Raw genomic sequence first — 114967 nt, forward strand, 5'->3', positions numbered from 1 at the left:
GGGCAAGCGGTCCGCTTAAAATCGTCCTGAACGGACGAACCAATGAAATGTCCGACAAGCCATTGTCTATGGCGCTGCCTGTCTGGGAGCCGAAATGGCAATTGATCGTAAATACCGCGCTTGAGCATATGGAGCAGCGTTATGATATTATACAACGGCACGACATGGAAACACTATGGGTGGAGTTTCTGACCCGCGTCTACCCCGAAGTGCCGAAGCTCGGCAAAACGGAAGGCTGGGCCGCCGCGCTGGAATATTTAACGGCCAAAATGCACCGCCGGACGATATCGTACGAGGAAGTGGCCGGGCGGTACGGGGCATCGGTCGCTACCGTGAGCAAGCATGTGAAACGGATCGATCAGGCATGCGGACTGAAAGAGAAGATGGACGCCATCTTTCCGAAATTCGCGAACATCGTAAGGCAAAGCGGCGGTGAATCGTAGCCCCGCAGCTTCCCAAGGCCGGCTTGACGGCTCGGAAAAGCAAGATTCGTTGACGAATCCGCCTCTCGAAAACCTTCGTGATCGTGAGGCGGCTTTTGGGAGCAACCTATCACAGTCGAGGAGGATGAACGATGTATAAAGCAGTAGTAGTAGGAACAGGACCGGCCGGCTTGACGGCTGCGATTTACTTGGCGAGAGCGAACCTGAATCCGCTCGTCATCGAAGGTCCGGAGCCGGGCGGGCAATTGACGACGACGACGGATGTCGAGAACTTCCCGGGCTTCCCGGAAGGGATCATGGGTCCTGAGCTGATGGACAACATGCGCAAGCAGGCAGAACGGTTCGGCACGCAGTTCAAGAGCGGCTGGGTAAACAGCGTGGACTTGTCCAAACGGCCGTTTAAGCTGACCGTCGAGGGCCTTGGCGAAATCGAAACGGAAACGCTGATCATCTCCACAGGCGCTTCCGCTAAATATTTGGGCATTCCAGGCGAGAAGGAAAATCTCGGACGCGGCGTCAGCGCATGCGCGACTTGCGACGGCTTTTTCTTCCGCAACAAGAAGATCATCGTGGTCGGCGGCGGCGACTCGGCGATGGAGGAAGCGAACTTCCTGACCCGTTTCGGCTCCGAAGTGCGTCTTGTGCATCGGCGCAACGAAATGCGCGCCTCCAAAATCATGCAGGATCGCGCTCGCGAAAACTCGAAAATCGTTTGGAACCTGAACCGTACCCCGCTGGAAGTTATCGCCGGAGAGAAAGGCGTAACGGGGCTGAAGGTGAAGAACAACGAAACCGGTCAAGAAGAAATTATCGAAACGGACGGCTTGTTCGTCGCGATCGGCCACACGCCGAACACGGCTTTCTTGAACGGACAGCTGGAAACCGATGAGCTCGGTTATCTGGTCGTCAAACCGGGAACTTCTGAAACGAACATCCCCGGCGTTTTCGCTTGCGGAGACGTACAGGATCACAAATACCGCCAGGCGATTACGGCTGCGGGCAGCGGTTGCATGGCCGCTCTGGACTGCGAGAAGTTTCTGGAAGGAAACAGCGTGCAGGATTGGAGCAAGGCGCTGTAAAAAGCCTTTAGACAAGCTTATTTTCAAAAGACGGACCCGGTCATTCGGCTTGGTCCTCTTTTTATGAAGCGAATGCCTGGAATCTTGACCTTGCCCTAGGGTTCGCTTATAGTGGGAACAGAAGTGATATAGGATCGTCATATAACTATTCGTTAGAGGTGAACGTGGATGTCGGGGAAAATTTACGTTGGCGTCGACATGGGCGGTACGAACATTAAGGTCGGCATATGCGATGAGAACGGGCAACTGCTTCAAACATTCGAAGGACCTACAGGCACCGATGGATCGGAAGCCGTGCTTGCGCGCATCGCCGACTATGTTCGGAAAATCGTTGCGGATTCCCCATATGAATGGGATCAAGTTGCCGGTATCGGAGCGGGTATCGCCGGCTTCATGGACATTCCGGAAGGCTTCGTCAAGCTTTCGCCGAATCTCGGGTGGCGCAATGTTCCCGTGAAGAAAACGCTTGAGGCGATGCTGGGCAAAACGGTTTCGATCGATAATGACGCCAATGTGGCTGCGCTTGGCGAAGCGTGGAGCGGCGCCGGCGCCGGCATTCCGAACGTCGTATGCTATACGCTTGGAACAGGCGTTGGCGGCGGTATTATCATAAACGGTAAAATCTATCAAGGGTCGAGCGGTATGGCGGGCGAGCTTGGACATATGTCCATTGTCCCCGATTTGGAAGCGATTAACTGCGGCTGCGGTCAAGTAGGCTGCCTGGAAACGGTATCGTCGGCCACCGGCATCATCCGCATGGCCAATGATGCAGTCGCCCGAGGGGACAAGACTACGCTGACCCTGATCGAGAACATTACGGCTAAGGACGTTTTCGATGCCGCGAAGGATGGGGACGAAGCCGCTCTGCGTATCGTGAACCGCGCCGCGTATTATTTGGGACGTTCGATGGCATCGCTTGCCGTCGTCGTCAATCCGCAGCGCTTCGTCATCGGCGGCGGAGTATCTAAAGCCGGCGATATTTTGTTCAACCCGATCCGCGATATTTTCAAGAAATATACGCCGGATGCAGCGCAGGAAGGCGTCGACATCGTGCCCGCCAAGCTTGGGAACGACGCGGGTGTTGTCGGTGCGGCCGGTCTGAATTTGCGCTAAGCGGCACGGCGGCAGGAAGCGAACAGAGGGATCGGGGGGAGTCGGATGGAAGACAGTCATGGCTTAGCGAAGCTTGTCATCATTACCGGGATGTCTGGAGCGGGCAAAACGATCGCCGTACAAAGTCTCGAAGATTTGGGCTTTTTCTGCGTCGACAATTTGCCTCCCGTACTCATTCCGAAGTTTGCCGAGCTGATTGAGCAGTCTAACGGCAAGATCGGAAAAGTGGCGCTCGTGATCGATTTGCGCGGCAGGGAATTTTTTACGGCATTGACCGAGTCTCTTCGCTATCTGAACGAGCATTATACGCTGTCGTACGAAATATTGTTTCTGGACGCTACCGATTCCGTATTGGTACAGCGTTATAAGGAGAGCAGGCGCAGGCATCCGCTGGCCAGCGACGGCGCCCCGCTCGAAGGCATCATTCAGGAGCGGAAGCTGCTGGAGGAGCTGAAGGGTCTGGCCACGCAGGCGATCGACACGAGCAATTTGAAGCCGGCGCAGCTCAAAGAAACGATTATTTCCCGGTTTACGAACCTGGAATCCGTCGGCATCAACGTGAATGTCATCTCGTTCGGGTTTAAGTACGGCATTCCGATCGATGCCGATCTCATTTTTGACGTTCGGTTTTTGCCGAACCCTCATTACATCGATAACCTGCGTCCGAATACGGGGCAGGATCCGGATGTTTACGATTATGTGATGAAGTGGCCGGAAACGCAGGAGTTTTTAACGAAGCTGCTCGATATGCTGCATTTTCTGATTCCGCAGTATATGAAAGAAGGCAAAAGTCAGGTCGTCGTAGGCATCGGCTGCACGGGCGGGAAGCACAGATCCGTTGCCATAGCCGAGTATTTGGGCCGCGTGATCGGAAGCAGCGAGACGGAACGGGTCCGGGTGAGCCACCGGGATTCGGACCGCGATCGCCGATAAGAGGTGAGGGATGAGCACTGGGGAGAGGCAACCTCGTATTGTCGTTATCGGCGGAGGCACGGGATTATCGGTTATGCTGCGCGGCTTGAAGGAAAAACCGGTCGACATTACGGCGATCGTGACGGTTGCCGATGATGGAGGCAGTTCCGGCATATTGCGCACCGAGCTGCAAATGCCGCCGCCGGGCGATATACGCAGCGTACTGATTGCTCTGGCCGACGTAGAACCGATGCTGTCCAAAATGCTGCAGCACCGTTTTCAAGCAGGGAACGGATTAGCGGGGCACAGCTTGGGCAACCTAATTTTGGCAGCGATGAAGGAAATAACCGGAGACTTCGTGTCCGGCGTGCGCGAGCTCAGCCGCGTTCTGGCGGTTCGCGGACGGGTACTGCCGGCTTCCGTTCAGCCGCTTGTGTTAACGGCGCTGATGGAGGACGGCTCGGTCGTTGTGGGCGAGTCCAAAATTCCGCTGGCCGGCGGGCGCATTAAACGGGTGTCCATCGATCCGCCGGATGCCAAGCCGCTGGACGAAGCGCTGGAAGCGATCGAGCAGGCGGACGCGATTTTGATGGGACCCGGCAGTCTGTACACCAGCATCATTCCGAATCTGCTCGTACCGGATATCGCTAAGAAGATCTTGGAGTCTACAGCGGTCAAACTGTTTATTTGCAACGTGATGACGCAGCCTGGAGAAACCGACGATTACTCGGTCAGCGATCATCTGCAAGCGATTCACGAGCATATCGGCGTGCATCTGTTCGACTATGTCATTGTCAATAACGGGGAAATTCCTCCGCAGGTTCAGCTCAAATACGCGGAGAAGGGCGCCAAGGCGGTCCATCTCGACCTGGAGGAAGTGTCCCGGCGAGGCTATCAGGTGGTAGCGGATCGGCTCGTCCTGTTCCGTACGTATTTACGGCATGACGCCGCGCGGTTAAGCAATCATATTTACCAGCTAGTTGCAGACTGGATGGAAAAGGAAAAGAGGTGAGTGCGGTGTCCTTTGCGGCGCAAACCAAGAAAGAATTGACCCTAATCGAGACGGATGTATGCTGCGAGAAAGCGGAGCTGTCCGCGATGATCCGGATGAACGGCACGGTTCAATTGACGAACCAGAAGGTCGTGCTCGATATTTCCACTGAAAACGCCGCAATCGCCCGCCGCATCTACTCCTTGATCAAGAAGAGGTTTCAGATCCATACCGAGCTTCTCGTTCGCAAAAAAATGCGCTTGAAAAAGAACAACGTATACATCGTCCGCGTCCCCAATCAGGTGCAGACGATTTTGGCGGATTTGTCGATCGTATCGGAAGGCTTTCAGTTCACGCCCGGCATCGAGAAGGGCATCATCCGAAACCCCTGCTGCAAACGTGCGTATTTACGAGGTGCGTTTATGGCCGGCGGTTCGGTAAACAATCCGGAGGGCTCCTCCTATCACCTGGAGATTGCCTCCATGTACGAGGAGCATTGCCAGGCGCTCGTTAAGCTGGCCAACCGGTTCGATCTGAATGCGCGGTTCATCGAGCGGAAAAAGGGTTTTATTTTCTACATCAAGGAAGGCGAGAAAATCATCGAGTTTCTCAGCCTGATCGGGGCGCACCAGGCGCTGCTCCGCTTCGAGGACGTGCGGATCATGAAGGATATGCGCAACTCGGTCAACCGGATCGTCAATTGCGAAACGGCGAATTTGAACAAGACGATCGGCGCGGCGGTGAGGCAGATCGATAACATCCGGCTTTTGCAGAAGGAAGTCGGCCTTGAGAATTTGCCGGATAAGCTGCGCGAGGTTGCGGAGATTCGGCTGATGCATCCCGATATCAATTTGAAGGAAGTCGGAGACCTGCTGAAGGGCTCGGTAAGCAAATCGGGCGTCAACCACAGGCTGCGCAAAATTGATGAAATGGCTGAAAGAGTGAGGAATTCGTAGCTTTTCGAAGGATTCGACCATCGGTTCATTGGAACTAGTGTACAGACGCAAAAAATGTTATAATGGTGGAAAAACATCATCTTAGGCCCGTTCCGTCATCTGACATAATGGACTCGTAAACAAGTTTTAGGGGGTATAGGTTCATGTCGAAACGACCCGTAGTCGTCAAGTTAAAAACAGGATTGCATGCGAGACCTGCAGCTTTGTTCGTTCAAGAAGCCAACAAGTTTTCTTCCGAAATTTTTGTTGAGAAGGACGACAAGAAAGTAAATGCCAAGAGCATCATGGGCATTATGAGTCTCGCGATCAGCACCGGCACTGAAGTATACATAAGTGCGGAGGGCACGGACGCAGAACAGGCTGTAAACGCTTTAGTTTCCTTGGTTAGCAAAGAAGAGCTGGAAAACCAATAAGCGTGTGGCCATTCATGAACGAATACGCAACCTTTTCTATTCTCCCGCGTCTAAGACATGGGGGAAACGGAGAAGGTTTTTTCGTTTGGCCCGGATAGAGACATATAAAATTGCGTGTTCAAAAAGTCGGCTTATCAGCACCGAGAAGGTTGCGTGAGATTATGCGCTTCTCGATATTCTTCGTGATCATAAGGTGGCTTTTTGAACAACAGTAAAAGAAGGAGCAGGAGAAAACCATGAAGAGGAACAGATGGCTGGCCGTATTGCTGACTGCCGGTGTATTGGCGCTGGGCGGCGTCCCGCATGCGCAAGCCGTATCGACGACAACGACGCAAATTGCACTCGATCTGGACAAACAGGAGGCGATCGTGAACGGCAAGACCGTTCCGCTCGACGCATCTCCGAAATTGATGGGGGATAATAGCATATACATACCGCTTAAAGCGGTGGCAACGCTTTTCGATGTGAAGGTGGAATGGAACGGGCAAACGAATAAAGTCGAGATGTCGCTGCCGCGCGTGAAGGTGCAATTCGACCTCGTGAACAAGCAGGTGGCGATCAACAGCGTACAAACGGCGTTCGAAACGATCGCGGCGATGGACGGCGACAGGCTGATGGTCAAGCTAAGCTGGTTCGCCGACTTTATCGGAGCGAAGCAGGAAATCGATCCGGTCAGCAAGCAAATCAAGCTGGTTTACGTCCAGCAGCCGGACGATCTGTACAACGAGGGCAGTGACACGAATTCGCCGGTTGCCAAGTTTACGTTCGGCAAAGCCTCTTACCGGCTGGGCGAGCCGATCAAATATGTGGATTTGAGCTATGACCCGGATGCGGAAGGGATTGCGAAATACGACTGGAAAGGCAAGAAAGATGCGTTCTTCTCGCCGGGGAAATACCCGATTACCCTCAAGGTAACGGACTCCAAAGGTCATGTAAGCAAAGAATATACCCGCTATATTACAATCGATAACATTCCGTATTTGGATGAGTTTTCTTATAAAATGTACAATTCCGAACCGGGCACTAGGATCAGCCTGAAGGACAGTAGCGGAAAAGTGGACTGGAGCCTGATTTGGGCGAAGTTTCAAAACCTCCCGATCGTACCGACCAAGGTAACGGAAGACCGCTCCCGCACTCTGATCGTAAGCGATAGCCCGGAGACGTTTACGGAGAAGGGCATCCTGTACCGCGAGAAAGTGAACGGCAAAGCGCGGCTGTACGCCGACCATGTGAACGGGACGACGGAAAACATCCAGTTCGTCATCATGGCCAAAAACGTATCGGGCAAATCGGTAACGGTCAAAACGACGAATAAGGGCGAAGTGTATCCGTCGATTTACGCCAACCTGATCGGACATGAGGCTTCCGTCGATTTTATGCTGAACGATCCGGTCGACAAAGGACCTCTCGTCATCCCGCCGGGACAAAGCTATGTATACTCCATGATGCCGGACTTCTATCCGGGACAGGGCGTCAATCTGTTCTATGACATCGAATCGGACGGCGAAGTGGAATTTTCGTTCGTGGTCATGTCGAAGGTATCGACCCCTTCCGAAGCGGCGCTCTCGCTGCTGAAGGAGCTCGACTTCAACGGTCACGTTCGCGGGACTTTCCCGGTAGCGGAGAAGACTTGGAATCTTGATCTAAGCAGCTTCAAGACGACTTCCCGGATCACGGTAGGCGACGGCGAGGTTGACCCGTTCGATAAGGGCTATGACAGGCAGCGCAAGCAAGCTGTACTCAATGAGGGCAACTACGGGATGATGTACAAAATTCATGCCGATAAGCCTCGCAAAATGGCCATTCTGCTGTTCTCGAAAGGCGGACCGTTCAAGGGGCCGTTCAAAATCAACGGCGAATTCGTGATGGCGCCGCCGTCGGGCGTCATTCAAGCGTTCGAGGAAGTCCAAATGCTTGCGCGTACGACGGGCGAAGAGGAGTCGCTGGACATCGAGTTTACGCCGCCGGCCGGCTCGGCGTTCCCGATCGATATTGTGTTCTATCCGCTTGAGGATTTGAAGTAGGGGAGAAGGCCGCTGAGGCTTAACAAAAAGTGGAGCAGCATCATGCACAGGGAAGGGGGATATACCTCCAGGCCACTCTTGAAATCGTGAAATTTGTGATTGTATTATGTTGTAATTTCACGATTTCAAAGGCGGCACGTAAACTCTTACGGCATATCCCCCTTCCCTTTTGCGCTCTGCTCCAGTTGGACTGTCAAGCCTCAGCGGCCTTTGGAGTAGAAAAAAAATAGCCCTCGTTACGCAGCCTGATGGCAGGCCGCGTAACGAGGGCTACTTGGTTGTGCGGGTTAGACGGATGTGATGACTTTGTCGACGATGCCGTATTCTTGGGCTTCGGCGGCGCTCATGAAATAATCGCGGTCGGTGTCTTTCTCGATGCGGCTAAGCGGCTGGCCGGTACGCTCGGCCAGGATGCCGTTCAAATGATCGCGCATTTTGATGATGCGCTTAGCGCGGATCTCGATATCGCTCGCTTGCCCTTCGGCACCGCCGAGCGGCTGATGAATCATGACTTCGCTGTTCGGCAGCGCGTAACGCTTGCCTTTGGCGCCCGCGGTCAACAGGAACGCGCCCATCGATGCGGCCATGCCTACGCAGATCGTCGAAACGTCCGGTTTAATGAATTGCATCGTATCGTAAATCGCCATCCCGGCCGTAATCGAACCGCCTGGGCTGTTGATGTAAATGCTGATGTCTTTGTCCGAATCTTGCGCGGCCAGAAACAGCAGCTGGGCAATGATCGCATTGCTCACTACATCGTTAATCGGGCTCCCGAGGAAAATGATGCGGTCCTTCAGCAGGCGGGAATAAATATCGTAGCCGCGCTCGCCGCGACCGTCCTGTTCAACTACCATTGGGATAAAACTCATCGGTGACATCCTCCTTGTAAGTTCGGATACGATCATCATAGCGGAAATTTTCGAAAAGGTCAAGAAAGGTCAAATTATTGAAATTAAAAAACCAGCAATTCGCTGGCTATCGTCAAAATTGTGGGTTTAGCATGCAAGGTTGTTATGGCGCACCCGCGAGGAATCGAACCTCGATCTCAGGCTCCGGAGGCCTACGTCATATCCATTGGACCACGGGTGCACATGCATATCGGCTTGTTTTGAGCAAGCAAGAGTTATTATAGGATAATCGGAGGCAAAAAGCAAGCTTCTTTTAAAATGTCAGAAAGTTTATCCTCCGCTGATTGTTCCATTTCTCGGTAAACGCGCCGTCAAAAGACGGTGAAGCCGTTTATCCTTGGCCGGCACGATTCCTTACGCATGCGGCGAAAGCGCAAACCGGATCGGCCTTCGCTTTCGCCCGCCTAACGGTACTCCTGCTATCCTTGGGAGCGTGCATACACTTGTGCACTTGGCACGATCCTAAGCGGCTCCCGAAGGGCGTCCAGCTTCTCTTGCCCGGTAATAAGCCCGAGCTCGACCATTCGCTCGAGAACAAGCTTTTGCCGCTCTAGCGCCTTATCCGGAAACTTCACCGGCGAGTAATACTCCGGCGCTTTCGGAAGAGCGGCAAGGATGGCTGCTTCATGCAAACCGATTGTCGGCTTGCCGGCGTCTCCGGCAGCACGAATCGTTTTGCCGAAATAATAGTCTGCCGCGTTGTCCAACCCGTAGATGCCGTGTCCGAAGTATATCGAACCGAGATACAGCTCCAGGAGCTGCTCTTTCGTATACTGACGCTCCAGGCTGACGGCGATGGCGATTTCCTTCAGCTTGCGGCTGTACGTTTTGTCCTGCGTCAGGAACAGATTGCGCGCGAGCTGCATCGTAATGGTGCTCCCGCCTTGCGCTTTGCCGCCTTCCCTCAGATCGACCCAAAGGGCGCGTGCTAACGAACGGAAATCTACGCCTTCATGGGACTGGAAGCGATGGTCCTCGACGGCCACGAACGCATTGGCGATATACGCGGGCATTTCCGTTATAGGAACAGTCCGGCTTCCGTCGTTTGCGGCCGAAGAAAGCGCGGGCAGCTTTTTATCGCCTATCAGCATTTGTCCGGCTGCAAGCAAACCGGCCCAGCCTGCTGCAAACAGAAAGGCGGCGGCCAGAAGGAGAAGCGTCAGCCTTTTAAGGAAGAGGAACGGCCGGTTATTCTTTTTCTTGGGGACGGCAGGACGGGTGTGGGCGTGTCCCGCCTTTGTCGCTGCTGCGATATGCATGTCCTTCGCCTCCTTATAGGGTAAAGTGCTTCTTCTCGGGAGCGTTCGTTTGTTGAACGAATGAGGATTTGGAGCCGAGCATGGCGATGGATAGAGCAATACGGAACGTTTCGCGAATCGTCGCGGTAACGGATGATGTATTCATAAGAGTAACCTCCTGAAATATGAAGTGGTAATGAAATTGCTATGCTACTAGCGTAAAGCATCTGCGTAACCCGGCGAAACAGCCGCCGGTTCGGTTTCGTGCTGGACTTAAGTCCGGCAGGCCTGCTTCCGCTGACCGCGTTCCGTGCCGGCTGAGCGCCGGTATGGAGCAACTTGATAGCTTTATCTTACTTGCGAGGGGCGCAAATCGACATCGATTTGGCTTTCGGAAGGCTTACACTTTTGTAAGGATTCGGGTGATCCGGTCATCTTAGAAGGGGAATGCTGGAAGAACGGCTGCCGGACGGCTATAATGGGGGTATTGGAATAAACAAGAATCGAGGTCGTTCGGATGTCGATAAGAAAACTGGCCGTCGCTCAGCTGGGACTTGCCCTTGCATTAGGCTTGTCCGCCTGCGGCGCAGCCAAACAAGAGGCTTCCACCGCACATGCCCAGCATAAACTGCCGAATGGAGACCTGCAGGAGCAAACGGCTTCCGCAGACAAGCTGCCGAAATTTCTGGACGGACAAAAAGAGCCCATCGTTGCAGCATATAAAATAGCGGCGAAAAACACCGATTTGCTGAAATGGATTCCGTGCTATTGCGGCTGCGGGGAAAGCGCGAATCATAAGAGCAATCAAAATTGCTTCGTGAAGGAAACTTTGCAAGACGGCTCGATCGTTTGGGACGATCATGGCACGCGCTGCAACGTATGCATCAACATTGCCGTTACGGCGGTCAAAATGAAAGAAGACGGAAAGTCGGTCAAAGAGATCCGCACGTATATCGATCAAACGTACAGCAAGGGCTATGCGGCGCCTACGAAAACGCAAATGCCTTCTTAGCAGGTCCTTCTCCAAACTGTCGTCGGTAGACGGCAGTTTTTTGGCGTGTATAGGAATAGCTTCCCGGTACGGGCGGTTTATGGCCGATTCTTCGAATAAGAAGCTGCGGTGATAGGAAACGAGGAGCATGTGGTGCACAATGAATACAAACCGGAGTACCACATAAAAGGGGGAGCCTTGTGAAATTGACCATTCGCAGCAAGCTGCTGGCGAGCTTCGCATTCGTTCTTGCGCTGCTGATCGCCATCGGTACGATCGCCATCGTCAAGATCAACGATACGGGCGGAAAGCTGGAGTCGATCGACAAGAAGGATATGCCCAGTCTGATCGTATTGGCCGATCTCGGGAAGGAAACGCTGAATGTCCAGCGGCTTTTGGCGCGTTTTATTATCGAAGACCATGCCGCGGACAAGGACCGGCTCGAGAAGGAATTGAACGACTCCGCGGAAGCAATCAAGCAATTGAGAAAGCAGCTTGAGCCGTATCTCGCGAATACGGAGCAAAAGGAGCTTTATGCGGAATTCGGCGGAAAATGGGACGTTTATATGACGAAGCTGCCGCCGCTGCTCGCCATTGCCAGGAACGGCGATCTTGCGTCAGCGATTCCCTCTCTCGACGAAACAGTCGAAATCGCCCGTAAAGTGCGGGCTAATCTTGACGGCATCATAACGTTGAAGCGGGAAGCGAGCGCCAAAAGCACCGCGGAGACGATGGCTGCGAATCAGTCGGCGCAGACGGTCGTGCTCGTGCTCGGCGTTATTGCCGTGGCGGCGGCCACCGGATTGGCGATAGTCATTTCCGGCATGATTTCCAAGGCGCTTGCCGGCGTCGTGCGGGTCGTATCCAAGGTGGCGGGCGGCGACTTAACGGAGACATGCGATGTCCGGCAAAAGGACGAGATCGGTCAACTAGCGACATCCGTCAACGAAATGGTCGGCAAGTTGCGCGAGCTGATCACGCAGGTGATGGGGGCTTCGCAAAGCGTGGCCGCCGCTGCGGAACAAATTTCGGCAGGCTCGCAAGAAATCGCTGCCGGTGCATCAAGCCAGGCCACGGCTGCTCAAACGATTCAAGAGCTGTTCGTCGAGCTGTCCAAATCGATCGATTCGGTTGCGGGCAACGCCGAGGACGCGGCCCGGCTATCGGACGATACCCGCAGACAGGCGCAGGAGGGCGGACGCGTCGTCGAAGCATCCGTTGAAGGGATGAGTCAGCTGAACGCGCAAATGTCGCTCCTGCGGGAAGACTCGGACAAGATCGAGGCCATCATCGCGGTTATCGACGAGATCGCGGAGCAAACCAACTTGCTGGCGCTGAACGCAGCCATTGAAGCGGCGCGCGCGGGCGAGCAAGGGCGGGGATTTGCCGTCGTCGCGGAAGAGGTTCGCAAGCTGGCCGAGCGTAGCGGTACGGCTGCCAAGCAGATCGGCGCCATTATCAAAGGGATGCAAGGAAATACGTTGAACAGCGCAAAGGCTGCCCAAGAAGCGGCTCGTTTGTCCGAAGAAACAGGCATTTCGCTTAAACAAATGATTCTTAACATTAACGGAAGCTCCCGGCAGGTAACGGAAATCGCTGCGGCGAGCGAGGAACAGGCGGCGCAATCGGGTGAAGTCGGCAAATCGATCGAGCTGATCGCTGCGACCAGCGAGGAAGCGGCGGCTGCGGCGGAAGAAACGGCGGCTTCGACGCAATCGCTTGCGAAATTGGCGGATGAGCTCCACCATTCGGTTTCGATGTTCAAGGTGTAGCCCGATTTCAGGAAAAGCGGCGTCATATAAAGAAAATAAAGGGCTGCGCCCAAAGCCGCCGACCCATTCGCCCAATTGTGATCAAATTGTTGCATTTTATTGGCCGATTGGGTACAATAATAGATGTTAGAACAACGTTTGTTAGCGAAATCAGGCTAGCAAATCTTTTTTTCAACAAGTGGGACGCAAAATGCGTACGCGGGACATATAATGTCCAACCAGCTGCGGGAGAGAGTGATATAACGATGCGTACTTTGCTCGATCTCCAAAAGCAGCTTCTGCCTGACTTAATGGATGTCTTCAAAAAGCGTTACACGATTCTGCATCATATTGCCGTTTCCCGGGTCGTCGGACGTCGGACGCTTGCCTCATCGCTTGATATGACGGAGCGGGTGCTTCGCGGCGAGGTCGATTTTCTGAAGGAGCAGGGACTGCTGGAAGCGGACAGCGCAGGCATGCGGGTGACGGAATCCGGCATGAAGCTGCTGGAGCAAGTGGAACCGATGATCAAGGAGCTGTTCGGGCTTACCGAGCTGGAAGAGCGAATCTGCAGCCTATTCGGCTTGGAGCAGGTTATCATCGTTCCCGGAGACTCGGACGTTTCTCCCTACACCAAGAAGGAGCTCGGACGTGCCGGAGCGGCGGTGCTGCGCAAGCGGGCGGTTAAGGATGGCGTGATCGCCGTAACGGGCGGATCGACGATGGCCGAGGTGGCCAATCATCTGACCCCGTCGAGCCAGCTCAAGGGCAATTGGTTCGTACCGGCCCGGGGAGGGCTCGGGGAAAGCGTGGAGCTGCAGGCGAATACGATCGCTTCTACGATGGCCAAACGGGCAAGCGGGCAATATCGGCTGCTGCACGTGCCCGACCATTTAGGCGAGGAAGCGTATCAGTCGCTCATTCAGGATCAGACGATCCGCGAAATTATCGATGTGATCCGAAGCGCACGTATGATCGTTCACGGGATCGGCGAGGCTAGTGTAATGGCCCGCAGGCGCAAAGTGGACGATATGACGACCGCCAAGCTGATGGCGGATGGCGCGCTTGCCGAAGCTTTCGGGTATTATTTTGACCGGGACGGCGTTCCCGTACACAAAATGCCGACGGTAGGACTGAGGCTTGAAGATATTCAGCAGACCGAAACCGTCATAGCGGTTGCCGGGGGCCTGAGTAAGGGCGAGAGCATCGCGGCGGTGCTTCGTTTCGGCCACGAGAACGTGCTTGTAACCGACGAGGCGGCGGCCAGAGGAATCCTGAGGCATGCCGAAGCGCAAGATTGATTTGTTGAGAAAACGTCGTACGGCGTTTTTCCCATATACATTTTAACTATCCAGGAGGTTGACGATTATGGTGAAGGTTGGTATTAACGGTTTTGGACGTATCGGACGGAACGTGTTCCGCGCAGCGCTGAACAGCTCTGAGGTGGAAATTGTAGCGGTAAACGATTTGACGGACGTAAGCACGCTTGCGCATCTGTTGAAATATGACACGACGCACGGCCGTTTGAATGCAACGGTAGAAGCGGCTGAAGGCGCGCTGATCGTAAACGGCAAAACGATTAAAGTATTCGCCGAGCGCGACCCAGGAAACCTGCCTTGGTCCCAAGTAGGCGTAGAAATCGTTGTGGAATCCACGGGTATCTTCACGGCGAAAGAGAAAGCCGAGCTTCACTTGAAAGGCGGCGCGAAGAAAGTTATCATTTCCGCACCAGCTACGAACGAAGACATCACGATCGTTATGGGCGTTAACGAAGACAAGTACGATGCAGCGGTGCACACGATCGTATCGAACGCTTCCTGTACGACGAACTGTCTGGCTCCTTTCGCGAAAGTGCTGAACGACCAATTCGGCATCGTCAAAGGCATGATGACGACGGTTCACTCCTACACGAACGACCAGCAAGTGCTTGACCTGCCGCATAAAGACCTGCGCCGTGCGCGCGCTGCAGCAGAGAACATCATTCCTTCGACGACCGGCGCTGCCAAAGCGGTATCCTTGGTACTGCCTGAGCTGAAAGGCAAGCTGAACGGCATGGCGATGCGCGTTCCTACGCCTAACGTTTCGGTAACCGACCTCGTAGTCGAGCTGAAATCCAATGTAACGGTCGACGATATTAACGGCGCGCTGAAAGCAGCTGCTGAAGGCCCGTTGAAAGGCATCTTGAACTACTCCGACGAGCCGCTCGTTTCGAGCGACTACAACGGCGACCCGGCTTCCTCGACAATCGACGCTTTGTCCACGATGGTCGTTGGCGATAACATGGTGAAAGTCGTTTCCTGGTACGACAACGAGTGGGGCTATTCCAACCGTGTCGTTGACCTGGCCGCTTTCATCGCCAAAAAAGGGCTGTAAGCAACAAAATATAGAGCTCCCTGCAAAGCAAAGGAATCGGATGGATGAAGGGGTCTACGCAAAGGAAACGGACTATGCCTCGAAGCATGGCGTCGCTTTGCGGGGATCTTTCAAAGCACCGCATCGCTTTGCTCGGGTGAAAGTCAAGAGGAGAAGCGATTCTCCTCTTTCCCCTGTTACGCCTGCGTTTGTGTTTGCGCTTGTTGTGATACAATGGTTCGTGGAGGAGGGTACACAAAGATGAATAAGAAAAGTGTTCGCGATGTGGAAGTAGCCGGCAAACGGGTGTTTGTCCGGGTCGATTTTAACGTACCGCTTGAGAACGGGGCGATTACGGACGATACGCGTATCCGTGAAACGCTGCCGACGATCAAATACTTGATCGAGGGCGGAGCGAAGGTTATTCTGGCCAGCCACCTTGGCCGTCCGAAAGGGCAAGTGAACGAAGACATGCGTTTGACGCCTGCTGCGGTCCGGTTGTCGGAGCTGCTGGGCAAACCGGTAGTAAAAGCCGATGAAGCGATCGGGGAAACGGTCAAAGCGCAAATCGCGGGCATGAAGGACGGCGACGTGCTTCTGCTCGAAAACGTGCGTTTCTACGCCGGGGAAGAAAAGAACGATCCGGAGCTGGCCAAAGCGTTTGCAGAGCTTGCGGATTTGTACGTAAACGATGCGTTCGGAGCGGCGCACCGCGCGCATGCATCGACGGAAGGCATCGCCCATCATTTGCCGGCGGTTTCCGGTCTTCTGATGGAGAAAGAGCTTGACGTGCTCGGCAAGGCGCTGAGCAACCCGGAACGTCCGTTTACCGCAATCGTAGGCGGCGCGAAGGTCAAGGACAAAATTGACGTCATTAACAACCTGCTCAACATCGCAGACAACATCATCATCGGCGGCGGCCTATCCTACACGTTCTTGAAGGCGCAAGGCTACGAAATCGGCAAGTCGCTGGTAGATAACGAGAAGCTGGATCTCGCGCTCGGTTTCATTAACAAGGCGAAGGAAAAAGGCGTGAACTTCCTGCTTCCTGTCGACGTAGTCGTAGCGGACGATTTCAGCGCGAGCGCCAATACGAACATCGTGCCGATCAATCAAATGCCGGCCGACTGGGAAGGAATCGATATCGGGCCGAAAACGAGCGAGATTTATGCGGCTACAATCGCTAATTCGAAGCTGGTCGTTTGGAACGGACCGATGGGCGTATTCGAAATCGAGCCGTTCTCCCACGGTACGCGTGCGGTAGGCGAAGCTTGCGCGGCAACTTCCGCTTACACCGTTATCGGCGGCGGCGATTCCGCAGCGGCAGTCGAGAAGTTCGGGCTGGCCGACAAAATGGATCATATCTCCACCGGCGGCGGCGCGTCGCTCGAATTCATGGAAGGCAAGGCGCTTCCGGGCGTCGTTGCGCTTAACGACAAATAAGCACCAACGATATAAATCATTTACTTCCTTAACGAGGTGAACCTATATGAGAAAACCGATTATTGCCGGCAACTGGAAAATGTTCAAAACGGTATCGGAGGCAGTCGCATTCGCAGCCGACGTAAAGGGCAAAGCGGAAATCAGCGGCGTGGACAGCGTGATTTGCGCGCCTTACACGAACCTTCCGGCATTGGTAGAGGCGTTCAAAGGCACAGCTATCGCCGTTGGCGCACAAAACCTGCACTGGGAAGACAACGGTGCGTTCACGGGCGAAATCAGCGGTCTGATGCTGAAAGAGCTCGGCGTGCAGTACGTCATTATCGGTCACTCCGAGCGCCGGGCTTATTTCGGCGAAACGGATGACATCGTAAATAAAAAGGTGCATGCCGCATTCAAGCACGGCTTGACGCCGATCGTCTGCGTAGGCGAGAAGCTGGAAGAGCGCGAAGCGGGCCGTACGAAGGACGTTTGCAAAACGCAAACGGAAGCGGCTCTCCAAGGGCTTTCCGTGGAGCAAGCGAGCCAAGTCGTTATCGCCTACGAACCGATCTGGGCGATCGGTACCGGCAAATCGTCGACGGCCGACGACGCGAATGAAGTGATCGCGTACATCCGCGACCTCGTGAAGGGCCAATTCGGCGCCGGAGCGGCGGAAGCGCTGCGCATTCAATACGGCGGAAGCGTGAAGCCGAACAACATTACCGAATATATGCAAATGAGCGACATCGACGGCGCGCTTGTGGGCGGCGCCAGCTTGGAGCCAGCCTCGTACATTCAGCTCGTCGAGGGGGCGAAATAAATGTCGGCTCCGAAACCGGTCGCGCTTATTATCCTTGACGGCTTTGGGCTGCGCGGGGAAACGCAAGGCAACGCGGTTGTGCAGGCGAAGAAGCCGAACTACGACCGCTACATGGCGACATATCCGCATACGACGTTAACGGCGTGCGGCGAAGCGGTCGGTCTGCCTGAAGGGCAGATGGGCAACTCCGAAGTCGGCCATCTGAACATCGGTGCAGGACGTATCGTGTATCAAGACTTGACGCGTATTTCGAAGTCGATTCGCGACGGCGAGTTTTACGATAACGAAACGCTGCTGGCGGCTGTCCGCCATGCCAAGGAGAACGGTAAGAAACTGCACCTGTACGGCCTCCTGTCCGATGGCGGCGTACATAGTCATATCAGTCATCTGTACGCGCTGCTGGAGCTGGCTAAGAAAGAACGGCTGGAGGACGTGTATATCCATGCGTTCCTTGACGGCCGGGATGTTTCTCCGGACAGCGCCAAAGGGTACATGGAGCAGCTGCTGGCCCATATTAAGAAGATCGGCGTAGGTAAAGTGGCAACCGTTCAAGGGCGCTACTATGCGATGGACCGCGACAAGCGATGGGACCGCGTCGAGAAATCGTACCGGGCCATGGTTTACGGCGAAGGGCCTCAAGCGACCGATCCGCTTAAGGCGATCGTTGATTCTTACGAGCAGTCGGTATATGACGAATTCGTCCTGCCGACCGTTATCGTGGGGAATGACGGCCAGCCGGTAGGGCTTGTGGAATCGAACGATGCCGTCATTTTCTTCAACTTCCGTCCGGACCGTGCGATTCAGCTTTCGCTCGTCTTCACGAACGAAGATTTCCGCGGTTTCGATCGCGGGGAGAAGGCGCCGAAGGATCTGTACTATGTTTGCCTTACGCTGTTTAGCGAAACCGTCGGGGGCTTTGTTGCGTATACGCCTAAGAACCTCGACAACACGCTTGGCGAGGTTCTGGCACAGAACGGCTTGAAGCAGCTGCGTACGGCGGAGACGGAAAAGTATCCGCACGTGACGTTCTTCTTCAGCGGCGGGCGCGACAAGGAGCTGCCCGGCGAGACGCGCATCTTGATCAACTCGCCGAAGGTTGCGACGTATGACCTTCAGCCGGAAATGAGCGCTTACGAGCTGGCTGCCTCCACGGTGAAGGAAATCGAAGCGGACAATCACGACGTGATTATTCTGAACTTCGCTAATCCTGATATGGTCGGCCATTCGGGCTTGCTGGAGCCGACGATCAAAGCCGTCGAAGCGACGGACGAATGCCTGGGCCAAGTCGTGGAAGCGATTCTCGCCAAAGGCGGCGTTGCTATCATAACCGCCGACCACGGCAACGCGGACATCGTTCGCGACGAACAGGACCGTCCGCATACCGCGCATACGACGAATCCGGTGCCGATTATTGTAACGAAGCAAGGAGTGGAGCTGCGCGAAGGCGGAATTTTGGCAGACATTGCGCCGACCCTGCTTGATATTTTACAATTGAAGCAGCCTGAAGAAATGACTGGGGCATCGATTATCAAGTAACTCCCCCAAAAAGCGAAAGACGATTACAAACCATAAGGAGTGTTAACCGACATGACTATCATTTCCAACGTATATGCTCGCGAAGTGCTCGACTCCCGCGGCAATCCGACAGTCGAAGTAGAAGTACATCTGGAAAGCGGCGGCTTCGGACGCGCGATCGTGCCATCCGGCGCATCGACAGGCGCTTATGAAGCGGTAGAGCTTCGCGACGGCGACAAAGGCCGTTACATCGGTAAAGGCGTTCTGAAAGCGGTAGAGAACGTCAACGACATTATCGCACCGGAAATTATCGGCTTCGACGCGCTGGATCAAGTGGCGATCGATACGAAAATGATCGAGCTCGACGGCACGCCGAACAAAGGCAAGCTCGGCGCTAACGCGATCCTTGCGGTTTCGATGGCGGCTGCCCGCGCAGCTGCGGACGCTCTCGGCGTATCGCTGTACTCGTACCTCGGCGGCTTCAACGCCAAAACGCTTCCTGTTCCGATGATGAACATCGTGAACGGCGGCGCTCATGCCGACAACAACGTCGACGTGCAAGAGTTCATGGTGCTGCCGGTAGGCGCGCCAAGCTTCAAAGAAGGATTGCGTTGGGGCACTGAGATTTTCCACAGCCTCAAATCCGTTCTGAAGGAAAAAGGCTTGAACACGGCCGTTGGCGACGAAGGCGGCTTCGCGCCGAACCTGAGCTCCAACGAAGAAGCGATCACTACGATTATCACAGCGATCGAGCGTGCGGGCTACAAACCGGGCGAAGACGTATTCCTCGGCATGGACGTTGCTTCGACCGAGTTTTTCAAAGACGGCAAGTATCACCTCGAAGGCGAAGGCAAGTCCTACACGTCGGCTGAGTGGATCGACTTCCTTGCAGCTTGGGTAGACAAATATCCGATCATCACGATCGAAGACGGCTGCTCCGAAGACGACTGGGAAGGCTGGAAGCTGCTGACCGAGAAACTGGGCGGCAAAGTGCAGCTCGTGGGCGACGACCTGTTCGTCACGAACACCGAGCGCCTGTCCACCGGTATCGAGAAAGGCATCGCCAACTCGATCCTGGTTAAAGTCAACCAAATCGGTACGCTGACCGAAACGTTCGACGCCATCGAAATGGCGAAACGCGCAGGCTACACGGCTGTTATCTCGCACCGCTCCGGCGAAAGCGAAGACAGCACGATCGCCGACATCGCAGTTGCGACGAACGCAGGTCAGATCAAAACCGGCGCGCCGTCCCGTACGGACCGCGTGGCGAAGTACAACCAGCTGCTTCGCATTGAGGACGAGCTTGGCCGCGTAGCGCAATATGCGGGATCGAAAGCTTTCTACAACCTGAAAAAATAATCGGGCTTACCCGAAACGGGACGCCTATGCCGCCGTATTAAAGCGACATAGGCGTCTTTCTTTTGGTCGCTCGTCGCAAGCCGGGAGACGCGCTCAACTAGTAGGGTTGTTTACGCCGCCCACGCATAGGATATAGGAGGCAGGTAGGGCTGCTGCATGCCGGCTATGGCCGTTAGAGGAGTGATTCCGTGGGGAAGTGGATGTTAACGATATTGATTCTGATCGGGTCGGCGCTGCTGACTCATTTTCTTCCGTTCTCCGATTTTTTTCGCAATCTCGATACGATGATTCACGAGTCGGGTCATGCTTTGACGACGCTCCTCCTGCAGGGAAGCGTAATGGAAATCGAGCTGTATGTCGATCACAGCGGAGTGACCCGCAGCGCCGTCTCGCAGCCGTGGGCGATAATCCCGATTGCGCTGTCAGGATATATGATGGCGTCGCTCTTCGCTTGGCTGCTGTTCGTTCTATACGCCAAAGGGAAGCATAAAGCAGGTCTTATTACTATGGCGGCACTCGCCGCGGTTACGCTGGTGCTGTTCGTACGCAATGAATTCGGCGTTTTATGGCTGCTCGGGTTTCTCGTGTTTACGGTATTGGTTATCTTATTCGGAGGAAACAACGTCATCGGCAAATGGGTCTTCCTCATCATTGCGTTCTTGACGCTGGAAGAGTCGGTTTTCGGCCCGTTCTCCCTCGTATATTACGCACTGAACCGTCCCGGAGGAGCTGGAGATGCGACCATTTTGAGCGGCGCGACGCCGTTACCGGCCATTGTATGGGCAGTCTGGTTCACTTTGTTTGCGCTATGGTGCGCCAAGCAAGCGATAACGGCGTTCCTGGGGGGCAAAAGGAAAAGAGAGCGTCCTGCGCGGTCATTTGGATAAGTTGAGCGGAACACCAATATTCGGCATGTTCGCAGGGCATTTCGATTTCGGAATACATTACAGTCAAAACGCTGGAGGGCAGGTGTCCGGCGTTTTTTGTCGGCTTGAGGAAGAAGCAAAATAGCATATATTTTCGCCAACAACCCTACCTATACGCGATACGCGTAACCTGTTATTTTGAGGGAGTGGCAAGTCTTTCGGTCTACTGCCTGTGAAATCAAAGTTCTAAGCCATTTCAAATAGGCGGTTCCAACGAACGGCCGTTGTTACGATGCAGCGTTTCTGACGAGACGCCAAGAAGCGGTTCTGACAAATTGTTGCTTATCATGCTGCGTTTGCTGACGAAAACGCTTGAGGAGATGACCAAATGAGTAAAATTCCGGTTGGACTTCAGTTGTACACGCTTCGCGAGGAGACGAAACAGGATTTTATCGGCACGTTGAAGAAGGTTGCTGCGCTCGGCTATCAAGCGGTTGAATTTGCCGGTTACGGCGGCATCGAGGCGAAAGAAATGCGCAGCGTGCTGGATGGCCTGGGGTTGCGGGCGATTTCCAGTCATGTAGGCATCGACGCATTGAGCGGCCAGCTGCAGGAGCAAATCGCGTACAGCCAAGAGATCGGCGCCTCCTATATCGTTTGCCCATGGCTGCCGGCGGAAAAGTTAGTGGATACGCAAGGGTTCGACGCCTACTGCGCCACATTCCGTACGGTCGGCCAGGCTTGCAAGGCGGCCGGTCTCACGTTCGCCTACCACAACCACGCATTCGAATTCGAGCAGGTGGGCGGTCAATATTTGCTCGACAAGCTGTACGCGTCGGTCGGCAGCGATCTGATGCAAGCGGAGCTCGATTTGTACTGGGTGCAAAAAGGCGGCTTGAACCCGCTTGACTATTTGCTTTCCTTGAAGGGCCGCGTTCCGCTTGTTCACGTGAAAGACATGACGGGCGACGAAAGCGGCACATTCGCCGAAGTCGGACACGGCATCATCGATTTTGCTTCCATCTTCAACGCTGCGGAAGAAGCGGGCATTCAGGCTTACATCGTCGAGCAGGATCAATGTCAGCGTCCGCCGCTGGAAAGCGTGGAAATGAGCATCACCTACTTAAAATCGATCGGCATTGCGTAACGATCCACATGGAAGACCTTTACCGTCCTTGCGGCGGTGAGGGTCTTTTTCGTTGGGACTCGGCTCTCGAATAGGAATCGGAATACGGTGATTCAAAGGCGCGTCATCTTGTGAAGATCACAAAGAAAAACAGCCTTCCTAGGCAGGAAGGCCATTATGTAGCGCCGTATTAGCGGCTGCCGACCGGGATCCAGTTTTTGACCCCGTTGTCTTCGATGATGCCGAGCGTGACATCGGTTATGTCGGGATCCTGAAGCAGCTTATCGCGTACTTTGAACTTGATATCGTCAGCGTCTGCAAGCGTTAAACCCGGCTTGAGCTCGATCATGCCCTCGACATGATAGTACCGGCCCTCCTGCAGGACGCGCAGCTGGTAAATGTCCGTCACGCTGCCGTCGGAGAAAATGATTTTGGCGACTCTCTCTTCGATCTCTTGCGGAGCGGCAACGCCGATCAGTCCGACCATATTGTCGTAGCCGACTCGGAACGCAACGACGATCATAAGAAGACCGATGGCGATCGTAACGATGCCGTCCAATGCGGCAAAATCAACAAGGCTGGTGACGACGACCGCAACGAGAGCCAGCAAGGCGCCCGTAGTCGCGACCAAATCTTCATAAAACACAAGCCGGGTAGGCGGCGCTGCGCGTTTGACATTGCGGAAGGCGGAACGGGCGACCGCGAATCCTTTGGCATCCGAACGCGTTTCGTGGACGATTTCCTTCATGGCTTTGTAGAGAACGAATCCGTCTACGGCGATGGAAAGCACCAGAACGATAAAATTGAGCCAGAAACCGGATGTATGCACGACCGGGTGGCTGAGCAGATGAAAGCCTTCGCGTATCGTTTCGTAGGCCATAATCGTCACGACGATCACCGCGATCATGCAAAAGATATTGATGACGCGGCCGAAGCCTGTCGGGAATCTGCGCGTCGGTTTTTTCTCCGCCAGCACGCTTCCCGCGAATACGAAGCCTTGATTGACTGCATCGGCTATGGAATGCATCGTTGACGCGAACATGGCGCCGTTGCCGGTGATGCCCGCTGCAATGCCTTTCACGATGGCGATGAACGTGTTTCCGATCGCTGCCGAAGCAGACGACATATTGCCTTTCTTGATTAGATTCCATAAAGATGTTTGCTCGGGCTCGGGGTCCACTTGGTCGATCCTCCCAGGGAATGGTTTATGATACATTAGTATATACGAAATTGGAAATTCCTTGTACGATATTTTGGTTTCATAATCCGTTTCCTTTATTTTGATACGCTTCCTCCTGTACAAGCTTCGTTGTAATCGTAAACAAGCTGTGGTACAATGTTTGTATTGTCTGTTTTATTGGAAAACTATGCCCTGTTTGCGAGTTTGTGCAAGCGGATAACGGATTTGTGCCTACCGCTAATGGGACGGGCCATTTCGGCCGATCGGCCATTGCGTTTATGACGATATGACAACGTAAGGTGAATTGCTGAGGGGGATTAGTCGATGGCTTTGGTATGTAAGATTTTACTCGTGATCGTTTCGCTCGGATTGATTGCCATTGTTCTGCTGCAAAAAGGGAAAAGCGCCGGACTTTCCGGAGCGATCTCAGGCGGTGCCGAGCACTTGTTCGGCAAGCAAAAGGCGCGCGGACTTGAACTGCTGCTATCGCGCTTGACGATGGTGCTGGCTGGGTTGTTCATTATTTTGTCGCTGCTTGTAGCGTACTTCGTAAAAGAATGATACAGAGAACATGTAAACGGCAGGGGCGGGTCTCCTGCTGTTTTTTTGTTGGTGAAACGTCGCGGTTTGGCACATCATTCCGTTTGACAGACAGCTTCCTGGCGTATACTAGAGGTAGAGGGTGATGAGAATATGGTAACGGAGCAGGAATTGCTCGATTTTATGAAAGAAAAAGCGTATAAGCCGATGACGTATCACGAGCTGGAGAATCATTTTCACATTGAGGATGCGGACGATTTCAAAAGCTTTCTGAAGCTTCTGAATCAGCTCGAAGAGAGCGGTCAAATATTACGCACGAGAAGCGAACGATACGGCATTCCGGAGCGGATGAATTTGCTGCGCGGGCGGCTTCAGGCGCATGCCAAAGGGTTTGGATTCCTTATTCCGGAGGATAAAAGCCATCCTGACGTGTATATTCACGCGAACGATATGGGCGGCGCGATGAACGGCGATACCGTGCTCGTACGTCTGTCCAAAGGCGGACAAGGCGGCAAGCTCGAAGGAGAAGTCGTACGCGTCGTTACGCGGGCGAATACGCAGGTAGTCGGTACATACGAAGATTATGAAACATACGGCTTTGTCATACCCGACGATAAAAGGCTTTCCCGCGACTTGTTCGTCCCTAAGCAAGCGTCGATGGGCGCAGTGAGCGGCCAGAAGGTTGTGGCGCATATTGTCAGCTACCCGGAAGGGCGTGCCGCGGCGGAAGGCGAAATCATTGAAATTTTAGGGCATAAAGACGATCCGGGCGTCGACATTATCGCCATTATCCGGAAATTCATGCTGCCGGAGGCGTTCCAAGAGGAAGTCGTGCATGAAGCGGATGCCGTGCCGGACAGCATAAGCGAGGAAGAATTGAAGGGACGGCGGGACTTGCGCGGCAAACGTATCGTCACGATCGACGGCGAAGATGCCAAAGACTTGGACGACGCGGTCAATGTAGAGAAGCTGCCGAACGGCAATTACCTGCTTGGCGTTCATATCGCCGATGTCAGCTATTACGTACGCGAAAATTCGGCGCTCGACCGGGAGGCGTATAACCGGGGCTGCAGCGTTTACTTGGTTGACCGGGTAATCCCGATGCTGCCGCACAGACTATCGAACGGGATCTGCAGTTTGAATCCGCAGGTGGACCGGCTGACGATGTCGTGCGAAATGGAAATCGACGCGGATGCGAACGTGGTACGCCACGATATTTTTACGAGCGTTATTAACACGACGGAACGGATGACGTACACGAATGTCCGCAAACTTTTGACCGGCGAAGCGGAAGAGGAATTGCTCGAGCGTTACGCGGGACTGGTCGACGATTTCCGGCTGATGGAGAAGCTGGCGATGAAGCTGCGTTCCAAGCGGATGCAGCGCGGCGCAATCGATTTCGACTTCCAGGAATCCAAAATTATCGTGGACGAGAACAGCAAGCCGACGGACATTGTGAAACGCGAGCGCTCGATCGCCGAGATGATCATCGAAGAGTTCATGCTGAAAGCGAACGAGACCGTAGCGGAGCATTTCTACTGGCTGAAGGTGCCGTTCTTATATCGGATCCATGAAGACCCGGACGCCGAAAAGCTGATGAATTTCATGACGTTCATCGCCAATTTCGGCTATGTCGTACGCGGCAAAGGCAACACGGTTCACCCGCGCGCGCTGCAAACGCTGCTTGAGGAGATCAAGGGGACGAAGGAAGAGACGGTCATCAGCACCGTGCTGCTCCGTTCCATGAAGCAAGCGCGGTACGAAGCGGAGAGTCTGGGCCATTTCGGCCTTGCCGCGGAGTATTACTCTCACTTTACATCTCCGATCCGGCGTTATCCGGATCTGATCATTCATCGCGTTATCCGCGAGGTGCTGGAGACCGGGGCGCTTTCGGAAGCGCGTCACGAGAACCTGTCCGCCAAAATGGCCGATATCGCACGGCAATCGTCGGAGCGCGAGCGGGTAGCTGTCGAAGCCGAGCGTGAAACCGATGCGCTGAAGAAGGCCGAGTTCATGCTCGACAAAATCGGCTTCGAATTCGAAGGCATTATCAGCAGCGTGACCAATTTCGGCGTGTTCGTCGAGCTGGAGAATACGGTCGAAGGCCTGATCCGTCTGAGCGATATGGCCGACGATTACTACCACTACCACGAAATGCAGCATGCGCTTATCGGCGAGCGGACGTCGAAGGTATACCGGATCGGCGACGAAGTGAAGGTGCGCGTGACGCGTGTGAACATGGACGAGCATACGATCGATTTCGAGATGGTCGACACGAAGCCGCGCGGGCAAAAAATGAACTTCGTCGACCGCCCGAGGGGCGGCGGTGCCGATCGCGGCCCCGGAGACGGCCGCAAGCGCGGCGGACGCCGCGACGGTAACGGCGGCGGCTACGAGGCCGCCGGAGCAGGCGGCGCGGGCCGCAGAGGGCGCGGCCGCCGCAGCGAAGGCGGCCAAGGCGGCTATGCCGGCGGCGACCGCGGCAAGCGGCGCGGCGGTGGCGGCGCCGCAGGCGGCACGGGCGCAGCTGGCGGCGGTGACCGCGGCAAGCCGCGCGGCGGAGCCGGCGGGCAAGGCGGCGCGGGCGCAAGCGGCGGCGGTGGCGGTGGCGGCACGGGCGCAGCGAGCGGCGGTGACCGCAACAGGCCGCGCGGCGGAGCCGGGGGACAAGGCGGCGCAGGCGCAAGCGGCGGCGGCGGTGGCGGAAGCCGCCGCAAGGGCGGTGTGCGCGGCGGCGCGGTAGGCGGCAGCGGGAAGAAGCGCCGCAAATAAGCGGCGCAGCTGTGCTCTGCGGCTGAAGCGGAGCCGCAGAGGGGGCCGGCGCTGCTAATGTGCAGCGCCGCTCTTTTTTTGCAGCCTGTTAGTCTCTGGTCGTTCGCCTGTGTAACACCCGTAGCTACGGCGGTGAGTAGGCTATGCGCAGCATAAGGACAGAAACGGTATAACCGTTTTGTGCCTTGCTTTCTCGCGGTGTAGTTGATACAATGGCTCTACCTTGGTATCGCTGCAAACGTGAGAGAAATGCGTTGCCGCGCAAGGGATTTTGAACATTTTGGCGAGTATCGGGGAGTGAGTTACATGGGTAAACAAAAAAGCGAAAACAAGCTGCTCGCGCAGAACAAAAAAGCATCCCATGATTACTTCATCGAGGAAACCTATGAATGCGGACTTGTTCTGACCGGCACGGAGATCAAATCCGTTCGCGCCGGGAAGGCGAACATTTCGGACAGCTTCGCGCTAATCCGCAATGGGGAAGCCTTCGTGCATAACATGCATGTCAGCCCGTTCGAGCAGGGGAATCGTCACAATCCGGATGATCCGACCCGTACGCGCAAGCTGCTTATGAAGAAGTATGAGATCAGCAAGCTGCTCGGCGCTTCCAAGCAGCAGGGTTATGCGTTAGTGCCATTAAAGATTTACGTCCGCAACGGTTATGCCAAGCTGCTCCTCGGCCTCGGCAGAGGGAAGAAGCAGTTTGACAAGCGCGACACCGCAGCTAAGCGGGATGCCGACCGCGACATTCAACGCGCGCTTCGCGAGAGGCAGAAGGTTGCCCGGTAAATGGTTTCAAGTTGATCCAACGTTCGGGAATGCTTCCATCAAAATGAGCAGCAGGTACCGCACGTTTGTGATATACTAAGTTTGTAAGTTAAGCACTCAGCTCGGTTGCGATCGGCGACGAAAAGTTCTTGGTTGTTCTTTTCGCTCGTGCGCGCAGACTCGACACGTGCTCCATAAACGGGGGTGTTTATGGATTCGACGGGGATAGTTCGAGCATGGGTAGCGGGTAGTGGGGAGCGTCCGCTTCATCAACGCTAAAGCCAATTAAACGGCAAACAACAACAACCAACTCTGGCTCTGGCCGCCTAATAACGGTCTCCAGGCTTCTACTCTCCATCGCCCATGTGGCGGGATAGGGGCTCAACTTTAGTGGGATACGCTGCTACATCTCCGCCTGGGGTGTGCTGAAGAAGACAATCAGGCTGACCCAAAGCATAGCCGGTTACGGGGCGATGCTCGGGTGACATCAAAACTGTGACTACACCCGTAGAAGCCTGTGTGGCGTTATTTTCGGACAGGGGTTCAACTCCCCTCACCTCCACCAAAAACCATGTAAAAAGACACCGTGTAGGTGTCTTTTTGCTTTATGTTTTTAGAAAGATTTGATAAAATGTACATACATTATAAAGTTATAACTGTTATAAGGTATAACTCGTTACGCGCTGATCATACTTATAGAGGAGAGAATGTAAAATGAATGGTGTGGTCAAATTGACGAACGATAAACAAAAGTTTTCTCGTTATTCTCGCAAAATAGGGCGAATGGGAAACAGCTTGGGTGTAAGCTTGCCTAAAAGACTTGCTGAAAAGTTAAATGTCTCGCAAGGAGATGAAATGGAATTCATCGAAAATGAGCACGGTGAAATTGTATTGAGAAAAGCAAGGCAAAGTAAATTGCCTGATAATGTCCGTCCTGAAGTGTTAGAGGCTTTCTTTGATGTGTTTGAAGAAGATGAGGGTATTCTTGAGGACTTAAAGGATAGATAATATGCCTAAATTTCTGACAAAAGAAGAAGTTATCTCAGCACACTATTTCATGATGAAAAGAATGAACGACGCAGAGCAGGCGGGAGTAAAAGACCACGGTTTGCTGGACTCTGCGGTACATAGACCTCAGCAAAGTATTTTCGGAGAAGATGCATATTTATCCATATTTGATAAGGCCGCTGCATTACTGGAATCTCTGATCAAAAATCACTGTTTTCATAATGGAAATAAGCGGACAGCCTATCTTGTTACCAAGTCATTTTTGCTGTTGAATGGACACCATCTGCGAATGGAACGTAAGTATGCAGTGGAATTTATAGTCGATATTGCAACAGGATTACATGTAGTGGAGACTATCTCTCGTATTCTAGAAGAACATTCCTTTGAAGGTGAATAGGTGATTCTACGCATGGACTTCGATCAGCCATTTCGGACAGAGGTTCAACTCGCCTCCACCAAAAACCAAGCAAAAAGACACCGTGTAGGTGTCTTTTTGCTTTATATAGGCGTAGAATTGCTATTTATTGTCTCAGCACGGATGAGCATTTTCCGTATTCACCCATTCAGAGCGATCCCTGCCAGGATGAACGCAAACAATTGCAGAATATTGTTTCTTTTCTTGAGCATGTCCAGGTACATGTAAAATCGCTGCTACTTATAGCACTTGTGCATTAAATTTTACATTCTTTTTAGTCACTGACATAGTTGAAACCACCTTTATAAGTTTTTTTCGAAAATTTGCAACTGTTAGAAGACGGAGGGTTTGACGAGATTACTGTTAAAAATATTACCAAATTGTTTTGAAGTTTTTGGAGACGGCTGTAATGGGGGTTTTGGAATCTTATGTACTGGAAGAAGTAGATGGTGATATGGAAGCTGTAGCAACACAAGTAGGACAGCTAGTGAAAAAACATATCTAGATTGCTGAATAGCTAGAGTTTGAATTGGAAACGGCGAAATTTGGCAAGATGTCGCCAAGCTTGGTAGAATGCTAGGCATGAATATTCAATGTGTAATTCTAGAGCTTGACAAAGAAGACGAGATTCAATTATTTTTAAAAAGACAATTCCAAAAATATACATTCATGTTAGGGAAGGGCGAAAACGAGATGGCAGCGAATTGGTGGTTGGCTCTCATTATTATGGTTGTGTTAAACGGAATTTTGGTTTGGACTTTGTTTTTTAGTCTAGAGCCCGTCAGCCGAAGAGCCAAAAAGTGGTTTTTTATCGTCGTGAATGTTATTGGGCTCGTTCTTGCCGTCTCTCAATTTTTTTGGATGGATTTTTAGGCTTGGATTCAGTAAGCAAGACACTTGTGATTCGTGGTTGGTTGCATTGCCGACTCAAAACTGTGGCTACACCCATCCCGAAGGGACCTGTGACAATATTTTCGGACAGGGGTTCAGCGCCCCTCGCCTCCAACATGAAGAACCCCGACCGCAAGAGGTCGGGGCTCTTGATTTATCTATAACATGCAGGGTACTCGGGATTACCTTTTGAAAAATCTATTTTGCGTTCTTATCTGGCTGATGAATACCAAAAGTATTTCCTTCGGTATCCATATAATATCCTTGCCACGCCATTCCAGGCAGGGCATATTTCGGCAAAGCGACCTTGCCTCCATTGTTAAGGATTTTTGCTTCAGTAGAATCGTAATCTCCTACTCCCATTGTACATGCATAGCCATTCAGAGGTTTGCCCGGTTCTGGGGAAGCCCCTTGACGCTGCATCAAAGCTCCGTTAATTCCAAGCTCCTCTGCACTGCCAGTGACAGCTCCTAAATAAGGCATTCCAGCGTAATCACTCCAATCTTCAAATGTCCATCCAAATACCTCTCCATAAAACTTTTTAGCACGGTCCATGTCATCTACATGAATTTCGAAATGAACTAATCTGCCCATGATTTCCTCCTAATTTTTAATATAGTTAAATCTTCCGTTATGTTTTCTGCCTTAAGTTTTATTCTCCTTCTCTAGTATTGTAATAAATATAAGAAACTATTCAGTTTCATAACATTGCACGATGCTATTTTCGGATAGGGGTTCGATATGGTTACATTGAAAGCGCTGGGGAGAAGTGCAGGAGCGATTTCCAAATGAATGGGTGGTTCTTGAAGAAGCGATGCGCGGCTACAGTGAGCTGCATAAGCAGGAACCACATCGCGAATATTGTTTATCTCCAACGGGCTTCCCCTCCATCAAATAAAATGTGAAAAAGACACCATATCGGTGTCTTTTTGCGTTGTCGTCGTATTCGACGTCACTTCACTAAAAAAAACGGCTGTCTGTTACATTCCTAGCAGCTAGTTCACTTCTATTGATTAGTGAACTAGTGCATCGCTTGCTCGGACCAAGGATCGACGCCGGGATCTTGACCTTGCGCGAGCGACTGAAGACGATCCATGTAATGCGTCCAGCCCTTCTCGTGAGATGCGATTTCCGTGACCGGCAAATCGTAATGAGTCAGCACTAGAAGGGTACCGTTATCTTTAGGTGTCAGTTTGAACTCAACGGTGCTCGATCCTGGAGGGACGAGCTTCGATTTTTCCCAGCCCCAGGTCATGACGATTTTCTCGTTCGGGATAATCTCCTTGTATTCGCCCATCGCAATATCGCTTCCATTGATATCGATGCGATATTTGCCGCCTATACTAGGCTCTAGCAAGACGTGACGCCCCATCCAACGAACCAACTTGTCAGGGTCCGTAAAGAACGAGAATAACGTCTCCGGACGGCACTCGATAAATATTTCTTTAGTGAACGTATCACTGCTGCTGATTGGATTCATGTTTTCTCCTTTCTTCCTCTTCCGCGGCTGCTTTCAAGCGCATCAAGCTGTCGTCCCAGAAGCTCGCGATATACTGCATCAATTCGGCGAACCCTTCCCTCCTAATGCCATAAAATCGTTTGGTGCCTGCCCGCCTGACGACGACGAGCCCGGCCTCTTCCAGAACTTTAAGATGCTGCGATACGGCCGGCGCTGAAATGTAAAAATGTGAGGCAATGGCGCTGGAGGTCAACTCCCCATCGCGGACGAGATATAACATATCTCTGCGCCTGGGCTCCGCTAATGCATGAATGGCTCTATCGATCATGACAATAATGTAGCACTTACTTAATTAAGTGTCAACTTAAATAAAGATTGCATAATAATGGTGCCTGTTGTATTCTGACCATGAGTAACGGTACCCATGCAAAGTAACGGCGCTTCTGAGTGCCCGCCACGCCTCATAATTCGGGTTTTGCAGGGAAGATTAGGAGTGAAGGGAGTTCCAACATGGTAAACGTTCTTACGGAAATCACGATTAACTGTCCGCGCGGCATAGCTTCGGAATATGCAGCAAACCCGGACAATGCCCCCGAATGGTACGTAAATATTAAATCGGCAGAATGGCAAACGCCCAAACCGCTGGACATCGGCTCCAAAATTTCCTTTAAAGCGCAATTCCTAGGGAGGGAGCTTGCATACATCTATCAAATCGTGGACTATAAACCGGGTGAATCGCTTGTCATGCGAACGGTTGACGGGCCTTTTCCGATGGAGACAACGTATACCTGGGAATCAATCGAAGGCAACCGGACCCGGATGACTTTGAGGAACAAAGGGATTCCGACCGGATTTTCCAGGCTAGTTGCGCCTTTTATGTCGTACATGATGCGCAGAGCTAACAGGAAGGATCTGACGAAAATCAAAGCTCTGCTTGAAGGGCAAAAACGAAAGTAGTTTATTGGTTTACCAATTGGGGGGACTTGGCGCCGCACCATATCCCCTCCTCAAAACAATAAAAAAGACACCTATCCGGTGTCTTCTGACCATTCAACGTTCCCTGGTTACCGCCAAACGAAGTCCCTTCGTTTAGCGGTGTTTTTGTATGCGAGGCGTTTACGTTAACCCTGCCCGCTCACAAGGGTCAATCGCGTCCCGTTTTCGATTACCAGCCAAAATCCAGCGTCTTGCCCGTTTCCGCATAAGTCTTCATATTGCTCAAAATCATCGGCCAGCTTTCCTTCGTATTCTCGTAGGAAGGATGGTCTGCCGGCCAGTTGTCGTTCACCAGCGTAAGCTTCGTACTGGTGCCGACGGGCTCCAGCGTAAGCGTAACCCTTGTTTCCAGCTCCGCGTGATTGTCCCGGTAGGACGGTCCCGGATGCTCGGTGTAGCTCATCCGCTTGTTCGGCTCGAACGCCAATACGTTACCGTACACATGAACCGTTTGGTCTCCGTCGTTGCCCGGCCCGATATAGGCATAAGGGGCTCCCACCTCGAAGGTCGAGTCCAAAATGCATCCGAAAAATACCGCTTTCGTGCCCTCCGGCGAAATGAAGGCTTGCCATACTTGCTCCGGCGAAGCTCCGATATACATTACATATTTGAGATCCATGCGATATTCCTCCGATTCGTTGTTTGGTTTCTAGGAACCAGTTACACGTTCTATATCAATCATAACCGAGATGCGAAAGCGAGTATTGTAAAAACGCGACATTCCCAGAAAAAAAGGGAACGCAAGTTCTACCCGGACGATTCCGTAGAGCCGGCGTTTCAACGCAACCTTTTAACATGCATCGACAAAACGCTTCATGTATTTGGACAGTTCATCGAATGCGCTATAGCGGTCGTAAAGGGCTTCGTTCAGATCGTCGTCCTGCCCGAAAAACAAATTGCGGGGCAAGCATTGCGCATTCGCTATGTTGATATATTTGGCGGGATCGTTCATCATTATGCTGTCATCGAGCCCCATGACCGAAGCGTTCATGATGCCTTCCAAGCGACGAGCGGTGAAATCGCGATCGTACATGCCGGCCAGATCCAATTGCAGACCGTACATTTCTTTTTCGATATGCGCTTCCAACGTCTTTTTATCGGGAAGACCGTTGATTCGCAAAATCAATTCCGTATCGACATTTCCGCCGCTATCGAAAAGGTTTGCTTTTTCGGGCGATTCCGAAAGATTGAGAACGAATGTATAGTAAATCAATCCGGGGTCGTAACTGGTCAAATAATCGATAGTGTTAGGATGCGTTTGAACGTTCGGCCTTTTGACGGCAGGGTAAAAGGCGAACGGCAAATTCAGGCTTACGGTAGCCAGGTTGGATGCCAGCTTAAACGCTTCGAAAATAGGTTTATCCAGCAGTTTGGCGACGAGTTGAGCGGCGATCGCGTAGGTGAGCAGTTCGGAATCGTTCATCCATTTCCGGTATTCCGTCTCCAAGATGGCCAGGTCGAAAGCGCGGGAGTCCCCGGCCGTTTGTTCGATAACCATCTTATGATACTGGAGCTCCATCGCCTTCGCCTTCGTTTCCCATAGAGCTTCGACGGATATGGGGACGCGGCCGACGTGCCGGCCGTTGTGATAGTAATTGGTGAAGAATAGGCAGTTGTTGTAATTCACTCTGCCGTCCGGATCGAATTTGCATCCGATCGAGGATACCATCTGCCATTCGGCTTGATGAAGGACATCTCCGTTTATTTGCTTATAGTACTCTTTGTAGTTCAGATCTTTGATTCTTCTTTGCAGCTTCATGATTCTCCAGAATTCATCTTCCCTCTGGCTCGTTAACCCGTGTATGCCTTCATAAATGTCTACCAGCAAATGCTGGCCGGACAGCGTCGAGATGTGGTCGAGATAGTGGCACATTTCATGAATAACGGTTTTGGCATGCTCGAGATGGCTGTCATGTTGATAGCGATTGTTAAAAACATGAACAAAATCGTCCGTCGAGAGATCGTCATAGCATATGATTTGACTGATGGGCTCATAGTAAGCCGTTACCGATAGATTCGGGAAAAGAACCATTTCGTTTCCCGTCCGAATACGTTTGCCTGTCATGATCCGACCATTCCTTTCGTGGAGCCGTTTACCTTTTATATAAAGTATACTTGAAACTAGCATTCCGTTGCCTTGAGCATGAAGTCGGCGGTTTTTTTGCGTGCGGAAAGGGCCGCAAGGCGCAGTCGCCGGAGTGTAGGATTGGCGAAAATTGGCGAAAATCTAGTAATTTTGTCGGTAATCTATTAAAATAAGTAAGCGCATTAGGAAATTCCTCCCACAAAACTAGGTAAGCACCATGGAGAATAGGAGAGAGAAGCTTGGGGACAGAGAGAATGAACGGAAGACCGTTTAGAGCGCTGGTAGCCATTCTAGCGATCGTGCTGCTTTTGGGCGGCGTGCCTGCGATCGTTTCAAATGCCAGTGAAGAGACAAGCAAGGATATCGTCGATCCGTATCAGATGTACACGTATGAGCTGACGAATCAGCACATCGACCGGCTGGCCGCGGCCTATCCCGGGTTGATCGAAGTGAAGACGATTGGCAAGACGGCTTTCGGGAGAGACATTCGAGCGGTGAAGCTGGGAAAAGGGGAGGCCTCCGTCTTGATCGACGGGTCCCAGCATGCCAGAGAGTGGATGGGGACGAACCTGATTCTGTATATGATCGACCGCTATGCCTACGCCTATGAGCATAACATGAAATATGACGATTATATCGTTCGCGAGCTGCTCGACCGTTGCGCGATCTGGTTCGTGCCGATGGTCAACCCGGACGGTGTAACGCTTCAGCAGAAAGGGCTGGACGCCTTCCCCGGATCGTTCCATGCGGGCTTGATCGGCATGAACGGCGGCAGCTACAACTTTAAGCGGTGGAAAGCGAGCGCGGAAGGGATCGACATCAATAGGCAGTATCCTGCGATGTGGAGCGGCATTCGCAATTCGCCCCAATATCCGATGTTCAAAAACTACAAAGGCTCCGAGCCGGCGGAAACGGCGGAAGCGAGCAGCATGATACACTTCGCCTACGCGATCGATCCGGAAATCGCCTTTTCGTACCATACCTCCGGCGAGGTGCTGTATTGGCACTTCAACACGTCGCCCGAGCATCTGGCGCGCGATAAGCGAATGGCCGACGCGATTACCGGCATGACGGGGTATAGCCAGATCAAACCGGAAAAAAATCCTTCGGGCGGAGGCTTTACGGATTGGTTTATCGCGCAGTTCGGGCGTCCCGGCTTTACCGCGGAGCTCGGCCCGTATCAGGAAGAAACCGAGCTGCCGCTATGGACGTTTACGAATATATGGGAAGAGAATCAGAAGATCGGCTTATATTTGGCCTCGGAAGGGTACAAGCTGTGGCGCGAGCGTTATCCGGTGGAGACCGTCGAGACGGACATTCAATTGCTTGAAAAAGTGCAGCTGTACAATCGGCCGAGCGAATCGTTTCCTGTCGGGGCGGAGCTGAACGGCGGCAAGTTGAAGTCGGATGCGCGTCTCGGAGATTGGTACCGTGTCCCTACCTGGCTCGGTCCCAAATGGATTCGGCTGAACCGGGCCTCTTACTTGAAGGGACATAGCGAGGTTTACAAGGAACGCATTAACCTGACGGAGATTACGTCCATCTACCGAACGCCTGACTCGGACAACCCGACACGGCTCGGCCAATTGAATCCGCAGGAAGTGGAGGCCTTGGAGCGCTGGAACGGCTGGATTTTGATCCGGACTTGGGCGGGGAACGTCTGGATTCAGGAAAAGAAATAAGGCCGAGTTCCCTATCGCCGGACGATTCATCATTCGTTAAACAAGAAATACGAGGAGGAAAAAATAGTGACATTCGTTCGCCGCCGCAAGATTGGTTTCATCGTTTTGGCGAGTGTTCTGTTGTTCGGCTCCGTGTTGTCTGCACCGGCCGGCGCCAAGGAGCAGGATGAACAGCTCATATGCCTGGATCCCGGCCATCAGCTGTACGGAAACAACGCCCTGGAGCCTGTAGCGCCGGATTCGAAGGAAAAGAAGGCGAAGGTTACTTCCGGAACCAGAGGGGTCAGCACGAAGAAGCCGGAGTATGTCCTGACGTTGGAAGCCTCGCTGCTGCTCAAAGAAAAGCTGGAGGCGCTAGGATACAAAGTAGCGATGACCAGGGATTCCCACGAGGTCGACATTTCCAATGTGGAAAGAGCGCAAATGTGCAATGAGATGCAAGCGGATTTGGCCGTACGCATACATGCAGACGGGGACAACTCGCCTAAGGCGCAAGGCATTTCGCTGCTCTACCCGGCATGGAGCAAGGGGAATCAAGCGATCTTTACTCCAAGCAAGGAGGCTGCGGAGATCATCTTGCGCGAAGCGGCCGCAGCTACGGGAGCCGTATCCAGAGGCGTTGTGCCGCGATCCGATCTTACCGGCTTCAATTGGTCGACGGTTCCTTCCGTTTTGGTGGAAATGGGGTTTATGACCAACCCGGACGAAGACAGGAAGCTATCGGATCCTGACTATTTGAACGCATTAACCGAGGGCATTGCGTCAGGCATCAATTTGGCCTTGGCCGCTCAGGCGGATGAGCCGGTAGCCGAGACGCAGGCTCGCATTTACTTGCCTCAAACAACCCAAATGTATGAGCATGCCGATGGTAAAATGATCCGTACCCCGCTCGCGCTGTCGCCTCAGCTTCTGCAAGTTTCCGCCACAATGGGCGGCTGGGGGAAAGTGAGCACATGGGCCGGGGAGCGATGGGTGCCTCTCGGCCGTGCCGTAGTACCGGTCAAGCCCGCGAACAAGCAGATTGAACTGCCGGACGGCGCGCCGTTTTACCGGAGTCCCTATGATTCGGAGCCTGTCGCAAGGCTTTCCGCTCAAAAGGTAAGCGCGCAAGAGCAGTGGAACGAGTGGTACTTGTTCGACACTTGGCTGGGCAAAATGTGGGTTTCCGAGAGGTAAACGCAGCGAAGGCCGTGAAGATTTGGTACCGCACGCGGTTCACCCCGACATAAAGACAAAAAACACCGTGCAGGTGTTTTTTGTTTTTACCAAGCATTTTCTCCCTCTCGGCCCAATGGGGGAACGCTCTGTCCTTTGAGGCTCGCATAGCTTTCCCTGGGCTTCACCCGCTGTTCTGTTGAGCCGGGTATAAACGCTTTTGCCGCCGCTGCTCCTCCAGAAGCCGTATCATCCACTGCTGTATGCTTTGCATGTGCGGGGTTGCCGATGCATGAGCAAGGTTATATGTTTCAAGCGGATCCTCGGTTAAGTTGTACAGCTCGTATTCGTCTGGAACCGGTTGTGTTTTAACCGTTGTGCACCAACAGGCGTGCGATCCGCCAGCTTTGCCTCCAATCGGCTGGACGGTCACATCCTTTACTCCCGGCTGGCTCCAGAATTGGCTGTTATCGAAATAACGGGACAGCTTCCACAATTGTTTCGTGTCGTTCTTTTGCACGGTCATGATTACGGTTTCGATGTGGTTGGGCTGAACAACGGACGGATAGGGCTCTCCCAATGGGCTGATTTGGCGCTGGCCCCGGGTAACATCGTCATCGGTCATGAAATAAACCGGCTCGTCGGCAATAACCGCTTGGTTCGGCCCCAAGATAAGAGGAGTCAGGTCGCGGCCTACGAAGGGCCGGACTTCGCTGAATTTGTTCCGCAAGCAGCGCTGAATCTCTTTCGGGTCAATATTCGCTAAACCGAGCATGGTAGGCAGCAGATCGACATGGCTTGTGAGCGTATCGCAATCCCGGTGCTGCGGAAACAGATGTTTGTTATGAATGATGAGAGGAACATGCAGAACCTCTTCGTAAGCGCAATAAAATTTTTGATGCAGACGGTTATGGGCGCCTAACAGATCCCCGTGATCGGATGTGAAAACAACGATCGTATTGTCATAGAAAGAGGAGCGGGCAAGCGCTTCGAATACTTTGCGCATTTGCCGGTCGGCATTCTTTTGCAGTTGATAATAGAGCTTACGGTAGAAGGGCTGATCGATAATCGGCTGCAAAGCTTTCGGGTACAGATCCCGGTAGCTTGCTTGGCACCCAGGCTTCGCGGCGAGAGATTCGTTCAAGGTCGGAGGCGGGTCGACCTCCGGCATAGGGTCGACCTCCGGCATAGGGTCGACCTCGAACTTGAACATGGGCAGTTGCGCAGTAAGAGCGCCATACAGCACGATATCGTGCGGGTTCACGAAGGAAGCTGCGATCAACCAAGGCTCGACTTGGTTATGAAGGCGCTTCTTCCGGTCCAGAGACTCGATAAGCTGAACCGCTTCCGCAGCATAGATCTCGTCTCTGCCGCTTATGCCGACTGCAGCGGAAGAAGCCGAATTTCTCGGGTCTCTCCCGTGCGGCTCCGGGCCGATCCAACTGGAGAAACCGAAGCTTTCCAGACGGTCGGCATGAGCATAAAGCTCCTCCTTCGTCCTTTCGGGCACGCCAGTCAATGGATGGTAGCTGGGGACGCTCGTATGCGTGCCGGGGACGACAATATCTTCGAAGGAAATATGCCATTTCCCTTTGTAATAGGTCCTGTACCCGGCCTCGCGAAAATAATTTCCCATCGTAGGCACCGTGTTGCTGTCCAGCCAAAACATATCGGAGTCAAAGGCTCCTTTGGCGATCCCGTTCGTTTGGCTGACGCCGTGAAGCGACGGGTAATGGCCGGTGAACAAGGTCGCCCGGCTGGGACAGCATGCGGCGCTCCCGATGTAATGCCTGTGAAACTCCAGCCCATGAGCTTTAAGAAGCTCCTGGGTTAGGAGATTTTGTTTTCGCCATTCTTTGATTTCCGCATTTTCATAAACGGGGGGATACCGCTCTTCATCCACTAGGAATACGAGAAAATTGGGCTTCTCAAGATAGCGGGAAGACGGCTGAGGCTGATTGTCGTTCATGGAGCTCACGTCCTAGGTTGAGATTTTATCCCTAGGTTATGATGCGAAGCTCCGAATCAGTAGTGTTTCGGTTAAGGATCGAAGGGAGGCCAGGATGCCATTCCCGGTTTCGGGTAACGAAGCACGGCGTCCTAGTGTTTCGCACCTATCATGACGAGTTGTTCATACAGCTCGACAATGGAGGAGGAGGGCTCGAGTCCAAGCCAAAACATGCTCATCTTTTCCTCGAGAGCGTTCCCGATCCTTTCGTCAAACAGCTCGTTGATGAAATAGTTGTTATCGATGTCTTTGCCGCCGATATTCAGAAGCTGTAAATACGACTCGGACTTTACGCTTTGGTTAATCGGTTCTTTAACCGAAAGGAACAGGGTATCCCGGGACATCGTCCGCTGTGTTTCGTCTTCCAACGCGGTTCGGATAAAAGCAGCGGCCAGCTGCACATTATCGCTTGAAGCCGGGACCATAAAGGCATTCGCAAGCAAGAGCGTCGAGTGGTCGTTGCCGAAGGGGAGAGGAGCCACCTGCGGTGCGAAGCTCATGCTTTCGTTCTGCCAGTTTGCCATTTCGAACGTTGTTGTCAGCACCATAGCCGATTTCCCATGGATAAACGGGTTTCGGGGCCATACCATCTCGGGAAACGTCGTTGCAATCCGCTTGCGGAAAAATAAATCCTGGATAACCGACAACGATCGCGATAGTACCTGCTTCTGTTCGGCGACATCCGTTTGTTGAAAGCCGTTCATCAGAGCGAACACGAGCCAGCGGTTAATGACGGGATGCATCGAAAATCCGAATTGAGCAATGATGCCGTCCTGAACGACGGTTAAGCGCTTAGCGGCTGTAACGAATTCGTCGAAGGTCCACTGCGTTTCGGGAATCCGTAAGCCGTTTTGGGCGAACAATTGCGGATTACAAGCGACGAATACGGAAGAGAATGTGAACGGAGCCGCTTTTATTTCGCTGCCGTCGCTGAACTGATGCATGATCTTAGGGTAGACGCTGTCCGTCACGTCCGATAAATAGGGGGCAAGGTCGACAAAATCGGCTATATGATCCATCTCGGAAAATTTCATATCGGGTACCAGCACGAGATCCGCGGTTAGCCCCATTTCGCTGCCGGAACGGAACGACTCCCAGAACTTATCGATCGGAAGACCAAGCACCTTGACTTCAATATCCGGATGCTTCCGGTTAAAGGCTTCAACGAGAATGGGCAGCCCGCGATTAAGAAAGAAAGCGGGGGAAGGAGCCAGGATGCGCAAGATTCTATGCTCGGGTTTCTCAATGACCAGATCTTCCGGAACCATGGTGCCGAGACCGACGCGCTTGATCACAAGACCATCCTTGTGCAGCTGATCCAATGCCTTGCGTACGGAATTGCGGCTCAGCCCGTAAAATGTGCATAGCTCGTTTTCGGGCAGCAAGTATTCACCCGGCTTTATCAAGCCCGTTTGGATTTGCTCTTTTAGGGTTTTGTACAGTTTCGTGTATAAAAATTCATGTTCTCTCCGCATAGTTTCCCTCTTATTCGTTCGTTTGTAGAATGCTTTGCGCTGTTCGCATGCTGTTCGAGGCCGGTCGATCCCTAATAAAAGCCGAGTTAAAGACGAAGAAAGGATCAAATCGTCGCGATAAAAGGATTGACATTTGAATAATTGCCCTCTACGATAAATGGTATAGGTAAGGTACATATACCATTCAATGCTTGGTTGTATTATAGCACAACATTTACAAAATTTGAATGGAGAATGTATGCGGAGAGGAGGGACTGAACGGTTATATTGTGCAAATAGAGGATTCGACGGTAATAGGCAGGGCGGTCACAATAAAAATGTGCTTACGAAATCGAAAGGGGTTATGGAATATGCGTAAGGTAGCGGTCATTGCAGCGTCTGTTATGGCTTTCGGTATGTTGATCTCGGCATGCAGCAAGGGCGGTTCGGATCAGGGGGAAGGAACCTCCGCCAACTCGGCCAAGCCATCTGAAAGCGCTGCCAAAAAAGAAATACCGATCAAACTTTGGGTGTATCCGATGATGAACGGCATCAACGGAGACGGAAAAGGCAATCCCGACGATTGGGCCAAAGAATATGCGCGCAAATTTAAAGAACAGCATCCGAATGCGAACATTTCCGTCGAGCTGCTTGATTGGGCGGGCGGGACGGAAAAAATCGACGTAGCCGTCGCAGCAGGCTCGCCGCCCGATCTGGTCTATACGATCAATAACTTCGGCGGGGTAACGAAGTACGGCAAAATGGGCGTGCTTGAGCCGATCGACCCGTTCTTGAAGCAGGACGATTGGGACGACTATTCGGATGCGGTTAAAGGGGCCATGAAATATGGCGACAAAACGTATATGTGGCCTTGGTTGAAGATGGTGTCCGCCGTAGCCGTCAATATGGATCTGTTCAAGGAACGGAATGCTGCGAATCTGCTGCCGATGAGTCGTCCGCTCCGCGATTGGACGTTCGACGAGTTTCTTAAGGCGGCGCAAGCGACGACGTTCAGCCGCAGCGGCGGGAGCAAGCCGGATGTGTACGGTACGGCTGTTTGGGGGAAGGATGCCCCGTTCTATATGTACTTGAACGGGTTGGCGAATGGAGGCAACATCGTTAACGCGTCGTTCGATAAAGCGACGATAACGGATGCAAAGTTTGCGGAGGGCGTTCAATTCACGATAGATCTCGCCAACAAGCACAAGGTAGCGCCTCCGGGAGGAGCGGGCATCAGCGCTATGAACGCCAAGGAAATGTTTCTGAACCAACAGATCGCGATGATGCCCGATGCCCCGTTCCTGCTGGAAGAAGCGAAGAAGGCGCCCAAGCCTTTTGAGATCGGCTTCGTAGCTCCGCCGCATGGCGAAGGCCAGCCGACCGCAGCCTGGAACAACGTAGGCGGTTTCATCGTGTTCAAGCAGAAGGAGGAAGAGAAGAAGAAGCTCGTCATGGAATTCGGCCGATTTATTACGAACGCGGAAAATTCGAAGATCGTGAAGCAGATCGGTACGTTCCCCGCGCGCAATTCTTCAGGAAACGTATACGGAGGCGATCCGGTCATGACATATTTCGACCAGCTGTCCAAATACGGGAACTCGCTATATTCCAGGTCGTTCGGGCTTGTCGACGTCGGCGACTGGGAGAAGGAGCTGCAGGCGATGCTAACCGGGAGCAAGAAGGTTGGAGATTCCATAGCCGCTTTGGACAAGACGCTGAAGGAAAAACTGAAATAACATAGGACAGGGAAAGGCTTGGCTCTTAGGGATGACGGCGGCTGGCCGGGCGCGTTTTGGCTCGTTAGCCGGACTGCCGTTATCGGACGGAGCCGGGCTATCAACATTCTAGAGCAAGTCACAGAGGTGAGAAGGATGTACCGTTTACGAAACGCTTTGCCGGGCTATCTGTTTTTGCTGCCGTCCTGCGCGCTGTTTGCGGCATTCATGTTTATGCCCATAGCCAGGGGTTTGCAGCTTAGCTTCCAAAAGTGGACGATGTCCGGTTATGAATGGGTAGGCTTAAGCAATTACGAGAAGGTGCTGGGCGATACTTTTTTTTGGAAGTCTTTATGGATCACGGGACTATTTACGGTTGTTACGGTAGCTGTGGGACTATTTCTTTCGTTGGCAGCAGCGTTTATGATCGATCCTTTCAAGGAAAAAGTACAATCGGCATTCAAGGCCGCATTTTATTTGCCGAGCGTGGCGCCGATCGTCATCGTATCGATTTTGTGGCTGTGGTTGTATCATCCTTCGTTCGGGTTGCTTAATTATTTGCTCGATTCAGCCGGTCTAGCGCCTGTCCTTTGGCTAGGCGATCCGAAGATAGCGCTATTTTCGATCATATTGATGACGATAGCCGTTTCGCAGGGCTCGAACATCTTGATTCTGGTAACGTCGCTCGGGGGCATTCCGAAGGATTATCAGGAAGCGGCACGGATTGACGGAGCGAACATTTGGCAGGAAATGATCCGCATCAAGCTGCCGATGCTGAAGCCCACGCTTACGTATTTGGTTGTCGTCAACACCGTCGGGTCGTTTCAAGTATTCGCCCCTGTCTATATGCTCACATCGGGCGGACCGAACCGGGCCACTACGACGTTAGGATTTCTTATTTACGAGAATGCTTTCAAAAAGTTCGATTTCGGCGTCGCCTCTGCGCAGGCAGTCGTGCTGCTCGTCATCGTCATGGTAATAGCCATTTTCCAGTTCCGCTCAATGGCCGGCGATTTGGAGTATTGATGATGGCAGGGACAGGTGCAGGGAGAACAGGAGGGATTGCCATCCGCAGCATGAAAGGTTTTCAATTCGTAAGCTTTATTCTTCTGACCGCGGCCGCGCTCGCGCTGTTGTTTCCTTTTTATTGGATGGTGCTGCAGTCGTTCAAGCCGCCTACATCGGCCATTCAGACGCCCCCGGATTTGTCTTGGGGAGGTTTTACGCTTGCCAACTTCGAGAAGCTGACGGCGGATAAGCTCATTTGGGTATGGACGTCCAATAGCTTGATCGTTGCGGTAAGCGGCATGCTGGGTAATGTCATTCTTTGCTCGATGGCGGGCTACGCTTTTGCAAAGAAGGAGTTTCCGGGCAAGCAGGTGCTTTTCTGGGCTATCGTCAGTATTATGATGACGTCTACGCAGGTCATTATGGTGCCGCTGTTCATGCAAATCCGCGATATGGGCCTGCTCAACACGTACTGGGCTCTGCTGCTGCCGATTCTCGTTTCGCCGTTTGCCGTGTTTTTAACCAAGCAATTTATGCAGACGATACCCGGGGAGCTGATTGCCGCAGCCAAAATCGACGGCTGCTCGGAGTGGCGTATCTACTGGAACATCATTTTGCCGGTGTCGATGCCGGTGCTGGCGATCGTCGCGATTTTCGGCTTTATTACGCAGTGGAACGATTTCCTGTGGCCGCTGCTCGCGACGGAATCGCGCAGTATGCGGACGCTGCAGGTGGGGCTTGCTTCCATGCAATTGCAGAACGTCGATTACGGGTTGGTGCTTGCGGGGGCAACGTGGACGATGGCGCCCGTCGTCATCTTGTTCGTGGCGTTTCAACGCTTTTTTGTTAAAGGGATTACGATCGGTGCCGTAAAAGGGTAAAGAGGCGGCCGAGGTTACGCATCGGACATTCGCGATAAGGAGGCCGGTACAGTGAAAAAGATGATACCGACGAGCTATTACAAGCATTTTGATGCGGATTTTGCGCTAGACGTTCCGGGGGAAGGCTATGGCGGCTGGCACAAGGCCGAGCTGGAGCTCGATCTGTCCCATACGGCGCTCGTCGTGCTGCACGCTTGGGATTTCGGTACCCGCGATCAATTCCCCGGCTGGCATCGGGCGGTCGAGTATATTCCCCGAGCCAATGCCATTTGCCAAAATGAACTTCCTAGGCTGCTGAGCGTATGCCGGGAAGCCGGGATGACCGTGTTTCATGTGGTGGAGCCGATCGGCGACTACTACCAAAGATACGCCGGCTACCAGCGGGCGGTTCGGTTGGCGGGAGAAGCGGATCCGGAACCGGAGCGGATTCCGGTTGACGAGTCGCTTACTAGTTTGCAAGCTTTTCGCAAGGCGAATGCGTTTCCGGGTATGCATAATACGGATGACATCAATGCCGGCTTCGCCCGGCTCGATATTCCCGAGACGGTGAAACCGGAAGGGGACGAAGGGGTTGCCGCCACGTCGGGGCAGCTGTTCGCGCTATGCAAGGAACGGGGCATCAACCATTTGATTTATGCCGGGTTTGCCGTGAACGCCTGTATCCTGATGAACCCGGGGGGGATGATGGACATGCGGCGTCACGGGCTTCTTTGCTCGGTCGTTCCCGAAGCGGTAACCGCTGTCGAGAACAAAGAGACGGCGCGCCGGGAAGAGGCGAAGGCGTTGTCGCTCTGGAGCGTAGCCTTATTTTTCGGGTTCGTCTACAGGCTTGAGGATCTTGCTTCCGCGCTGTCGAAAACAAAGCCATAGAGACGAGGAACGACGTTGATAGACGCACACATTCATTTATCAGGCTCCGAGCTGCATCCCGAAACGATCGAGGAAGGCGACCGGTTGGGTATCCGGCTGTTTGTGGGCAGCTCGCTGCTTAACATGAACCACTGTCCGACACGGGAAGAGGTCAACATGGCGAACGACGATATGGTAAGGGTCACCCGGCGCTACCCTGACCGGGTGGCCGGATACTGCTATGTCAACCCGCGCCACGGAGAGGCTGCGCTGGGCGATTTCCGCAAGCGTATCGAAGAACAGGGGATGATCGGGCTGAAACTATGGGTCGCTACCCTATGCAACGATCCGCTTGTCTTCCCTTTCATTGAGCAGGCAATCGATTACCGTACGCCGATTCTGATACATACTTGGCGTAAAACGGTCGGGCAGCTTCCCTACGAGTCGACAGCCGTTCATGTAGCCGACCTGGCACGCCGTTATCCGGAGGCCCGCATCATCATGGCGCATCTGGGCGGTCAGGCGGAAACCGCCGTCAATGCGATTGCCGCTTATCGCAACGTATATACGGATACGTCGGGAACGCCGATCGGCGGCGGCGAGGTGTCGCTGGCCGTGAGCCGCCTTGGTGCGGAGCGGGTCATTTTCGGCTCCGATCTGCCGTATGCTTGCCTCGCCAGCAACATCGGAAAAGTGCTCGGCGCAGGATTGACGGAACGGGAATGGGGACTTGTGACGGAGGGAAATATGGCGAAGCTTCTTGCGGAGGTGCGGAAATGAATGCTTGGCTGGATCGTTTTAAGGAGCAAGGCGCTATCGATTTGCTTGCATTTCTGGGCGAATGGCCGGACCGCCGTTCCCTTCGGACCGGACCTGCCGAGCTCTCGGCGATGGCCGCCCGGCTAAACTTGCGCGCCATGTGCGTCAGCCATCTGTCTTCGGTGCTCGGACACGACACGCGGACGGGAAATATCGAGTTATTTGCGGAAGCGAAGAAAGATGAACGGCTTTGGCCGTTTCCCGTCATTAATCCGATGGAGCAGGGCTGGCAAGACGAGCTCGCTTGGGCGGCGGCGGAAGGGGCGCGCGGCGTTCGCCTCGTTCCGGGCTATCATGGCTATGGGCTTCGGGATATAACGGTTGCGGAGCTGCTGGGCGCAATACGGCTGCTCAAGCTGCCGCTGCAGGTATGCGTTCGCCTGCAGGACGAACGCCTGCAGCATCCCCGATTGCGTGCCGAGCCTGTTGAGCTGCACGAGCTTGCGGAGCTGACCGCCGCTGCCGACGGACATCCGCTTCTGATTAGCGGTTTGCGGGACCATGAACGGGAAACGGTGATGCGGCATGCTTCATTTAACGGCGTGCCGAGTCAGTTGCTATTCGACCTGTGGTTTTGTAACGGGCCGTTGGCCGCTATTGCCTCGTTATGCCGCAGCGGGCTAACCCAATCTTATGGCTATAGCTCCTGCTCGCCGCTGCATACGGCGGAGGCAACGGCGCTGCAGCTCTCCAGAGGCGCCATCGAAGAAGCCGAGCGTGCCGATTTATGTTACGGCAATGCGATGCGCCTATTCGGTTTCGGGAAAGCAGAGGCGCAACGACCGGCAGGAACACAATCCGATGAGGACAGAGGATAGGCTGGAAGCTTTGAATTAGATACGGAATAACAAAGGAAACGAGGCGATTGATCTTGATTAAGTCAGCCAGGGTTACGAGCTTTGTATTATCCGTTTTCGTGCTTTCATTCTGCTTTACGCTTTTTCTTCCATCGGCTCATGCGCTTGACTACGATGTCGCTACGAAAGCTTCGTTCGATGTGCTTGACAGCTCCATCAACGGCGGGAATGGCGTTATAAAGCCGAACGATGAAGGAACGAGCGACTTGGCATGGGGGGAAGGTCCTATTCTTGCCTCTTATATATCGATGTTTAAGCAATATGGGGATACGGCCTATTTGAACAAATTTATCGCTCAAGCGGATCAAGTGTTGAATCTAAGGGATTCGGTTCGCGGGAAAAGCGATTATCGCGGACTGTCGGAGCCTGCATGGCCGGCCGCCACGCGTTTTACTTCAGGTTCCACCACGTTGCTGGACGCAAACGGCGTGCCTACATTGGAAGTCAGAAGTTCTCTTCTCTTCGATTCTTCGGAAAATGAAGTGAAAATTTCGTCCGGAACGAATCCGAATACGTTCAAGCTGGAGGCGTATACGCGAGTCAGCTCGATCGCCGCGGGAGGACTGCATTCCGCAGCCGTAAATTCGACCGGAAGAGTATGGAATTCAGGTAATAACTATTACGGCCAATTGGCGTTCGGTACGGCAAACCAAAGCCTGCCTTTTCCCGCGGACGGCGTTATTGATTACTATAATGTACTCGATGTCGCCAAAGCCGTTTCCGCCGGAGAATTTCACAGCTTGGCTTTGAAAACGAACGGAACCGTGCTGAGCTGGGGATACAACGCCTACGGTCAATTGGGGGACGGCTCGACAGTCAATCGCTCGAGCGCCGTAAAAGTCAGCGGTCTCTCGAATATGACCCAGATCGCTTCCGGTTATTATCACAATCTGGCTCTCAAATCGGACGGAACCGTTTGGAGCTGGGGGTATAACAACAGCGGACAGCTTGGGGATAATTCGCTGGTCAACCGAGCAACCCCCGCGCAAATAGGCTCGTTAACGGGCGTCGTCGCCATAGCGGCGGGAGGTTACCACAGCCTGGCCTTGAAATCCGACGGTACCGTATGGGCTTGGGGGTCCAATTCATTCGGACAACTGGGCGACGGAACGACTACCGACCGTTTAACACCGGTACAAGTAAGCGTTCTGTCGAGTATTACCGGTTTATCCGGCGGATTGGGACATAGCTTGGCGGTGAAAAATGACGGTACGGTTTGGAGCTGGGGATTGAATGCGAACGGCCAGTTAGGCAACGGAACGACAGGCTCCGCGAGCTCGCCCGTTCAAGTCAGCTCGCTGAGCGGAGTCGTTCAAGTTGCAGCCGGAGGTTATCACAGCCTGGCTCTGAAATCCGACAAGACGGTATGGGCTTGGGGGGCGAATGATGTAGGGCAGCTTGGCGACGGCACGACAACGCAGCGATCGACCCGGGTTCAAGTGGCCGGGTTGACTGCGAATTCCATTGCTGCAGGAAAACAGCATAACCTGGCGATCACCTACGATTACCGAGCCGCTGCTTGGGGGAAGAACGATTATGGGCAGCTAGGCAACAACAGCACGATCAATGTCGGCTTTCCCGTCACCTTTGCCAATATGGAACGTTCGGATATCTTCGATAATCTTACGATGGATCCGGCCAGCCCGAACTATGCGGTGAAGAGAGTAAGGGCGGGGGCTCATTGTTCGTTTGACGGCCTGACGAACGGCATATCCGTCAAGGATCTGGCTTCTTCTTCGCCGCTTGCGAGCCGGAATCCGGTGAACGGCTTGAAGAGCTTCGTCCCGCTCCGCATGAGCTTCCCGGTTCATACCGGCTTGTTAACGTACCCTATGGCTACGTTTGCGCGAGTTGTCTACGATACGCCGGCATTGAACGGAAATCCGATGTACAAAGCCGCGGCAGACCGGTACTTCCAGGCCGCCTGGGACGCGGCTTCCACGCATGATTACCAATGGGTGGAGAATACGGCTAACGAAGGCTGGTACATCTATCCGAAGGGTGCCCCGATGTTTGTCGACGGTTCGGAAAACCAGTTCAATCACTATCTCAGCCTTGGCAAAACGTATGTGGAATTATCGCAAATTCCAGGCCCGCACCAAGCGGACGCTTTGAATAAAGCGACAAGGATGGCGAACAGGTTTAAAAACGATTTGACCTGGGATAACGTGAAAGACGCATATGTATGGACGTATTACCCTAAACAAAGCGCAACGTATACGGGTTGGGATGAACGGACGAGCACTACAATCAATCATGAAAACAATTCTTGCTGGACGGCGGATCATGATATCAACAAAATTCCGTATGCCGCGATAGAATTGGATTTTGCGGTGCTGGCCTACGATAACGGCATTGTATTCGACGAGAAAGATATGCAGCGGTTTGTCCATACGTTTACGCGAAACGTGCTGACTTACGACGGAAGCGGTATGCCGAAGCTGAATTTTGCGGTTGACGGCTCGGGCGGAATAGCTCCCCCGATCCAGGAGGTTTTCGCTACGCAATGGATGAAAACGGCTCCGTGGGACGACACGATTTTTCATATGTCCCGAAAGCTGTTCTCTTCGCATTCCTCCGGCGTCTCGCTCGCGCACTTGGCGCATTTTAACGAGTTTGCCCGCATAGCCGCTACCAAAGGAACCATATGGACGTGGGGGAATAACGTCTATGGACAGCTTGGTGACGGAACGACGACGCAGCGGTCATCGGCAAGCGCACTTCCCTTGCAGGGCGCGACACAAATCTCGTCCGGCGAATACCATACGGTGGAATTGAACGCCAACGGCACGATTTCCGCTTGGGGCTATAACGCATACGGTCAATTGGGAGACGGAACGACGGTTAACCGCTCGGCGCCCATCCCGGTAAACGCGATGACGGATGTCATATCGGTGAAAGCCGGTCATTATCACAGCTTGGCGCTCAAATCGGACGGAACGGTCTGGAGCTGGGGCTTTAACAACAGCGGCCAGCTTGGAGACGGGACAACGGCGAACCGCAGCAATCCCGTTCAGGTCGCCGGCTTAAGCAATGTCGTGGCAATCGCGGCAGGCGGTTATCACAGCCTTGCGCTGAAATCGGACGGCACGCTATGGGCTTGGGGCTCGAACACCGCAGGTCAGCTTGGCGATAACACGACGGTTAATCGCTTAACGCCCGTACAAGTGACGAACATGTCCAATATTGCAGCTATCGATGCGAGCGTGGGACACAGCATGGCTTTGAAAAAGGACGGAACGGTTTGGACATGGGGATATAACAACAGCGGGCAGCTGGGCGACGGCACCACAATCAACCGCAGCATGCCGGTTCAAGCTGCAGGCCTCGATAAGGTTACGGCTATTGCCGCAGGCGGCTATCATAGCGTAGCATTGAAGACAAACGGAACGGCGTTTGCCTGGGGAGCCAACGACAAAGGTCAAATAGGGGACGGGACGAATATCGGCCGAACCTCGCCTGTACAAGTGTCGAATCTGACCGATGTAAAAACGATCGGCGCAGGGCTCTATCATAGTGCGGCGGCAAAATATAACGGCGGTTCTTTGTGGACATGGGGCGATAACAGCTTCGGACAACTGGGAGACGGAACGACCGCCAATCGCAATGCGCCTGTTCAGACAGCGGGCGTAAACGGGATTATGCGTGTGGAAGGCGGGGCTTATTCGACATCCGCCTTTCAATTCACAAGATAGGCCGCGCTGCTTCTACTTGCATACGGAAAGACTGGGACTTCTTCCGGTAGCCGGCTGCTCGAGGACGGCTCAGGACTCCCAAACAAGCAAAAAGACACCTGTACGGTGTCTTTTTGTGTTCATTAACCATTTGTTTGTTCCGGGACAGGCGGCTTTGCCGGGGACATCTTACGATTGCGGCATATGTTTGCTGATATCGAGGCCGAGACCGGATGCGATGCGCATGCCGTACCCGATATCCGCCCGGAAGAAGTTGCAGATTGCACGCATTTGAACGTCGTGAGGCGTTTGCTTCAGATCGTTCAGCAGATTGGCGATCAGATTCGCCTGCTCCTGCTCGGAGAAGCTGCGGTACTTCTCGCCGGCTTGCGCGAAATCGTCCGTTTTGGCGATTTTTTGACGGGCGGCATGGCCGGCGACCGCGGAAGGCGCATCTAGGAAAGAAGGGTCTTCCTTCGGGCTTTCCGCGAAGCTGTTCGGCTCGTAGTTAACCGGCGACGGATCCTGGTTCATCGTCATAAAGCCGTCCCGTTGGTGGTTGCGCGCAGGCGCATACGGGCAGTTGACCGGAATTTGCAGGTAGTTGGCGCCAAGGCGGTAGCGCTGCGTATCCGGGTACGAGAACAAACGGCCCTGGAGCAGCTTATCCTCGGACGGCTCGATACCGGGAACGAGAGCGCTCGGAGAGAAAGCCGACTGCTCCACTTCGGCAAAAAAGTTTTGCGGGTTCCGGTTGAGCGTCATCGTGCCGATCTTATGCAGCGGATACAGGTCCTCCGGCCATGTTTTGGTCGGGTCGAGAGGATCGAAGCCGTGCTTATCCATATCCTCCGGAGGCAGCAGCTGGACATGCAGCTCCCAGCTCGGGAAGTTGCCGTTCTTGATGTTGTCGTACAAATCTCTGGTTGCATGGTTGAAATCCCGGCCCTGCACCTCCTGCGCTTCCGCCGCGGAGAACGTCGCAACGCCTTGAGCCGTCTTCCAGTGGTATTTCACGTACGTCGCCTTTCCGGCCGCATTGATCCATTTGAACGCATGGACGCTGAATCCGTCCATCTGCCGGTAATTCGCAGGGGTGCCGTTGTCGGAGAACAGCCAGGTCAGCATATGGGTCGATTCGGGGGTCAGCGTCATGAAGTCCCAGTACCGGGCGGGGTCTTGAATGTTCGTGTCCGGCGCAGGCTTAAGCGAGTGGACCATATCCGGAAACTTCAACGCATCGCGAATGAAAAAGACGGGCAGATGATTGCCGACAATATCGTAGTTGCCTTCCTCGGTATAAAATTTGACGGCGAAGCCGCGCGGATCGCGGGCCGTTTCCGGGGATCCGACTCCGTGAATGACCGTCGAGAAGCGGACGAACAGAGGCGTCGATTGGCCTGCGTTTTGGAATAAATGGGCTTTCGTATGCGCGCTCATGCTGTTTTCGACGACGAAAACCCCGTGGGCGCCTGCTCCCCTGGCATGAACGACCCGTTCCGGAATACGCTCTCTGTCGAAGTGGGCGATCTTTTCAAGCAGATGATAGTCTTCCAATAAAGTCGGTCCGCGCTGACCGGCCGTACGCGAGTTCTGATTGTCTCCTACCGGTGCGCCTTGATTCGTCGTTAAGCGGTTATCCATCTCATGCTCTCCTTTATTTTAATTTTAGATTTAATCTAAATATAAGATAAACTGATCTTATCATGATACGGAAAGTTCATCATGAGGGTTGCATGAAGGTTTCATGAAGATCGGATGAAGATCAGTCCGCCAACCGATAGCCGACTCCGCGCACGGTCACGATATAAGCAGGAGCTGCCGCGGAATCCCCGAGCTTTTTCGCAAGCTTTTCATATGGACGTCGACGACGTTGCTCCCGCCGTAAAACTGGCTGCCCCATACCCGGTTCAACATGTCCTCCCGCGGAATGACGGTGCAGCCGGCCTCCATGAGCATGCACAGCAGGCTGTATTCCGTTTTGGTCAGCGCCACGGGCCGTCCGGCTACGGTAACCGACATTTTTCTGGAATCGAGAATGATTTCTTTATACGTATACGTGCCTGCGTCCTCTTTTATCACCGAATACTCATGAATTGCATGCAATTGCAGAAGCTTCTGAACGGACGCTACGGCATCCTCCATGGAGGCGGGCCCCTGCAGCACATGTCCGCCCAGCCGGTTAACCTCTACGGTATGACGCTGCTCCTGAACGAGCCAAAGCAAGGGAATCGTCTTGCCGTATTTGCCGGCCCATCGAATCAGCTTCGCTCTTTCCCCGCCGACATCCAGCGTCTCCGCATCTATGACGACGAGATCGGCCTGCATCCCCAGCAGCTCGAGCGGATCGGCATGATGGAAAAGCATCACGTCATAGCAGAGCGAGGTGAGCTCGCGTACCCATTCATGGAGCTTCTCCGGAAACGGACTAATGACGACGATGCGTCTAGTCTCCGAACAGTATGCGCCGCTGCCGGGCTCCGGAGCAATCCGTCTATTAGGGGACGCAGGCATCAGCTTGTCGTTTTCCTGCATGCGGCGCACACTCCTTCCAGTACGACATGGGCATGATCGATGAGATAGGACGTTTCTTCTTCTACCTTTTTGATCCATTCGGCGGGCAATTCCGTCAATACTTCATCAACCCGGCCGCATTTGCGGCAAACGATATGGTGGTGATCGTCGGTACGGGCGTCGTACCGGCTCGCCGTTTCGCCGAGCTTCAGCTCCCGGATCAAGCCTGCGTCCGTTAAGTAGCGCAGCGAGTTGTAGACGGTGCCGTACGAGATTTGCTGGCCGCCGCTTCGCAATCGCTCGATAACTTCCGCCGCCGTCGGATGATCGTGGCTGTTCTGGATAATGTCGAAAATGATTTTACGCTGAGCGGTAAGGTTTATTTTATTCATGGGATCCATTCCTCTAATTTAAATTTAGATTAAGTATAAATTAAAGGGCGAAGGAAGGTCAATGTGAGGGAATGGCAAGGGGAACGAGCGAAAGTCGGGGGGATACTGGAAACAGGGGCTGTATATGCCGAGCTGGACCGGACGGTCTGACCACCAGTCGCCTTGGCATGCCGCCTGCCCCGGGCTATAATATAGGGAATGCACAGCAGCACGCAAACGGTTTACATACGAATGGTAGGAGTGAATGCAGGTTGGCGGGCTCAGAGGTTTCAGCGCAAGACGTGGCGGAATGGATGGTCAAAGAGATCAAGTTCAGAGGAATTCTTAGCCAAAGCGACGCGATCGCCTATGTTAGAACCCATTTTGGCGAGGCGTTCGTTTTCGTTAACGAGAACGGGAACGCATCACTCGATAAAGAGGTCAAGAAAGCGTTCCGTAAGCTGCACGGCGGTAAAGTGGCTTGGGACCGGGACGGTTTTTTCTGGGGATGGACTTAGTTAATGAAGAAATGCGTAACTTCATGAAAAAGGAGTTTTATCAGGATTTCTTATTGAATAACAAAACTGCTGACCAATTACGATGCAGGAAGCAGCAGTTTTGTTATTATCAAACTTTCAAAATGAAAGTTCCAAGATTTCACACTGCTCTATTTTAAACTTTTTAAATAACTCCAGTGCTTTTTCAGACACTGCGAAACGAACCTTCTTTATAAGACATATATCATGACCTGACCATCCCACTATTTTTGTTCTATTAACAGTATCAACATCAATTTCCCCTAGTGGCACTAACCACCGAAACTCGGGTAGTTCTCTACCTGGATACATTTCTTTAAACATGTCTGTAGAACTGACTTGAACATCCTTTAGATTATATCCATTTAGATCACTGTTAACCATTGCGTCGGCTAATGCTCTAGTTACAATAATGCCAGGGCCTTTGAGTAGATCATCTCCTAACCAGCCTTCAAATTCGTAATGAAGATGCGTAATCTCTTTAATAATTCCATTCTCACGAATAATAACAGAATCGTCCCCAAATCCTCCTGCTACTTCAGGCTTCAAAATAAATAATCTCATTGTCTCATCTCTTTCCCCCGCTGAATGAATGATTGACCCGTCCCCGACTATCCGCCTAAGAGGTGCTGCCTTACACCTGAGCCGGTTCGCCGACTACTTGTTCAGCCATAGGGACAGAAGGGCCAGCGCCGCCAAATGCGCGGGATAGAAGCTGCGCCAAAGCCAGCCCGGAGGCGAAATCCCCAGCTTGAGCTCCGCGAACAGCGTATGCCGGTAGGCGAAGAAAAACGTCGGGATGATGCTGAACAGCTGCAGCTGCCATCCGGAATCGTAGGCAATGGACAGCAGGTTAAGCGCCATATGGGCCGCAACCCAATACTTGCCGTCCAAGTAGCGGTACACAAGAATGAGAAACAAGGCATAGAAGCCGTAGCTGAACGGCAGTGTATCGAGCACAAGGATTGCGGCCGCCGCGCCGGCAAAAGCCCCCCACCCCGGATACCGGTCTGCGAGCATGAGCACCCCCAGACAGACGGCCAACGTTCCGATCGTATTAATGCCAAGCGTGTTCAGGCCCAGCATATAGGGAAGCTGCGAAACGGCCGCGAGTACGGTCAACCGACGCAAATAGCGGGCTCTGCTTCGGGTATGAAGGAAGCCCTGCACGATGCCGTATGCGTAGATCGGCAGAGCGATTCGCCCGATGATTCGCCAAACGTCGCTGTCCGGGAAGAAGACGATCCCGATATGGTCGATGAGCATGGTGATCATCGCGACGATTTGCATAGCCGTCTCCCCCCTATGGCGTAAAGCCAAATCGGATCATTACGTTTACAGTAATATACCGGTTATGAGCGGTCAACTGTCATGGGCCGAAAGAAGTCAACGGGAAAATCGCCGGGCTCTCCTGGCCGTTAGTGGGGCAGCTAGTTTTCCCGCGCGCCATCGTTTCGGCCGAACGAAAACTTCAAAAGCGGCGGCGTTACCAGAGTCGTTAAAATGATCATGATGACGACGGGCGTGAAGTAGCTCTGCAGGAGCAAGCCGGACTGTAAGCCGGCCGAGGCGATAATCAAGGCCACCTCGCCGCGCGAAACCATACCGGAGCCGATGGCCAGCGAGGACCGGTTCGAAAAACCCGTCATCCGGGCGCCCAGACCGCCTCCCAGCAGCTTCGTGACGATGGCGACAACGGTAATGAACAGGATAAATAGCAACTGCGAGCCGACGCCTTCGAAGGTAACGTTCAGGCCGATGCTGACGAAAAAGACCGGCACGAATACCGCGTATGCGATCGGTTCCAGCTTGATCTCCACTTCATGTTTGAAAGGCGTTTGAGAAATGGCGATACCTGCCGCGAATGCGCCGATGATGCCGGCGACCCCCATCGATTCCGCAAAATAGGCGAAGCCGAAGCAGATGATAAGCGCGGCGCTGATGACCGATTCCGTTACCTTTAAGGGAGCCAGAAGCTTAATGACACGCGGGACGACAAACCAGCTTGCCGCAATAATGAGCACGAAGAACAACGCTTTTTTGCCGATCAGCAGCCCCAAAGAGACATCCCCTTCGCCCAGCATGCTCATCATGACGGCAAGCAGCACGACTACAAGGACGTCGTCCACCACCGCAGCCCCGAGTATCGTCGTGCCTTCCCTGGAATTGATCCGGTTCATTTCCTTCAGCGTTTGGACCGAAATGCTGACCGATGTCGCGCAGAACAGCAGCCCGAAGAACAAGGAAAACTGCGGCGACAGTCCGATAGCGGCTGCTGAGGCGTAGCCCCCGGCAAAAGGCAGTATGATGCCGCCGACGGCAACGGCGAACGCGGACTTCCAGTTCTTTTTAAGCTGCTCCAAATCGGTTTCAAGGCCGGCGATAAACATGAGCAGCAGCACGCCGATTTCCGAAAGCTCATGAATCAAGCTGTCGTTCCGAATCCACCCGAGTACGGCCGGACCCAGCAAAATCCCGACGATAAGCTTGCCGAGAACCGCAGGCTGCCCGAGCCGAACGGACAAATCCCCGGCGATTTTCGTAAAAGTTAAAATGAGTACCATGCTCAAAAGAAATTCCATATTTCATCTCCTTCTCTTGGAATAGGATTTGTTAACCTGTGCCGCTTTACCCGAATCCGTTCAAATTTTTCCCTAAAAAAGACAAAGAGGAGCCTGCGTTGAACAGGCTCCTCCGGAAAAACACGTTATTCGGTTACCTCTATCGTAACGGCTGCCGGCGCGTTTGTAAAGAAAAAACTGAATATTTTCTATGTGATGCTCAAGAAAACAGCGAATTAAAACAGCGAAAAGTCCCGGTCGAAGCCGTACACCTCAACCTTTTCCCCGCCATAATCAGCTGCATAAATGCCGCTCCTTTCGGGCTTGCGGGACCGCCGCTTGGTATTCATTGTATCCACTTTCCGGACGGATTATGGCCTTCCGGGTTTACAGAGCGGTTATTAATCTCTATAATTACGGTTAACGAAAAAGAATATCGTGCGTGACCCGGAGGAGCCTGTCAACAACAGGCTCTTTTTTGCGTTTTTTGGGTGTACGCGGCGAGCCCGGAGTCCAAAATACTAGTAAACGGGCATTAAGGAAAACGGAGGCGCTATGGAACAGCAAGCGATTTGGGCAATCAGTATTTTTCTGGTCATTTACGGACTTATCATTGCCGAGAAGATCCACCGCACGATCGTCGCCATGATCGGCGGGGTGCTGATGGTGGCGGTCGGCATTGTCGACCAGGAAACGGCGCTTCATCATATCGATTTCAACACGCTCGGCCTGCTGGTGGGGATGATGATCATCGTAGGGGTGACGGCGGAAACGGGGCTTTTCAAGTATATTGCGATCGTATCGGCCAAAAAAGCGAAGGGAGAGCCGGTTCGCATCATGATCGCGCTGGCGCTCATTACCGCCATCGGCTCCGCTTTCCTGGACAATGTGACGACCGTGCTGTTGATGGTGCCGGTGACGTTCAGTATCACACGACAGCTTCGCGTGACTCCGATTCCGTTCCTGATCACGCAAATTTTTGCCGCTAATGTCGGAGGGACGGCCACCTTGATCGGCGATCCCCCGAACATCATGATCGGAAGCGCCGTGAAGGAGCTGACGTTCATGGCGTTCATTACGAATCTTGCGCCGATCGCGGCCGTCGTGATGGCGGTCTATATCCCGATCTTCATCTGGATGTTCCGCAAGAAGATCCAAACGACGCCGGAGCTGAAGCATAGCATCATGCAGCTGGACGAAAAAGCGGTCATTACGAACCGGCAGCTGATGAACAAATGCTTGGCCGTTCTAGGCATCACGATTATCGGTTTTTTCCTGCATCAGCTGCTGCACCTGGAATCGGCGACGGTGGCGCTCGCGGGAGCGTTTTTGCTGCTGCTGCTTACGGGGGAGCATGCGATGGAGGATGCTTTTACGAAAGTCGAGTGGACGACGATCTTCTTCTTCATCGGTCTGTTCGTGCTTGTATCCGGGCTTGTGGAGACGGGCGTCATCGCCAAGCTGGCGGCGCAGGCGATCGAGCTGACGGGAGGCGACGTTGTGGCGACCTCGATGCTCATTCTGTGGCTCAGCGCCATTGCGTCCGCCTTTCTTGACAACATCCCGTTCGTTGCGACGATGATTCCGATGATCCAAGAGATGGGGAACATGGGCGTCGGCAATTTGGAGCCGCTGTGGTGGAGCTTGGCCTTGGGCGCTTGCTTGGGCGGGAACGGTTCCTTGATCGGCGCCAGCGCGAATTTGATCGTTGCGGGCATGGCCGGCAAGGAAGGGCATCCGATCCGTTTCGTTGCATTTATGAAAATCGGATTCCCGCTCATGCTGCTTTCCATCGTGCTGTGCAGCGTGTATATCTATTTGCGTTATTTACTATAACCGAGGAGGGACGGCATGCTGACTTACCGATTTGATCCAACTGTCGTACACATTCAAGAGACCTTGAACGAGCGGGACGTGGAATTCGAGATTCGCGTGCTTAAGGAAGAGGCGCTGGTCGATGAGCTTAAGCAGGTGCGGGATTGGTTCGAAGCCAACGAAGTGCACACGGACGTCCTCTTTTACGCATATCCCGGCCATACGTACAAAGCGATCGTACGACGCGATTATTATGCGGCATTCGTGCTGGAGCTGATGAAGCGCAAACTGCTGAAGAGCGTGGAATGGACGACGTAGTCCTGCCGTTCCGCTTGGCTATGAAATCGAGAGTGAATGCGGCTAATAACTAAGTTCCGTCTGGACAAGGACAGCGGTGTTCATGGCAATGAATACCGGCTGGAAGACCGGCAGGGAACCAAGGCGTAACAAAAAGCAGGGAAGGTGAGAAGAGGGGACGGGTATGGGGTGGAAGAGCGGCTGGAATCCCATACCCGTCCCCTCTCCCACGCGCAGACGTAAGGCTTCGCACAAAAAGGACCGACAGGGTGAAACTGACGGTTTTTCTTAACGTTTAACAAGCGGCGACGGCTAACCGCACCCGCGGGAGAAGACAACGGTTTATGGAAAAAAACCGGACTCCCCGCCGATCGTTTCCGTGTAAACGGCGATGAGCACGACAGCCGGCTCCGTGCCGTTATTTCTGACCAAGTGGGGGACGCACGCATTCCAGCTGAAGGAGTCTCCCTCCGCCAATTCGGCCGAATCCTCCCCTTGCTCCACATACAGGCTTCCCTTGACGATCAGATGCACTTCTTCTCCTTCGTGGGCATGAGGGGCTTGGCCTGTCGAGGTTCCGGGAGGGAATTCGACGAGCATCATTTTGACGTTTTTCGTAGAGCTGACATGTTCGACCTTTAACCGATCGGCGCCGCTCGTCGTGATCGTCCGTTCGTTTGTTCGCGTGATCCGCATGCGTTCTTCCTTTTTGAGCAATAAATAAGCAAGGGGAACCTGCAGGGCGCTTGCGATGCTTTCCAGCGTAGCGATGGACGGCGATGTTTTATTCGTTTCGACCTGGCTCATGAAGCCTTGGGATAGTCCCGTCTGGTCGCATATTTGGGAGATGGTAATGCTTTTGCGCTTCCGGATGGAGCGGATCGACGAGCCGATATCCATGAACGTTCACCTCATAAATAGTTAAGACGCTAAACCTATATTGATAGTAACAATTTAACGGTTGACGTGCCACAATTGCAGCGGTAAATTACTTATATATAATTAAGTTTATTATTACTTATATATTATGCGACTATCAAGAGGAGGAAATTTAATGAATCCGGCTTATGCCTACGACATACATGTACCGACCGATTACGACCCTGCCAAGCGGTACCCTGCCATCTTCACGCTTCACGGCAAAGGGTCCAACGAGAACAATATGTACGGATTGGTGGCTCCGCTCTCGGATCATTTCATCATTGTCGGTATTCGCGGGGACTTGACGTTAGGCGGGGGCTATCAATATTATGAGCTCAAAAGCTTAGGCAATCCGGTTCGCGAGATGTTTGACCGGGCTGTCCGTCAGTTGGAGTCTTTCATCCAATATGCAACGGAGAAGTACGCGATCGATCCGGACAAACGATACCTGCTCGGGTTTAGCCAAGGCGCGATATTGTCGATGTCGCTAGCCCTTACGATGGGGGATCGGCTGAAAGGCATCGTAGCTTTGAACGGCTATGTGCCGGGGTTTGTAAAGACGGAGTACCCGCTGCAAAGCGTGGAGAACGTGTCGGTGTTTCTTTCTCACGGGGAGTACGATTCCGTATTTCCGATTCAGATCGGGCATGAAACAGCGGCGTATTTCCGAAGTCTGACCCAGCGCTTCACGTTCCGGACATATCCGTCCGATCATGGGGTAACGGAGGACAATCAGAGGGATTTCATGGAATGGCTGTCGGAGGATGCGGCGGCGGAAAAATAGCGCTGGGTGTAACGCAAAACAAACGCATACGAATCCCGATTTGCGTAGCTTCCCCAAAACCAAGCAAAAAGACACCGGCAGCCGGTGTCTTTTTGCTGTCTATGGGTGGTAGCGTCTACGTGTATCCATACACGCTTTTGGTCACGATGTCGTTCAGCTCGGCGATCTGCGCTTGGTAAATGTCCGTCGAGATGCTTCCGTCCGTAAGACGCTTGTCCAGCTGCTCGGTTAGCTCGGCAATCTGCAGTTCGATGACTCCTTGAACTTCCTTGTCGTTATCATACGCAATATCGGCTAGAGACCGGCCTTTATATAGGGCATCGTACAGTTCCTCTTCCGAGGAGACGCCCAGTACGTTGTGCAGGGAGTCTTCTTCCGCCGCTTGCTGTGCGGACGGAGCGGTAGACTTGGACTTGCCTTGGACGCCGGATTTATCGAGACAGACGGTAGTGTTGTTGGCATTTGCTTCCTCATCGCATAAGAGGGTGCCGACAGTGATGGCAAAAGCCATGGCGCTAGCTATAAACATTCGTTTCGGATCCATAGGAGCCTCCTTTTTTCAAGACGGCCTATTTTTGTACAGTCCTCTATCATACTACGAATGATAGAGACGGTTGGTTCCAAATAATTTTGTAAGGCCATCTGAGACGTATCGAGTTCATTGTAGCATGCGTACCTTAAAGGGAACTTAATTTGCTTCCGCGCCCGACAGTCTGGAAATTTGCCGTTCCGTGTAAGTCTATGATCGGATCTTGAAAAGATTCGTTCATTTTGTCGTGACAGATCTGTGAAACGTTAGCATCGTCAGGGAGGGAAACGCCCGGAACCGTCGAATATAACCTCAAACCAGTTATAAGGGCAGCGCTATCGTGCGGGTTGCACGGGATGCGGGAGTGCCGGAAGGGAGTATGAAGATGAAATCCATCGAAGTCAAAGAGCTGGTGAACCGCTTCTCGCTCGAGGTGCTTGCGGGGGAATCCCATTTGAGCCGTCCGGTTACCAAAGCGAAGGCGCATCGTCCGGGGCTCGAATTCGTCGGCCATTTCGATTTCTTTCCTACGCAGCACGTTCAGGTGCTCGGGAGCAAGGAAATCACATATCTGCATAAGCGCACCGAAGAGGAGCGCAATCTGCATATCGGCAACGTCGTCAAATATCACCCCCCATGCTTCGTCGTGACGAGAAATCAGGAAGGGTTGAAATATTTAAAAAAATATTGCGAGGAAGAAGGGATTCCCCTTCTGCGGACGCCGATCGCGACGAATCAATTTATCGGCATGCTGGACGCCTATTTGGTCAAAGCGCTGGCTCCCGAAAGCTCGATCCACGGCGTCTGCGTGAATGTGTCCGGCATCGGCATTCTGCTGCGGGGCAAATCCGGCGTGGGCAAAAGCGAAACCGCTCACACGCTGGTGCGCCGCGGGCACAGACTCGTGGCGGATGACATCGTGGTGCTCAAGAAGCTGAGTCCGCAGACGCTGCTCGGCACGCACAACGGCAAGACGAAGGAGTTTCTGGCGCTGCGCAGCATCGGACTGATCAACGTGTCGCGCATATACGGGCGGAAGGCGTTCCAGGACGAAACGCGGATTACGCTCGACATCGAGCTGACGAAGTGGCAGGACAATGCGCTCCATAACGAGCTGGAGCTGGAGGAGAAGTTTGTAGAGTATATGGGCGTTAAAGTGCCGCATATCGAGATTCAGCTCCAGCCCGGGCGGGACGTGGCCGGTTTGATCGAAGCGGCGGCCAACAACTGGTATCTCCGGCAGCAGGGCTATAGCGCGGCGGAAGATTTCATGAAACGGCTGGAATCGTAAGCGAGCGGCCCGTAGTTAAAAGCCTTTATCGAACGAGTAATTCGATAAAGGTTTTTTTTGTTTGGTTCAATGCCCTTTTTTTACCAATCGAACTGCCCGTTGACAGCGTTTCCGCATTGGCATATGCTAAAAACTAAGTAAATAGGATGTGACGGAGACGATGAGAACCACACCACAATGCTGTCCCTTTCGGAGGAAGGGCCGTTTGGGGTGTGGGTTTTTCGTTTCGCCGGACGCGAGTTGCGGGGAGGAGATACGAGATGGAAACGTATATTTTGGCTCTGGATCAGGGGACGACGAGCTCGAGGGCGATTCTGTTCGATAAAGCGGGTCAGGTTGTTCATGTGGCGCAGCATGAATTTCATCAATATTTTCCGCAGCCGGGCTGGGTGGAGCATAACGCCAACGAAATTTGGGGCTCGGTGCTCGCGGTTATTGCCGCATGTTTGTCGGAATCGGGCGTCAAGCCGGAGCAGGTGGCGGGCATCGGCATTACGAACCAGCGCGAAACGACGGTCGTTTGGGAGCGGGACTCGGGCAATCCGGTCTATCCCGCCATCGTCTGGCAATCGCGACAAACGGCGGATATTTGCGAGAGCTTGAAGAGCGAAGGCCATAACGAGCTGTTCCGAAGCAAAACCGGCCTGCTCATCGACGCCTATTTTTCCGGCACCAAGGTCAAATGGATTCTCGACCATGTCGAGGGAGCTAGAGAAAAAGCGGAACGCGGAGAGCTCATGTTCGGGACTATCGATACGTGGCTCGTTTGGCGGTTGTCGGGCCGCCGCCTCCATATTACCGATTATACGAACGCTTCCCGAACGCTGATGTTCAACATTCATGAGCTGCAGTGGGACGAGGAGCTGCTGAAGCTGCTCGACATCCCCGCCTCTATGCTGCCGGACGTCAGGCCGTCCTCTGAGGTATACGGTTACACGGATAAGCACCACTTCTTCGGCTGCGAGGTGCCGATTGCCGGCATCGCGGGCGATCAGCAGGCGGCGCTGTTCGGGCAAGCGTGCTTCGAGCAGGGCATGGCCAAAAACACATACGGCACCGGCTGCTTCATGCTGATGAATACGGGGGAGAAGGCGGTTGCCTCGAGCCATGGCTTGCTGACCACGATTGCCTGGGGGCTTGGCGGCAAAGTGGAGTATGCGCTGGAGGGCAGCATTTTCGTGGCGGGCTCGGCGATTCAGTGGCTGCGCGACGGGCTGCGGATGTTCTCGGATTCGAAAGACAGCGAGAAATACGCGGAACGCGTAGCATCTACGGAAGGCGTCTACGTCGTGCCCGCTTTCGTCGGGCTCGGCACGCCCTACTGGGACAGCGAGGTCAGGGGCGCGGTGTTTGGGCTTACGCGCGGCACGAAGAAGGAGCATTTTGTCCGGGCGACGCTCGAATCGCTGGCCTACCAGACGAAGGACGTGCTGACGTCGATGGAGGCGGATTCCGGCATATCGCTGAAGACGCTGAGGGTCGACGGCGGAGCCGTGCGGAACCATTTCCTGATGCAGTTCCAAGCGGATATGCTGGGCGTTCCCGTACAGCGTTCTGCCGTGAATGAGACGACGGCGCTTGGCGCCGCGTATTTAGCCGGCTTAGCCGTCGGCTACTGGGATACCCCTGAAGAAATTTCGCATAATTGGGCGATGGAGCGCGCGTTTGCGCCGGCTATGCCGGACGAGCAGCGGAATCGTTACTATGAAGGCTGGCAAAAAGCGGTCCAAGCGGCAATGGTTTTCAAGTAGCCGATGATGTGGTATAGTGAATATAAGTAAATACATGAGGTCGGAGAATAAGAGAGACCGCTATGCATTATGGAAATGACGCCATTTCCGTAGTGTCATTGCGGTCTTTTTCTGCTTTCCGCCGGATGGGAACGGAAGGAGACATTCATATGGCTAACGCCTTTTCCAGTCTTTCTAGAGACGCTTTATTCGATCGGGTCGGTGATCAGGAATATGATCTGCTCGTCGTAGGGGGCGGGATTACCGGCTGCGGCATCGCCCTGGATGCGGCTAATCGGGGAATGCGCACGCTGCTGATCGAGATGCAGGATTTTGCCGCGGGTACGTCAAGCCGGTCGACCAAGCTGGTGCACGGGGGTCTCCGTTATTTGAAACAGCTGGAGGTCAAAATGGTAGCGGAGGTCGGCAAAGAACGTGCGATCGTTTACGAGAACGGCCCGCATGTCACCACGCCGGAACGGATGATGCTGCCTATTTACAAAGGGGGCACGTTCGGTAAGCTTTCCACCTCGCTCGGACTGCTCGTGTACGATTATTTGGCAGGCGTCAAGCGGAGCGAGAGACGCAAAATGTTGAACGTATCGAGCACGAAGCAGCGGGAACCGCTTTTGAAGCAGGAAGGTCTGCTTGGCAGCGGGTATTACGTGGAATACCGGACGGACGATGCCAGATTGACGATCGAAGTGCTCAAGCGCGCCGTCGAGTTCGGAGCAACGGCATTGAGCTACGCGAAAGTGGAGCAGTTCCTGTACCGGGACGGCAAAGTGACCGGAGCGAAGGTGGCCGATCAAGTAACAGGGAGAACGGCCGATGTTTATGCCAAAAAAATCGTTAACGCAACGGGGCCGTGGGTCGACACGCTGCGCGAGATGGACCGTTCCAAGAAAGGGAAGCAGCTTCGGCTTACGAAAGGGATTCATCTGATTATCGATCAAAGCCGGTTTCCGCTAAAGCAGGCCGTCTATTTCGATACGCCGGACAAAAGGATGATTTTCGCGATTCCGCGCGACGGCAAAACGTATGTCGGAACGACCGACACGTTCTTCGAAGGGGATACGGCCCATCCGAGAATGACGATAGCGGACCGTGCGTATGTCATTAACGCCATTAATGACATGTTCCCGGAGACGCGTATCGACGAAAGCGACATTGAATCCAGCTGGGCAGGCGTACGGCCGCTTATTTACGAGGAGGGAAAAGACCCCTCGGAAATATCGCGCAAAGACGAAATTTGGGTGTCGGCTTCCGGCCTGATCACGATCGCGGGAGGCAAGTTGACGGGTTACCGCAAAATGGCGGAGATGGTCGCGGATTTAGTCGCGGGCAAGCTGGCGAGCGAGTATGGGCATAAGGTCAAGGAATGCGTGACGAAGCACATTCCGATTTCCGGAGGCGATGTAGGCGGATCCCGTTACTTGGAGGCCTTCGTCGAGCAAAAAGCCGCCGCCGCGCAAGCCCACGGGCTATCCGCAGCGGCAGGCCGCAAGCTGGCTCGTTTCTACGGCTCGAACGTCGACCGCGTATTCCGCATCGGCGGACAGGAAGCCGCTGCGTCCGCTGCCCACTACGAGCTGCCGCTCGACTTGTACCTCGCCTTGGTATACGCGGTAAAGGAAGAAATGACGGTAAAGCCGGTCGATTTTTTCATCCGCCGTACCGGCGCCTTACTGTTCAATATCGATCTGGTGTACCGGTATAAGAAGCAAACGCTTCGCTGCATGGGCGACCTGCTGCAATGGGATGTACAAACGCGTACGCAGTATGCGGAGGAGCTGGAGCTGGAACTTCGAGATGCGGTTGTTCCCCTGGATGCGCCTCCTCTCCAGCCGATTAGAAAGTCCGTGTAACAAGTGGGAGAGGACGGTCCGGTCCCGGAACTGCGCTCCAAAAAACAGTAGCGAAGAGAGCCTGCAAAACCGCTGATAGAGCGGAAATGCAGGCTTTTTTGCATGCACAGCCGGCTTAGATCCAGCTGCAAATCGGTTCGAAAAGCCCTTCTTTGAATGGCATGAATAATATTCTCTCGCAGGGTAAAAAGTACAGTTGACGAATCGAAGGAGGGGAAATATGGAACGGCAGGCGGAACAAGGAATTGGCGAAATGACATTAACGAATCGGCAAGGACATCCGATTTCCGATAACCAAAATATTCGGACGGTAGGAAACCGGGGGCCGTCTACGCTGGAAAACTACCATTTTATCGAGAAAGTATCCCATTTTGACCGGGAGCGGATTCCGGAACGGGTCGTTCATGCCCGCGGCGCCGGGGCCCACGGTTACTTTGAAGCGTACGGGAACGTCGGAGGCGAGCCCGTTTCGCAATATACCCGCGCCAAACTTTTTCAGGAAAAGGGCAAGCGCACGCCTGTATTTGTCCGCTTCTCCACGGTGGTTCACGGCGGACATTCCCCGGAAACGCTGCGCGACCCGCGCGGCTTTGCCACGAAGTTTTATACGGAGGACGGGAACTGGGATTTGGTCGGAAACAACCTCAAAATATTTTTTATTCGCGATCCGCTGAAATTCCCTGACATGGTTCATGCATTTCGTCCGGACCCGGTAACGAATTTGTCCAATCCCGAGCGAATGTTCGACTTCGTATCCAATTCGCCGGAAGCGACGCATATGATTACGTTCTTGTTCTCTCCGTGGGGGATTCCGGCCAATTACCGGCAAATGCAGGGCTCCGGCGTGAACACGTACAAGTGGGTGAATCAAGCGGGAGAGGGCGTGCTGGTGAAATACCACTGGGAACCGCTGAAGACGGAAATCAAAAACCTGACCCAGCGGGAAGCCGAGCAAATTCAAGCTAAAAATACAAGCCATGCGACGCAGGATTTATATGAAGCCATCGACCGCGGCGATTACCCGGAGTGGGAGCTGTGCGTGCAACTGTTGAGCGACGGCGAGCATCCCGAGCTGGATTTCGATCCGCTCGATCCGACGAAGCTGTGGGATCATGAACGCTTTCCGTTTCTGCCGGTAGGCAAAATGGTGTTGAATAAAAACCCCGAAAACTACTTCGCCGAAGTGGAGCAAGCGGCTTTCGGCACGGGGGTGCTGGTGGACGGGCTGGACTTCTCCGACGACAAGCTGCTTCAGGGCAGGACGTTCTCCTATTCGGATACGCAGCGCCATCGCGTCGGCACGAATTACTTGCAGCTGCCGGTCAACGCGCCCAAAACGCATGTCGCCACCAACCAGCGGGACGGACAAATGGCGTTTGCTGTCGACAAGGGACCCGGCCAAAACCCGCACGTCAATTATGAGCCGTCTTCGTTAGGCGGGTTAAAGGAAGCGCCGCCGTCCGGCCAAGAGCACGAGCCTGCTTACAACGCGAAGCTCGTGCGCGAGAAGATCGACCGGCCGAACGATTTCGGGCAGGCGGGTGACACGTACCGGAAGTTCAGCGAACAGGAGCGCGATGAGCTAATCAGCAATCTGGTTGATGCGCTGAAGGTGTGCGCGCCGGTTATCCGGGAGAACATGATCGCCCACTTCACGAACGCCGACCCCGATTACGGGCGGCGGGTTGCGGAGGGTCTGGCGAAGGTGCAGAGCGCTCCGGCTCACCTCGGCACGTCCTCCGCCAAGGATGCGGCGGAAATGGCCGAACGTTCCGGTTTAAAGACGGATGGGTATTGATGAAGGTGAAAGTCAAAGGAGTCGGGTTGTTATGGCGACTCCTTTGGCTTTTTTTGTAGGTTTTTGCAGCCGGGGCGGGGGATGTATCGCGTGTTTGCGCTGCCTGATGGATGTGCGGGATAGCTCAGAAAGTAGGCTAAGGAGACATAGTGAAGCAAACTTCACTAATACTGAACGTAAGTTCACTAAGCTTCAGGGAAAATAGGCTAAGGGGGACGATAGTGAAGCAAAGTTCATTATTAGTGAACGCAAGTTCACTAAACATCAAGGAAAGTAGGCTAAGGGAGACGATAGTGAAGCGAAGTTCACTATTAGTGAATGCAAGTTCACTAAACTTCAAGGAAAGTAGGCTAAGGGGGACGATAGTGAAGCAAAGTTCACTATTAGTGAACTTTAAGGCCAAATAGCGACGTATGGTTCACTATGTGCGCTCTCAAATAGTGAATTTTGCTTCACTATTAGTGAACTTGGGTTCACTAACTGTAGGACAGAAGGTCTAATTCTTGTGGGCTAGTAGAAACTCATGGCTGACACCGGTGTGTGCGGTTCACTCTTTCCGCGCACTACATAAGAAGTGTCCTAACTAACATTAGTGTGTTGGGTGAACGTGGTTCGCTTGCTCCGAAAAGAGGCAGCTGGCAGCTCTGTTATGTGAAGACGCTCGATAGTCACATTCTGCGAGAAGAAGCTTCTTAACTAACATTAGTGTGTTGGGTGAACGTGGTTCGCTTGCTCCGAAAAGAGGCAGCTGGCAGCTCTGTTATGTGAAGACGCTCGATAGTCACATTCTGCGAGAAGAAGCTTCTTAACTAACATTAGTGTGTTGGGTGAACGTGGTTCGCTTGCTCCGAAAAGAGGCAGCTGGCAGCTCTGTTATGTGAAGACGCTCGATAGTCACATTCTGCGAGAAGAAGCTTCTTAACTAACATTAATGTGTTGGGTGAACGCGGTTCGCTTTGTCCGATAGGAGGCAGCTGGCAACTCTGTTGTGTGAAGAAGCTAAATAGTTATTTTCTGCGAGAAGAAGCTTCTAACTAACTTTAGTATGCGGAAGTGCACTCGGTTCGCTTACTGCGAAACGAAGCTTCTAACTAACTTAAGTGTGTGAAGGCGCACTTGGTTCGCGTGCTCGCCGCGGCTTATTTGTTCCTGCCGTACGCCGATGCTATGATGGGAGCAGAACGAAGGAAGGGCGGCTGCGCCGTGAAAACGAACATTTTGATCGCCGATGACGATCCGCATATTTTGGAGCTTCTGCGCTTTTATTTGCGCCGGGAGCATTACGAGGTGTTTGAAGCCGCCGACGGGGGGGAGGCGCTTCAGTTGCTGGAAAGCAGCGAAATCCGCCTTGCCGTAGTCGATATTATGATGCCGGTGAAGGACGGTCTCGCGTTGTGCCGGGAAATCCGCGACCATTACGACATTCCGGTCATTCTGCTGACCGCGCGGGGCGAGCTCGAGGACAAGGAGCAGGGCTTTCTCGCGGGTACGGACGACTACCTGGTAAAGCCGTTCGAGCCGAAGGAGCTGCTGTTCCGGGTGAAGGCGCTGCTGCGCCGCTATCAGACCGTATCGTCCGAGACGATACGTCTGCATGAGACGGTGATCGACCGCAAAAGCTACGAGGTGCGCGTGGCGGGGGAAGTCGTTCAGCTGCCCCTGAGGGAATTCGAGCTGCTGGCGCATTTGGCGTCGTTCCCGAACCGGACCTTTACCCGGATCCAGTTGCTTGATGCGATTTGGGGTGCAGACTACGACGGCGACAGCCGGACGATCGACGTCCATATCAAAAGGCTGCGCGAGCGGTTTCAGGACAAGTCCCGCGATTTTTCGATCGCGACCGTGCGGGGACTCGGGTACAAGCTTGAGGCGGGGGCCGAATGAAAACACTGTATGTCCGAATCGCGCTGACGTTCGTCCTCATCGCTTTTGTGAGTGCTTTGCTTGGTCTGCTCGGGGTCAATCTGTATTACCAGTCGCATATCCGGAACTATAACGAAAATAAAATCCGCCATGCCGCCGAAGAAATCCGTGCACTGTACGAGCGGATGCCGGGTCTTGAGGCGGCGGACTATTTTCGGCATATCGCGAGTCTCGGCTTTCAGTTGTATGCCGTGAAGGCCGACGGGCAAAAAAGCTTCTACGGCGCCCCTTTTCGGCGGACGGAGCTTGATCCCGGCGTGGCGGCCCGCGTGCTGGAGGGCGGGGAGTACGACGGCATCGTCGAGGAGCCGCACCGTTTTTCGGTCATCGGCTTATTCGAGAACAGTCTGCGCAACAGCGTAGGGCTGCCGTTCGAAGCGAACGGGGAACGGTACGCGTTATTCGTTCGCCCCGATCTGGAGCAGCAGCTGGGGGAGGTGCGCATCGTCGTCGGTCTGCTTATCGGGCTGACGTTTGCGTTCAGCATCGCCTTCATTTTTCTGTTCACGCGGTATATCGTTAAGCCCGTTAAACAATTGACGGCGGCCACCCGGAAAGTCGTGGAAGGCGACTATAACATTACGCTCGATGTGGCAAGAAGCGACGAAATCGGCAACATGGCCCGTCATTTCATGACGATGTCGGAATCGCTGCAAAAGCTGGATGATATGAGGCAAGCGTTCGTGGCGAACGTTTCGCATGAAATCCAGTCGCCGCTTACTTCGATTCAAGGGTTTGCTCAAGCGGCCCGGGAGGATGGCGTGACGGACGAGGAGCGGGGGCGCTACTTAACGATCATCGAGGAGGAAAGCAGACGGCTGTCGCTGCTAGGGAAGCAGCTGCTGACGCTGGCGGCGCTTGATAAGGATAGCGGTACCGTAAGGAAAACGTCCTTCCGTCTGGACGAGCAGATCCGCCAAGTGGTGCTCGTAATCGAATGGCAGCTTCGCGAGAAAGGGATAACCGTGGAATTGGAGCTGCCCGAAGCGGTCATAACGGCCGATAAACAGCTTCTTCATCAGGTATGGCTCAATTTGATTGCGAACGCCGTCAAGTTTTCGGACCCGGGCGGTACGGTCTACGTGGAGTTGGATGTCCAGCGGGACATTGCCGTTACCCTCCAGGATACGGGAGTGGGTATTCCGGAGGCCGAGCTGCCGTATATTTTCGACCGGTTCTACAAGGCGGACAAATCCCGCAACCGCAATCGTTCCGGGAGCGGGCTCGGCCTATCGATCGTTCACAAAATCGTGCAGGTTCACGGAGGGACGGTCGAAGCGCAGAGCCGGCTTGGGGAAGGGACGACTTTTACGGTGCGGCTGCCAAGCGGATAACGGGTAACGTGCCCGATTTGTAATATGCCGTTCATCGCCTGTTCATATTTCTTTTCTACGATACGAGAGGGAAAAGAAATACGCGGCAGGAGGATGAAGGTACCATGATGCAACTTATTCATAAGATTACCGGATGGACGGGCAGCCCGAAGGGAGCCAAAATCGTCCTGATCGTTTGGCTGATAGCCATTATTGCGTTAAGCGGAGCGGCTCCCGGAGCCAAGGAATTTGCCGTTAGCGCCGGAGAAGGAAGCATACACGACGATAAGCCGTCCGCGCTCGCGGCTCAAATCATGAACGAGCGGTTTCCGTCCGAAGAGGGATTGCCGGCTCTGATCGTATTCAGCGGCAAGGAGGCGGCAGGCGCGGAGCAGAGGGCCAAAATCGCCGAATTCAGCAAATGGCTGGCTTCGGCCGACAAGCCGGAGCAGGTCGCGGGCGCGCTGCCTTTTCATCAGCTGCCGGAGGCTGCGCAGAATCAGCTTTTTTCGGAGGATAAGACGACGCTCATTTTTCCGGTCAGCTTGAAAAAAGATCTCGCCTCCAATCAGCTTTACGACACCATCGGCCAGCTGCGCGAAGGGCTTGACCGTATCGGTACGGCCTCGATGCAAACCGAAATTACGGGGCCGGCCGGCATAGCGGCGGATACGACCAATCTGTTCAAAAATGCCGATTTCGTGCTGATGTTCGCAACGGTCGGTCTCATTTTGGTCATCTTGATCGTCATTTACCGTTCGCCGTTGCTGGCGGTCATTCCGCTGCTTATTGCCGGAGTCGTCTACCAGGTCGTCGACCGTCTGATCGGTTTGGCGGGCAAAAACGGCTGGTTCCTGATCGACAAGCAGTCGCTTTCGATCATGATGATTTTGCTGTTCGCGGTATTGACGGACTATTGCTTGTTCGTGTTTTCGCGGTACCGGGAGGAGCTGCGCAAGGGAGGCGGCAAATACGAGGCGATGCGCGAAGCGATGGCGCATGTCGGCGAGCCGATTCTGTTCAGCGGCGGTACGGTGCTGATGGCCATGCTCACGTTGTTCGCGGCGGTATTCAAGCCGTATCATCATTTTGCGCCCGTTTTCTCGGTCGCGATGGTCGTCATCCTGCTTGGCGGCTTGACGCTGATTCCCGCGGTGTTCGCGCTGCTGGGCCGCAAGGCGTTCTGGCCTTTCGCGCCGAAGCCGGAAACGGCGGAAAAACCGGCGAAAACCGGCGTCTGGCATGCGATCGCCGCCTATGTCGTCAAACGGCCGATCGTTCCGGCCGGCGTTTTGCTCGCCATGCTGATTGGGCTGTCGGTCAACTTCGGGACGATGAGCTTCTCGTTCAACTTGATGAAGTCATTCCCGGACGATATCTCGTCGCGCAAAGGGTTTGAGCTGCTAGAGCAAAAATTTCCGAAGGGCCAGCTCGCTCCGGTATCGGTCGTGCTGGAATCGGACAAAGAAATCACCATGGACGAAGCCTTCGTACGCCAATTGACGCAGCTGGCGGGCGAGCTTGGCAAACAACCCGGCATCGACTCGGTGACGCCCGGCATCAAGCCGGATTTCGCCAAACCGGGCGCTGTGCTTCCAAGGAATTTCCTTTCCCCAGACAAACATGCGGTTAAGCTGCAAATGATAACGGCGGACAATCCGTACGATCAGGCTGCGCTAGACTCCATGGAACAGCTGAGGCAGAAGAGCGAGGCGCTTCTTGCGGCGAGCGGGTTTCAAACCGCGGACGTCCGCATTCATTTTGCCGGACAGACGGCGGAGCAGCTCGATGTGAGCGACATGAACGAACGCGATACGATCGTCATTTTTGCGCTGATCGCCCTATTCATTACACTTATGCTTCTGCTGCAGACGCGCTCGATCAAGCTTTCGCTTCTTATGATCGCAACGATTCTGCTTTCTTATACGGCGACGATGGGGCTCGGCTGGCTGATCTTCCATTATGGGCTCGGCTATGACTCCATCAGCTACCGGTTGCCGGTTTACACGTTCGTGTTCCTTGTTGCCCTCGGCGTCGACTATAATATCATTCTCGTGTCGCGCATTCGCGAGGAAGCGAAGCGAGTGGAGTGGAAAGAAGCGGTGCGGCGCGGGGTCGCGCTGACCGGCGGAGTGATTTCCTCGGCGGGCCTCATCTTGGCGGCGACCTTCTGCGTGCTGATTACGCAGCCGCTGCAGGAGCTGTTCCTGTTCGGTCTTACAATGGCGCTCGGCATTCTGATGGATACGTTCCTCGTTCGCGGCATGCTGCTGCCGGCAATCATGACGATGATGGGCGGCGGGAAGCGGGCGAAGGCAAATTTGAATAAAACGAAAGCTGTTTAGCCGAATCATAACCGTATACGCCAAAGAGAACCCGGTCGCTCAGACCGGGTTCTCTCTTTTTTGAGGATGTAAACGATACGCAGCCGGTTAAAGGCAAGCTTATTAATGCGCAGCTCCGCCTTGGTCGATATGCTTCAAATGGTTGCGATTCGCCAAGATGAAGACTACGGAAACAAGGACGAAGCCCGCGCCTACGACAAACGGCACATGCGGGTTATACCACTCCGCCAGCTTGCCGGCCAGCCACGGAGCCGCCGCCCCTCCGAGAAACCGCAAAAAGCTGTATGCGGCCGAGGCTGTCGACCGCTCGACGGGTGCGGCCTGCATAACCGCGGTCGTTATTAAGGTGTTGTTGTTGCCGAGGAACGCGCCTGCCACAATGACCGCTGCGATGACGACGGTTTTCTCCGACGTCCAAATGCCTATGGCGAGCAAGGTCAAAGCAAATAAAACGAGCATGACGGACATGGAGCGAAGCGTCCCGAACCGTTTCTGGAGCTTCGGCGCCATGAACACCGAGGTGAAGGCGAGAAGGACGCCCCAGCCAAGAAATACGTATCCGAGTCCGCGCTCCCCCAAATGCATAACGAACGGGGCATAGGCCAGAAGCGTGAAAAATCCGAAATTGTACAGCAGCGCCGTAATGCCCAGTACAAGAAGAGAACGGTGCTTCAGCACGCGAAAAGGATCGGCAAGCGACGTTTTGGCTGCTGCGGTCGGCTTTGTTTTGGGCATCATAACGAGCAGGAACAGGAAGGCGATGGCCATTAGAACGCTGACCCCGATAAACGGACCCCTCCAGGAAATCGATCCGAGCTCTCCGCCAAGCAGCGGTCCGACCGAAATGCCGAGCCCGATAGCCGCTTCATATAGGATAATGGCTTGCGCAACCCCGGATCTCGAAAACGAAACGATGGCCGATAATGCGGTTGCGACGAATAGGGCGTTGCCGAGTCCCCAGCCTCCGCGGTACCCGACGAGCTCCCAGATGCCGCCGGATAAGTCGCCCAGCAGGGCGAACAGGGCGATAATGACGATTCCGCACAGCAGCGTCCATTTGATCCCTAGCCGGGAGGAAATCACTCCGGTAATCAGCATGGCTACCGCCATTACGATGTTGTAGCTGGTGAAGAGCAGGGTGACTTCGCTTGGCGAAGCCTCCAGCTTGTGGGCGATGGCTGGCAGGATGGGATCGACGAGCCCCAGCCCCATAAAGGCGATCATGCAGGCGAAAAACACCGCCCATACCGCTTTAGGCTGATGGAATATGCTCGATTTTTCCGGAGCCAGCTGTCCCGGCCGTTCACTGGCTAGACGTCCGTTGTTCGAGGATTGGCTGCGTGCTTGCTGAGGCGATAATGACATGATTTCGTATGCTCCTTCACTCTAGATGTTGTTTTTCCGACGTTAATTTGGCGATGCCGCCGCGGATCCTTTCATGGTACTGGGCGGTCTGTTCGCGGATTTCCTTCATTTTCTCCAGCTTCTGGTCGATCAGTTGAAGCTGCTGGCTGACAATCCGGTCCATATCGGTCAGCTTCTGCAGTCTTTGCTCGATATCCGCGATCTCCCAGAAGCCTTGGCGGCGTTCCTCGAGCTCCTCGCTGACACCGACGAATTCCTGAATTTCCTGCAAAGAAAAACCGAGCACGTCACGCGCATTCACGATCTGTTTCAGCCGCTCGATATGCTTCTGCGTGTATAAGCGGATCCCGCCCTCGCTGCGTTCAGGGGGAAAAAGAACGCCTATTTCCTCGTAATACCGGATCGTTCGTTTCGTCAGCCCGCATTCCTTGGCGACATCGTCAATTTTGAAAGTGTGCATGCCGAGCATTCCTTCTTTCCGTTCGTAAAATGAAACGAGATTTATCATACACCTACATAACGTTAACGTCAACGTTAACTTTTGTGCGTAAAGTGAAATAGCCCTGCTCTACTAGCGTTTACTTCTCGCTTCGGCGCTATACGCAACGGCAGGTTATTGCAGGCAAGGCGATGCAAAAAGGATTTTGCGTTTCCGGCAGAGAATGTTATTTCCAGGGCTGAATTTGAATTTTGCGCATTGCTTGCGAATAACCGTACGGAAAATAACAACGCTAACCTTAGAGGCCAATCGTTCATGGGGGCGGTGAGGGTTTGCAAAAGAGGAGTGCGGTCATGAATCGCAAAACGGGTTTGTACATTATCGGCATGGCGCTTGCCTTTCTTCTGTTCGTGCTGGGCGAGCTGATCTGGCTGCCCGATCCTCTGCGGATCGGAGGGCGGCTGTTCTGGATCGATGCGATCGACGCTTTGGTTTATTTGGTTGCCGCCGTGCCGTTTCTATGGGGAGTAGCGGCTATTCTTGGCTTGCTTGCCGCACGGCGTTCCGCCCGCACGCAAGTGGCGAGCTGGGGGAGCTGGACTTCGGCCCGAGGCGACCGGTGGGGCGTTCTGCGCTGCTCAGCCGTCGCCGTTGTCAGCGCGGCGGCTGTGGGGGCGATTATCGTCGCGCCGACGCAGCTGTTTTGGTCGCTCGGCACTTTCGGCGCGGCATGGGTGCTCGTATTCGTCGATTTGATAGGGAGCGAGCGCAGCATAAGGCGTTTCCCCCGGCAAAGCCTTCTCATCACCGTGGTTGCGCTGCTGATGCTCGCCGGATTGTTCTGGCCGACGCCGTATATGGTGACGTATCCGGGACTGACGATGAACATGAACCGGTATGCGCATCCGGAAGGAGGCACCGCTCATACGAGCATTGCCGGCGTTCTCGTGTTCGAGCGACCGGCTTTCCCGGCGGACTGGCTTTATGCGAAGCTGTTCCCGCATTATACGTTCGAGCCGAGGGAGGAGCTCGGCATGTCGCTCGGCGAGTATGACGAGCTGGTGCGCGTGATGAAGGAGGATGCCAATACGGTAGGCAGCGCCATTGCCTTTGGCAAGCTGGGAATCGGGAGCGGCGTGACGTCCAAGGGCGTACGCGTCGCGGCCGTCATGAAGGATAGCCCGGCGCAAGGCGTCTTGAAGGCGGGAGACGTTATCGTAGAGGTTGGCGGGAGCGCCGTCTCCTCGCTGAAGGAGCTGACCGAACGGATGAGCGGCACCGCTCCCGGCCAAACCGCAGCGGTAACGGTTGTTCGCGACGGTAAGCGGCTGACGGTCTCCGCGGGGACCCGCGCCAACCCGGAAGATCCCAAGCGGGCGGCATTCGGCATCCAGGTTCAGGACGAGCTTGCTTACGATGTTCCCAAGACGGTCAGCTACCGCCGCTACTTGCTGCACGAGGGAGGCCCGTCGCACGGGGCGATGCTGGCGCTGACGATCATCGACCAGCTGACGCCGGGCGGCGTCACGAACGGGAACCGGATCGCGGGAACCGGCACGATCGAACCGGACGGCTCGGTCGGCAAAATCGGCGGCATCGAGCAGAAGGCTTATACGGTGCGCCGGTCCGGAGCGGACGTATTTTTCGTCCCGGCGGGTCAGGAGGAAGCTGCCAAGCGCGGCGCGGCGGATTTGCAGATTGTCCCCGTGTGGACGCTGGACGATATTTTGGCTTGGTTGAAGGCTCATCCGAAAAGTCAGGGATCGGGATGATCGTCGTAAAAAATCGCCAAACGGCTGGCGGACATCATGAGAGCGTCGTAGCGGCAAGGGAAACGACGGTAAAAGGAGAATGGCACGTGAGGGCGGACCGCGTTACGACTTATTTATATACTTATGCCTGCCATGAGGACGAAACGGAGCTGTGCGCGCTGGAGCTGCGGACCCTGCTCGGAGCGGAGCCGTCGGAGGGCATAGCGGAAAGCGGAACGGCCGTCGATCCGAGCAGAAGTCCCTTCGTCAAAATGCGCATCGCAGTCCTGTATGAGGCGGAAAGCTTGGAGGCGTTATGCGGCCGAGTGGAGGAGCTGGACTTGCATGGCGCCACGTTCAAGGTGCTGTTCGCGGTCGGCAGCGGCATCGATTACGATAAGGCGCGCGCAATCGAGCGGGCAGTCGGCCTGCATATTCGCGGCAAAGCCGACATGCGGAGCCCGGACAAGCTCTACGGGATCGCCGTAAGGGACGGCCGGTGGCTGTTCGGCGAGTGCATCCGCAGCGAAGCGGTTTGGCTGAAGCATGCGAAGAAGCCGCAAAACTATTCGACCGCGCTCAGCACGCGTATGGCTAGGGCCGTCGCCAATATCGCCGTGCCCGACCCGGCCGGCGTCAAGGCGGTCGACCCCTGCTGCGGGATCGGCACGGTGCTGGTCGAAGCGATGTCCATGGGCATCGACATCGCCGGCTATGATATCAACCCGCTTGCGGTGCGGGGGGCGAGAACGAATTTGGCGCATTTCGGACTTCCGAACGTCGTGGCGATAGGGGACGTTCGGGAGCTAACCGGCTCGTATGACGCAGCGATCCTTGATATGCCTTATAATTTATGCTCCAAACTATCTCCCGGCGATCAGCTCTCGATGCTGGAAGGCGCGGGCAGGCTGGCAGGGAGAGTCGTTATCGTAACCGCGGAGCCGATAGAGGAGGCCGTCGGCCTTGCCGGACTGGCGATTGCGGACCGGTGCGAAGCGCGTAAAGGGAGCTTCGTCCGGCAGGTGCTCGTTTGCGTTCGTGCGGCAAGATAACGGCGGCGTTTTGCTTCAGAAGCGCGGACATCGCGTTGGACTTTCGTTCGACCCGATTCAGCGGAATGAAAGCAAAAAAAGTACTCTAACCGAATCGGCTAGAGTACTTTTTAGAAGTCTCAGAATGTATATCCTCCGCTGACTGATCGACTTCTCGGTAAACGCGCCGTCAAAAGACGGCGAAGCCGTTTTTCCTTGCGGGCGGCGCTACTTTTTCTGGGTGTAATTGGACAGCGGGGGCAGCATTTTCGTATCTTTCACCATGTCGGCATGACAAAAGGGGCAGCTCGGGCTTTTCTCGAAGGTGAAATCTTCCCGCATCCAGCCTGAACATCGATCCGTCGTACACATCCAAATGGACGTTTCTTGTTCTTGAATCGGTTCGAATGCTTTCTTAGAGAAATACATGACGGAACCCCTCCTCAAATGGCATCTCTTACAAGGGCAAGATTGAAAAAGAACTGCCCGTCCGGACAGTCCATCATTTTAATGTACGCAGCTTAAAGTAAAACTATTACAGTTTTACTACATTTTCTGCTTGCGGTCCGCGGTTGCCTTGAACAACGTTGAATTGAACTTGTTGTCCTTCGTCAAGGGTTTTGAAGCCGTCGCCTTGGATAGCGCTGAAGTGTACGAATACATCTTTGCCGCCTTCCACTTCGATGAAGCCAAATCCTTTTTCCGCGTTAAACCATTTCACTGTTCCTGTTTCCATCGACCAAAAACCTCCAAATAGTGATTGTACTCATATCGTGTGAAGAAAAAAATCACACACTATAAAGAGTAACATGTAATCATGTGGATAACCCTTTATAATATGTGAAGTATTGTCTCCAAATATACGAATAACTTTATTTTACCATATAAAATGGATCCCAACAATCATTCTTGGCATATTTCATCCAATTGGCCTATAGCCCAAGAATCCTTATTTGACAGGGACTTGGCTTCTCGCTACTTTGGAAATATACGACCGTCGCCGGTCCATCGTGCTGGAGGGCGGGACTTGTCGAGATCAGGCTGTGGCGCCGCAGCAAAACGGAAGAGTACGTGTTGGGGACGCCGCTTTCGCCGAAAGGAGGCGTCTATCTTTGTTTGCATGGCTGAAGCGCATCGCGGACGAATGGAACGATTATCCGCTCGATGCAGGCACGTGGGTCGCAGGCCGATTCCGGATTGTCAAACGATTGGGTATGGGAAGCTACGGGCTCGCCTATCAAGCGGTAGACGAAAGTACCGGCACTCCATGCTTGCTGAAGCACGACCGTCCCAGCAAAAGAGGGCTGAGCAAGAAACTGCTGAAGCGGGAGGGGGACTGGCTGGACCGTCTCGGACATCCGTGCATCCCGAAAAAGCTGGCCATGTTCCAAAGCGGGCGGCGCTGCTTCCTTGTAACCGAGTTTGTAGAGGGGATGACGGCGGAGCAGCTCGTATTCGAGCAAGGACGGACATGGACCGAGCGGGACACGCTGGTCGTGATCAAGCAGCTTGCCGTGTTGGCAAGGCATATTCATGAACGGGGTGTCGTCCACCGGGATATCCGGTTGCCGAACGTGATTTTTGCAGGGGAGGACCTGCATTTGATCGATTTCGGCCTGGCTTGCGCGATCGGAGAGAGCGAGCCGATTACATACGGCTTATCCGGCATCCCGGAGCCCAGACGCGCCGACCGGACGGACACGGGCTGCGATTTCACGGACATTGGCGAATTCGCTCTGTATTTGTTATATGCCGGTTACGAGTCTGCGCCCGGGCAGGAGGATCTAGGCTGGGAAGAAGAGCTTGCCTTACATCCGCATATGAGAAAGCTGATGCGGCGGCTATTGGAAATCGACTCCCCGTTTCCTGACGCTCAAGCGTTGTTGGATGAGCTTGCGTTCGCGACTCGCACGCTGGATACGGATAGCGGATAAGCGGAGCGGGTTGGAGATGATGGCGACCGACAAACAGCCACCCGTCTCTGAAAAGACGAATGGCCGTTACGGAAAGAAATTCGATTGTTGTATGCTTTGCCGATTAGCTGCTGCTGCCGCGGCGTTTGTACTGGGAATGGCCGTAGCTGGAATGTCCGCCGTAACGGCCTCGCCCGCCCTCGCTGCTGGAATACCGGTTTACGTGCCGCGGGGCATTGCGATACCTCGCGCTGCTGGAATACCGGCTGTGTTTGCGGCCGAGCACCGAATGCATGATGCGCTTCACTAGACGTCCTAACATGCGAATCAGCCTCCTAAATGGATTCTTGAATCCGTTCTTATCCGGTACTACGAAGAAAGAGGTGCTTTGGTTTCCCGAGTTCGTCACAATCGGGGCAGGAGCCGAGCTTGAGCGCCACGCTTACGGCGAGTATTTTTGTGTGAAACGGAAAGGTATAATGGACGAAAAGAGGTGCTTGAACGATGGCCGTTAAGCTGGTTGAACCGGCAATCGATTATAAAGAGGAATATCTCGACATGCTCGCCGAATGGCAGGCTGCAGGGGAGAAGCTCGTCCCATTCGTGCTGCGGATGGACGCAAGCGATTTTGCCGGAATGGTGCACGAGCTTCATGGGTACCGGAACGGGAGGAACGTCCCCGATACTTTCGTAGAGCATTCCACCTACTGGCTGGTCGACGACGATGCGGGCAAAATGCTGGGAGCCGTCAATATCCGGCATCGGCTTAACGAACGGCTTTTGCATATAGGGGGACATATCGGGTACGGAATCAGACCGAGCGAAAGGCGCAAGGGGCTGGCCACCGAGCTGCTCCGGCTGGCGCTTGAACAGGCCGCCCGAATGGGTCTCGAGAGGGTGCTGCTCACCTGCAATAAATCGAATGTAGGCTCCGCCAAGACGATTGTGAACAATGGCGGCGTTCTGGATTCGGAAGATACGGACGACCAAGGCGTTCCTATACAACGATACTGGATTGACGGAATAGCGGCGGACTTTACCGACTAACCGTCGCCAAATCCGGCAGAAAGGGCGTGCCGATGATGGCGATACGGCAAAACGATATGTATTTGCGGCGTGTTGAGCTTATGCGGGAGGAAGTGCCGTCTTTCTCCGCCTATCCGTTTCGGCTGCCGGCGGTGCGAAGGCTCGAGCAATTGGAGCTGCATCCGAAGGTGACGTATCTGGTCGGCGAGAACGGAACCGGCAAGTCGACGCTGCTTGAAGCGATCGCGGTGGCATGGGGCTTTAATCCGGAGGGCGGCACGCTCAATTTCTCGTTCTCCACCCATGCTTCGCATTCCGAGCTGTACCGCTGGATTAAGCTGGTCCGCGGCATTAACCGGCCGAAGGACGGGTTCTTTTTTCGGGCGGAAAGCTACTACAATGTTGCGAGCAATATCGATGCCATGGACAGAGAGCCGGGAGGGCGAGGGCCCCGCATCGTCGACTCCTACGGCGGCGTATCGCTGCATGAGCAGTCGCACGGCGAGTCGTTCTTTTCCACGTTCCTTCACCGTTTCGGGGGGAAAGGGCTGTACATTCTGGACGAGCCGGAGGCCGCTCTGTCGCCGACCCGGCAGCTCGCCATGCTTCGCCGCATCGATGAACTGGTTCGGGATCGCTCGCAATTCATTATCGCGACGCATGCTCCGATTTTGATGGCGTATCCGGACGCTTGCATCTTTCAATTGAAGGATGAAGGGATCGAGCGGGTGGAACTGGAGGATACCGAGCATTTTGCGGTCACGAAGCAATTTGTCAACAACCGGGAACGGATGCTGCGTATGCTTCTGGAGGAGTAAAGGGTTCGTTTCCCTCATCAAAAAAAGAGCTGCTTTCGCCTTGCCGGCGAATAGCAGCTCTTTTGGTAAGAAGGCAGTGCCTTATTATTGGATTCGGGCGATTAGCTTCCCTCGGCGGCGGCAGGTTCAGGTTCCTTGCGCGATTCGTAGTTGAATACCGGCAGCAGCACAAGAAGGCCGATTACGAACAAGGCAGCGGCGATTTGAAAAATGACGACCAGCGAGAGCGCGTTTTTGAGCGCGCCCGCCGTACTCATCGTCACCACCATCGCGCCCATAAACAGCGGGGTTAGGATGCCGTTGACGCGGCCGACGAACGATTGCTCCGTGTTCTTGAGGATCATCGTATTGATGCCGATCTGGATGCTCGGCAGGACGAGCCCGCTCAGAAACTGCGCGGTCAGCGTAATCCACGTTACCGTCGACATCCCGCATACCGTGAACATGACGGCGTCGACGGCCAGGCCCAGCATAAGCATTTTTTGCGGGAGCACTTTCTTGGACAGCGCCATAGCCAGCACGCCGCCGATAATCATCCCGACGCCGTTGAGCGTTAGGAACCACTGCAGGTTTTCCTTCGGCAAGCCGAGCCGTTCGGTCACGAGGAAAACGGTGAGCGGCTGGGTCATTCCGAGCGCAAAGCCCGCAGCGGCGAACGATACGCCGAGCAGCGTCAGCAGCTTGCTGGACAACACGTAACGGAAACCTGCCGCCATTTCTTGCTTGAGCGTGGTTTGCGGCTTATCCTCGTCCAGCTCGCGGTCTGCGGGCAGAAACGTAAGCGCGGCTGCTGAGAGCAGGAAAGCGACGCCCATGACGCCGATCGCGACGTCGATGCCGAATTGCTGATACACGAACGTACCGAGAATCGGCCCGAGAATCATGAAGATCGCGAACATGGTTTGGTACATCGACATCCCGAGCTGCATTTGTTCTTCGGGGATGTGGAGCTTGAACAGCTTCATGCCGGAAGGCTGCGAAAACTGCGATAAGATCGCCGATACGAGCATGGCAAAAAATACGGCCTTCCAAGAGCCGTTATAGAGCGTCAGCAGCACGGCGAATATGGATAAAGCGCTGAGCAGATCGCACCAGATCATCGTGCGTTTCGGGCGCCAGCGGTCGGCGAACGTCCCGCCGATAAACGAAAAAATAAAAATCGGCGCGAATTCCGCGACCGAGATCATCGAAACCGCGAACGGATCGTTGCCGGTTTGATCCATGACGTACAACAGGACGGCAAAATTGCGCACCCAGATGCCGATTTGCAGGAACAACCCGGACAGCAGGATGGCTTGCACGAATCGGTTGCGGAAAAAGCTCGACATGGACGGTGAAGCGGTAGTCATTGTTTGTCTCCTCCAATTATACGGAAAGTTCTTCTTTATACAGTTCCTCCCACACTTCAGAATAACTTTTTTGGTACGGGTCCCGCAAACGAAAAATTCATTGCAACGATTTTTTCCGGAATCTATTACACAAACTTGAATTATTCCTTTGCATTTTGTGTATGATTATTTGCAGAAAGATGCGAAAATGAGACTTCGCATCTTTCGTTATTTAGACCATAATTGTTATAATGGGACAAGATTTTAACACACTTTCGTTATTAAAGAGAGGACTATTTACATGAGCGAAACGTTAAAAGTAGGTATCGTCGGCTACGGCAACTTGGGCCGCGGCGTGGAAATGGCACTTAAGCAAAATCCCGATATGCAGCTGGAAGCGATTTTTACGCGCAGGCAGCCGGATCAGGTTTCGCAAGGAAACGGCGTTAAAATGCTTCATGTTTCCGAAGCGGAAGCGTACATCGGCAAGCTTGACGTGATGATATTGTGCGGCGGTTCGGCAACCGATCTGCCGGAGCAAGGACCGGCATTTGCCAAAATGTTCAATACGGTCGACAGCTTCGATACCCATGCGAAAATTCCCGCTTATTTCGAGGAAGTCGATGCGGCTGCGAAGCAAGGCGGCCATATCAGCGTAATCTCGACCGGCTGGGATCCGGGCTTGTTCTCGCTTAACCGGATGCTCGCCGAAGCGGTTCTGCCGGAAGGCAACGAGTACACGTTCTGGGGCAAAGGCGTTAGCCAAGGCCACTCCGACGCGATTCGCCGCATTCCGGGCGTGAAGCACGGCGTGCAGTATACGATTCCGAGCGAAGAAGCGGTAGCGAAGGTGCGTTCCGGCGCAAACCCGACGCTGACGACGCGCGACAAGCATATCCGCGATTGCTATGTATTGGCGGAGCCGGGTGCGGATTTGAAGGCGATCGAAGAGGCTATCGTGACGATGCCGAACTATTTCGCCGACTACGATACGAAGGTCACGTTCATCTCCGAAGAAGAGATGAAGGCGAACCATTCGTCGATGCCGCACGGCGGTCTCGTATTCCGCAGCGGCAAAACGGGCGCTTCCAGCACGCAAATCATCGAGTTCGGATTGAAGCTGGACAGCAACCCGGAATTTACCGCAAGCGTGCTAGTCGCCTATGCAAGAGCGGCGGCCAAATTGGCTAAGCAAGGCCAAGCCGGCGCCAGAACCGTCTTCGACATCCCTTTCGGGCTGTTGTCGCCGAAATCGCCGGAGCAGCTGCGTAAAGAACTGCTGTAAGCCGCTAAAAAAGGAAAAACGCCGGCAGCGATGCCGGCGTTTTTGTTTAAATGTCAGAAAGTATATCCTCCGCTGATTGTTCCATTTCTCGGCAAACGTCAGGCATCAAAGACGCCGAAGGGCGTTTATCCTTGATTTATCAGAAAGTATATCGTGGAAGTCGCTCTAAATCTCGGTAAACGCGCTTGTCCCTAAAAGGACGGCGAAACCGTTTATCCTTGTGCGCCAAAACCGTAACAAAATAGTGCGAATCCGATTCGCCACCTGCCAATATAATCCTGATACAATAAGAGCACATGCGACAGAGAGATAGGGCAGAGGGGAGTGGCGGCGGCATGAGCGGCGTACAAGCGAAGTCCCGGCATCAGATGAACCACGATTTGCAGCTGCAAAGGACGCTGAAAGAGCTTAAGGACATTAAATATGCACTGGATCAATCATCGATAGTGGCGGTAACCGACCGGCAGGGGAAAATCATTTTCGCCAACGAGCAATTTTGCAAAATTTCGAAATACACGCGCGAAGAGCTGATCGGTCAGGATCACCGGATCGTGAACTCGGGCTATCATTCCAAGCATTTTTTCGGCGGCTTGTGGAATACGATTCGAAGCGGCCGCGTCTGGAACGGGCAAATATGCAACCGAGCCAAGGACGGGGAGCTGTATTGGGTCAAAACGACGATCGTGCCGTTCCTGGACAAGCGGGGCGAGCCTTATCAATATATAGCGATACGGACGGATATAACGGATCAGAAGCGGGCGGAGGATACGATCCGGCATATGGCGTATCACGATGCCGTTACCGGCCTGCCGAACCGGAGAATGTTCGAGGAACGGCTGCGGGAAGAGACCGCAGAGGCGCGGGAGGAAGGTCGGAAGCTGGCGCTGCTGTTTCTGGACATCGACCGGTTCAAAAGCATTAACGACAGTTTGGGACATACGGTCGGGGATTCGCTGCTCGTCGAGGCGGCCCGGCGTCTGGAGCGCATACATACGGTAGGTACGCGGCTGTTCCGCTGGGGCGGAGATGAATTCGCGATGCTGCTGGCCGCGGATAACGGCAAGGAAGAGGCGGTTCGCGAGGCGGTGGACGAATTGATCGCCGCTTTCGATCGGAGCTTCATCATTCAGGGGCATGAATTTTTCGTTACGGTGAGCATAGGCGTCAGCTTGTTTCCGGAGCATGGCGAGGATGTCGATGCGCTGATGAAGCATGCGGACATCGCGATGTATCGCGCCAAGGAACGGGGAGAAAGCGCTGCGGCGGTATACCGTCTCTCGATGGGCGAAGGCGAAGAAGAGCTCTTCGTTCTGGAGACGAGGCTTCGCAAAGCGCTGGAATCCGGGCAGCTCGAGCTGCATTATCAGCCGAAGCTGAATTTGGCGGACGGACGCATCGTCAGCATGGAGGCGCTTGCCCGCTGGAACGACCCCGAGCTCGGGGCGGTTCCGCCAAGCCGGTTCATACCGCTGGCGGAGGAACGCGGCCTGATTGCGGCGCTCGGCAAATGGACGCTGGCGGAGGCGTGCAGGCAGAATAAGGCGTGGCAGGAGGCCGGCATTCCTCCGCTGCGGGTGGCGGTGAACGTATCGGCGATTCATTTTCAGCAGGCGGGTTTCACGGATAGCGTCAAAGCGATACTCGCGGAAAGCGGGCTCGATCCCCGCTGCCTTGAGCTGGAAATTACGGAGAACAGCATGATGCGCAATACGAAGCAGTCTCTGGCCGTGCTGCAAGAGCTCAAGAGGATGGGAATCTCCGTCTCCATAGACGATTTTGGAACCGGTTATTCGTCGCTCGGCTACTTGCGGAAGTTTCCGATCGATACGCTGAAAATCGACCAGTCGTTCGTTCGCGGACTGGCCGAGGAGGACGATGCGGCGATCGTGACCGCGATCCTGTATATGGCGAGCGCGCTTAAGCTGCGGGTCGTGGCCGAAGGGGTCGAGGACGAAGCGCAGCTCCGGTTTTTGCGGGAGCACCATTGCGACGAAGCGCAAGGGTATTTGATTGCCAAACCGCTGTCCGGCGAGGCGTTTTTGCAGTACATGCGGCAGCAACAAGTTGTGTAAGGGAAAAGACGCCTTCTTTCTGGTTCTGGGAGGGCGTTTTTTGTTTGCATACACAAGGGGATCATACGGAGGGGGCGGGGGCAGGCGGCGTTGTGGCGGTTCCAATATGAGGGACGCTTGATCGATGTGGAGCGAACAGTTCTATTCGGCGAGAAGGCGGGTGACAAGTCACGATGGAGGCGGATAGACGACGTTGGAGACTGTTAAATTCCGGATAATCGGTGAATAGCGTGAATTAGATGACGCTAGAGACTTCTATTCGGCGAGAAAGCAGGGAAATGAGTCGCGATTGGGCGGATAGACGACGTTGGAGACTGCTAAATTCCGCATAACCGGTAAAAGGCGAGAATTAGACGACGCCAGAGACTTCTGTTTGGCGAGAAGGCGGCGGAAGCGCGCGCCTCAGGAGGTCACATCAAATCGTTACGGGAAGGAGATTTCCCAACTACGAACGGAGAGGGACAACATATAGAGCGCGGTCATTCTTTCGACGGCGTTCTTTTTTATGCCGCGCACCTTTGACGACAACATAGAATCGTACAAAAGAAAGAGGTTTTGTATATCGCCTTTCGATCCTCTCAGGTCTTAAACTAAAGGTAATCACGGGAACACATGAGAGGGGATGGATATGACCACCACAACGATGAAGGTTATCGATTGCGACGTGCACAATATGCTGAAGAGCAGTGCGGATTTGGTTCCCTATCTGAAGGAGCCTTGGAAGAGCATGGTCGCCAATTTCGGCTTGCATATGCCCGGCACGTACGCTTCGCCGATCGGGGTTATGCGTAAGGATGCGATCCCTCCTGGAGGAGGCGTGGCGGCATCCGACCCGGATTTTCTGGTGGAGCAGCTGGTCAAGCCCTATCGGATGGAATATGCCATTCTGACCGGAGGCGTGTTTGGGGTTAACGTGCACCCCGACCCCGATTACGCCGCTGCCGTCGCATCGGCCTATAACGACTACCTGATCGCGGAGTGGCTGCCCCGGCATACGAGCTTTAAAGGGGCGATGATTATCCCCGTTCAGGACCCGCAGCAAGCGGTCCGCGAAATCGAGCGGATAGGGCCGCACCCGGATATCGTGGAAATTATGCTGGCTAGCGCCTCGCCGATTCCTTACGGCAACCGCCTCTTCCACCCGATCTATGAAGCGGCCGAACGGCACGGTCTGCCTATCGGCATTCATCCCGGCTCGGAGGGAGGCGGAACGTCAGGTCCGCCTACCGCTGCAGGCTATCCGACCAACTATTTGCAGTGGCACACCTCGCTTTCCCAAAATTTCATGGCGCATCTGACCAGCCTCGTCTGCGAGGGCGTCTTCGAGAAATACCCGCGTCTTCGTTTCGTGCTCGTGGAGGGCGGCGTGGCCTGGCTGCCGCATTTGATGTGGAGGCTGGACAAAAACTACAAGGCGCTTCGCTGGACGGTGCCTTGGCTGAAACGATTGCCGAGCGAATACATTCGCGACCATTGCTTTTTGACGACGCAGCCGATCGAGGAACCGGAAGATTTCGAACAGTTGAAGCAAATATTCGATATGATCGACGCCGAGCGTATGCTTCTTTTTTCCAGCGACTATCCGCACTGGGACTTCGACGATCCGACCCGCATTTTGCGGCGGTTGCCGGAACATGCGCGCAAGCGGATTTTTTACGAGAATGCCAAGGAACTATACAATTTGTAGGCGAAGGTAGTTGAACGGACAGCGTAGAATCGTCCAAAAATATACGCCGAATAAGGAGCAGTATAGGGATAGTTGGAGGAGGGGAGACAAGAGTCGTGAATGCGCATACATCTGCGATTGTCAATCATCGTGCACTCGTTTCCTTCTGGGATTTCCAGGAGGAAGCGGGAGAGGATCGGGTGGCGAAGGGACCTTATGCATACCGGCTGGAGGAAATGGAGGGACCGATAAAACGGGCGGAGGGCGGCTTGTTTGGGGATTATGCCGCTCAAGTGGCTTTCGGGCAATGGTGGAATTTGCCCCGTGCCGAATGCCCGGAGCTCGACTTTCACGGACGTGAAGCGAAGCTGACGATGATCGTATGGCTGAAGCGGGAAAGCCGCGAAAACCGAGGCTGCCAAGCGGTTGCGGGCATATGGAACGAAACGGAGAGCAAACGCCAGTACTGCATGTTCCTCGATCTGCGTATATGGGAAAGCGCCGATCAGGTATGCGGTCATGTTTCCTCCGTCGGCGGACCGACGCCGGGGTACGAGTACTGTATGACGACGGCGATCGGGTCGACGCCCGTATCGAAGGAGGAGTGGCATGCGCTGGCCTTCACATACGACGGCACGTTTGCCAAAGTGTTCGTGGACGGCCGTCTCGACCGGCGGGAAGGGTATAATCCGTACCTGTACGATGCCGGGCTTTACGAAGGAGGCCCGGAGGGGGCCGACTTTACCGTAGCGGCCGTGCACCGGGCCGGGGAGATGGGCAATTTTTTCGCGGGGACGATTGGCGGACTGGCCGTGTTCCGCGAAGCGCTCAGCGACGAGGAAATAATGGCGCTGTCCGTTAGGGCCGGCGACCTCGAATAACTATTCTTTTGCTCCGTAGGGATGATGTCGGCGAATCAGGTCATTCCCGTGTAAGGTGCTAGGCGACCTCAATTAACTATTCTCTCGCTCAGCACGGACGATGTAGGCGAATCATGCCGTTCACATGCGACACTCGGCGTCATCGAATGATCATGCCTTTCTCGCGCAGCATGGCCGAAGGCGGGTAGCCCATCAGCTTTTTAAATACGCGGTTGAAATACGCCTGATCGCTGTATCCGAGATAGTCGGACGCCTCGCCGATCGTCATTCGCGTCGTGAGGATCAGCTCCCGGGCCGTCTGCATGCGCAAATGATGCATGTAGGAGATCGGAGTCAGGCCCGTCACTTCCTTGTACGTCTGAGTAATGTAGTTGGGCGACCGGTCGAGCCGCTCGGCCAGCTCGTCGAGGCGCACAGGCTCTCGGTAATGGTCGATGATATAGGTCTGGACCTCCTTGACCAGCCGCAGCTTGGCGGAGGAGAAGCGCTCCATTTCGCTCTCCCGGGCCATATGGCCGAGCAGTTCGATGACAATTCCGTGGCAGATCGTCTGGAAATGCGGCATATGGCCGAACCAGTGTTGCGACAGGATGGCGAACCGCTGGCGCAAGTAATCGAGGCTGCGCGTCCTCGTCCTGTGCAGGACGAGCGGGTCGGGCAGAGGGAACTGCTCGGGTCGTTCGATGCGGAAGTGGGCCGAATATTTCTGGTGCGGCCCGTGCGGGTCGTCGGTACCGGAACGCAGCGTGCCGTAAGGGATGAACAGCATGTCGCCCTTCTCCAGCGGTACCGGGGCGCCGTTCAGGAAATAAGTCAGCTTGCCGCGTATGACGAGAAGCAAAATATCGGTTTCGGTTGGCGCTTCGTTTTTGTGCCAGTTCGGATGCATGTCGTCGAATACGACAGAATGCAGCTTAAGCATCACCCGCAGCTCCGTTCCGTTTTTCTTAGTATTATACATGATTGCTCACATGAAATTGTACAAAGCTTCACAAAGACAAGAGCAGCAGGAGGGGTGAGCCGTGGCGTTGTATCCGGTTGCGGCCGTAGAGGATTTGCCGGCGGGAACGTCCAAAGTCGTTCAGGTTCAAGGACGTTCGATCGGCGTCTATCATGTGAAGGACGAGTATTACGCGGTTCATAATTATTGTCCGCACCAAGGGGCGGAACTGTGCAAAGGACCGGTCTGCGGGACGACGCTGGAGTCCCCGGTCTACGAATACCGTTACGGGAGAGACCAAGAAATATTGCGCTGTCCTTGGCACGGTTGGGAATTCGACCTGAAGACGGGAAAGTCGCTGTTCAGCGACCGCGTACGGGTGCGCAGCTATCCGGTGCAGGTCGTCGACGGCCAGGTCTGCATCGTGCTCGGATCGTGAAGAGGAGGTGAAGGCGATGGGTGAAACGCGACAAAAGCTGAGCGTGATCGATTGCGACGTGCACAATCAGTTTCGCGGCAGCGACGACCTGCTTTCTTATTTGGACGGGCCGAAGCCGGAGGCCGGTCTGCTGAACGCCAAAGGGAGAGACTGGTGGCGCAGAGCGATGGACGGCGAGCTCTTCGTATCGTCCTCCTGCGTTTCCGCGATTACGAAGAAGCCGTGCATCACGATATCGTATGCGATCGTAGACGGGAACAAGGGGCGCGTCGGCGTGGTCGGTCTTGACCTGCGGGTGGACTGAGTTTACCCGATTCTTGCAAGGATACGAAGCGGGGCTCGCCGAGCGGCGGGTCTTTTTCCGTTTTATGCAGAACCGCTTCTTGGAGAAAGGCGGGCATTGCTTGGGAAAACCGAGCGTTCGCCAACACTTTACGATGGTCAATTATGCGCCGAGGAAAAATCAGGACGCAAAAAATATGTCGATATTTGACGAATGAATCCCGTATAATGACATCAAAAGGAATTGATGCGGGGGTAGTAAACTTGTTGCGTTCCAAAACGCTGCTGTTTGCCGGCACGTTCATGTTATTCCTCATTGTGGCGAACAACGTCATCCACTTCGTCTTGACGAAACATACGCTGGAACGCAACCTGGAGCGCGAGCTGTCATCGGTCGCCGCCCAGATCCAAATATCGATCGATAATTCGCAGGCGGCAGCGCGCAGCATGGAGGAGCAGATCGCGGCTCAGCTGAGGACGGCCTCGGTAGGCGCGCAATATGCGCTGGATCCGGACCTCGAGAAGGTGACGAACGAGCAGCTGGAAGAAGTAAGCCGCAAGCTAGGCGTGGATCACCTCACTCTGATGAAGCAAACGGCGGACGACATCGTGCTCTTCAAATCGTCCTACCCGAAGGAATTGGGCGTTTCTACGAAAAAATGGGTGCCCTGGTACCAAGCGTTCCAGGAGCTTTTCGACAAGCATAATGTCTCGATCGGCTGGGGCCAAAGCTTGCCGAACTTTTGGTCGGGCCCGTTCGAGTATGCAAGCTCCGATCCGACGAAGCTGAACATTAATAAGTGGGGCTACTATTACGACGGTTCGACGAATTATATGATCGATCCGTTCGTCAGCAACGAAAATTTCGAGGAGTTCCAGAACACGACGGGCATTCAAGCCATTTTGCAAAAAACGCTCGAGTCCAACGAGCAATTGCTGGAAATTACGGGCGTCAATCCGGCTACCTTCGGCAAGAAGGAACTGAAGACGTTGACGGATACAGGGGAGGAGCTGAAACATAACGTTTCCCGAGCGATTATGTTCGGCGAATTCCGCTACCAGGATGCCGCCTATGACGAATGGGACGTGCAGAAGGCGGCCAAGCTCCATAAGACGGTAAAAGAAATCGTGACGGTCAACGGCACAAAGGTGCTCAAATCGTTTATCCCGATGAAAATTTCGCCAAGCGCCAGCTACGTGGACTTGGAAGGCAAGCCGATCGATACGTATGTGCTGGTTATTACGTCCAACTACGACGAAGTGCAGCGGCAGTTGATCGGCCAGTTCTCCGCGCTTGGGCTGCAGATTCTGCTCGTAACGCTGGCAAGCGTCGTAGGGCTGCTGCTTGCGGTACGCTTTATGCGCAGGCTGCGCGAGAAGTCGGTGCTGGAGACGCAGGATACGTACATCGATGAAGTCAATCAGCTGTTCACCGTCGTGAAAGGGCAGCGGCACGATTTTCTCAACCATGTGCAAATCATTCACGCTTTAGTGGCGATGAATAAGACCGAAGACCTGCGGAAATATACGAGGGAGCTTGTCGGCGACATTCGGCAGGTAAGCGACATCATGGCCATCGGCGAGCCTGCGATCGCGGCGCTGGTGCAAGCCAAGACGGCGGTGGCGCTCAGCAAATACATCAATTTCACCCATCGCTTCGGCGAGCTGGACCGGAGTGCGATCGGCGTCAAGTCTGTCGATATCGTCAAAATCGTCGGCAATCTGATCGACAACGCCTTCGATGCCGTGATGGATCTTCCGCCCGTGAGCCGCAACGTCGAGCTGCAGGGGTGGATGGAGAACGGGCATCTTCATATGACCGTATGGAACGAAGGGTGCCGGCTTACGCAGGAACAGCGGCAGCATATGTTTACGCCGGGTTTTACGACAAAGCGGGGCGGCCATTCGGGACTTGGTCTCAGCATTGCCAAATCGCTTCTACTGCAGTATAAGGGCGACATTGCCGTAGAGGCGGACGAGGAAAAGGGGACGGTGTTCCACATTTCCTTGCCGATCCACTAAGGAACGAAGTAAAGAAAACCGTGTCTGCGCGCGTAAGCCGCCGACACGGTTTTTTGTTTGGGAGAAACAACGAGCAATCCGACAATCCCTAAACTGCCCGCCGAAAAATTTTACCTCGAAACGAGGGCGGGGAGGCTGCTTAGCGGCATGTACTCCGCTCGGCTTAAACGTTTGCTCCATAGGCGAAGCTGGAGTTATTTGTTCGTTTCGCCGGCAGCTTGCTCGTCCTGCTTCGGCTCGTTCGAAATCGACACGACGCCCGTCGGGTCCACGCCGTACTTCAGCTTCAGCACTTCGTCCAAGAAGCTCATCGGTACGAACAGGCTGCCGTCCTTGAGCGACGGGGCTTTGCCGAGGGTGATCAGCATTTTGGCGAACGAGTAGCGGTCTTCCCCGACTTTGACGGAGGTCCACTGCGCGCCTTTGGAAAGCTCGGCCGTTTGCGTTTCCTCGTTCCAGCCATAGGTGTAGCCGAGCGCTTCGGCCACCGGCTTCAGAGGGATCATGACATGCTCTCCGTCCTCGTAAGGACGCGGCTCGCCCAATCCTTTCCCGTTCACGACCAGTACCCAGTGCATGCCGCCGAACGAGTCCTGCGGTTTTTGGTCGGTGCGGCTGATGGAGAGGGTTCCCTCCGTGACGGTTACGTTCGCTTTAAGCACGTCAGCGGCAAATTGAAGAGGCACGTACGTTTTGTTGTCCTTCAGCTCGGGCGCCGTTCCGAGGGTGATCAGCATCTTGGCGAAGGAGTAGCGGTCTTGGCCGATCGACACGGATGTCCATTGGTTGCCCTTCCGCAGCTCGGCCGCCATCGTTTCGTTGTTCCAAGAAAGCTCGTAGCCGAGTGCTTCGGCAACGGCGCGAAGCGGTATCATCGGCGTTTGACCGTCATGCTTATACAAGCCGGCATCCTGCACTGCCGCTCCGTTCACCTGAAGCGCCCATTTGCCGAATGCATCCGAATCGGCTGTAATTTCCGGCAGCCCCGCCGAAATCGGCATCGGCGTATCCAGCGGCAGGCTGAGCGTTTGGGCAATCGCATTGCCGTTCTCGTCCTTGATAGTAGCGTTTCCATTCCCCGTCGGGTCGTATTGGGCGAAAGCTTGCGCACCCATTAAGCTGATCGTAAGCGCAAGAGTGGTGGTGAGTGCTGTCTTTTTCATTGTGGTCGTCTCCTTGTTGTCTAAGTTGATTGGGAAAGTGTGGCTAGAGATACGGTTACCTAGACGAGACAAGCCGTCAAAAGGTTGCGGCGATTGCGTTAAGGCCGTGGCATTCGCCTAAAGCGCGGCGTTCGGAGCCGTAATATCATGTAGTACTCGGCTGGCCAAAAAGGAGCGTCCACGCATGTACAAACGGATCGTTCATAACGGCATGCCTTGCTACGGCAAGCATGTGCTGCTTCATCTCGTAAACTGCAACGAGCGGATTTTGAGTATCGAAGAAGTGAAAACGTTTATCGGCGCGCTGGTGGAAGACATCGATATGCAAGCGTTTGGCGAATGCCATTGCTATCGGTTCGGAGAAGGGGAAGAAGTCGGATTGTCCGCTGTGCAGTTGATCTATACGAGCAGCATCACCCTGCATACGAACGATTTGCACCGGGAGGGGTATCTGGATGTCTTTAGCTGCAAAGATTTCTCGGCGGAACAGGTTGTGGAGAGCGTGCAAAAACGGTTTGCTCCGGAGCGCATCGACCATCAGACGATTATTCGCGAATAGCGGAAGATTGTACCCCGATAGCGTAGCGAAGCATCCTGACGAGCCGACCCGCGATAAATTCGGCATCCGGCATCATTCCGCATACGGCGAGGGAGTCGTCGCCAAGGTCGGTTTCCGCAAGGGCGAGCTCTTGTTCCGTTTCGACGGGCCGCAGTACGACAGCCAGACGTTGTTTACGCTTCAGAAAAAGAAGGGCGTATATATGGAGGATCCCTATGTCATGGGCAAAATCCTGCATTCGTGCGACCCGAATGCTGTGGCCGAAATGGAAGCGCAGCGGTTTGTGGCACGGAGGGACATTCGTCCGGGGGAATGGGTGACGATGGATTACGAAACGACCGAGGATGAGCTTTACCGGCCTTTCGACTGCCGCTGCGGGTCGGAACGATGCCGCGGCCGGATAGCCGGCAAACGCAGACGTTCCGATCCTTCCCCCTGATCGCATCGTAAATCGGCGATGAATCGCTGCCTGCAGCTTCGTTTATGGTATAATACGGAAAAAATGGTGCCGCTGGTACTGACGCAGGGCATCGAGCGATTAGGAGAAGCGTTCCTTGCAGACGCAAACCGAAATGTGCCCGAAATGCGGGCTACCCATGCCGGTTCACCCCGGTTACGTCACTTGGTGCGACGGCTGCCGCTGGAACATCGATCCCCAAGCGGCAATACGCAAGGAATCGGCTCTGTTCGAGAGGCTTCACCGAAAGCTCGGAGAAGCCGCAAGTCAAAAGCTGCTCGGCGAAGCGCTTAACCGGCCGGTACGGGAGAGAAGGACGACCGCCGGGAAGGCGGCGGCCTTCTGCTTCGCAGCCTTGCTATACGGCTTAGTGTTATTTATGGCCGTTTTAGCGATCGCTAAGTTTACGGCGGGACGAACGATAGGAGAGTGGTTGGAGGGGAGCATTTATGCCTCCGCTGTGCTGCTGCTTCGTCCCCGCATTTTCAAGCATAAGGGGAAAATAGCCGACCGCGGCGAGTATCCCGCTCTGTATAAAGCGGTCGATGCGGTTGCCGATGCGCTTCATGCGCCCCGCGTGCACGGTATCGTAATCAATTACGCTTACAATGCTTCTTTTGCGTTGTCGGGCTGGCGGCGCAGGAGGTTGTTGACGGTCGGCATTCCGTTATTCGCTGCGCTTTCGACGGAGGAAAAGCTTGCGATCATCGCCCATGAAATGGGGCACAATGCGAACAAAGACATCAGCCGCGGCCTGTTCGTGGGCACCGTGCTCTATTCCCTGGGAAGGCTATATACAGCCGTTTACCCGAAAACGGACTATTCCGGCCTAATAGGTTGGCTTGCGCCGCTGCTCGGATGGGTCCGAGAGCTGCTTTCGCAGGCGATCTTGTTTGTCTGGTTCTTGTTGGGGATAACCGTCTGGCGCGAAATGCAGCGGGCGGAGTATGCAGCGGACTACGCGGCTGCCGCCGTTGTCGGCAGGGAGTCGGCGGTTTCCGCGCTGCATAAAATGTATTACGAACCGACGTTCTACAGCACCCTGGAGAAAGTCGGCGATTATCGCTATACGAAGCGGCTGTTCGAGGAATTCCGCAACCGGATCGTGACGGTGCCGGACCGCGAAATACGCAGAATTACTCTGCTGATGGAATCGGAGACGTCCCGCCTCGAATCGACGCATCCGCCCACGCCGCATCGCGTTTCGTTTCTGCAGCGCCAGTCCGTTACGGAAGCCGGACCGGCGCTTGATTCCAATGATTTGGAAGCCTTCGAACTCGAATTCGAACGAATCGAAGCGCAAATGGAGAAGCGTATCCTAGATATGTATAGAGCATACCGGGAAGCTTCGTAACAGGCCTATAGAGGAAAGGAGACGCTTTTATGGATAAGCAAAAGCTGATGGAGCAGGCCGTGCGCGTTGCCCATGAGAATGTGGAGTCCGGCCACGGCGGGCCGTTCGGCGCCATCGTCGTCAAAGACGGCGTCATTATCGGAGTCGGCCGCAACGAAGTAACCGCCTTGCATGATCCTACCGCGCATGCGGAGGTTCAGGCCATTCGCCAGGCGTGCCGGCATTTGAACGATCACCAGCTCGCGGATTGCGAAATGTATACGAGCTGCGAGCCTTGTCCGATGTGCTTCGGCGCCATCTATTGGGCCAGGCCGAAGGCGGTCTACTACGCCTGCACGAAAGAGGATGCGGCGAAGGCGGGCTTTGACGACCGTTTCATCTATGAGCAGCTGGAGCTGCCTATGGAGCGGCGGTCGATCGAGATGAAGCGGGTATACCCCGCGGACGGCGATCTGCCCTTTCAGGCTTGGATGAAGTCGGCGAACCGCGTGGAGTATTGAGTGAGGGTGGGAGGTCGCGATATCGGGATGGCTGATGCAATGAAGGAAAGGCCTGTTGCGCTTATAACGGGAGCGTCGAGCGGGTTCGGGATGCTCGCGGCCGTTGCGCTGGCGGAAGCGGGCTATCGCGTCGTGGCGACGATGCGCTCGCTTTACAAGAACGGCGAGCTGCTGGAGAGAGCGGCAGCGGCCGGCGTAAGCGAGAGAATGGACTATGCCGAGCTTGACGTCACGAAGCGGGAACATATCGAGCGAGTCGTCCTCGACGTAGCCGGCCGATACGGACGAATCGACGCGCTGATCAACAATGCCGGCTACGCGGTGATGGGCATGATCGAAGAAGTGCCGATGCAGGATTGGCGGGAGCAGCTGGAGACGAATTTTTTCGGCACGGTGGGGCTGACGAAGGCGGTCCTCCCTTACATGCGGGCGCAGAGGTCAGGTGCGATCGTTAACGTCAGCAGCGGCGCGGGACGGATGGGCTTCCCGAATACGGGCGCGTATTCCGCATCCAAGTTCGCGGTTGAAGGGTTCAGCGAAGCGCTGCGCTTCGAGCTGCAGCCCTTCGGCGTTCGCGTCGTGCTGATCGAGCCGGGTACATATAACACCGGTATTGCCAACAAGCATGTGTACCATGAGGCGCCGGATTCCCCTTATGCGCCGATGATTCGCTCGTTCCGGTCCTACAACGAGAAGGCGGAGCGCAGCGCCGGCGATCCCGCGGTCGTCGCCCGCACGATCGTCCGCGCCGTGCAAGCGCGCAGGCCTCGCATGCGCTATGTGTGCGGTGCGGACGCCAAGAGCATCGTCATCATGAGGGCGATGCTGCCATGGAGCTGGATAGAGCGGATCATCGCGAAAATGCTGTAAGCAGGGCAGGGCGGACAAGGTAGGGCAGGCAGGGCAGGGCAGAGCGGGCAGGGCAGGCGGGGCAGAGCAGGCAGGCAGGTAGGGCTGGCGGAGCAGGCAGGGCAGGCAGGGCAGGCAGGGCAGGCAGGGCAGGCAGGGCAGGGCAGGGCAGGGCAGGGCAGGGCAGGGCAGGGCAGGGCAGGGCAGAGCAGGCAGGCAGGCAGGCAGGCAGGCAGGCAGGCAGGGTAGGGCAGGGCAGGCAGGGTAGGGCAGAGCAGGCAGGCAGGTAGGGCTGGCGGGGGACGACACGGGAGTTTTACGATGTTGTGACCTACCTTGGTGAGGTTCGCCTGTTGGCGGTTTGACGAAGTCGGAGTAAAGTCGGCTCTAACAAACTATGTTATAGACGGTGAGTGGAGAGCCGCCTAAAACTAACTGGAAATCTTCACGTTAAGGGTTTTATCGAATCGGAGTGCTCTGCGTCTAACTGGAAAATCTACAGCACATTTCGATATAATCGCCGGAAAGAGCGGTTTTAGGTTAAGATAACGGCAGTTTTTCCAGTTAGGTGCGCGATAAAAACAGGGGATGTGAAAAATAACTGTATTTATTCCAGTTATGGTTCGATAAAGGCGCCGGAGATTTGTGCAAAGTTTGCAGGAGCATTCCCCAGGACGATGGAATGCGAAAACAACGGTAGTTATTCCGAACGCCACGCCGCCGCCAGCCGTTGTTCCGTACCGCGCAGCTCTCAGCGGCCGTTCCGGCACCGCGCGCAGCTCACAACCGCCGCCATCCGCCGTTCCGCACCGCACTGTGCAACAGAACGGTGAGGTGATGCGTGTTGGAGGTCAATCCCGCGAAGCTGCCCCAGCATACGACCGCTGCCACGCCGCCGGAACCTCTCGGGTTCCGGCGGTTTTTCGCGTTCGAATCAGTGTTTCGCTCGCATGGCTGCGAGCATGCTTCTAAAGCGGCGGCACCCTCCAGCTGCGCCGCACGTTCCTCAACTGCCGCCGTAAGACATTACAGCAGCGGCTGCTCCCGCTCCTGCATGACGAGCGACGGCGAGTGGCCGGTCAGACGCTTGAACGTGCGGTGGAAGAAGGAGGCGTCGCAGTAGCCGAGCGATTCCGCGATGTCTCCGATGCCGAGCCGGGAGTGCCGGAGCAAGTAGAGCGCGGTTTTGATTCGCAGCGCGTGCGTATATTCGCCGATGGTTTGTCCGGTTACTTCCTTGAACAGAGCGGCGGCGTAGCTGGGACTGATCCCGGCTGCCCGGCCAAGGTCGTCCTTCGTGATCTTCTCCCGGTAGCGGTTCTGGATGTAGGCTTTCATCACATCCGCATGCTTAAGCTTGCCGGATGACGGAAGGCCTTTGTCGATTTCCCGGTTCCAGCGGGTCAGCACTTCTAAAAGCAGGGCGAGGCACATCGTTTCGCGATAGGGGAGGCCTTCGTTCCACTGCTGATGCATGATGCGGAACCGTTCCAGCAGGAGTTCGGCTTCGCCCGTTTTTTGTTTGATATACCTGCGGGTCTCCAATATGGGAAGCGGTGCGGGAGGCGGCGGACCGGCGAAGGAGACGACGTATTTTTCGTGGGAGCGGGTCGGGATGCTTTTTCCGTAGTAGGCTGTGCCTCCCGGAATGAGAAGCAGGTCGCCTTGCTCCAGCAGCAGCTTTTCGCTTCCGAGCCAGTACATGCATTTTCCGTAGCAGATTATGACGAGCGTGAAAGCCGAGCGGCCGCTGTCCGCCTCTTCATACCATTCGCTTCCGGTATCGTGGCGAATCGAGTCGATCTTTATCATGTCAGCTCTCCTTCCATCTCGATAATACTATTTTACATATAGTTGACTATTGTTCATAGATTCTTTTGATCGGGAGGATTACAATAGGCATCGACAAATACGAAGCGAAGCTCGGAATCTTATTAGGGGCTCATGCTAGGAGGCAACCGCACCATGCGTAAAACCAAAATCATTTGTACAATGGGACCCGCTTGCGATTCCGTCCCTGTGCTCAAAGCCATGATTCAAGCAGGTATGAATGTGGCACGCTTGAATCTGGCCCACGGCGACTTGGAGGAGCACCGCAAGCGGATGGACAATGTCCGCCAGGCGGCGGCCGAGCTGGATGCGCCGGTGGCGATTTTGCTGGATATTAAAGGGCCGGAAATTCGAACGGGCCTGCTCAAGGAAGCTTCCTGCGTGCTGCAGGCGGGCGAACGGGTTACGCTGACGACCGAGCAAGTGGCGGGGGATGCCGAGCGGCTGTCCGTCTCTTACCAGGACCTTCCGCGCGATGTGCAGGTCGGCTCGCGAATATTGATCGACGACGGGCTGGTCGAGCTGCTGGTGGAAGCGGTCGAAGGAACGGAAGTGCATTGCCGCATCGCCAACGGGGGAACGATCAAGCCGCGCAAAGGCGTTAATTTGCCGGGCATTCGCACCTCTCTGCCGGGCGTAACGGAGCGGGACGTACTGCATATCGGGTTCGGCATCGAGCAGGGCGTGGACATCATCGCGGCATCATTCGTTCGTAAGGCGGCTGATATTCTGGAAATCCGGAAGCTGCTGGAGGAAGGCGGAGCGAGCCACATTCAGATCGTATCGAAGATCGAGAATGAAGAAGGGGTGGAAAACCTCGACGCCATCCTGGCCGTATCGGACGGCTTGATGGTCGCGCGCGGAGACCTCGGCGTAGAGATCCCCGCAGAAGAGGTACCGGTCGTGCAGAAGCTGATGATTCACAAATGCAACCTGGCAGGCAAGCCGGTCATTACGGCTACGCATATGCTGGACTCGATGCAGATCAACCCGCGTCCGACCCGGGCGGAGGCGAGCGACGTCGCCAATGCGGTGCTCGACGGCTCCGACGTGGTCATGCTTTCCGGAGAAACGGCCGCAGGGAAGTACCCGGTGGAATCGGTGGCGACGATGGCGGCTATCGCCGAGCGGGCGGAATCGATCTTGCCTTATGACGAGCTGCATGTGAAGAAGGGGGCGCTGCAAAAGGCCGACGTCACCGAAGTCATCAGCCAGGCGGTCGTCAATTCCTCGCTGCAGCTTGACGCGAAGGCGATCATTACCCCGACCGAGAGCGGCTTTACGGCGCGAATGGTTTCGAAATACCGGCCGAAGGCGCCGATTATCGCCGTAACACAGAACGAGCATGTGCTGCGCCGCTTGAGCCTCGTTTGGGGCGTTATCCCGGTGAAGGGCGACCGCGTCTATTCGACGGACGATATGTTCCGCCTGGCGGTCGATTGCGGAACCAAAACCGGTATCGTGCAGGCAGGCGACCTCGTCGTCGTATCGGCCGGCGTTCCGGTCGGACGGTCCGGCTCGACGAACCTGATCAAGATCGAGCAGCTGTAATATTCGCGGTTGAGTTTCATAGGAAAAGGAGCTGTCCCTTACGGGGAACGGCTCCTTTTTGCGTACAGGCTGTATTATTCCTGCCCCTCCGCCGTTAAGCGGAGCTCCGCATCCTCTTTGTTGTCGCGGACCGTTTTTTGCAGGACGAAGGCGGACATCGTCAAGAAGAGGGCCGTTACGGCGTAATATCCTTGTACGGAAAGCGGCTGGTTCAGGTTGTAAATGCCGATGAAGGTAGCGAGCAGCGCGCTGGCGAACGAGGTCCAGGCCAGGAAGGTGAAGGCGCTTGTGTTGCGCTTTTTGAAGGACTCGGCGTCTTCCTGATTGTCGCGGATCGTTTTTTGCAGAACGAAGGAGGACATCGTCAAGAACATGGCGCATACCGCATAGTACCCTTTGACCGGAAGCGGCTCCTCCAGCGTATAAATGCCGATGTACATGGCCAGGAACGCCAGTGCGAACGAAGCCCAGGAAAGAAATGTGAAAGCACCCGTATTGCGTCTTCTCGTTATCATCATGATCAACCTCCGCTTATTTTTTATTACGTCGTATTAGTACCTGCTTCTAAATCTTATTGTACGGATTTTACGAATGGAAATAAGTACTAACTTTCTCTAGTACTATTCGAACGGCGAGCGTGCCGTACGAGTCTCCTTCGGTATACGGACTGGCCATCCTGCTCGCCTTACGGGTGAACGATAAGGGATGGGCCGAGCAGTTGGTTAAACAAATGCTAACGCTGCGGGATCAAGACCCGTCCTATGCGGGAGGGTATGTGTTCGGCGGAAATACCCATATTTTCGACAATCTGTTTGCCCTGCTGGGGGAGACCGCTTGGCGGCAGGCGAGGAAGTAACCGGATTGTACGGTGAATCATCAGGGTAATGGTTATCGAGCAGGAAAACCTATAAAATAAGGAATTTTGTCGGATGTCGACAGCTGTAGCATTTTGTTACACTTATCGGGTAAAGCAGTCCTCGCGGGGTTTCGGACGAGGGCTGCTCTCTTTTTTTTAGGGCCAAACTAGAGGAAAGAAGGAAGAGCATGGATGGGAAAATAGCCACAAAAAACGCGGAGCGCGGTTATGCGATGTTGATCGGCCTCATGATGGTGCAGCAGCTGCTGATTTATTTAAACGTTTATCTCGATCAGAGCTACACGGCAGTTGAAATCGGCTTCAGCATAGCGGCTTTATCGGCCTTGCTGGCCGGATTTATCGTGCCGCTCGGGGTGGCTGTCGTCGGCGTCTTTGTTTTTGTGATCAGCTATCTGGTATGGCTTGTTACGTATGCGCATGCGGACGTCCTTACCGTGACTTGGCTGTTGCTGATCCCGGCGAACGGCGTGATTGCGGCATTCGTCAAGTCTCATTTGATCCGCAACAAGCGAGTCATGGAGCGCCTGGATGAACTGAAGGACACGAATCCGCAGATGGATCTGGATACCTCCCTTATGAACAAGGAGGCGTTAGCCGATATGGTCGTCAAGCAGTCCAATTTGGCAAAACGGTATACGGATCGATACGGCTTTTCCATGGCGATGTTCAAAATAGAGTTTCTGCCGTTGGTGCTGGAATCGTTGGGTTCTGTTTTGTACGCCCAGCTCTTGCTGGAGTTATCCCAAACGATCCAAAAACAGCTGCGCTTCGAGGATTATAAATTTTCCATAGACGAGGGACGATTTATTATTCTGTGTCCGATGACCGACCGGGACTATTTCGACATGGTAACGGACCGCATCAAGCAGGCCATGATGAACGTTTCCTTTACGGGCAAGAACGGGCAGGAGCTGAAGCTTATCGTCCGCACCGGGGCCATTGCGTTCCGCAAAGAGCAGTTCGGCCAATATCAGCGGATCGACGATGTCATCGCCGCTCTGGAAAGAGGCACCGAGACGGATCTTGTGGCGGAATATGTCTGACAGGAGAGCGAACGGCAAAGGAGCGTGGGGAGTCGGATGAATTATACGAGCTGGTTTATTCCGTTATGTATCGTCGTTTCCAGCCTGTTCGCGGTATCGATTGTGATCCTGACCGTCGCTACGCTGAGGTTTCGGGCCAAAGTAACGCGAAAGTACGATCGGGGGAGAGCGAATGGCTGAATGGTTTTTGTTGTTTTCCATTGTAAGCATTTGGATCGCCGTGTTGGAATCCATCGTCATTATGGCCGGAGCGATCCGGTTTATCTCCAGGCAAAATAGAACGCCCTTGGTCATTCCGAATCGTATGGATGATTTCCCGAACGTTACGGTCATGGTGCCGGCGCATAATGAAGAAGTCGTGATTGTCTCCACGGTGGAGCATATTTTGAAGCTGAACTATCCGGAAGATAAAGTGCAGCTTATCGTCATTGCGGATAACTGTTCCGACCAGACGGCTGCGAGGCTGAAGGCGCTGAAGGACAAGCCCGCGTTTCGGCATCGCAACTTTCATATTATGGAGCGGACGGGTACGGGCGGCAAGTCGGGTGCGCTGAATGACGCGCTTAAGCTTGCGACCGGCGAGTGGTGCTGCATTTACGACGCGGATGCGGCGCCGGAGAAGAATGCGCTTCTCTTCTTGACGCAGAAGGCGATGGAGAAGCCGGATTTATACGGAGCCGTATTCGGACGGAATAAAGCGCGTAACCGCAATCAAAATTTTTTGTCCCAATGCATCAACCTGGAACTGGTCACCGTTCAGCGCGTCCATCATACGGGACTTTGGGAGCTGTTCAAGCTGGGTACGATACCGGGCACCAATTTCATCGTCAAAACCGCGCTTATGCGCGAAATCGGGGGATGGGACGAGCAGGCGATCACCGAGGATACGGCAATTTCCTTCGAAATTCTGACGAGAGGCCAGCTGATCGCCCTCGCGCCGCAAGCGGAAGCGTACCAGCAGGAGCCCGAGAAGCTAAGCGTCTATATGAAGCAGCGCGGACGCTGGTCGAAGGGGAATTACCACGTCATCATGGACAACATTCACCATCTGTTCAACGCGACAAGCTGGCGGATCAAGCTTTTTATCCTCTATTATGCGGCGAGCTATTTTTGGTTCATGATAGCCATCATCATTTCGGATATCATTTTTGTCGCCAATATCGTTTATCAAATCGCGGCGCTGGTTAACCCTGATTTCGTTTCTCCTTTTTCGTTCTCGGGAGACGTCTATGTGTTTTTAATGATTGCTTGGGCGCTTATGTACTACATCTACGTGCTGCAAATCAATCTGGCCTTAGCGGCGGATATCGGGCAAAGCAACATTCGCAATTTTATCATTTCCTGCGTTTCGTATTTTACTTATGCGCAGCTGTTCTTGCTTATTTCAGTGAAGGCTTTTTACTCCTTGTGCGTGGACAAGATTGCCGGCAGACAGACGAAGTGGTATAAAACGCAGCGGTTCGACTAAGCGTGCATACAAAAAAAAGAACCCGCAAGGCAACGGGCCTTGCGGGTTAAGTATATATATATTATCAAAAGGGGGTCGTCTTTTATTATAGGCCCGTATCATTAAGGGAAGATGAAGAGAACATTTCATTTGTGTAACAAATCGAAGGAGAGGCGGCGCTGAAAAAAAGAAGTGCCCGCAAGCAACGGGCCTGCGGGCTAAAATATATATTATCAAAAGGGGGTCGACTTTTATTATAGGCTCGTTTCATTAAGGGAAGATGAAGGGAATGTTTCATTTGTGTAACAAATGGGCCGGCAGCCCGTTTAGGCTGTTTTTATCATTGGCCGCATTTCGTATCCGTCTGATTTAGCAAGACGTTTCGGTCTTTTTCTGGTAAGATGATTGGAAAAACTTTGAAATCGGACGGAGGCGGCTAAGATGCGGATGGAAACGGAACGGCTGATCATAAGAGATTATCGCGAGGACGATTGGGCGTCTGTGCACAGGTATGCGTCAAGTCCGCTAGTCGCCGTGCATATGTTGTGGGGGCCGAATACGGAGCAGGAGACGAGGTCTTTTCTTCAACAAACCGTCGCGTGGCAGCAAGAATCGCCGCGAACGGAGTTTGAGCTTGCGGTGACGCTCCGCGATAGCGGTCTTCTCATCGGCGGCTGCGGGCTGCATGCGGAGGACGGGAAGGGCGAGATCGGTTACTGCTTCCATCCGGACTACTGGCGGCAGGGCTACGGCTCCGAGTCGGCGCAGGCGATGCTGAGTCTCGGATTCGAGCAGCTGAAGCTGCACCGCATCTACGCCACATGCAGGCCGGGCAATACCGGCTCGGCGAAGGTCATGGAGCATGTCGGCATGCGTTATGAAGGCTTGCTGCGCGAGCATATCAGGGCCAAGGGCCGCTGGCACGACTCCCTGCTGTACGCGATACTGGACCGGGAGTTCGCGGAGCGTCAGGGCGCAACAGGGAACGGCTGATGTTCTATTGCAGATGGTAATCGACGGTCTGCGATGGATCGAATCCAATTGCTTTCCGACGCCAGCATGAAAAAATCGACCTCGGCGGAGTCGTTCCCGCCGGGTCGATTTCATTTAAAGCTCGAATTTATAGCCGACGCCCCAAACCGTCTTGATATGCTTCGGTTCCTTCGGCTCTTCCTCGATTTTTTTGCGGAGGTTCGCAATGTGGACGTCGATCGCCCGATCGGTGACGAAGGAGTCGAAGCCGCGCAGCGCGTTAATGAGGGATTCCCGGTTAAATACTTTACCCGGATTGGCGCAGAATAGCCGCATAATCTCGAACTCGGAATAAGTCGTTTCAATATGACGGTCGTTGACGTAAACGGCCCTTCGTTCGAGATCGAGCGAGATGGTCTCGTCTCCCCGCGGAACGGACTGCGCAAATTCCGGCTCTGCGAGCGCGGCTGCGGCCTGCGAGGTGAATTGGGAACGGCGGATCAGCGCCGTAATGCGCGCGCTCAGCTCCCGCATGCTGAACGGCTTGCAAAGATAGTCGTCCGCTCCGGCCAGCAGAGCGTCGATACGGTCGGTCACTTCCGTACGCATCGAGACGACAAGTATCGGTACGGTGGACACCTCCCGGATGCCGCTGCACAGCTGCGTTCCGTCCATATCGGGAAGCACCAGGTCAAGCAGCACGATATCCGGGTTTACGGACTCCAGCTCGGAAAGGCCTTGCTTGCCGTTCTCCGCCCTCGTCACCGCGTAACCCTCTTCCGACAAATACATCGACAGCATTTCGCCGATCATCGGATCGTCTTCGATCATTAACACTTTGTTCATTAGATTCCACCTTTTTTTAAACAAAATGTTAGGAAAGTGTGGTCGTCATCAGCCTTTCTTAACAAAAATCTAATATGATTCTAACGGCCTATAAATCTACTTGGAATAAATATACTATAAATAGATAGGAATCGTCTATAGAATCGTAAGTGTTAGAAAAGTGTCAGTGCCTTTCCGGAATGTCAAGCGTTTTGGCCGTTTGCAGCACCTCGAGAAGCGCATGTTCGACGGCTTCCAGGGTATCCGATTCGGCCATGGTATCCTCGTTATTCCGGCGAATGTCCGCTTCCAGCAGCTCGGCGGCGGCATAAAGGCGCTCTGCCGCCAGATTGCCGGCTGCGCCCTTTAGCGTATGGGCAAGTCTGCCGGCGAGCTTTCGGTCACCCTGCTGCAAAGCCTCCCTCAAACGAGGCATGAAATCGTCGTATTCCTTGCCAAAGGTTGCCGCCATCCGTTTAAAGATGCCGATCCTCCCATCGAGCCGCTGGAGCGCGAGCTCCAGGCGGATGCCTGCGAGCTGGGGCAGGGGAAGCGTTCTCTCCGGCGGTTCCGGGTGGTCGAGCTGCCGGCTTACGGCCTCGCCGGGATGAAGCCATTTGGCAATAACCTCAAACATTACGCCGACATCGATCGGTTTCGTGATCACGTCGTTAAAGCCGATCCGGTAATATTCCGCGTGATCTTCCTTCATAATATTAGCGGTCATGGCCACGATCGGCAAACGGTCGTAAGCGTGATCGGCGCGAATGACCTTCACCGCGTCGCAGCCGTCCATTTCGGGCATATGAATATCCATAAGCACGATGTCCCAGCTCGCCAGTCCGAGCTTCTCCAACGCCTCGCGGCCGGTGCCGGCCACCGTGACCGTAAAGCCCCTGCTTCGCAGCAGCTCTACCGCAACCTGCTGATTGATCGGATTGTCCTCCGCCAGCAAAACGGTTCCCGCAGATTCGCCCGTCGCCGCCGTTTCGTGGATATCCGGTGATGCCGCCTGAAGATGCTTTTCCCGTTTGCGGTCCAGCAGCGCCGCAATGGTCTGGAACAGCCCAAGCCGGCTGACCGGTTTGACGATAAAGGCGTCGGGCCGGTTGGCGGCTTCCATCCCTAACAGTTCTTCGCGGCCGTAAGCGGAAGTCATCGCCAGCGTGGCTGCACGAGCTCGAACGGCGGCTTCGTTCATCGCGATCCATGTATCCGCCCCGTACATATCGGGCGTCTCCATATCGAGAATAACGATATCGTATACGTCCGCCGCATCCGGCCTTTGCAGCAGCTCCAGCGCGCGCTTCCACGATTCGACGCTCGTGACTTGGAACGAGAGCGACTGCAGCATCGAACGAAGCTTGCTGCGCATCAGATCGCTGTCTTCCACGACTAGCGCGCGGCGGATCGCAGGCGGGCCGGGAAGCTTGAACGACCGCAGCTTCGCATTAGCGGGGAGCTGGAAGGTAAGTGTGAACGAGAACTGGCTGCCAACGCCTTTTTTGCTGTAGACCTCGAGCGTGCCGCCCATCATCTCGATGAAGCTCTTGGAGATGACGAGACCGAGGCCCGTTCCTCCATATTTGCGGCTCGTGGAGCCGTCCGCCTGCGTGAACGGCTGGAACAGCAGCGAAATCTGCTCCTCCGATAAGCCGATGCCCGAATCGATGACCATAAAGCGGATCGTAACGGCTTCCTCTTGCTCTTCCAGCACCTGGGCTTTGATGATAACAAAACCTTTTTCCGTAAATTTGATCGCGTTGCCGCATAAGTTAAGCAAAATTTGCTCCAGCCGCAGCGGGTCGCCGAGCAGCGCGTCCGGCAATTGCTCCGGAGTATCGACCACGACTTCGAGCTGCTGCTTGCCTAGCGTCACGCTGAGCGTATCCGCGCATTTCCGGAACACGTCGTCCAGCTGAAAGCGCACTTTTTCGAGAGCAAGCTTGCCGGCTTCCACCTTCGAGAAATCGAGGATATCGTTTACGATCCGCAGCAGGCTTTGAGAAGATTCGATGATTTTCTTCTGATAGTCCTCCTGAACGGACGTCATATCCGTCTTGAGCATCAGCTGGGATAATCCGATGATGCCGTTCAGCGGCGTCCGGATCTCATGGCTCATTCTGGCTACGAACCGGCTTTTGGCTTGGGTGGCCTCCTCCGCTTCTTTCTTCGCCATGACGAGCTCCTCTTGCGTCTCCTTCAAGGCGGTTATATCTCTGAAAATGTTGACATATCCCGTAATGTTCCCGTCGGCATCGATAATTTTGGTGGAATTGACCATAACGGGAATGCGGGTGCCGTTCTTATGGACGTACGTCCGTTCAAAGTCGATGGATAGACGCTCGCTTGCGGCATACTGCTCGAAATAGGAATCCGCATCCACCTCATAGCCGAGCCGGGCCGCCAGCTCCGCCGCCGCTTCAGCGAGTTCCTCCATGTCGTGATAGAACGGGATTTTCTTGATATGGTTAACTTCTTCCGCTTTATAGCCGAGCAGTCTCTCCGCCGTCTTGTTGAAATAGGTTACCGTCCAGCTCGCATCGGTGCATACGATCGCGTAATCGTTCTGATTGATGATGGCCTCCAGCCGCTCGAACAGCGTTCGGAGATGCTCCACCATGCCGTTGACGGACCGCGCCAAAGTTCCGATTTCGTCGTCCTTCTCCACGGCCACCGGCTTGACGTTCAGATTGCCGCCGGCGACCGCTTCCGTTACCCGAACGAGCCGTTCGATGCGGGAAACGATCGGATTCAGCACGATCAGGAGCAGGACGGCCATAACGAGCTCGGCAGCGCCGACCGTAATGAGCGTTTTGCGCAGCAGCGATTGCAGCGGCTTCTGGAACTCGCTGAGCTTCGTGTCGATGACGATGAACCAGTTCGTATCCGGCACGGGGGAAGCGAAGACGATCAGCTTTTCGCCCTGCTCCGTCTTTCGAAGGCCTTGACCCGTCTGAATCGCATTTTGAAGCGCTTCCTTAAGGGAGGAAGAGACGTTCAGCATGTTTACCTTTAAGATTTGGGACGAATCGGGGTGATACAGAACCGTTCCGTCCTTATGAATCATGTAGGCGGTGGACGTACTGCCGAGCCGGATGTCAAAATATTTGCGGAACGCTTTGTCGGCGAACATCGCCTCCGTCAATGCGCCCGAAACTTTGTTGTTCGCATTGAAAATCGGAACGATAAGCTTCAGCACGATCTGTGTCGGATCATCCGTGCTGTAGAGGGGCTGCTCGGCAACCGCCTCTTTACCGTTCATCGCTTCCTTGAATAAAATGTCGTCTCGGATGTTGAGCGTATTGCCGCTGGTCAACGGCATTCGCCCGGTTGTATCGACGATGCCGTAGGTGCGGACAAAATCGGCGCGCGCCTGCTCGTTCTCCAAATACAGCATCTGATCGTCGGGCTTTCCGAAGCGAATGAGATCCGTCCGGCTCATGACCTTCAGCTCGGCCAGGCGCGTCTCGATCCATGCCGACAGCTCGTAAGCATGAGAGCCTAACGTAGAGGCGGCGTTGCTTGTCAGAGAGTCCAACACATGCTGCTTGGCGGCCCGGTAGTTGAGCGTTCCTACCAGCATTAGGCAAACGCTAGTCAACAAGAGGAGCACGACCATGACCCTTATCCGCAAGGAAAGCTTCATAAAGTACCTCCGATGCATAAAAATGGTGCTTTCTCACTATTATAATGCTGTCGTCGAATTTTGTCAGAAAAGTGTGAAGGGATAAAGGACATATTCTAATGTGCGGCTCATATTTCCTTAAAACGTTTCAATTATGATAGAGAGGAAAGGGGGGGACTTCATGATTCCTTCAGTAGTAACCTTCAAAAACAAAGCGATTCAGGTATACCGCGTCGATCATAAAGCGAATCTGGAGATGCTGGTCAATAAATTGAAAGAAATGGAATACGACTTTGTCTTTCGCAAAAAGCTCAAGCGTATTCTTTCCGTCGACTTGGTCCGTGATGTCGCCATTTTCAAGTATAACGACGGAACGAAGCTGTACTTGGAATTGTCCCAGGGTGAAGCCGGGAAAAACGCCGTGCGCGAAGAAGGGATTTCCAAAAAGTCCTTTCAATAATGACCGACCCTGCTGTGTACACGATACGAAAACGAAAAAGAACCTTCATCCGCCAGCCGAACGCGGGATAGAAGGTTCTTATTTTTGCGCATAGGTGATGGGCGTACTCTACTGGTACAGATCGGCCGACAAGTAGCGCTCGCCCGTATCCGGAAGCAGAGCGACGATCGTTTTCCCTTTATATTCGGGACGCTTGGCCAGCTCGGCTGCGGCATGGACGGCCGCTCCGGAGGATATCCCGACGAGCAGTCCTTCGGTGCGGGCGAGGGTCCTGGCGGCTTCGAAGGCGTCGTCGGCGGATACGACCGCGATCCGGTCGATGACCGAGCGGTTGAACACCTTGGGCACGAAGCCGGCTCCGATGCCTTGAATCCGGTTCGATCCCGGCTTGCCTCCCGACAGAACCGGCGATTCGGCAGGTTCCACGGCGATCACTTCGATGTTCGGATTTTTGCTTTTGAGCGCTTCGCCGACACCGGAGATCGTGCCTCCCGTTCCCACTCCCGCGACGAATACGTCGATTTGTCCGTCCGTGTCCCGCCATATTTCTTCCGCCGTCGTGTCCCGGTGCGCGGCCGGATTGGCCGGGTTATCGAATTGCTGCGGAATGAACGAATGCGGGATTTCGGCCGCCAGCTCGTTCGCTTTGCGAATCGCGCCGCCCATTCCTTCCGCCCCGGGCGTGAGCACGACTTCGGCTCCGAGCGCCTTCAGCAAATTTTTACGCTCCGCGCTCATCGTCTCGGGCATGGTCAGAATCAAACGATAGCCTCTGGCAGCCGTTACGAAGGCAAGGGCAATGCCCGTATTGCCGCTGGTAGGCTCGATGATGACGGAATCCCGGGTAATGATTCCCTTCTCCTCCGCATCCTTGATCAGCGCGTAGCCGATCCGGTCTTTTACGCTTCCCGCGGGGTTGAAATATTCCAGCTTTCCGATTATCGTGGCTTCGAGACCGCTATGTTTGCCATATCCGGTAAGCTCCAGCATGGGCGTGTTTCCGATCAAGTCGGTCAAATTTTTGGCGATTTTGGACAAAACGGTTCCTCCTTCGTGGTTCAACATTTTCATTAAATGCCGATTTGGATGGTCGGTTTAATTGTAGTCCTTCAAAAAGCAATGTGCAAACGAAGCCGCCTTAAGCAAGCAAGCGCAAGGGAAACGCTCCCCGTTACAAACTGAAAAGCCTCCAAATCCTTGAATGAAAGGATGGAGGCTTTTTGGCGTGTCATTTGTATGCAAAAGCAAGGATAAGCGGGCGTTAAGTCAGCGCGTTCGCAGGCTTCGTCCCTGCCCCTATTCATTGCTGCGTACCAGCGCTTGCATGCTTCTGGCGTAGTCGCTGGGGGTCATGCCGGTCATTTTCTTGAAATCCTTCGAGAAGTAATGAATGCTGCTGTAGCCGAGCCGTTCGGCGATTTCCGTCATGCTGTTCGTCTCTTCCCGGATCATTACCTTGGCCCGCTCGGAACGGAGCTTGCGCACGTAATCGGAAATGCCGCAGCCGAATCTCTTTTTGAAGGCTTCGTACAAGTGCGTCCTGCTTACCGCGAAGGTGCGGCACAGCGTGCGTATCGATAGGTCGCCCTCCACATTCGCCTCGATATGGGAGAGGAGCCGGTCGACGACCGACTTCTCGCGGTTCTCCTGAGGGACGGCGGGCAGCTTCGGCGCGGGAGGGTTCGTCCCGGCTCTGCGCAGCAGCGATACGAGCAAGATTTCCAAATAATTTCGCACCATATGCTTGCTGCCGAGCGGCGCTTGTTCGTTGAAACGGAACGGTCCGATCCTGCGGTTTCGCTCGAGCGGAGGCGGCAAAAAGGCGCCGTTGCCTTCCCGGATCAGCTGCGACAGGACATGGCGCTCGTCTTCGTGAAGTCTGAAGGTACGGCGGGCGAGCTGCCGCATCGCAGCGGATCGGCATTCGAAGGAAAGAATCATGACGTTCGGAGGCGTAACGGGCTTCGTCTGGCTGCGCCGAATCACGTCCGGCGGGACGAACAGGCAGTCGCCCTGGCTCATGGCGAACGTTTCCGGCTCGGCGTAAAACTCCCATTCGCCCTTGTCCACATAGAACATTTGCCAGAAATCGTAGCAGTCCTGCATGCGGAAGCTTTTGGGCAGCTCGGCATAGTGAAAGCTGATGATGTTGTCCACGTTGACGATGCGGCTCAGCTTCAGTCTAGGCAAGTCCATGGCTCTGCACTCCTCCCGGCATCCGGTGACGGTTTATTGTTGTAAACATTCTCCGCTTTGCCGCCGTTTCCTGCCGCTTCAGTTCCGAACGAAAGAACAAATCGGCCTGCCCAAAACACAAAGATTTTGCAGGGCGTTCAAGCTATGATGAGTGCAGGTGCGCACCACCAGCAAATTAGCGGAGGGTATCGAAATGACAAAGAAAATTCGTACGGCGGTAGTCGGACTTAACATGGGTTTACGGCATGCTTACGCGTTTCACGAGTCGGAAAAAGCGGATTTGCGGTGGGTCGTCGATCTGGACGAAGCGCGCGCGAAATCTGTCGCGGAGGAGCTCGGCTGCGGGTATGCGACGGATTGGACCGCCATTGTGGACGACATCGACGCGGTCAGCTTGTGCACGCCCCACCAGCTTCATGCGCCGCAGGCTTTGCACGCGATCGCCGCAGGCAAGCATGTGCTTCTGGAGAAGCCGCTGGCCAATACGGAGGAAGATTGCTTGCGCGTTATCCGGGCGGCCGAGGAAAAGGACGTCAAGCTGATGGTCGCCTATGTGCTCCGCTACGTGCCGTCGATCGTTCGGCTGAAAGAAGTGCTGGACAGCGGCAAATACGGACGCGCGATCAATGCGAACTGCTGGATCGAAGCATTCCTGCCGCCGAATCCGGGAAGCTGGTTTGCCAGCAAGGAGAAGCTGGGCGGGGGCGTTCTGTTCAGCCATGGCTGCCACTACGTCGATCTGATGCTGTGGTTTTTCGGCAAGCCGGACCGGGTAACCTCGCTGGGCACGCGCTGCGGAACGGAATGGATGGAAGGAGAGGGGACATCGCATGCCACCATCGCTTTCGAGAGCGGTACGCTCGGCCACGTCAGCTGCAGCTGGGGCATCAAGCACGCTGCGCCTCCCGCTTTGTTCCACATCCATACGACGGAAGGGCTGATTACCCTTTCGAGGGATTTGCTCAAAATCGAGGCGGTTACGGATAAAGGGCGCGAAACGGTTTATGAAGAAGATCCGGCGGCCTATTCAAGCAAGAGCTCTACGACGAAATACGAAATCGAGCATTTCCTGACCTGCATCGACGAAGGACGTGAGCCGGAGACGAACGGCTGGGACGCGCTGCAATCGCATCGGACGATCTGGGCGATGTACGCCTCCGAAGGCGTAAAGGTGAAGGTATAGAAGATTTGTTTAAAAGATAGCAGCGTTCATGCTGGAGGAGGAATGGCTATGTTGAAAGTAGGCATCATCGGTTGCGGATTAATGGGCAGCCTGCATGCGCGCACGCTGCGCCAAATGCCGGGCGTGCAAATCGCCGCGCTTTACAACCGGTCGCGCGACAAGGCCGAGCATCTGAGCAAGGAATTGGGCGGACAAGTATATGACAGCTACGAGGAGCTGCTCGAACAGGAGCTGGACGCCGTTTGGGTCGCGACGCCCGATCATCTGCATACGGACATCTCCATTGCGGCGCTTGAAGCAGGGAAGCATCTGTTCCTGGAGAAGGTCATTGCGACATCGCCGGAGGACGGCGCCAAAATCATAGCCGCGAGCGCCAAGCGGCCCGATCTGATCGCCATGGTCGGCTACCCGCTGCGCTTCGCCCCCGGCTACCGGAAGATGAAGGAGATTTTGTCGCGGCCGGATGCGGGGAAGGTGCTGCAGGCGTGGTCGATGCGCACTCATTTTCTCGTGCCGACGCAGCGGGTGTATGACAAGTACCGGGATCACTACTACGATACGCCGAACTGGTATTTCGACGGGAGCGACAAGGCAGGCCCCATTTACTCCCATGCCTCGCATGATTACGATCTGCTGCATTGGTACGGCGGCGATATCGAGAGCGTTTTTGCGTACGGCGCGAACAGCCCTGCGGCCGGAGGCGTCACCGATGCGTTTACGCTGGCGGTCCGCTACAAGAGCGGCGCGATCGCTAGCGTCAGCACCCCCTGGGTGACACGTGTCGAGAATGACGCCACGGGAGTCGCGACGGAGCGGCTGACCGTGGTCAATACGAACGGCGAAGTGCGCTTGAAGGACGACAACGGGCCGGAAGAGCGGATTTCGTTCGCCGAGAACGACATGTGGGAGCAGTTGAACGGCCATTTTGTCGCTTGCGTCCGCGAGAACCGTCAGCCGCTCGTCACCCTCGAAGACGGGCTTCGCGCGATTGCCGTTTCGGAGGCGGCGATCCGCTCGCTGCGCGAACGGCGGGAGGTGGCCGTCGATTACGGTCCGTCCGCGTCCAGACGGGAAGCGGCCAGCGGGGAGAGCGGAATATGATCAAGCTGACTTGCATGACTTGGCCCTACACGGCATTTTCATTCGAGCGCGCGCTCGAAGGCATTGCCGGCGCCGGTTACCGCTATGTGGCCTTTGGCTTGCCGCATGAAGGGAAGGAGATCCCGGAGCATGGGGACGATGCCGAGGCGAATGCGATCGTCGGGCAGCTGGAGCGGTTCGGGCTGAAGGCGGCGATGCTGGTGGGCACGCCATGGCTCGCGCCGGGCCAGCCGTCCAGCCGTGCGGCCCGATTGTTTGCCTTTGCGAAGATGGTCGGCGCGGACGAAGTGATCAGTCTCGGGACATGGGGCTACCGACGCTTCCCGGATGAGCCCTTTGCCGAGAGCGAGCGTGCGTCGGCCGATGATGCCTTCGCAGCGCATTTCCGGTTGGTGGCGGCCGAGGCGGAGCGCGCCGGCTTGACCGTGACGGTGAAGCCGCACACGGGCAATACGGCTACGGCGGACATACTGAAGCGGACGCTGGCCGCCATCGGCTCGCCTGCCGTGAAGGCGTCCTACGATCCGGGCAACGTCCGTTTCTACGAAGGGATCGATCCTGCCGCAGACTTTACGGCGATTGCTGACCAAACCGTATCGATGATCGCGAAGGACCATCGCGG

At 54.5% G+C, this 114967-nt stretch carries 105 protein-coding genes, 1 tRNA gene, 1 other RNA gene and 2 pseudogenes (2 of these 109 running past the window's edge); 74 read left to right on the forward strand and 35 right to left on the reverse strand.

Annotation, left to right across the window (positions count from 1 at the left end; all coding sequences use genetic code 11):
* The 8 genes from ACKGJP_RS01525 to ACKGJP_RS01560 form a co-directional block, all read left to right on the forward strand.
* Positions 1–443, forward strand: partial view of a tetratricopeptide repeat protein gene (locus ACKGJP_RS01525; RefSeq protein WP_409343941.1) — the final stretch only. The gene continues 1321 nt to the left of window position 1, outside the view; the window shows 443 of its 1764 coding nt (coding positions 1322–1764); its start codon lies beyond the left edge, outside the window; the stop codon is at positions 441–443.
* 131 nt (positions 444–574) lie between these two features.
* Complete coding sequence (trxB, locus tag ACKGJP_RS01530) at positions 575–1522, forward strand: thioredoxin-disulfide reductase (RefSeq protein WP_409343942.1); 948 nt, start codon at positions 575–577, stop codon at positions 1520–1522.
* Between the two features lie 168 nt (positions 1523–1690).
* The gene (locus ACKGJP_RS01535; RefSeq protein WP_409343943.1) at positions 1691–2635 is read left to right on the forward strand and encodes an ROK family glucokinase; all 945 of its coding nucleotides are present in this window, start codon (positions 1691–1693) and stop codon (positions 2633–2635) included.
* A 45-nt stretch (positions 2636–2680) separates the two neighbouring features.
* On the forward strand, positions 2681–3568 hold the full coding sequence (rapZ, locus tag ACKGJP_RS01540) for an RNase adapter RapZ (RefSeq protein WP_409343944.1): 888 nt from the start codon (positions 2681–2683) through the stop codon (positions 3566–3568).
* A 10-nt stretch (positions 3569–3578) separates the two neighbouring features.
* On the forward strand, positions 3579–4559 hold the full coding sequence (gene yvcK / locus ACKGJP_RS01545) for a uridine diphosphate-N-acetylglucosamine-binding protein YvcK (protein WP_409343945.1): 981 nt from the start codon (positions 3579–3581) through the stop codon (positions 4557–4559).
* A gap of 5 nt (positions 4560–4564) precedes the next feature.
* Entirely contained in the window at positions 4565–5494 is a 930-nt protein-coding gene (gene whiA, locus ACKGJP_RS01550; protein WP_409343946.1) for a DNA-binding protein WhiA, read from the forward strand.
* Positions 5495–5637: 143 nt separating this feature from the next.
* Positions 5638–5907: an HPr family phosphocarrier protein gene (locus ACKGJP_RS01555; RefSeq protein WP_113036673.1), complete on the forward strand. Its 270-nt coding sequence runs from the start codon at positions 5638–5640 to the stop codon at positions 5905–5907.
* Positions 5908–6143: 236 nt separating this feature from the next.
* On the forward strand, positions 6144–7931 hold the full coding sequence (locus ACKGJP_RS01560; RefSeq protein WP_409343947.1) for a copper amine oxidase N-terminal domain-containing protein: 1788 nt from the start codon (positions 6144–6146) through the stop codon (positions 7929–7931).
* Between the two features lie 287 nt (positions 7932–8218).
* Here the strand turns inward: ACKGJP_RS01560 and clpP are convergent, their stop codons facing one another.
* The 4 genes from clpP to ACKGJP_RS01580 form a co-directional block, all read right to left on the reverse strand.
* Complete coding sequence (gene clpP, locus ACKGJP_RS01565; protein ID WP_409343948.1) at positions 8219–8800, reverse strand: ATP-dependent Clp endopeptidase proteolytic subunit ClpP; 582 nt, start codon at positions 8798–8800, stop codon at positions 8219–8221.
* Positions 8801–8945: 145 nt separating this feature from the next.
* Positions 8946–9020: transfer RNA gene (locus tag ACKGJP_RS01570), tRNA-Arg, on the reverse strand.
* 238 nt (positions 9021–9258) lie between these two features.
* A complete protein-coding gene (locus tag ACKGJP_RS01575; protein ID WP_409343949.1) occupies positions 9259–10098 on the reverse strand; it encodes a transglycosylase domain-containing protein in 840 nt (279 codons plus the stop codon).
* 13 nt (positions 10099–10111) lie between these two features.
* Positions 10112–10243, reverse strand: coding sequence for a hypothetical protein (locus tag ACKGJP_RS01580; protein ID WP_409343950.1), 132 nt, complete (start codon positions 10241–10243; stop codon positions 10112–10114).
* 351 nt (positions 10244–10594) lie between these two features.
* On the opposite strand from ACKGJP_RS01580, the gene ACKGJP_RS01585 reads away from it, so the two are divergent.
* The 10 genes from ACKGJP_RS01585 to ACKGJP_RS01630 all read left to right on the forward strand — a co-directional run bounded on the left by ACKGJP_RS01585 (position 10595) and on the right by ACKGJP_RS01630 (position 22300).
* Positions 10595–11089 (forward strand): PCYCGC motif-containing (lipo)protein, encoded by a 495-nt coding sequence (locus ACKGJP_RS01585; RefSeq protein ID WP_409343951.1) that lies wholly within the window; start codon positions 10595–10597, stop codon positions 11087–11089.
* 179 nt (positions 11090–11268) lie between these two features.
* Positions 11269–12840 carry a methyl-accepting chemotaxis protein gene (locus ACKGJP_RS01590; protein ID WP_409343952.1) on the forward strand — a complete coding sequence of 524 codons (1572 nt, stop codon included), beginning with the start codon at positions 11269–11271 and terminating at the stop codon, positions 12838–12840.
* Between the two features lie 245 nt (positions 12841–13085).
* On the forward strand, positions 13086–14120 hold the full coding sequence (locus ACKGJP_RS01595; RefSeq protein ID WP_409343953.1) for a sugar-binding transcriptional regulator: 1035 nt from the start codon (positions 13086–13088) through the stop codon (positions 14118–14120).
* A gap of 67 nt (positions 14121–14187) precedes the next feature.
* Positions 14188–15192 carry a type I glyceraldehyde-3-phosphate dehydrogenase gene (gene gap, locus ACKGJP_RS01600; RefSeq protein WP_409343954.1) on the forward strand — a complete coding sequence of 335 codons (1005 nt, stop codon included), beginning with the start codon at positions 14188–14190 and terminating at the stop codon, positions 15190–15192.
* Positions 15193–15432: 240 nt separating this feature from the next.
* On the forward strand, positions 15433–16614 hold the full coding sequence (locus ACKGJP_RS01605) for a phosphoglycerate kinase (RefSeq protein WP_409343955.1): 1182 nt from the start codon (positions 15433–15435) through the stop codon (positions 16612–16614).
* A 46-nt stretch (positions 16615–16660) separates the two neighbouring features.
* Positions 16661–17413: a triose-phosphate isomerase gene (gene tpiA / locus ACKGJP_RS01610; RefSeq protein WP_409343956.1), complete on the forward strand. Its 753-nt coding sequence runs from the start codon at positions 16661–16663 to the stop codon at positions 17411–17413.
* A complete protein-coding gene (gene gpmI / locus ACKGJP_RS01615) occupies positions 17414–18949 on the forward strand; it encodes a 2,3-bisphosphoglycerate-independent phosphoglycerate mutase (RefSeq protein ID WP_409343957.1) in 1536 nt (511 codons plus the stop codon). It begins immediately after the preceding gene.
* A gap of 51 nt (positions 18950–19000) precedes the next feature.
* Complete coding sequence (gene eno, locus ACKGJP_RS01620; protein WP_409343958.1) at positions 19001–20287, forward strand: phosphopyruvate hydratase; 1287 nt, start codon at positions 19001–19003, stop codon at positions 20285–20287.
* A gap of 188 nt (positions 20288–20475) precedes the next feature.
* Complete coding sequence (locus ACKGJP_RS01625) at positions 20476–21174, forward strand: M50 family metallopeptidase (protein ID WP_409343959.1); 699 nt, start codon at positions 20476–20478, stop codon at positions 21172–21174.
* A gap of 367 nt (positions 21175–21541) precedes the next feature.
* Positions 21542–22300 (forward strand): sugar phosphate isomerase/epimerase family protein, encoded by a 759-nt coding sequence (locus tag ACKGJP_RS01630; protein WP_409343960.1) that lies wholly within the window; start codon positions 21542–21544, stop codon positions 22298–22300.
* Positions 22301–22469: 169 nt separating this feature from the next.
* On the opposite strand, the gene ACKGJP_RS01635 is transcribed toward ACKGJP_RS01630, so the two are convergent.
* Positions 22470–23405: a cation diffusion facilitator family transporter gene (locus ACKGJP_RS01635; RefSeq protein ID WP_409347048.1), complete on the reverse strand. Its 936-nt coding sequence runs from the start codon at positions 23403–23405 to the stop codon at positions 22470–22472.
* A 378-nt stretch (positions 23406–23783) separates the two neighbouring features.
* Here ACKGJP_RS01635 and secG point away from each other — a divergent pair, with 378 nt between their 5' ends.
* The 8 genes and pseudogenes from secG to ACKGJP_RS01675 all read left to right on the forward strand — a co-directional run bounded on the left by secG (position 23784) and on the right by ACKGJP_RS01675 (position 29835).
* Entirely contained in the window at positions 23784–24020 is a 237-nt protein-coding gene (gene secG / locus ACKGJP_RS01640) for a preprotein translocase subunit SecG (RefSeq protein ID WP_409343961.1), read from the forward strand.
* A gap of 132 nt (positions 24021–24152) precedes the next feature.
* A complete protein-coding gene (rnr, locus tag ACKGJP_RS01645; protein ID WP_409343962.1) occupies positions 24153–26771 on the forward strand; it encodes a ribonuclease R in 2619 nt (872 codons plus the stop codon).
* A 306-nt stretch (positions 26772–27077) separates the two neighbouring features.
* Entirely contained in the window at positions 27078–27560 is a 483-nt protein-coding gene (gene smpB, locus ACKGJP_RS01650; RefSeq protein ID WP_409343963.1) for an SsrA-binding protein SmpB, read from the forward strand.
* 179 nt (positions 27561–27739) lie between these two features.
* Positions 27740–28104: a transfer-messenger RNA gene (ssrA, locus tag ACKGJP_RS01655) on the forward strand.
* A gap of 149 nt (positions 28105–28253) precedes the next feature.
* On the forward strand, positions 28254–28547 hold the full coding sequence (locus ACKGJP_RS01660; protein WP_409343964.1) for an AbrB/MazE/SpoVT family DNA-binding domain-containing protein: 294 nt from the start codon (positions 28254–28256) through the stop codon (positions 28545–28547).
* 1 nt (position 28548) lies between these two features.
* Positions 28549–28944, forward strand: coding sequence for a type II toxin-antitoxin system death-on-curing family toxin (locus tag ACKGJP_RS01665; protein WP_409343965.1), 396 nt, complete (start codon positions 28549–28551; stop codon positions 28942–28944).
* A gap of 397 nt (positions 28945–29341) precedes the next feature.
* Positions 29342–29467: pseudogene (locus tag ACKGJP_RS01670) on the forward strand (TetR/AcrR family transcriptional regulator); the annotation flags it as partial.
* Between the two features lie 77 nt (positions 29468–29544).
* Complete coding sequence (locus ACKGJP_RS01675; RefSeq protein WP_409343966.1) at positions 29545–29835, forward strand: hypothetical protein; 291 nt, start codon at positions 29545–29547, stop codon at positions 29833–29835.
* A gap of 216 nt (positions 29836–30051) precedes the next feature.
* Here ACKGJP_RS01675 and ACKGJP_RS01680 read toward each other — a convergent pair whose 3' ends face one another.
* The 3 genes from ACKGJP_RS01680 to ACKGJP_RS01690 all read right to left on the reverse strand — a co-directional run bounded on the left by ACKGJP_RS01680 (position 30052) and on the right by ACKGJP_RS01690 (position 31640).
* Positions 30052–30447 carry a VOC family protein gene (locus tag ACKGJP_RS01680; RefSeq protein WP_409343967.1) on the reverse strand — a complete coding sequence of 132 codons (396 nt, stop codon included), beginning with the start codon at positions 30445–30447 and terminating at the stop codon, positions 30052–30054.
* Between the two features lie 427 nt (positions 30448–30874).
* Positions 30875–31333 (reverse strand): SRPBCC domain-containing protein, encoded by a 459-nt coding sequence (locus tag ACKGJP_RS01685; protein ID WP_409343968.1) that lies wholly within the window; start codon positions 31331–31333, stop codon positions 30875–30877.
* Positions 31311–31640 (reverse strand): ArsR/SmtB family transcription factor, encoded by a 330-nt coding sequence (locus ACKGJP_RS01690; protein WP_409343969.1) that lies wholly within the window; start codon positions 31638–31640, stop codon positions 31311–31313. The genes ACKGJP_RS01685 and ACKGJP_RS01690 overlap by 23 nt, the downstream gene beginning before the upstream one ends.
* Positions 31641–31822: 182 nt before the next feature.
* Here ACKGJP_RS01690 and ACKGJP_RS01695 point away from each other — a divergent pair, with 182 nt between their 5' ends.
* Positions 31823–32269 (forward strand): SRPBCC family protein, encoded by a 447-nt coding sequence (locus tag ACKGJP_RS01695; RefSeq protein WP_409343970.1) that lies wholly within the window; start codon positions 31823–31825, stop codon positions 32267–32269.
* A 208-nt stretch (positions 32270–32477) separates the two neighbouring features.
* On the opposite strand, the gene ACKGJP_RS01700 is transcribed toward ACKGJP_RS01695, so the two are convergent.
* Both ACKGJP_RS01700 and ACKGJP_RS01705 read right to left on the reverse strand, forming a co-directional pair.
* Complete coding sequence (locus tag ACKGJP_RS01700) at positions 32478–32927, reverse strand: SRPBCC family protein (RefSeq protein ID WP_409343971.1); 450 nt, start codon at positions 32925–32927, stop codon at positions 32478–32480.
* A gap of 171 nt (positions 32928–33098) precedes the next feature.
* A complete protein-coding gene (locus ACKGJP_RS01705; protein ID WP_409343972.1) occupies positions 33099–34373 on the reverse strand; it encodes a hypothetical protein in 1275 nt (424 codons plus the stop codon).
* A gap of 260 nt (positions 34374–34633) precedes the next feature.
* Here ACKGJP_RS01705 and ACKGJP_RS01710 point away from each other — a divergent pair, with 260 nt between their 5' ends.
* Positions 34634–36076 carry a M14 family zinc carboxypeptidase gene (locus ACKGJP_RS01710; RefSeq protein WP_409343973.1) on the forward strand — a complete coding sequence of 481 codons (1443 nt, stop codon included), beginning with the start codon at positions 34634–34636 and terminating at the stop codon, positions 36074–36076.
* A 66-nt stretch (positions 36077–36142) separates the two neighbouring features.
* A complete protein-coding gene (locus ACKGJP_RS01715; RefSeq protein ID WP_409343974.1) occupies positions 36143–37252 on the forward strand; it encodes an N-acetylmuramoyl-L-alanine amidase in 1110 nt (369 codons plus the stop codon).
* Positions 37253–37415: 163 nt separating this feature from the next.
* Here the strand turns inward: ACKGJP_RS01715 and ACKGJP_RS01720 are convergent, their stop codons facing one another.
* Both ACKGJP_RS01720 and ACKGJP_RS01725 read right to left on the reverse strand, forming a co-directional pair.
* Complete coding sequence (locus ACKGJP_RS01720) at positions 37416–39200, reverse strand: sulfatase-like hydrolase/transferase (RefSeq protein ID WP_409343975.1); 1785 nt, start codon at positions 39198–39200, stop codon at positions 37416–37418.
* A 131-nt stretch (positions 39201–39331) separates the two neighbouring features.
* A complete protein-coding gene (locus ACKGJP_RS01725; RefSeq protein WP_409343976.1) occupies positions 39332–40714 on the reverse strand; it encodes an extracellular solute-binding protein in 1383 nt (460 codons plus the stop codon).
* A gap of 350 nt (positions 40715–41064) precedes the next feature.
* Here ACKGJP_RS01725 and ACKGJP_RS01730 point away from each other — a divergent pair, with 350 nt between their 5' ends.
* The 7 genes from ACKGJP_RS01730 to ACKGJP_RS01760 all read left to right on the forward strand — a co-directional run bounded on the left by ACKGJP_RS01730 (position 41065) and on the right by ACKGJP_RS01760 (position 50517).
* On the forward strand, positions 41065–42429 hold the full coding sequence (locus ACKGJP_RS01730; RefSeq protein ID WP_409343977.1) for an extracellular solute-binding protein: 1365 nt from the start codon (positions 41065–41067) through the stop codon (positions 42427–42429).
* Between the two features lie 135 nt (positions 42430–42564).
* Positions 42565–43434 carry a carbohydrate ABC transporter permease gene (locus ACKGJP_RS01735; protein WP_409343978.1) on the forward strand — a complete coding sequence of 290 codons (870 nt, stop codon included), beginning with the start codon at positions 42565–42567 and terminating at the stop codon, positions 43432–43434.
* Positions 43434–44297, forward strand: a complete 864-nt coding sequence (locus ACKGJP_RS01740; protein ID WP_409343979.1) for a carbohydrate ABC transporter permease — start codon at positions 43434–43436, stop codon at positions 44295–44297. The genes ACKGJP_RS01735 and ACKGJP_RS01740 overlap by 1 nt, the downstream gene beginning before the upstream one ends.
* Positions 44298–44348: 51 nt before the next feature.
* Positions 44349–45167, forward strand: coding sequence for a hypothetical protein (locus ACKGJP_RS01745; RefSeq protein ID WP_409343980.1), 819 nt, complete (start codon positions 44349–44351; stop codon positions 45165–45167).
* Between the two features lie 15 nt (positions 45168–45182).
* Complete coding sequence (locus ACKGJP_RS01750; RefSeq protein WP_409343981.1) at positions 45183–45926, forward strand: amidohydrolase family protein; 744 nt, start codon at positions 45183–45185, stop codon at positions 45924–45926.
* Positions 45923–46783, forward strand: a complete 861-nt coding sequence (locus ACKGJP_RS01755; protein WP_409343982.1) for a hypothetical protein — start codon at positions 45923–45925, stop codon at positions 46781–46783. Before ACKGJP_RS01750 ends, ACKGJP_RS01755 begins: the two co-directional genes overlap by 4 nt.
* Before the next feature lie 53 nt (positions 46784–46836).
* A complete protein-coding gene (locus ACKGJP_RS01760; RefSeq protein WP_409343983.1) occupies positions 46837–50517 on the forward strand; it encodes an RCC1 domain-containing protein in 3681 nt (1226 codons plus the stop codon).
* Between the two features lie 168 nt (positions 50518–50685).
* On the opposite strand, the gene ACKGJP_RS01765 is transcribed toward ACKGJP_RS01760, so the two are convergent.
* The 3 genes from ACKGJP_RS01765 to ACKGJP_RS01775 all read right to left on the reverse strand — a co-directional run bounded on the left by ACKGJP_RS01765 (position 50686) and on the right by ACKGJP_RS01775 (position 53402).
* Complete coding sequence (locus ACKGJP_RS01765; RefSeq protein WP_409343984.1) at positions 50686–52140, reverse strand: catalase; 1455 nt, start codon at positions 52138–52140, stop codon at positions 50686–50688.
* A gap of 156 nt (positions 52141–52296) precedes the next feature.
* Positions 52297–53031: a winged-helix domain-containing protein gene (locus tag ACKGJP_RS01770; RefSeq protein WP_409343985.1), complete on the reverse strand. Its 735-nt coding sequence runs from the start codon at positions 53029–53031 to the stop codon at positions 52297–52299.
* Positions 53010–53402, reverse strand: coding sequence for a Fur family transcriptional regulator (locus tag ACKGJP_RS01775; protein WP_409343986.1), 393 nt, complete (start codon positions 53400–53402; stop codon positions 53010–53012). The genes ACKGJP_RS01770 and ACKGJP_RS01775 overlap by 22 nt, the downstream gene beginning before the upstream one ends.
* Before the next feature lie 251 nt (positions 53403–53653).
* Here ACKGJP_RS01775 and ACKGJP_RS01780 point away from each other — a divergent pair, with 251 nt between their 5' ends.
* Positions 53654–53899, forward strand: a complete 246-nt coding sequence (locus ACKGJP_RS01780; protein WP_409343987.1) for a DUF6953 family protein — start codon at positions 53654–53656, stop codon at positions 53897–53899.
* A 117-nt stretch (positions 53900–54016) separates the two neighbouring features.
* Here the strand turns inward: ACKGJP_RS01780 and ACKGJP_RS01785 are convergent, their stop codons facing one another.
* The 3 genes from ACKGJP_RS01785 to ACKGJP_RS01795 form a co-directional block, all read right to left on the reverse strand.
* The gene (locus tag ACKGJP_RS01785) at positions 54017–54481 is read right to left on the reverse strand and encodes a hypothetical protein (protein ID WP_409343988.1); all 465 of its coding nucleotides are present in this window, start codon (positions 54479–54481) and stop codon (positions 54017–54019) included.
* A 93-nt stretch (positions 54482–54574) separates the two neighbouring features.
* Positions 54575–55207, reverse strand: a complete 633-nt coding sequence (locus ACKGJP_RS01790) for a TraX family protein (RefSeq protein WP_409343989.1) — start codon at positions 55205–55207, stop codon at positions 54575–54577.
* Positions 55208–55347: 140 nt separating this feature from the next.
* On the reverse strand, positions 55348–56499 hold the full coding sequence (locus tag ACKGJP_RS01795; protein ID WP_409343990.1) for a cation:proton antiporter: 1152 nt from the start codon (positions 56497–56499) through the stop codon (positions 55348–55350).
* Positions 56500–57033: 534 nt separating this feature from the next.
* Between ACKGJP_RS01795 and ACKGJP_RS01800 the strand changes: the two genes are divergently transcribed.
* Positions 57034–58314 carry an SLC13 family permease gene (locus tag ACKGJP_RS01800; protein ID WP_409343991.1) on the forward strand — a complete coding sequence of 427 codons (1281 nt, stop codon included), beginning with the start codon at positions 57034–57036 and terminating at the stop codon, positions 58312–58314.
* A gap of 15 nt (positions 58315–58329) precedes the next feature.
* On the forward strand, positions 58330–58611 hold the full coding sequence (locus tag ACKGJP_RS01805; RefSeq protein ID WP_409343992.1) for a hypothetical protein: 282 nt from the start codon (positions 58330–58332) through the stop codon (positions 58609–58611).
* Between the two features lie 321 nt (positions 58612–58932).
* Here the strand turns inward: ACKGJP_RS01805 and ACKGJP_RS01810 are convergent, their stop codons facing one another.
* Positions 58933–59490: a helix-turn-helix domain-containing protein gene (locus ACKGJP_RS01810; protein ID WP_409343993.1), complete on the reverse strand. Its 558-nt coding sequence runs from the start codon at positions 59488–59490 to the stop codon at positions 58933–58935.
* Positions 59491–59644: 154 nt separating this feature from the next.
* On the opposite strand from ACKGJP_RS01810, the gene ACKGJP_RS01815 reads away from it, so the two are divergent.
* Positions 59645–60295 (forward strand): alpha/beta hydrolase, encoded by a 651-nt coding sequence (locus ACKGJP_RS01815; protein WP_409343994.1) that lies wholly within the window; start codon positions 59645–59647, stop codon positions 60293–60295.
* Between the two features lie 115 nt (positions 60296–60410).
* Here the strand turns inward: ACKGJP_RS01815 and ACKGJP_RS01820 are convergent, their stop codons facing one another.
* Positions 60411–60839, reverse strand: a complete 429-nt coding sequence (locus ACKGJP_RS01820) for a hypothetical protein (RefSeq protein WP_409343995.1) — start codon at positions 60837–60839, stop codon at positions 60411–60413.
* Positions 60840–61209: 370 nt separating this feature from the next.
* Here ACKGJP_RS01820 and hprK point away from each other — a divergent pair, with 370 nt between their 5' ends.
* The 7 genes from hprK (at position 61210) to ACKGJP_RS01855 (ending at position 73092) form a co-directional block, all read left to right on the forward strand.
* Positions 61210–62115, forward strand: a complete 906-nt coding sequence (gene hprK / locus ACKGJP_RS01825; RefSeq protein WP_409343996.1) for an HPr(Ser) kinase/phosphatase — start codon at positions 61210–61212, stop codon at positions 62113–62115.
* 260 nt (positions 62116–62375) lie between these two features.
* Entirely contained in the window at positions 62376–63866 is a 1491-nt protein-coding gene (gene glpK / locus ACKGJP_RS01830; protein ID WP_409343997.1) for a glycerol kinase GlpK, read from the forward strand.
* Positions 63867–64015: 149 nt separating this feature from the next.
* Positions 64016–65713 (forward strand): FAD-dependent oxidoreductase, encoded by a 1698-nt coding sequence (locus ACKGJP_RS01835; RefSeq protein ID WP_409343998.1) that lies wholly within the window; start codon positions 64016–64018, stop codon positions 65711–65713.
* Positions 65714–65933: 220 nt separating this feature from the next.
* On the forward strand, positions 65934–67511 hold the full coding sequence (locus ACKGJP_RS01840) for a catalase (protein WP_409343999.1): 1578 nt from the start codon (positions 65934–65936) through the stop codon (positions 67509–67511).
* Between the two features lie 1203 nt (positions 67512–68714).
* A complete protein-coding gene (locus ACKGJP_RS01845; RefSeq protein WP_409344000.1) occupies positions 68715–69395 on the forward strand; it encodes a response regulator transcription factor in 681 nt (226 codons plus the stop codon).
* Positions 69392–70768 (forward strand): sensor histidine kinase, encoded by a 1377-nt coding sequence (locus tag ACKGJP_RS01850; RefSeq protein ID WP_409344001.1) that lies wholly within the window; start codon positions 69392–69394, stop codon positions 70766–70768. Before ACKGJP_RS01845 ends, ACKGJP_RS01850 begins: the two co-directional genes overlap by 4 nt.
* A gap of 104 nt (positions 70769–70872) precedes the next feature.
* Positions 70873–73092, forward strand: coding sequence for an MMPL family transporter (locus ACKGJP_RS01855; protein WP_409344002.1), 2220 nt, complete (start codon positions 70873–70875; stop codon positions 73090–73092).
* 102 nt (positions 73093–73194) lie between these two features.
* Here the strand turns inward: ACKGJP_RS01855 and ACKGJP_RS01860 are convergent, their stop codons facing one another.
* Together ACKGJP_RS01860 and ACKGJP_RS01865 are read right to left on the reverse strand one after the other, a co-directional pair.
* Positions 73195–74457 (reverse strand): MFS transporter, encoded by a 1263-nt coding sequence (locus ACKGJP_RS01860; protein WP_409344003.1) that lies wholly within the window; start codon positions 74455–74457, stop codon positions 73195–73197.
* A gap of 16 nt (positions 74458–74473) precedes the next feature.
* Entirely contained in the window at positions 74474–74917 is a 444-nt protein-coding gene (locus ACKGJP_RS01865; RefSeq protein WP_409344004.1) for a MerR family transcriptional regulator, read from the reverse strand.
* Between the two features lie 332 nt (positions 74918–75249).
* Between ACKGJP_RS01865 and ACKGJP_RS01870 the strand changes: the two genes are divergently transcribed.
* Together ACKGJP_RS01870 and ACKGJP_RS01875 are read left to right on the forward strand one after the other, a co-directional pair.
* Positions 75250–76668 carry a PDZ domain-containing protein gene (locus tag ACKGJP_RS01870; protein ID WP_409344005.1) on the forward strand — a complete coding sequence of 473 codons (1419 nt, stop codon included), beginning with the start codon at positions 75250–75252 and terminating at the stop codon, positions 76666–76668.
* Positions 76665–77699: a TRM11 family SAM-dependent methyltransferase gene (locus ACKGJP_RS01875; RefSeq protein ID WP_409344006.1), complete on the forward strand. Its 1035-nt coding sequence runs from the start codon at positions 76665–76667 to the stop codon at positions 77697–77699. Before ACKGJP_RS01870 ends, ACKGJP_RS01875 begins: the two co-directional genes overlap by 4 nt.
* Before the next feature lie 207 nt (positions 77700–77906).
* Here the strand turns inward: ACKGJP_RS01875 and ACKGJP_RS01880 are convergent, their stop codons facing one another.
* Both ACKGJP_RS01880 and ACKGJP_RS01885 read right to left on the reverse strand, forming a co-directional pair.
* A complete protein-coding gene (locus tag ACKGJP_RS01880; RefSeq protein WP_409344007.1) occupies positions 77907–78107 on the reverse strand; it encodes a cold-shock protein in 201 nt (66 codons plus the stop codon).
* Between the two features lie 106 nt (positions 78108–78213).
* On the reverse strand, positions 78214–78414 hold the full coding sequence (locus ACKGJP_RS01885; protein WP_409344008.1) for a cold-shock protein: 201 nt from the start codon (positions 78412–78414) through the stop codon (positions 78214–78216).
* Positions 78415–78790: 376 nt separating this feature from the next.
* Between ACKGJP_RS01885 and ACKGJP_RS01890 the strand changes: the two genes are divergently transcribed.
* Positions 78791–79612, forward strand: a complete 822-nt coding sequence (locus tag ACKGJP_RS01890) for a serine/threonine protein kinase (RefSeq protein ID WP_409344009.1) — start codon at positions 78791–78793, stop codon at positions 79610–79612.
* A 103-nt stretch (positions 79613–79715) separates the two neighbouring features.
* Here the strand turns inward: ACKGJP_RS01890 and ACKGJP_RS01895 are convergent, their stop codons facing one another.
* A complete protein-coding gene (locus tag ACKGJP_RS01895; protein WP_409344010.1) occupies positions 79716–79913 on the reverse strand; it encodes a hypothetical protein in 198 nt (65 codons plus the stop codon).
* A gap of 182 nt (positions 79914–80095) precedes the next feature.
* On the opposite strand from ACKGJP_RS01895, the gene ACKGJP_RS01900 reads away from it, so the two are divergent.
* Together ACKGJP_RS01900 and ACKGJP_RS01905 are read left to right on the forward strand one after the other, a co-directional pair.
* Positions 80096–80638: a GNAT family N-acetyltransferase gene (locus ACKGJP_RS01900; RefSeq protein ID WP_409344011.1), complete on the forward strand. Its 543-nt coding sequence runs from the start codon at positions 80096–80098 to the stop codon at positions 80636–80638.
* 35 nt (positions 80639–80673) lie between these two features.
* On the forward strand, positions 80674–81435 hold the full coding sequence (locus ACKGJP_RS01905) for an AAA family ATPase (RefSeq protein WP_409347049.1): 762 nt from the start codon (positions 80674–80676) through the stop codon (positions 81433–81435).
* Positions 81436–81536: 101 nt separating this feature from the next.
* Here ACKGJP_RS01905 and ACKGJP_RS01910 read toward each other — a convergent pair whose 3' ends face one another.
* Positions 81537–82784, reverse strand: a complete 1248-nt coding sequence (locus tag ACKGJP_RS01910; protein ID WP_409344012.1) for an MFS transporter — start codon at positions 82782–82784, stop codon at positions 81537–81539.
* 280 nt (positions 82785–83064) lie between these two features.
* Between ACKGJP_RS01910 and ACKGJP_RS01915 the strand changes: the two genes are divergently transcribed.
* From ACKGJP_RS01915 to ACKGJP_RS01930, 4 genes are all read left to right on the forward strand, one after another.
* Positions 83065–84048: a diaminopimelate dehydrogenase gene (locus ACKGJP_RS01915; RefSeq protein ID WP_409344013.1), complete on the forward strand. Its 984-nt coding sequence runs from the start codon at positions 83065–83067 to the stop codon at positions 84046–84048.
* 335 nt (positions 84049–84383) lie between these two features.
* A complete protein-coding gene (locus ACKGJP_RS01920; RefSeq protein WP_409344014.1) occupies positions 84384–86120 on the forward strand; it encodes a putative bifunctional diguanylate cyclase/phosphodiesterase in 1737 nt (578 codons plus the stop codon).
* 622 nt (positions 86121–86742) lie between these two features.
* A complete protein-coding gene (locus ACKGJP_RS01925; protein ID WP_409344015.1) occupies positions 86743–87807 on the forward strand; it encodes an amidohydrolase family protein in 1065 nt (354 codons plus the stop codon).
* A gap of 95 nt (positions 87808–87902) precedes the next feature.
* On the forward strand, positions 87903–88667 hold the full coding sequence (locus ACKGJP_RS01930) for a LamG-like jellyroll fold domain-containing protein (RefSeq protein WP_409344016.1): 765 nt from the start codon (positions 87903–87905) through the stop codon (positions 88665–88667).
* A gap of 139 nt (positions 88668–88806) precedes the next feature.
* Here the strand turns inward: ACKGJP_RS01930 and ACKGJP_RS01935 are convergent, their stop codons facing one another.
* The gene (locus tag ACKGJP_RS01935; RefSeq protein ID WP_409344017.1) at positions 88807–89589 is read right to left on the reverse strand and encodes an AraC family transcriptional regulator; all 783 of its coding nucleotides are present in this window, start codon (positions 89587–89589) and stop codon (positions 88807–88809) included.
* Positions 89590–89689: 100 nt separating this feature from the next.
* Between ACKGJP_RS01935 and ACKGJP_RS01940 the strand changes: the two genes are divergently transcribed.
* From ACKGJP_RS01940 to ACKGJP_RS01950, 3 genes are all read left to right on the forward strand, one after another.
* A complete protein-coding gene (locus tag ACKGJP_RS01940; RefSeq protein ID WP_409344018.1) occupies positions 89690–90046 on the forward strand; it encodes a Rieske (2Fe-2S) protein in 357 nt (118 codons plus the stop codon).
* Between the two features lie 16 nt (positions 90047–90062).
* On the forward strand, positions 90063–90350 hold the full coding sequence (locus tag ACKGJP_RS01945) for a PDC sensor domain-containing protein (RefSeq protein ID WP_409344019.1): 288 nt from the start codon (positions 90063–90065) through the stop codon (positions 90348–90350).
* A 242-nt stretch (positions 90351–90592) separates the two neighbouring features.
* Entirely contained in the window at positions 90593–92350 is a 1758-nt protein-coding gene (locus tag ACKGJP_RS01950) for a sensor histidine kinase (protein ID WP_409344020.1), read from the forward strand.
* Positions 92351–92544: 194 nt separating this feature from the next.
* Here the strand turns inward: ACKGJP_RS01950 and ACKGJP_RS01955 are convergent, their stop codons facing one another.
* Positions 92545–93513 (reverse strand): copper amine oxidase N-terminal domain-containing protein, encoded by a 969-nt coding sequence (locus tag ACKGJP_RS01955; RefSeq protein ID WP_409344021.1) that lies wholly within the window; start codon positions 93511–93513, stop codon positions 92545–92547.
* A gap of 184 nt (positions 93514–93697) precedes the next feature.
* On the opposite strand from ACKGJP_RS01955, the gene ACKGJP_RS01960 reads away from it, so the two are divergent.
* The 5 genes from ACKGJP_RS01960 (at position 93698) to ACKGJP_RS01980 (ending at position 97253) form a co-directional block, all read left to right on the forward strand.
* Positions 93698–94072 carry an S-adenosylmethionine decarboxylase family protein gene (locus ACKGJP_RS01960; protein ID WP_409344022.1) on the forward strand — a complete coding sequence of 125 codons (375 nt, stop codon included), beginning with the start codon at positions 93698–93700 and terminating at the stop codon, positions 94070–94072.
* Between the two features lie 7 nt (positions 94073–94079).
* The gene (locus ACKGJP_RS01965) at positions 94080–94511 is read left to right on the forward strand and encodes an SET domain-containing protein-lysine N-methyltransferase (RefSeq protein ID WP_409344023.1); all 432 of its coding nucleotides are present in this window, start codon (positions 94080–94082) and stop codon (positions 94509–94511) included.
* 115 nt (positions 94512–94626) lie between these two features.
* A complete protein-coding gene (locus tag ACKGJP_RS01970; protein ID WP_409344024.1) occupies positions 94627–95883 on the forward strand; it encodes a M48 family metalloprotease in 1257 nt (418 codons plus the stop codon).
* A gap of 29 nt (positions 95884–95912) precedes the next feature.
* Positions 95913–96383 carry a nucleoside deaminase gene (locus tag ACKGJP_RS01975; protein WP_409344025.1) on the forward strand — a complete coding sequence of 157 codons (471 nt, stop codon included), beginning with the start codon at positions 95913–95915 and terminating at the stop codon, positions 96381–96383.
* 27 nt (positions 96384–96410) lie between these two features.
* Complete coding sequence (locus ACKGJP_RS01980) at positions 96411–97253, forward strand: SDR family oxidoreductase (RefSeq protein ID WP_409344026.1); 843 nt, start codon at positions 96411–96413, stop codon at positions 97251–97253.
* 1005 nt (positions 97254–98258) lie between these two features.
* Here the strand turns inward: ACKGJP_RS01980 and ACKGJP_RS01985 are convergent.
* Complete coding sequence (locus tag ACKGJP_RS01985) at positions 98259–99044, reverse strand: helix-turn-helix transcriptional regulator (RefSeq protein ID WP_409344027.1); 786 nt, start codon at positions 99042–99044, stop codon at positions 98259–98261.
* Between the two features lie 153 nt (positions 99045–99197).
* On the opposite strand from ACKGJP_RS01985, the gene pyk reads away from it, so the two are divergent.
* Positions 99198–100613: a pyruvate kinase gene (pyk, locus tag ACKGJP_RS01990; RefSeq protein ID WP_409344028.1), complete on the forward strand. Its 1416-nt coding sequence runs from the start codon at positions 99198–99200 to the stop codon at positions 100611–100613.
* Positions 100614–100687: 74 nt separating this feature from the next.
* On the opposite strand, the gene ACKGJP_RS01995 is transcribed toward pyk, so the two are convergent.
* Positions 100688–100885, reverse strand: coding sequence for a YiaA/YiaB family inner membrane protein (locus ACKGJP_RS01995; protein ID WP_409347050.1), 198 nt, complete (start codon positions 100883–100885; stop codon positions 100688–100690).
* Positions 100886–100909: 24 nt separating this feature from the next.
* A pseudogene (locus ACKGJP_RS02000) lies at positions 100910–101128 on the reverse strand (YiaA/YiaB family inner membrane protein); the annotation flags it as partial.
* Between the two features lie 122 nt (positions 101129–101250).
* On the opposite strand from ACKGJP_RS02000, the gene ACKGJP_RS02005 reads away from it, so the two are divergent.
* From ACKGJP_RS02005 to ACKGJP_RS02025, 5 genes are all read left to right on the forward strand, one after another.
* Positions 101251–101469 carry a hypothetical protein gene (locus tag ACKGJP_RS02005; protein WP_409344029.1) on the forward strand — a complete coding sequence of 73 codons (219 nt, stop codon included), beginning with the start codon at positions 101251–101253 and terminating at the stop codon, positions 101467–101469.
* A gap of 188 nt (positions 101470–101657) precedes the next feature.
* The gene (locus ACKGJP_RS02010; protein ID WP_409344030.1) at positions 101658–102533 is read left to right on the forward strand and encodes a diguanylate cyclase domain-containing protein; all 876 of its coding nucleotides are present in this window, start codon (positions 101658–101660) and stop codon (positions 102531–102533) included.
* Positions 102534–102569: 36 nt separating this feature from the next.
* Positions 102570–102713, forward strand: coding sequence for a hypothetical protein (locus ACKGJP_RS02015; protein ID WP_409344031.1), 144 nt, complete (start codon positions 102570–102572; stop codon positions 102711–102713).
* A complete protein-coding gene (locus ACKGJP_RS02020) occupies positions 102706–104001 on the forward strand; it encodes a glycosyltransferase family 2 protein (protein WP_409344032.1) in 1296 nt (431 codons plus the stop codon). Before ACKGJP_RS02015 ends, ACKGJP_RS02020 begins: the two co-directional genes overlap by 8 nt.
* 420 nt (positions 104002–104421) lie before the next feature.
* The gene (locus tag ACKGJP_RS02025) at positions 104422–104973 is read left to right on the forward strand and encodes a GNAT family N-acetyltransferase (RefSeq protein ID WP_409344033.1); all 552 of its coding nucleotides are present in this window, start codon (positions 104422–104424) and stop codon (positions 104971–104973) included.
* Between the two features lie 114 nt (positions 104974–105087).
* On the opposite strand, the gene ACKGJP_RS02030 is transcribed toward ACKGJP_RS02025, so the two are convergent.
* Positions 105088–105798, reverse strand: coding sequence for a response regulator transcription factor (locus ACKGJP_RS02030; RefSeq protein ID WP_409344034.1), 711 nt, complete (start codon positions 105796–105798; stop codon positions 105088–105090).
* 163 nt (positions 105799–105961) lie between these two features.
* Positions 105962–109426 (reverse strand): response regulator, encoded by a 3465-nt coding sequence (locus ACKGJP_RS02035; RefSeq protein WP_409344035.1) that lies wholly within the window; start codon positions 109424–109426, stop codon positions 105962–105964.
* Between the two features lie 160 nt (positions 109427–109586).
* On the opposite strand from ACKGJP_RS02035, the gene ACKGJP_RS02040 reads away from it, so the two are divergent.
* The gene (locus ACKGJP_RS02040) at positions 109587–109865 is read left to right on the forward strand and encodes a hypothetical protein (RefSeq protein WP_409344036.1); all 279 of its coding nucleotides are present in this window, start codon (positions 109587–109589) and stop codon (positions 109863–109865) included.
* A 108-nt stretch (positions 109866–109973) separates the two neighbouring features.
* Here the strand turns inward: ACKGJP_RS02040 and cysK are convergent, their stop codons facing one another.
* Both cysK and ACKGJP_RS02050 read right to left on the reverse strand, forming a co-directional pair.
* Positions 109974–110903 (reverse strand): cysteine synthase A, encoded by a 930-nt coding sequence (gene cysK, locus ACKGJP_RS02045; protein WP_409344037.1) that lies wholly within the window; start codon positions 110901–110903, stop codon positions 109974–109976.
* Positions 110904–111161: 258 nt separating this feature from the next.
* Positions 111162–112061: a helix-turn-helix domain-containing protein gene (locus ACKGJP_RS02050; protein WP_409344038.1), complete on the reverse strand. Its 900-nt coding sequence runs from the start codon at positions 112059–112061 to the stop codon at positions 111162–111164.
* Positions 112062–112254: 193 nt separating this feature from the next.
* Between ACKGJP_RS02050 and ACKGJP_RS02055 the strand changes: the two genes are divergently transcribed.
* The 3 genes in view from ACKGJP_RS02055 to ACKGJP_RS02065 are tightly spaced (at most 48 nt apart) and all read left to right on the forward strand, a layout consistent with a single transcriptional unit that may run on beyond the window.
* A complete protein-coding gene (locus ACKGJP_RS02055) occupies positions 112255–113244 on the forward strand; it encodes a Gfo/Idh/MocA family protein (RefSeq protein ID WP_409344039.1) in 990 nt (329 codons plus the stop codon).
* A 48-nt stretch (positions 113245–113292) separates the two neighbouring features.
* The gene (locus ACKGJP_RS02060) at positions 113293–114345 is read left to right on the forward strand and encodes a Gfo/Idh/MocA family protein (RefSeq protein WP_409344040.1); all 1053 of its coding nucleotides are present in this window, start codon (positions 113293–113295) and stop codon (positions 114343–114345) included.
* Between the two features lie 14 nt (positions 114346–114359).
* On the forward strand, positions 114360–114967 hold the 5' portion of the coding sequence (locus tag ACKGJP_RS02065; RefSeq protein ID WP_409344041.1) for a sugar phosphate isomerase/epimerase family protein. It continues 226 nt past the right edge of the window; 608 of the gene's 834 nt are visible here — the first part of the coding sequence; it begins with the start codon at positions 114360–114362; its stop codon lies off the right edge, out of view.

The organism is Paenibacillus litoralis, assembly GCF_046244365.1.
Taxonomy (GTDB): Bacteria; Bacillota; Bacilli; order Paenibacillales; family NBRC-103111; genus Paenibacillus_V.

Coding starts and splice junctions, on each gene's coding strand:
- trxB (WP_409343942.1), top strand. CDS start 575: ATGTATAAAGCAGTAGTAGTAGGAACAGGACCGGCCGGCTTGACGGCT.
- ACKGJP_RS01535 (WP_409343943.1), top strand. CDS start 1,691: ATGTCGGGGAAAATTTACGTTGGCGTCGACATGGGCGGTACGAACATT.
- rapZ (WP_409343944.1), top strand. CDS start 2,681: ATGGAAGACAGTCATGGCTTAGCGAAGCTTGTCATCATTACCGGGATG.
- yvcK (WP_409343945.1), top strand. CDS start 3,579: ATGAGCACTGGGGAGAGGCAACCTCGTATTGTCGTTATCGGCGGAGGC.
- ACKGJP_RS01555 (WP_113036673.1), top strand. CDS start 5,638: ATGTCGAAACGACCCGTAGTCGTCAAGTTAAAAACAGGATTGCATGCG.
- ACKGJP_RS01560 (WP_409343947.1), top strand. CDS start 6,144: ATGAAGAGGAACAGATGGCTGGCCGTATTGCTGACTGCCGGTGTATTG.
- clpP (WP_409343948.1), bottom strand. CDS start 8,800: ATGAGTTTTATCCCAATGGTAGTTGAACAGGACGGTCGCGGCGAGCGC.
- ACKGJP_RS01575 (WP_409343949.1), bottom strand. CDS start 10,098: ATGCATATCGCAGCAGCGACAAAGGCGGGACACGCCCACACCCGTCCT.
- ACKGJP_RS01580 (WP_409343950.1), bottom strand. CDS start 10,243: ATGAATACATCATCCGTTACCGCGACGATTCGCGAAACGTTCCGTATT.
- ACKGJP_RS01585 (WP_409343951.1), top strand. CDS start 10,595: ATGTCGATAAGAAAACTGGCCGTCGCTCAGCTGGGACTTGCCCTTGCA.
- ACKGJP_RS01595 (WP_409343953.1), top strand. CDS start 13,086: ATGCGTACTTTGCTCGATCTCCAAAAGCAGCTTCTGCCTGACTTAATG.
- gap (WP_409343954.1), top strand. CDS start 14,188: ATGGTGAAGGTTGGTATTAACGGTTTTGGACGTATCGGACGGAACGTG.
- ACKGJP_RS01605 (WP_409343955.1), top strand. CDS start 15,433: ATGAATAAGAAAAGTGTTCGCGATGTGGAAGTAGCCGGCAAACGGGTG.
- tpiA (WP_409343956.1), top strand. CDS start 16,661: ATGAGAAAACCGATTATTGCCGGCAACTGGAAAATGTTCAAAACGGTA.
- gpmI (WP_409343957.1), top strand. CDS start 17,414: ATGTCGGCTCCGAAACCGGTCGCGCTTATTATCCTTGACGGCTTTGGG.
- eno (WP_409343958.1), top strand. CDS start 19,001: ATGACTATCATTTCCAACGTATATGCTCGCGAAGTGCTCGACTCCCGC.
- ACKGJP_RS01630 (WP_409343960.1), top strand. CDS start 21,542: ATGAGTAAAATTCCGGTTGGACTTCAGTTGTACACGCTTCGCGAGGAG.
- ACKGJP_RS01635 (WP_409347048.1), bottom strand. CDS start 23,405: ATGTCGTCTGCTTCGGCAGCGATCGGAAACACGTTCATCGCCATCGTG.
- secG (WP_409343961.1), top strand. CDS start 23,784: ATGGCTTTGGTATGTAAGATTTTACTCGTGATCGTTTCGCTCGGATTG.
- rnr (WP_409343962.1), top strand. CDS start 24,153: ATGGTAACGGAGCAGGAATTGCTCGATTTTATGAAAGAAAAAGCGTAT.
- smpB (WP_409343963.1), top strand. CDS start 27,078: ATGGGTAAACAAAAAAGCGAAAACAAGCTGCTCGCGCAGAACAAAAAA.
- ACKGJP_RS01660 (WP_409343964.1), top strand. CDS start 28,254: ATGAATGGTGTGGTCAAATTGACGAACGATAAACAAAAGTTTTCTCGT.
- ACKGJP_RS01665 (WP_409343965.1), top strand. CDS start 28,549: ATGCCTAAATTTCTGACAAAAGAAGAAGTTATCTCAGCACACTATTTC.
- ACKGJP_RS01675 (WP_409343966.1), top strand. CDS start 29,545: ATGAATATTCAATGTGTAATTCTAGAGCTTGACAAAGAAGACGAGATT.
- ACKGJP_RS01680 (WP_409343967.1), bottom strand. CDS start 30,447: ATGGGCAGATTAGTTCATTTCGAAATTCATGTAGATGACATGGACCGT.
- ACKGJP_RS01685 (WP_409343968.1), bottom strand. CDS start 31,333: ATGAATCCAATCAGCAGCAGTGATACGTTCACTAAAGAAATATTTATC.
- ACKGJP_RS01690 (WP_409343969.1), bottom strand. CDS start 31,640: ATGATCGATAGAGCCATTCATGCATTAGCGGAGCCCAGGCGCAGAGAT.
- ACKGJP_RS01695 (WP_409343970.1), top strand. CDS start 31,823: ATGGTAAACGTTCTTACGGAAATCACGATTAACTGTCCGCGCGGCATA.
- ACKGJP_RS01700 (WP_409343971.1), bottom strand. CDS start 32,927: ATGGATCTCAAATATGTAATGTATATCGGAGCTTCGCCGGAGCAAGTA.
- ACKGJP_RS01705 (WP_409343972.1), bottom strand. CDS start 34,373: ATGACAGGCAAACGTATTCGGACGGGAAACGAAATGGTTCTTTTCCCG.
- ACKGJP_RS01720 (WP_409343975.1), bottom strand. CDS start 39,200: ATGAACGACAATCAGCCTCAGCCGTCTTCCCGCTATCTTGAGAAGCCC.
- ACKGJP_RS01725 (WP_409343976.1), bottom strand. CDS start 40,714: ATGCGGAGAGAACATGAATTTTTATACACGAAACTGTACAAAACCCTA.
- ACKGJP_RS01730 (WP_409343977.1), top strand. CDS start 41,065: ATGCGTAAGGTAGCGGTCATTGCAGCGTCTGTTATGGCTTTCGGTATG.
- ACKGJP_RS01735 (WP_409343978.1), top strand. CDS start 42,565: ATGTACCGTTTACGAAACGCTTTGCCGGGCTATCTGTTTTTGCTGCCG.
- ACKGJP_RS01740 (WP_409343979.1), top strand. CDS start 43,434: ATGATGGCAGGGACAGGTGCAGGGAGAACAGGAGGGATTGCCATCCGC.
- ACKGJP_RS01755 (WP_409343982.1), top strand. CDS start 45,923: ATGAATGCTTGGCTGGATCGTTTTAAGGAGCAAGGCGCTATCGATTTG.
- ACKGJP_RS01765 (WP_409343984.1), bottom strand. CDS start 52,140: ATGGATAACCGCTTAACGACGAATCAAGGCGCACCGGTAGGAGACAAT.
- ACKGJP_RS01770 (WP_409343985.1), bottom strand. CDS start 53,031: ATGCAGGAAAACGACAAGCTGATGCCTGCGTCCCCTAATAGACGGATT.
- ACKGJP_RS01775 (WP_409343986.1), bottom strand. CDS start 53,402: ATGAATAAAATAAACCTTACCGCTCAGCGTAAAATCATTTTCGACATT.
- ACKGJP_RS01785 (WP_409343988.1), bottom strand. CDS start 54,481: ATGAGATTATTTATTTTGAAGCCTGAAGTAGCAGGAGGATTTGGGGAC.
- ACKGJP_RS01790 (WP_409343989.1), bottom strand. CDS start 55,207: ATGCAAATCGTCGCGATGATCACCATGCTCATCGACCATATCGGGATC.
- ACKGJP_RS01795 (WP_409343990.1), bottom strand. CDS start 56,499: ATGGAATTTCTTTTGAGCATGGTACTCATTTTAACTTTTACGAAAATC.
- ACKGJP_RS01800 (WP_409343991.1), top strand. CDS start 57,034: ATGGAACAGCAAGCGATTTGGGCAATCAGTATTTTTCTGGTCATTTAC.
- ACKGJP_RS01805 (WP_409343992.1), top strand. CDS start 58,330: ATGCTGACTTACCGATTTGATCCAACTGTCGTACACATTCAAGAGACC.
- ACKGJP_RS01810 (WP_409343993.1), bottom strand. CDS start 59,490: ATGGATATCGGCTCGTCGATCCGCTCCATCCGGAAGCGCAAAAGCATT.
- ACKGJP_RS01815 (WP_409343994.1), top strand. CDS start 59,645: ATGAATCCGGCTTATGCCTACGACATACATGTACCGACCGATTACGAC.
- ACKGJP_RS01820 (WP_409343995.1), bottom strand. CDS start 60,839: ATGGATCCGAAACGAATGTTTATAGCTAGCGCCATGGCTTTTGCCATC.
- hprK (WP_409343996.1), top strand. CDS start 61,210: ATGAAATCCATCGAAGTCAAAGAGCTGGTGAACCGCTTCTCGCTCGAG.
- glpK (WP_409343997.1), top strand. CDS start 62,376: ATGGAAACGTATATTTTGGCTCTGGATCAGGGGACGACGAGCTCGAGG.
- ACKGJP_RS01835 (WP_409343998.1), top strand. CDS start 64,016: ATGGCTAACGCCTTTTCCAGTCTTTCTAGAGACGCTTTATTCGATCGG.
- ACKGJP_RS01840 (WP_409343999.1), top strand. CDS start 65,934: ATGGAACGGCAGGCGGAACAAGGAATTGGCGAAATGACATTAACGAAT.
- ACKGJP_RS01850 (WP_409344001.1), top strand. CDS start 69,392: ATGAAAACACTGTATGTCCGAATCGCGCTGACGTTCGTCCTCATCGCT.
- ACKGJP_RS01855 (WP_409344002.1), top strand. CDS start 70,873: ATGATGCAACTTATTCATAAGATTACCGGATGGACGGGCAGCCCGAAG.
- ACKGJP_RS01860 (WP_409344003.1), bottom strand. CDS start 74,457: ATGTCATTATCGCCTCAGCAAGCACGCAGCCAATCCTCGAACAACGGA.
- ACKGJP_RS01865 (WP_409344004.1), bottom strand. CDS start 74,917: ATGCACACTTTCAAAATTGACGATGTCGCCAAGGAATGCGGGCTGACG.
- ACKGJP_RS01870 (WP_409344005.1), top strand. CDS start 75,250: ATGAATCGCAAAACGGGTTTGTACATTATCGGCATGGCGCTTGCCTTT.
- ACKGJP_RS01875 (WP_409344006.1), top strand. CDS start 76,665: ATGATCGTCGTAAAAAATCGCCAAACGGCTGGCGGACATCATGAGAGC.
- ACKGJP_RS01880 (WP_409344007.1), bottom strand. CDS start 78,107: ATGTATTTCTCTAAGAAAGCATTCGAACCGATTCAAGAACAAGAAACG.
- ACKGJP_RS01885 (WP_409344008.1), bottom strand. CDS start 78,414: ATGGAAACAGGAACAGTGAAATGGTTTAACGCGGAAAAAGGATTTGGC.
- ACKGJP_RS01895 (WP_409344010.1), bottom strand. CDS start 79,913: ATGTTAGGACGTCTAGTGAAGCGCATCATGCATTCGGTGCTCGGCCGC.
- ACKGJP_RS01900 (WP_409344011.1), top strand. CDS start 80,096: ATGGCCGTTAAGCTGGTTGAACCGGCAATCGATTATAAAGAGGAATAT.
- ACKGJP_RS01905 (WP_409347049.1), top strand. CDS start 80,674: ATGGCGATACGGCAAAACGATATGTATTTGCGGCGTGTTGAGCTTATG.
- ACKGJP_RS01910 (WP_409344012.1), bottom strand. CDS start 82,784: ATGACTACCGCTTCACCGTCCATGTCGAGCTTTTTCCGCAACCGATTC.
- ACKGJP_RS01915 (WP_409344013.1), top strand. CDS start 83,065: ATGAGCGAAACGTTAAAAGTAGGTATCGTCGGCTACGGCAACTTGGGC.
- ACKGJP_RS01920 (WP_409344014.1), top strand. CDS start 84,384: ATGAGCGGCGTACAAGCGAAGTCCCGGCATCAGATGAACCACGATTTG.
- ACKGJP_RS01925 (WP_409344015.1), top strand. CDS start 86,743: ATGGATATGACCACCACAACGATGAAGGTTATCGATTGCGACGTGCAC.
- ACKGJP_RS01935 (WP_409344017.1), bottom strand. CDS start 89,589: ATGCTTAAGCTGCATTCTGTCGTATTCGACGACATGCATCCGAACTGG.
- ACKGJP_RS01945 (WP_409344019.1), top strand. CDS start 90,063: ATGGGTGAAACGCGACAAAAGCTGAGCGTGATCGATTGCGACGTGCAC.
- ACKGJP_RS01955 (WP_409344021.1), bottom strand. CDS start 93,513: ATGAAAAAGACAGCACTCACCACCACTCTTGCGCTTACGATCAGCTTA.
- ACKGJP_RS01960 (WP_409344022.1), top strand. CDS start 93,698: ATGTACAAACGGATCGTTCATAACGGCATGCCTTGCTACGGCAAGCAT.
- ACKGJP_RS01975 (WP_409344025.1), top strand. CDS start 95,913: ATGGATAAGCAAAAGCTGATGGAGCAGGCCGTGCGCGTTGCCCATGAG.
- ACKGJP_RS01980 (WP_409344026.1), top strand. CDS start 96,411: ATGGCTGATGCAATGAAGGAAAGGCCTGTTGCGCTTATAACGGGAGCG.
- ACKGJP_RS01985 (WP_409344027.1), bottom strand. CDS start 99,044: ATGATAAAGATCGACTCGATTCGCCACGATACCGGAAGCGAATGGTAT.
- pyk (WP_409344028.1), top strand. CDS start 99,198: ATGCGTAAAACCAAAATCATTTGTACAATGGGACCCGCTTGCGATTCC.
- ACKGJP_RS02010 (WP_409344030.1), top strand. CDS start 101,658: ATGGATGGGAAAATAGCCACAAAAAACGCGGAGCGCGGTTATGCGATG.
- ACKGJP_RS02015 (WP_409344031.1), top strand. CDS start 102,570: ATGAATTATACGAGCTGGTTTATTCCGTTATGTATCGTCGTTTCCAGC.
- ACKGJP_RS02020 (WP_409344032.1), top strand. CDS start 102,706: ATGGCTGAATGGTTTTTGTTGTTTTCCATTGTAAGCATTTGGATCGCC.
- ACKGJP_RS02025 (WP_409344033.1), top strand. CDS start 104,422: ATGCGGATGGAAACGGAACGGCTGATCATAAGAGATTATCGCGAGGAC.
- ACKGJP_RS02030 (WP_409344034.1), bottom strand. CDS start 105,798: ATGAACAAAGTGTTAATGATCGAAGACGATCCGATGATCGGCGAAATG.
- ACKGJP_RS02035 (WP_409344035.1), bottom strand. CDS start 109,426: ATGAAGCTTTCCTTGCGGATAAGGGTCATGGTCGTGCTCCTCTTGTTG.
- ACKGJP_RS02040 (WP_409344036.1), top strand. CDS start 109,587: ATGATTCCTTCAGTAGTAACCTTCAAAAACAAAGCGATTCAGGTATAC.
- ACKGJP_RS02050 (WP_409344038.1), bottom strand. CDS start 112,061: ATGGACTTGCCTAGACTGAAGCTGAGCCGCATCGTCAACGTGGACAAC.
- ACKGJP_RS02055 (WP_409344039.1), top strand. CDS start 112,255: ATGACAAAGAAAATTCGTACGGCGGTAGTCGGACTTAACATGGGTTTA.
- ACKGJP_RS02060 (WP_409344040.1), top strand. CDS start 113,293: ATGTTGAAAGTAGGCATCATCGGTTGCGGATTAATGGGCAGCCTGCAT.